This is a genomic window from Blautia sp. HCP3S3_B11, from assembly GCF_052064435.1.
GTDB lineage: Bacteria > Bacillota > Clostridia > Lachnospirales > Lachnospiraceae > Blautia_A.
Genome location: NZ_JBQHVP010000014.1, coordinates 1 through 115,343, shown reverse-complemented (window position 1 = coordinate 115,343; position 115,343 = coordinate 1). Strand labels below are relative to the sequence as shown.

The following is a 115,343-nucleotide window of genomic DNA, read 5'->3' as shown; positions in this document are numbered from 1 at the left end:
TTACTTTTTGACTTATTTCATCTATTTGTTTTTCTTTATCTCCAATTTCTTTCTCTACTCTTCCAAGAATATGTTCTTGAATCGATTTCAGCATTTGAATTTTATCAGTTATCTCAGTATTATCTAAAAGAGACGAAACTGAATCTTTTCTATTTTTATACTTATTTTGTAAGAAGTCCAAAGATTCACTTTGAGAAATATATGTCCCTATATCAAACATATTAGAACTCAAATGAAATTTGTTATATAATTCTTCTTGACTAATTTGTTGATTATTAAGTGTGATAATACTCTGAAATTCATTTTTACATAAAAGTTTTCTTTCTACATGTATTTCCTCTGAAACATCAGAAACTAAAATTGCTGAAATAACTATATCCTTATTTGCATCATTTGCCAGGGTTCCTAATGTTTCTGTCTTCCTATTTTGTAAACCAGGGTTAAAATGCTTTATTTTTCCAGTTACCAAAACTTCAATAGCATCAAATAATGTAGTTTTACCATATCCATTTTGACCATCTAAAATTACAATATTACTATTCATAAAATCAAATTTTAAAGGTTTATTATTTGTAATATACTTAAAATTTCTAATGCATAGGCTCTTAAATGTGTATCCCATCCAATTACTCCTCCAGTATTTTTTGATATATCATATCGGACAATACTTCTACATTAAAAGATGCTTCTTCTATTGATCTTATAAACATATCATTTATCATTTCAACATTCTTTTTTTGTTTCCGTGTTCCACCTATCTTGTGTCTCACCATTTCACCAAAGTCATTCATAACTGCCTTTGGAAAGATCGGATTAAAAAATGGAACTTTGCTTAATAAACGCGTCAAAAATTGTACTGGTTCCGATTCATCATTCAAGAATTGTATAGCTGCTAATGCTGTATCAAGCATCGGTTTCCCATTAGTTTTCAATGAGCTACACCATTTTTCGAAACATTGTAGTTCTTTTTCTGTATAATAGAACACATATTTTTTATAAAAGAATTCATTTTCTTCAATTTTTATGATATCTGGATATAGTCTTTCCTCTATACACTCCACCTTCCAGAATAATATCATGTAAGAATCGCTTGGTGTCGGTTTTTCTATGACTGTGTATGCATCACTATTTAATGCTACATCTTCAATCTCTGCTAAATTATCCTGATTTTTATCATCTATCTCAAGTTCCGAAAAATAGTAATACTTACTTTCTTCTCCAGATGCATCCACGAACAATTGTACTTTCTCATTATACAAATCAATCTTTGTATCTTGATCTTTTTGCATCGGTACAATACTTCCCTCATTTAATAAACGAATTATATCCAACATAGTATTAATCATGATTACCTCCATTTTGTTCAAATTTCTCCTTCAATTCCTGAGCTGAAATTAATTCTATATCTCTATAATATTCACCCACTTTATTTGGAGAGCTATTTTTCCAGCCAGATGTAATTTGTGCTTGGGATAAAGTTCCTGAATAGCTTCCCGGAATAACCGTAATACTATTTCCTGCCAATATATCAATAATATCTGTATTATTAATAATATTTTGGAAAATACTCTGTAGCGCCCGCTCTTTCCTAGCACCACGTGTAAGATTTAAAAACGTAGGTATGACCTGTTTGCTTGGTGCTTGTGAATACTTTGATTGTAAATATATTCCACAATTATCCCCCATAACTTTTTCTGGAGTATCGCTTCTATATAGCAATTCATAAATTTCACTTTGAATTTTGTCAACTGAAAGATTTTCTACTAAATTCAATTCGTTATCCCACTCATCTACTTTACTAGGATTTAGCAATTTACAAAACTGGCTATAGTCTACAATTCCTGTCATTTTATCATATCCACACTTAGCAGCACATACTTTGTCGCAGTTTTCTAGAGTAGTGTCACATTCATCTTGACATAAATTATTTAAAGCCTTTTCAACATTCTGCATAACATATTCATAAATTTTCTCTTTCAAAAAATATTCTTTTCGCACATCTTCTTTATTGATAGCGGACTCCATAATTCCTACAATATTTGAAAATTTTATTATATATTTTCTTTTTTTTAGAGCCTGCTTATGCATTCTTGCGATACTATCATCTAAAAACAAACATAGTTCCCCATACACAACTTCTCCTACCTTATCGGAATATCCTTTATTTCTCAAATATGTTAAAATTTCCGTATTTATTTCATTTCTAACATCACATACACCAACTACTTTTGATGCTCTTCTATATAATTCAATGCTTGCATTGTATGTATTAGATGCATCCTCCCAATCTTTTATCTCCTTTGCAACTGTAAGATAACATTTTGCTGTTGGATTATTTGATTCAGCCCTATGTTTCAACAATTTGTCCATCGCTTCACTATAACTATTCCATTTATTTTTAGACAAATACGCCTTAACCTGATGAAATGATTTATATTCCGAATCGCAAATAATACAAAAATCTTCTGTTTTTTCTAATTCAACAGAATAATCGTCTATATCTTTGTTTTTATCTTTGACTATCTGATTTATTAGCTCCAGAACATACAATAGCATCATTTTTCCTTGATAATTAAACCCACTCCATGTTGGTATTGCATCATTACCTCTACCCACGACCATTACCCCTTATAACTTTTATATTCTCATTATGCAACAAATAAATAATAAGTTGAGTTAATCATACACCACTTTACAACTTTTTTATAAAAATATCGTACAGGACTTTCTTATGTATAATGAGTTTGTCCACAACATTACAAAGAAGAACGGCCCTATACGACAAAAAGCATTGTACAGCAAAACAACTCTGATTGATAGACTTCATCGATATTTTTTGATTTATTTTGAGACTTTTTCTGTTCCAACAGCAGCTACCTTGTTTTTACTCATACTGTCAATATTGGCATTGGAATCCGCTCATTCGATACGGTTTCTGTATCAGCATTTTTGTCTAGAATAATAGAAAATTTTTTCTATTTTTTCAGTCATATTATATATTTTTCAACTGCAAATCCTTACTCATTCTTTATTACTAATACAAATTTTTCGTGTCTACATTTTCTCATAATGTCCTCTCTCGTCACAGTCTCTTCAAAATATTTTTAAAATTATTTTTTTATAATACCTATTTCTATACCAAATGTTTATTAAGTCTTATCCTCTCCTCCACCCCATTATCAAACCTATACACCATCCTCCTCCGATCAAACACCGGATTCGCATCATGTATAACGCTATGATGATTTGGGCATACAATCATCTAATTATTCGCATCATTATTCAAACTATTAACAAAATAATCGATATGATGTGCCTCTGCGATATGTGAACCATATTTTTCTCCAATCACCTGCCCGCATATCTGGCATCGGTATCCGTACAACAGCTTCAAATTTTCTCCAATTTTTCTATTCAGCTTACGAATCTTGACAATCTGTAACTTCTTTTCTATTCCACTGCTTTTATCTTCCATCTCATATTCTATTTATTTCGTTCTCCACAGTTCGTTCCCGCATTCCTTGAATTGCCTTTTTCATAACCTGAAAATCATCCTGTGCTATTGGCTCCAGAAGAAAAGTATCTTCATATTCTGTGGTATAAATAGCAAGATATTCCTTTAGTCCATCTGGCATTTTTATATAACTTCTGTCTTTTGGATCTCTGTTTTCACGAATCATCTTTATGTAACTCATGCTTTTGAAAAAGTATTGCTGAAGTGCCTGTGACAGCTCACCATTTCTTGGATATCTGATCTGATAGGCATCCTTCTTTCTCTTTTCTACAGAGTTATTCATATTAACGATTTTGGCATCATACGTTTTTCCATTCATAAAAAAATGAATGATTTTAGATTGTCCACGTTGTAAAAAATTCTCCATATTTCGGAGAAAAATCACCTGATTATCTAATGGCAATGTAAAGCCTTCCATCAATGTAGACCAGTCTATTTCTTTTTTATACACATAATTTTCTGATTCCATACACATCTTCTCCATCACTATAAAAGTGCTTTTATCTTCTCTTTATACCGTCTCCGATAATAGTCCATCGCCCTATACTCAATAACATCCTTCATCTGCTCCGCCAGCACTGGCTCCCTCACAATTTCTTCCATTTCATCCCTCAATGCCAACGCTGCGCCATCCTTTTTCACAAAGAATTCTTCCCCAGATTTTAACAGAAAGTGTACCGGCATTTGCATTATCTTTTGGATGTGGTTCTTATCCGAAATCTTGCGATATTCCTCATATGTAATCTCTTTCTCCAAATCCTTCCAGTTTGTTCCTGTAGAGAAGAATTCTTTCCAGCTTGCCAGCAGTTCTGCCTCTGACACTTCCATTCTCACATTCCCATGGTTATAAAAAGCCATCAGTACCGGCATTTTATACACCTTGCTCATGTTGGTGTTTTCCAGCAGATTTATAAAATCTTTTCCGATTCTCTGGCTGAATTTTTTCTGCTCATCTGTGAGTTCATCCAATTCTTCCAGATAATTCAAATACTTTTTAAACGGATTCTCATTCGAATGTGTAACTGCCATCTGATAAATATCATCATCCATATAAGTAAACAGATCCATTCTGGTCGGTTGTTTGCCAAGCAGTTCTTTGATCCGGAAATACTCGTTTCTAATCTGTTCTTTGATCGTCAGCTGTTTCTTGTCCATTTCTGCAAATAAATCAATTAATCTCATATCAAAATCAACGAAGCAGTCATCTGGATAGTCCGTTTTGTCTGCCGGACAATAGGTTTCTTTTCCTGTTTTGTTTCTCCCAGTCAGCAAATATCTGACTCTTCCCGCTTTTTCATAATTGCCGATAAAGTCCAGAACATTGAGATATTCTTTTCCCTTATTTCTGCGCAATCCTCTTCCAAGCTGCTGTAGAAATACAACCGGGGATTCTGTCGGACGCAGGAACATTACCATATCGACTGATGGAATATCTACGCCTTCGTTGAACATATCCACTGAAAAGATAACTTTAATTTCTCCATTTTTCAGTTTCGCAATCGCTTCTGCTCTGTCCATGGAAAACTCTCCATCTGCATTACTATAAACTGCTGCCGACGGAATTCCTCTTTTACCGAATTCTTTTGCCATTTCTTCTGCATGTTTTCTGGAACAGCAGAATCCTAATGCCTGACTGGAGCCATATTTGCAGTAATATTTGTAAATCAACTCATGCCTGTAAGCATTCCCGATATAAGTTCTGTTCAGTTCTTCTTCTGCATATTTTCCTTTGACTATATGTAATTTTGTGTAGTCAGTCTCATCATAAATTCCATAGTAATGAAACGGAACTAGCATTCCCTTATTGATTCCATCTTTTAGTGAAATCTCATACGGCACATTATAATCGCAGATTTCATATATATTTTTGCCGTCCATTCTCTCAGGTGTTGCCGTCAGTCCAAGGAGAAACTGCGGTCTGAAATATTCTACAATTCTTCGATATTGGTCATTGACTGCATGATGAAATTCATCAATCACCACGTAATTGAAGTAATCTGGAGCGAAATACTTTTCATTTAAATATTCCGGTTTTCCAAGGCTTGCTACCGAGGCAAATATAAGCGGTTTATCTGTGCACTTCTCAGTTCCCATAAAAAATCCATAGTCTTTGGAATTTCTTACATTCTGAAAAGAAACTGCTGCCTGTTTCAGAATCTCTTCCCTATGTGCAACAAACAACACTTTCTCATATTTTTTTGAATCAAAAGCAGCCAAAAATGTTTTCCCGATGCCCGTTGCAGCCTGAATGAGTGCTTTCTGTGCTCCTTCTGCTCTTGTATCTTCCAATGCGCACAATGCCTCGATCTGTGCTCCTCTTGGTTCATATAAAGGTTTTATTTTCGTATCATTTGTTTCCAACTCTGTAAAATCATATCTGTCAAGGTCTTTTGCCACCGCCGGACGATGCCAGTTCTGTGAGTAACGTTTTAATTCTTTATCATCAATGATAATGGAATGATTCACAAATAAATCTTCAAATGTACGAAAGAACTCTTTGTAGTTTTCCGGGTCTTTCTGACTGCTGAACCGATAATTCCATTCTATTCCTGAGGTCAGCGCACTTCTGGAAATATTGGAAGAACCGATATAAAGTTCACTGTGATCTGTATAATGGAAAATGTAAGACTTTGGGTGAAAGGAACGTCCTTTTTCGCAATAAAATCTAAGATCAACTCTGTCACCAAGTTTTCTTTTAATCAGATATAGTGCTGATGGCTGTGTAATTCCAAGGTAGTTTCCTGTCAGGATTCGGATTTTGGCTCCACGTTTTAAAGTATGTTCCAGTTCTTTCAGCAACATTCTCACTCCGGATTCCATAAGAAAAGAGACAATGATATCAACGCTTTCTGCTTTTTTCATACTCTGGATCAGCTGATAATATAACTGTCTTCTTTTATCCGGTCCGCCGGTCATTGCATCTGTGGAATATTCGTTTTCATACCCGATGTTTACTTTTTCTGCAGAAGTAAATTCAGCCATTTTTCCTCACCTCTTCCCGGTCGGACATCTCCTGTAATCCATTGTTCTTCTATTTTAAGGCCATGCATGTCATGTATGAAATCTTTAAATGTATCTGTCGTAAAATCGGTAAAATATCTTCCGTTTCGTTCACCTTCAAATTCTCCGTATTTAAAAGAGGTATAAATCCATCCTTTCGATTTCAATGCTGCATACATATTTTTCAAAACTTCACGCAGTTGTTTTTTCGGCAAATGAAGAATAGATGCACAAGCCCATATGCCATCATATTTTTCTTTTTCATCCAATTCCTGAAACAACATCTGCCTGACTTTGATTCCCGTATATTCACTTGCAATCCGACACAATTGTTCTGAACCATCAACTGCATCCATCTGATATCCACGACTCAGAAAGTACTTTGTATCTCTACCTGCACCGCAGCCAAAGTCAAGAATATACGCATCTGGGTTAAGTTTCTCCAGAAATTTATCTTGCACTTCTGTAAACTTTACCGAAACAGTCCCAGAGGCAAAAGACTGCGCATTTTCGTTGTAATATTTTAATGTTTTATCTATATCTGCCATATATTCACTCACCAAATGCCATCCAGCACTGATTTCACTCCTGTTTTATCTGCAAAATACCTGTTTTGTTTCTTATGCCTTAATTTTTCTGATAAATCTAACTTCTTTGTGACATATTATACAGTTTTTTAACATAAACAGCAACAATTTTCGTCAGACATTTTTTGTTATATTCACTTATCTATAATACGCAAAAACTGTTGCATATTTCTTTTTTAATATCTTTTCTCTTTCATCAACTTCCATATAAAAAAGAAAGCCAGACTGCACATAGGTTTCTTCCCCTACATACAGTCTGGTTTTCTGATGCCATCATTCATTTCTGGTAATAAGTCAATAAATCAGACATTCCATTACCCTTCCGCATCCATCTCTGCCTTAATCTCATCCTCGCAGTCTGCCATTGCCTGCAGTGTCATAGTGAGCAGCTTCTGCAGTTCCCAGCCGAGTTGTTCGGCGCCTCGCTCGATGACTTCTCTGGAGCATCCTGCTGCGAAGCCTTTGCTTTTGTATTTCTTCTTGAGGGATTTGAGTTCCATGTCTTTTGTGCTTTTGGATGGTCTCATAAGTGCTGCTGCCCAGATAAGTCCTGTAAGTTCGTCCGCCGCAAAGAGTACTTTTTCCATTTCGTGTTCCGGTGCTACATCAATGGTTGCGCCACATCCTACTGTGATGCCGTAGCCGTGGGATACAACTGAATGGATCACGTCTTCGCCTACGCCTGCTTCGCGGAGCATTTCCGGAGCTTTCAGACAGTGTTCTTCCGGATATAGTTCAAAGTCGATGTCGTGGAGGAGCCCTACAATTCCCCAGTATTCTGCATCTTCGCCATAGCCAAGTTCACTGGCATACCATTTCATTACTGCTTCTACAGTCAGAGCATGCTGAATGTGGAAGGGATCCTTGTTGTATTTCTTTAATAATGTGAATGCCTCATCTCGTGTAATTGTTTTCATTATTTTGTCACTCCTCATATCTGAATTGTCAGGCGGATAAAATCATCTGCTTTGCTGCTTGCTCATAACTGAATAACTGCTCCGCAGTTTATCTGTCAATCTGGATCTGACATGCTTCCATTGCTTTCAGTGCATTCTCATGGCTTTCCGGTGTTACGCCTGCGCAGCATTTAGCGTCTACGATGATCGGAACTTCCGGGAGAGATGCTTTTGCCAGAAGTGCATTGGAAATAACACAGATGTCTGTGCATAAACCTACGAATGTGATACTTTCGATTTCATTATCCTCATTCATTGCCACCAGTTCTCCTGCAAGGTCTGTGGAACCAAAGGTTTCTTTATCAATGGGTTCTGTTTTTCTGAGTGCATCTAATTCGCTTCTGATCTGCCAGCCTTCAGTGTCACGGATACAATGCGGTACAGGAAGCTTCTTTCCTTCCTGGGTGTCAAGATAGTAAGTCTCATGGGTGTCTCTGGTAAAAAGAACAACTCCATCAAAATTTTCGATTTTCTCTTTTACACCAGGTACAATGGCAACTGCCTCTTTTGTTCCAAGAGCTCCGTCGATGAAGTCATTCTGCATGTCTACAACTACTAATACCTTCTGCATATTTCCTTCCCTTTCGTTCTTTCTGCACATTTTTTCAGATAATACTATAAAATCTCTGGAAACGTGTGCTGTTATTATTTGTTATTACTATACAACGACAAAGTGTTTTTGTACAGGCAAAAGTGCCTGTTTTACTATAGCAATTCCATAAAATATCAATCATCTATTTTTCAGTATATTTTTCAAATCTGTACTTCTGTTTAATATCCGGATATTTGTCTCTGTCCACTTCACTCATAAACATATCATAGGGTCTGGCGCAGATTTTGAAAGGTGCGTAGAGTGCCTGGTAAATCATCAGTTTTTCACCGTTTTCTGTGTGATGGGCTACTGCAAGGACTTTATAGAGATATTCGGAAGTATCCGGGGATACCCATTCTCTTTTGAAATGCTGTACAATGTCGCCTGCATGGATATCGTGTTCCGGTGGTTCCGATGTGTTTTCATTTTCAGCACTGTCAGGTTCTTCCGGTTCTGTGTTGAGTTCCATATATTCTTCTTTATCAAGGGAAACCGGGATTCCGGAGCGACCATTGATGTGGACGCCGCCATACCAGGTACCTGTGACCTCACAAATATCGCCTACTTCGTATTCCATGCTACAGTCATTATTTTTCTTTATGATTCTGATCTTTGCCATCTTTTATTTTTCCTTTTATCTCTTATCATTGTGACATGCTCCCACCACTTAAATCCCAGATTTTGAAGTGGGGGCTTCTTGCTCAATGACTCTACTGAGCCAAGTATCTACAAGCTATCCTCGCGTGCCCCGCGATTCTTTTTGCCCGGACACGGGCGTATTTTCTTACTTATTGTCCGGATATGGACAGTTTATACTGCCAGCATCCTTCTTGCCTCTTCACGGATATTGATCGCTGCATTTCGATCTCTGTCCATCTCATTTCCACACGTGCAGCGGTATACTCTTTCGGATAATCCCAGCTCTTTTTTTATCTTTCCGCATTTACTGCATTTTTTGCTTGAAGGGAAAAAGCGGTCTATCTTTACTAATTTCTTTCCCTTCCAGGCAAGCTTATAATCCAGCATATTCCGGAACATCCCGTATCCATTATCCTGTACACTTTTCCCAAAGTGCAGACACTGGCCCATTGCTTTCATATCAATATCTTCTACCGCGACTATATCGTACTGGTCTGTGATCCTGCGGCTCAGTTTATGCAGATAATCCTTTCTCTGGTTTCGTATTTTTTCATGGCACCTGGCAACTTTCTTTTTCTGTCGCACATAATTGCGGCTTTCTTTTACACATCTCGACAGTTTACGCTGCTCCCTTGCCAGCCTTTTTTCATTTCTTCTGAAGAATCCTGCTTTTTCAAGTTCAATCTCTTCTGAAAACACTGCCATCCCCTGCATCGCATAATCAATCCCCAGTATTTTGGCATTGCTGTAATCTTCATCTGCTGCTTGGTTTTCGCAGCTGTATCCTTCATACAGCAGACTTGCAAAATACTTTCCGGACGGCTCCATACTGACTGTCACTGATTTCAGACAGCAGTTTTCTGCAGGCTCCCTGTGTTTTTTCATGGAGATCCATTTTAATTTGGGAAGCCGGATCCGCTTATCTTCTACCAGAATATTTCCGTTGACTACATTTGTTGTGTAGCTGTTTTTGGAGTGATGTTTTGACTTGAAACGTGGAAATCCAACCTTGGGATCACGGAAAAAATTCTTATATGCTTTCTCCAGATGAAGCTGAACATTTGCCAGTGCCAGCGAATCTACTTCTTTCAGAAATGAATACTCCTTTTTATACATGGCTGGTGTATTTTTTAACAGCTTTTTCGTCTTTTTATACTCCAGGATCTTGTCATTAAGCATCTGGTTATACAGGAAACGGCAGCAGCCAAATGTTTTTCCAAGGAGTATCTTCTGTTCTTCTGTTGGATAGATCCGAAAACGATATGCTATGTTCAATTCTTTTTCTCTCCCTGGGTTTCGATGTATTGACGGATTACTTCAACTGGTGCGCCTCCTGCCGTCAAAAGGCAGAAACTCTGACTCCAGAATGCTTCTTTCCAAAGTTTTTCCCGAATTTCCGGATACTCTTTTTTCAGCAGCCTGCTGCTGGCACTTTTATATGCATTGATAAATTTACTGAGTTCCGTTTTAGGCTGTGCACGAAACATTACATGCACATGGTCAATATCATGATTCCATTCCTCCAAAACAATTCCATATCGGGGTGCAATATATTCCCATATTTCTTTTGCTCTTTCTGAAATTGGGTCATTGATAACTTTTCTTCGATATTTTACCACCATGATCAGATGATAATACATCAAATATACTGAATGTGCATTGTGATCTATTTTTTCCATAAAAACAGTCCTTTTTTGATTTTTTACCTTATCGACTGATTCTATTATACCATGAATCGCATTGCAGAACAAGTGTTCTTTTCTGTTTTTTTTGCAATTCATCTCCCACCTATAGAGGAAGGAGAATTCTTGCTATATATTATGTTAAATATATTCACATTTTTTATTTCCAGCTCTTCCATATCTCCGGCTGATATCCTACTGTCGCCTGTTTTCCGTTTCTTACCACAGGGACTTTGATGATGCTCTGGTTTTCGAGGATTTTCTCTGCTTTGTCTTCCTCCGCAATATAAGTGATCAATGCCAGCAGGTCTTTATCCTTGCAGTCAGTATCTATCAGCTTGTTATAACCGCCAACTGCCTGGCAGACGGATTGGAATTCTCCTTTACTTAAGCCTTTTTCTTTCATATCTATAAACTGATATTTAATTCCCCGTTCTTTGAAATAGCGTTCTGCTTTCTTGCTGTCAAAGTTTTTCTTTGTACCAAAAATCTGTATATTCATAGTCTAATGCTTTCTCCCATTTTTTTAAGAATTATTGTTCCTGCTATATTTTCTCTTTTCCTGCCTGTTCACTTTAAATTTCCATCCATTTCACATTTTTTTCAAATTCTCACCACATATTTCTCACATTTCCTGGTTATATTATTATCTGTACAGAGCAAAGAGTAATTGCAAACAAAACTTTTTCTTTTTCATACTTTTGCCGGGAATCGATGAGGTTCCCGGCCTCCTTCTTTTATTCCGTTATTTTTTATTCCGTTAGATTTTCTTTTTAATATGGTTATAGATGTTCAGTCCTTTTGTCTGTCCGTATTTGGAAATGATAGATCTGTAAATCTGCTGTTTTCTGTTTTTGTCTTCTGCATTTTTCTCCACAGTTGTTGAAACATAATTTACCACTTCCTTTGGCATGCCTGCCTTGTCGAGAACCAATATCAATTCCTGCTGTAATCTCTTTGTTCCGGCTTTCATGTCAATTATCTTTTGTTTTGGCTTTTTTGTATTCTGCTTCTCTGATTGTTTGGCAGACTGCTTTTCAGGTTGTTCATTCAACTGTTTTTCTGTTTTTTGACCGGATTGTTCGATCATCTGTCCGTCTTTTTCTTTGACGGTCTGTTTTTTTACCTGTTTCCTTGTATGCACCTGTTTTCCGGAAATCTTCTCGTTTCTGGAGACTTTCACATCTTTTTCTGTTTTCCAGAACTCTATAATATGGTCAAATCCTGTATCCTTACTGATTACAACAATTTTACATTCTTCATCCTGACCTGTGCACTCTTTTCCTATCAGATATCCCAGATAAGATCCCAGATGCATATCTGCTGACTGATTTCCTGTCGGTACTTTATGTGTTACCAGCTTTGCTTCTCCGTGATCATTGATAATATCAAGGTCTATTTTTCTGCTGTTGTCTGTATAAAAAAGATGGATAATATCTGTTTCCCGTAATTTTTCGCATCCTTTGAAGCCTTCACTTCCTACATTTTCATAATCAATCAAATAATAAGTTTTAATAATCTTCATCCTCTCTTTTTTTCTCTGCTGTATAATACTCTGTCATTTTTCAGACAGATAATTCTTTCCTATTTTAACATGCATCTTTTATCAGTACAACCACATTGTGGCAACTCTCCTGGTTAGTATTTCCTGGTTGTCTTTCCTGTCTGTTCCATCCAGACAGAATATTATCATATCCACGAATAGTATTCCCATATTGCCACTATAATAAATTTACATACCTTTTGTGAAAAATGACGGATTTTTCATCAAATTCCAGTTGATAAATCTTTAACAAAATTCAAAAAAAGGCAAAAATCCTGTTGATTTTAAGCGTTAAATATGTATAATAGTAAAAGAGAAGCGATACCCATTCGCTTTTATGGTAAGGTATCTTAAGCCTGTTTAAACAGGCGCTTTCATTAACGAAGAAAAGAGGTTAAACGTAAGATGGCAAAAATCGATTTAAGCAAGTATGGCATTACCGGAACTACAGAAATTGTCTACAATCCTTCTTATGAAGTATTATTTGAAGAAGAAACCAAACCGGAACTGGAAGGCTTTGAAAAAGGTCAGGTCAGCGAACTTGGTGCAGTTAACGTTATGACAGGTATCTACACAGGACGTTCTCCTAAAGATAAATACATCGTTATGGATGAGAACTCCAAAGATACAGTATGGTGGACAACAGACGAATACAAAAACGATAACCATCCTGCAACTCAGGAAGCATGGAATGCAGTAAAAGAAATCGCTAAAAAAGAGCTCTCCAACAAGAGACTTTTCGTAGTAGATGCATTCTGCGGTGCTAACAAAGATACTCGTATGGCTATCCGTTTCATCGTTGAAGTTGCTTGGCAGGCACATTTCGTAACAAATATGTTCATCCAGCCAACAGCTGAAGAACTTGAAAACTTCGAGCCAGATTTCGTTGTATACAACGCTTCCAAAGCTAAAGTTGAAAACTATAAAGAATTAGGCCTTAACTCTGAAACAGCTGTAATGTTCAACATCACAACTAAAGAGCAGGTTATCGTAAACACATGGTACGGCGGAGAAATGAAGAAAGGTATGTTCTCTATGATGAACTACTTCCTTCCACTGAAAGGCATGGCTTCCATGCACTGCTCTGCAAACACAGATATGAACGGCGAAAACACAGCTATCTTCTTCGGTCTTTCCGGAACAGGTAAAACAACTCTTTCCACAGACCCGAAACGTCTCCTGATCGGTGATGACGAGCATGGCTGGGATGACAACGGCGTATTCAACTTTGAAGGTGGATGCTACGCTAAAGTTATCAACCTTGACAAAGAATCTGAGCCGGACATCTACAATGCGATCAAACGTAACGCTCTTCTTGAGAACGTAACACTTGATGCTGAAGGCAAGATTGATTTCGCAGATAAGAGCGTAACAGAGAATACTCGTGTATCTTACCCGATCAACCACATTGAAAACATCGTTCGCCCGATCTCTTCTGCACCGGCAGCTAAGAACGTAATCTTCCTGTCCGCAGACGCTTTCGGAGTACTTCCTCCAGTATCTATCCTGACAGAAGCTCAGACTCAGTACTATTTCCTGTCTGGATTCACAGCTAAACTTGCTGGTACAGAGCGTGGAATCACAGAGCCTACACCTACATTTTCTGCTTGCTTCGGACAGGCATTCCTTGAACTGCATCCGACAAAATACGCAGAAGAACTTGTTAAGAAAATGGAAAAGAGCGGAGCGAAAGCTTACCTGGTTAACACAGGATGGAACGGAACAGGAAAACGTATCTCCATCAAAGATACTCGTGGTATCATCGATGCAATCCTTAACGGAGATATCCTTAACGCTCCTACTAAGAAAATCCCATTCTTCGATTTCGAAGTTCCTACAGAGCTTAACGGCGTAGACACAGGTATCCTTGATCCTCGTGACACATATGCTAACGCTTCTGAATGGGAAGAAAAAGCAAAAGATCTTGCCGGAAGATTCATCAAGAACTTTGCTAAATACGAAGGAAACGCTGCTGGTAAAGCACTTGTTGCAGCTGGTCCTCAGTTATAATTATAACTTAAATTGTCCAAATGATACGAAAGGGATGCGAATGATTCGCATCCCTTTTTTGTACTGTTTCAAATATCAGACAATAAAATTATAAATGATGTCTTTATAATGCTTTAAGTTTCTCTGCCACCTTCTCATATGCCGGTATCGGAACATGATATTTTTCACCCATTCTTACTACTTCATAGACTAATCCATCAATTTCAGACTGTTTTCCTTCCATGATGTCTCTCTGCATAGAGGTAGTTGCTTCCGGTGCAAGGTTGGAGAGAATTTTTAAGTTTACATCTACCATATCTTTCTGAAACGGGATTCCCATGGCTTCTGCAAGTGTTGCGATTTCTCTTATCATGGTTTTAAAGAGTTCTCTGGCTTCGCCTTCTTTCTGGAAATCTGCGGCTGTTGCATGATAGTAGAGTCCTGCTGCACCGATTGGTGATACGTAGGAGAATTTCTCCAGTGCTTCGCGTCGGATATTCTCAGAAAGAATCCCGTCAATGTTGCTGTCACAGAGGTCTTTCTGGATTTCTCTCAGTTCTGATCTGAATTCTGCTTTGTCTCTTACGCCAAATACAATGCGCAGGATCTGTCCATGCTGAAGAAGTCTGCCTGATTCTTTAATGTTTGCCGAGACATAGATACATCCGTCTGTTACAAGAAGTTCAGGAAGTTGTTTTTGCATCTTCCCACCGGTTCCATAGATGTTTAAAACAGGAATTACGATGGTTGTTTTCTTTGAGATCCGCCTGATAAACGGAATAGTTTCATCCAGAGAATAGCCTTTCACACAGACAAAAATCACATCCGGATGGTCTGTGTAATGTTCCATATCTGTAGCCGGGATAGTGATTGTTTCTTCTGTTTTATCCCACATTTTTTCTAAGGTAAGCCCCTGTTCCCGGATTGCTTTCAGGTGTTCGCCTCTTGCGATCAGGGTTACATCCTTCCCTGCTTTCTTCATATAATATCCGGTAACACCGCCGGTTCCTCCGGCTCCGATGATTACGTATTTCATCCTCGTTTTATGCCCTTCTTTCATGATTCTTTTCTTATATCATAGCATAATTGGACTCTTTCTTCAGCATAATTATACATTTCCATGAGTTGCCATAAAGTTAATGTTTTCTGTTGTGGCAAACTCTGCCGCACAGATAAAATCTCCTTCATTTTCTCTGTCCGGATCATCCGTTACCAGAATAATTTTTCCATTTCGAAGTTCTTCCAGAGCTTCTTCTACTGAATCAAATCTGTTCATTATTTCTCTCCTTATGCGCTATATTTTTCTGCTGTTAACCGGGCAAAATCATCCGTATTGGCCGCTTATCTGATCTGGTCAAAATCCATACTTACTCAGAAAATCTCTTGTAATATTGCTTTTTGATGGCTGTTCTTTCACAGGTGTTATTAATTTCTCCACATATTTTCCAATAATATCTGTCTCAAGATTAACCATATCCCCTTCTTTACGTTCTCCGAGAACTGTAATCTTTACTGTATGAGGAATTGCAGAGATAGAGAAATCTTTTTCCGAAACTTTTGCCACTGTAAGGCTGATTCCATCAATTGTTACAGAACCTTTTATGACTATATATTTCATGATCTGGTCTGAGGTCTGAATCGTGTACCATACAGCATTATCATCTCTGTGGATTTTTGTGATTCTTCCCGTTCCATCTACATGCCCTGCAACAATATGTCCTCCGAATCTTCCGTTTGCAGGCATTGCCCTTTCCAGGTTTACATGCTGCCCCGGTGAAAGCTGAATCAGCGCAGAACGGTTCAATGTCTCGTGCATCACATCTGCTGTAAAACCATTTTCCAGACATGCAGTTACAGTAAGGCAGATTCCATTTACAGCTACGCTGTCTCCTGTTTTCAGGTCATCCAGTATTTTCTCTGCCTGTATCGTAAATACCGCTGAATTTGCTCCTTTTTTTATTTTTTTTACAGTTCCCAGCTCTTCAACAATTCCCGTAAACATTTCTCTTCACCTCACTCTCTATAAGAAAATCATCTCCCAGTCTGATCATTTCGCTGTTTTTTAATAATACTGCGCTGGCAGGATCAGGAAATCCTTTTCCTTCCACCGGCGTCTTTGCTTCTTCGCCTCCAAAAAGTTTAGGTGCTATATAGGTCTGAACTTTCTGAACAATACCGCTTTCCAGTGCTGACCAGTTTAAAGAACCCCCTCCTTCCAGCAAAATACTGTCTATCTTTGCAGCTCCCAGAAGTTCCATTAATCTGTTTAAATCTATGTGTCCGTTTTCTCCGGAACATACAGAACCTGGCATCCCAGCTCTTCATAATTCTTTATCTTCTGCTGGTCTTTACTGCTGCTTGCAAGGATTGTAGGAATTGTCTTTGCTGTTCTTACAATCTTAGATGTCAGTGGTGTTCTCAGATGGGAATCGCAGATAATACGCACAGGATTTCTGCTGTTTTCCAGTCTGCAGGTGAGCATCGGATCATCTGCCAGCACAGTTCCCACCCCAACCATAATTCCTGTATATTTCAGTCGCTGTTTCTGTACATGAATTCTGGAAGCTTCTCCTGTCACCCATTTGGATTCACCTGTATAAGCGGCAATTTTTCCATCCATAGTCATTGCATATTTCATGACCACATACGGTTTTTTATTTTGGATGTAATAAAAGAATGCTTCATTCAATTTATCACACTCTTCTTTTAAAATATTTTCTGTTACTTCAATTCCATGATCCTTCAAAATCCGGATTCCTTTTCCTGCAACCAGCGGATTAGGATCTGATGATCCGATGATCACGCGTCTGATTCCGGTCTCCAGGATTGCATTCACGCATGGAGGCTGTTTTCCATAATGACAGCAGGGTTCTAAAGTAACATATATAGATGCACCTTCGGGTTCTTCCGTACATGCTGCCAGAGCTTCTCTATCCGCATGGAGTCCACCGTATTTTCTGTGATATCCCTGACCAATGATTCTTCCGTTTTTAACGATCACAGCACCCACCATCGGATTAGGTGCTGTAAAACCCATTCCTTTTTGCGCCAGTTCCAAAGCCATTTTCATATACTGCCTGTCCTGTTCCATATCCGTTGTGTTTTTCAATCCATCATCTCCTGTTCTTTTATAACAATTCCATAAAAATTCCATAAAATAAAGCCCCGGTGTTTTTTCAACATCCAGGGCCTGGTAATTAATATTTGATATGAATGAATCTGACTCTTTATTTCATCACTGAAATTACTTCAAATGATATAAAAAAGCTCTGGAATAAACTTATTATTCCAGAGCAGTCAGCTTTCACAGATCAGTTAATTCTTCTGTATCTCTACTGTCATCTTCTTTCATCCAGACTGTACTGTCGGCTTCGGAATTGCACCGAATCATGCCTTATGGCTCGTGGGCTTTACCACCGGTAGGGAATTGCACCCTGCCCTGAAGATCTTATTTTATTTTTATCAGCAATTTTTGCAATTTACCTTGCTGATGTCTGACAGTATACTCTCAACCTTTATCCGTGTCAAGATTTTTTTCAGGAAAGTAACCCTCTTACCATCTCTGCATTAAATGTCACACCTGTCAGGTGATCTACTTCGATCTGGTACAGGGCATTGGCTGCGATATGCTCTGCTGCCTGTTCCAGATCACGAATACCGCTTGTATTTTTATGCAATTCAACGATGGCATCCAGACCGTCTTCTGTTACTACGCATTCTTCTGCTTTCAGGCTCATGCGTTTCAGGACTTTCGGAAGAACGTATTTGGAGAAGATGATCTTCTTCTCTTCTGATGTATAATCCGGGATATCGATCACCGCGAAACGGGACATCAAAGGTGCGCTGATCTGGGATTTATCGTTTGCCGTAGCAATTGGATAAACGCCCACTGTGGGCACCATACATTCCATATAGTTATCTGTAAATCCAAGGTTGTCAAGCAGAGTAAGAAGTACATCTGCAGGGTTTCCGTTGCCCTTGCCTGACGCTGCTTTATCAAGCTCGTTGATAATAAATACAAGGTTGGATTCTCCTGCTGCTGAGAAAGCTTCCATGATGATTCCGGGCTTTGCGTTTGCATAGATTCTGGAGCTTCCTGTAAGCTGTTCCGGATCATTGATGGAACTCATGTCCAGAGTTGTCCAAGGCAGTTTCAGGATACGGGCAACTGCGTATGCAATCTGGGATTTACCTGTACCTGCAGGGCCTACAAGGAGAAGTCCGTATGCAGGAAGTGTATGGGTACGGTTGATCTGGATGATTGTTTCAATGATACGCTGCTTTACAGATTCCATTCCGTAGAGTTCCTCATCAAGGATCCTGCGGGCTTCCTGAGGATCGATTGCTTCAAAGTAATTGCTCTTCCACTGTACATTCATCATGATGGAAAGTGCTCTCTGAGCATGACGTCTCTCCTCCGGAGATACTTCGTGTGAACGGGCAACTGCAAGGTTTCTTCTCGCCCAGAGACGGATATTATCCGGCAGGGTTCTGCCTGCGCAGGTCATAAAATCAGTGATGCTCTGAATGCTTGTCAGCTTCATCTCGTCCCCTGTTTCTTCCTCATCTTCATCCTCAACAATCTCTGCAGGTGCACTGCTTGCAAGAAGTCTCTCGATCATAAACTGAAGAAATCCGTCCTCTGCGGAAAGTTTCGTGCCGCCGCCAAAAGCAGTCTCACGAATCTTATAAACTGCATAACCATTCTCTTTATTCTCTCCTGAAAGGCGCACATTGATATGATTCTCCCCAAGCCATTTCAAAAGACTTACAAATCTTGAATCAATACTGATGATATCTGCACTGAAAACGCCGTCATCCTCTTTAAATTCAAAGGATGTACGTTTGATCGGATTAGTAAAAATACCGCAGGAATGATGTTTCCACTGACGGCTGCTGTTATCCAAGATCATGATCGGTTTCTCAGGGGAAGTCTCCTTTTCATTGGACTGGAACGTAGTGTAGGTACATTCAGACTGTACGCCTGTTTTCTTGTCTGAAGCACCGCTGAAATCAAATACTGGCATGGTAAATACTCCTTTTATCTTATCATGCAATGCATGACATATTTCTATTACACATCTCTGCAATCCTGTCGGAAGCTATTTATTATTCTAGCAGAATCTTTTCTTTTAATCAATTCTGTAAATGTATTTATTGCATAAATATTCAATAAATTATATCCTGATTTATTCCCCCAAAATCATTGACGGTAACATTCACAGGCCTTATAATAATAGTAACTGAGAATTTCCAGAAACTCTCTGGAAAATCGAAATTTACTTTTAGGAGAGCAAAATGAGCAAAATTATTTTAACCGGTGACCGCCCAACAGGCCGCCTTCATGTTGGACATTATGTTGGTTCATTATCCGAGCGTGTTCGTTTACAGAACTCCGGCTTATATGATGAAATTTATATTATGATCGCAGATGCACAGGCATTAACAGATAACGCTGAACACCCTGAAAAAGTTCGCCAGAACATCCTTCAGGTTGCCCTGGATTATCTTGCATGCGGCATTGATCCTGAGAAATCCACTATCTTTATCCAGTCCATGGTTCCGGAGCTTACAGAGCTTACTTTTTATTATATGAACCTTGTTACTGTAGCACGTGTACAGCGTAACCCTACAGTAAAAGCCGAAATCCAGATGCGTAATTTCGAGGCAAGCATCCCTGTCGGTTTCTTCTGCTATCCGATCAGCCAGGCTGCAGATATCACTGCATTCCGCGCTACTACTGTTCCGGTTGGCGAAGATCAGCTTCCAATGCTCGAGCAGTGCAAGGAGATTGTACACAAATTTAATACTGTTTATGGCGAAACTCTGACAGAGCCTGAGATTATTCTGCCATCCAATAAAGCATGCTTACGTCTGCCAGGTATTGATGGAAAAGCAAAAATGAGCAAATCTCTCGGAAACTGCATCTACCTTTCAGATGAAGAAGCAGATGTTAAGAAGAAGGTTATGTCCATGTTCACAGACCCGAATCATCTTCGCGTGGAAGATCCGGGACATGTGGAAGGAAACCCTGTATTTATTTATCTGGATGCATTCTGCAAACCGGAATATTTCGCAGAATTCCTGCCAGAATATCAGAACTTGGATGAACTGAAAGCTCACTATACACGTGGCGGTCTGGGTGATGTTAAAGTTAAGAAATTCCTGAACAAAGTACTTCAGGCAGAGCTTTCTCCAATCCGCGAAAGACGTAAACATTGGGAACAGCATCTCGATGATGTATATGATATCCTCAAAGAAGGAAGTAAAGCTGCTGAGGCAAAAGCTGCTCAGACACTTCATGATGTACGTTCTGCTATGCAGATCAACTACTTTGACGATAATAGCCTGATTAAATAATTTCCCAGGATATAAAACAGGTTCAGATACGAAATATATTATTCGTGTCTGAACCTGTTCTTTGCTTAGCATTATTTTATTACTATTTTTTCTAAATCCAGTTGTTTCTTTACAGATTTTCTTCGTTTCTTTTTTTCCTCATAGAGAGCTTTATCGGCATCTTTCAGTTCATCTGAGATTGCCAGTCCGCTACTGCATGTAACTATCGTGTATCCCACTGATAATTCCACATAATACGCTTTATCGGAATCTTTATTAAATGCCGCACTTTTCTTCTGAATCAGTTCACGAATCCACTGTCCGTCTTCATCATTTCCGGGAATCATTGCACTAAACTCATCTCCGCCGATTCTTCCTTTCAAAAAATTTTGGCTTTTTCGTTTTATTTTACAATATTTTTATTATTCATTCAATATATTTTGGTTGTTTCAACTTATTTTTAACCAAATCTTTACCATTTACTCTGCAGATTCCAGATTTTCTGCTACCAATTTTCCATTGTCGCAAGCAAAATTTATTGCATTTCTATCTCGTTTCCTGTACAATACTTTTATATTGTAAAGTATGAAACAGGAGGTAATATATTATGGCTTTTGATATCACACCTTATGTAGACATGTCCCCAAAGGAAGTTCGCGAACTGATTCGCAAGGGGGTAATTGATTTTCCAACCGCCGGTATGTGCCGCGGTTATGCACAGGCAAATCTCGTAATCCTGTCACCAGAATACGCAGCAGATTTTGAGGAATATGCACACAAAAATCCATTTCCATGTCCGATACTGGAAATCATCAAAGGAAAGCCTGACACACATGACATGGGGAAGGGTGGAAATATCTGTACAGATATTCCGAAATACCGAATTTATGAAAATGGCGTATTTACCAGAGAAATTACAGATGCTTCCGAGTATTGGAAAGAGGGTTATGTGGGATTTCTGATTGGCTGTTCTTTCTCATTTGAAGAGGCACTGATTCGTGAGGGAATCGAAATCCGTCATATTGCTCAGGGACGAAATGTACCAATGTTCAAAACAAACATCAATACAGTTCCTGTTGGTCCATTCTCTGGTCCTATGGTATGTTCCATGCGTCCTATGACACCGGAAAATGCAAAAAAAGCTTATGATATCACTTTCAAAATGCCAAATGTTCATGGTGCACCTGTACATATGGGTGATCCGAAGGAAGTCGGGGTTGATGATATTATGAAGCCTGATTACGGTGAGGCTGTAGACATTTACGATGGTGAAATTCCTGTATTCTGGCCATGTGGCGTAACCCCGCAGGCAGCAATTGAGAACGCCAAACCACCAATTGTTATCACTCACGCCCCAGGACATATGTTTATTACTGATATTCCTAACGCTGAGTTAAATGACTACCTGGAAATGAAAAAGAAATAATAACTCTGATCTACAATTCCAAAAGGAGAATTTTATTTAATATCATGCAATTTACATTTCCAAATTATTACAAAGAATTCTCCTGCATCGCAGGTGCCTGTCCTGACACCTGCTGTGCAGGATGGCAGATCGTTATTGATGATAAAACTCTGAAAAAATATCAGCACTTTAAAGGTCCATTCCGTAACCGCCTGCATAACGATATTGACTGGAAAGAACACGTTTTCCGACAGTATGATCGTCGCTGTGCATTTCTGAATGAAAATAATCTGTGTGATATTTATATAGAAGCAGGTCCGAAAATGTTCTGCAATACATGCAGAAATTATCCCAGACATATTGAGGAATTTGAGGGATTGCGCGAAATTTCTCTATCACTTTCCTGCCCAGAGGCTGCAAGGATTCTTCTATCTCAGAACAATAAAGCAAACTTTATAACCAGAGAAAAAGAAACTCATGAAGAAATCTATGATGACTTCGATTATCTTCTGTTTACTTCATTGATGGATACGAGGGATATGCTGATAGCCATTATTCAGGACAGAACGATTCCTATGCAGAAACGCCTGTGGAAAATACTTGCGATTGCACATGATTTTCAGCTGTGCGTAGATAAAAATGAACTTTTTAAATGGGAAGATATAAGGAAACGCCATGAAGATTCCGGATACGGAGAAGAATTTTGCAATAAAATTCATTTTAAAATGAATCAATATAATAAAGAAAATACCGCAAATCCTTCAGAGAAAACAAATATAACTGATGCCTCAAATGTAGACGATAGTACCTGCTGTCCAGATTATTCCTGTAAAACGAAAGAATTATTCCAGCAAATGTGGCAGACGATAGTTCCTGCCATGGAAGTCCTTCGTCCTGGGTGGAAAGACTTTCTGAATGAATCTCTGACTCCTTTATATACAGGAATTTCAGATGATCCGTCCGCAAAAATAAGTCTTTATCCATATCAGAAAAGTGAATTCGATTATTACTACCCGAACTGGCAGATTCAGGAGGAACAGCTTCTGGTTTACTGGATCTATACCTATTTTTGTGGTGCTGTTTATGACGATAAGATTTTCGCAAAAGTAAAAATGGCGGTTGTCTGTACGTTATTTATCCACGAATTAGACGTTGGAATATATCTGAAAAATAATCGACAGTTTAATCTGAAAGATCAGATTGAAATCTGCTATCAATTTTCCAGAGAGCTGGAACATTCAGACCTTAACCTGAATAAGTTTGAAGAATTAATGTCAGAAAGTGAAATTTTTTCATTTGAAAATCTATTAAAAATTTGCTAAAAAACTTGCTGTACATTGGTATTTTCCCTCTGTACAGCAAGTTTTTATTATCTATCCATACCAGCTTTCTTTCTGGAATCCTCTCTGACCATATCCCGCAGATTCTTCATATATTCACTAAAACTACACTCTTTGGTTCCATAGGTCATCTGAAGATCGTATTCCAGTGGAATCCATGTAGAAAGATCAGCTTCATTATGCTGAATCAATGCCTCTAATTTATCTAACGCCTTATATATCTTAGCTTCCAATGTTCCCAATGCTTCCATCTCAACAAACAATTCTTTCAAGTCTGTTTTGTACGGTTCTGGAAGGGTATCCAGCAGTTCATCCATTACAGAATTTTCATGTTCAGAATCAGCAGTAGTTTTCTCAAATGCAGGAATATCTCCTGTAATAGCTTCTCCCACGTCATGGAACATACACATTTTAATTACTTTATCAATATCTGCCTCAGGAAATTCATCCTGCACAAAATATGCCATCATGGTAAGTCGCCAACTGTGTTCTGCCACACTCTCATGTCGGCCTGAAGACGTATAAGAATGTCTGGTATAACATTTTAATCTTTCCGCTATCTTCAAAAAATTCAGAAATGCTCTGCTATCCATATATTTTCTCCTAATGTTTCTGCTAAATTATTACAATATAAACAGGATAACCGTAAAATTCCTGCCGTCTATTACTCATCACAATTTCAACAGGGATTCTAACTTATCAAGAATAGAATGACCAATCGTTCCCTCCGGCATTTTTACCTGGAAGTTATCTGCAATAGTTGCTCCGATAATTGCAAATGTATCCTCTTCCTCTAACTGACCACCCTGTTCCATCTTCGGTGACCAGGAAATGAATGGTACATATTCTCTGGTGTGGTCTGTTCCTGTGTATGTCGGATCATTTCCATGATCTGCTGTAATGATCAAGAGGTCATCTGATGTCATCTCATCCATCAGAACGCCCAGATTCTTATCAAATTTCTCAATTTCCTGACCATATCCTTCCGGATTTCTGCGGTGTCCCCAGAGTGCATCAAAGTCTACTAGATTAGTAAAGCAAAGTCCATGGAAATCTTTCTTACCAATCTCAATCGTCTGTTCCATTCCATGTACGGAGCTGTTAGAGTGCAATGCTTCTGTCACACCCTCTCCGCAGAAGATATCATTGATTTTTCCTATGCTGATCACATCGTATCCTGCATCTTTTAATGCATTCATAGCTGTTAATCCTGTCGGTTTAAGTGCATAGTCATGACGATTGCTTGTACGCTTAAACTCGCCTTTTTTCTTTCCGACATATGGTCTTGCGATTACACGTCCCACACGCCATTCATCTTTCATGGTAATCTCACGTGCGATTTCGCAGCAGCGATAAAGATTCTGAAGATCGAAGGTTTCCTCATTTCCGCAGATCTGCAGAACTGAGTCAGCAGAAGTATACACGATCATTGCACCTGTATTGATTTCTTCTTCGCCAAGCTCCTCAATAATTTCTGTACCGCTGGCGCTCTTATTTCCGATTACACGTTTGCCACAGCGTTTCTCAAGTTCTGCAATCAGCTCTGGCGGGAATCCTGTATCTGTAAAAGTCTTAAATGGTTTCTCTGTCTTGATTCCCATCATCTCCCAGTGACCTGTCATAGTATCTTTTCCATTGCTGGCCTCACTGACACGCATAAAACGTCCCATCGGATTCTCTACCTTCTCCATTTTGCCTGCCTGATGAAGATTTACCATTCCCAATTTCTGCAGATTCGGAATATCCAGAGTTCCCATCCGTTCCAGAATATGTCCGAAAGTATCTACACCCTTATCTCCAAATTTCTCTGAATCAGGCATCGCTCCGATTCCCAGTGAATCCAGAACGATCACGAATATTCTCTTATACTTTTCCATTTCACCATATCCTTTCTTAATTTTCTGGTTCTATCATACCATAGATTCTACTTTCAGGCTATTACAAAAATAAATCCGGAGAACCTTTCACGATTCCCCAGATTTGCAAATACTATAAAATAATTCCATATATGATTGTCGATGCCAACACAATGATAAAACCTTCCAGAATATCTATCGGTAACAATTTGATTCTCTCATTGATCGGCATTCCCATTGCCCCGGCTGATGCATGGAAAATGGAACCATGCGGCAGAGAATCCAATACAATTGTACCCGCATGAAGCATTGCTGCTCCGTACAAAGTTGGCATAATCTGTGTGATTGTACCCGAAAAAGTAGCTGATGCAATCGTTGCTCCTGCTGAACTTTACCTTTTGCCATTGCCCGATATAAAGCTACACAAAATACCTTTACATCCGCATAATCTACGGCATTTACAATAATTTTATTAAAGCCACGAACATTCATTAACAGATTTTCAATTTTATCTATATCCTGAGCAGGATCAGGTTAATTTACAGTATTCCCTGTTTATTTCCCGCACTTTATTTGAAGAAAACAGAACCACACAGCAGATTCATGGAAATCTGGATGCAATTCCGGAGGACGAAAAAGTAAACGGAAAAAATGTAACTGAACGTTTCTTCGGTCTTGCTGGAGCTGATGTTTCATCTTATTGTGGTGATAAAAACTTATGCAGATCCGAAAACCACTGTAGCAGAAGAACTTAAAGCTTTAAAAGCAGACTGGAATAACTGTCTCCGTCTGGGTGCAAACGGAGAATCCTCTTTCGTTGCTTTACAGTTCTATTATGCAATGACGATTCTGAAAATCTTTGCAGAACATAAACAGGATACAGAATATATCGAGTACCTGGAAAAAACTCAGCAAAAATTTGGTGAAAAAGTTCAGCAACTTTGCTGGGATAACGATCGTTTCGTACGTGGTTACACAGAAGCCGGTGAAAGAATCGGCGAGGCTAAAGCCAAAGAAACAAATATGTGGTTGAATCCTCAAAGCTGGTCTGTAATCAGCGGACTCGCTACTCCACAACAGGGTGATATCGCGCTGAATAATGTATATGAGCATCTTAACACAAAATACGGTGCGATTCTTATGGATCCTTCTTATCATGCTCATGCTTTCGACGGCGCACTGGCAGTTATCTACAATCAGGGTACTAAAGAAAATTCCGGTATTTTCTCACAGTCTCAGGGCTGGCTGATTCTTGCCGAAGCACTTCGCGGCCACGGAGAGCGTGCTTTTACATATTTTATGGAAAATGCTCCTGCTGCTCAGAATGACCGTGCAGAGATCCGTCGTCTCGAACCATACTGCTATGGTCAGTTCACAGAAGGAAAAGCCAGTGAACACTTTGGACGTTCCCATGTACATTGGCTGACAGGAACCGCTTCCACTGTTATGGTTGGATGTGTAGAAGGTATCCTCGGACTTCGTCCGGATCTTAAAGGACTTCGCCTGGCACCTTCTATTCCTAAAGACTGGAAACATTTCAAAATTGAGAAAGTTTTCCGTAATAAACACCTTACCATTTCTGTTGAAAACCCGAACGGAAAGGAAGCCGGATGCCAGAGCCTGATCCTTAACGGTCAGGAATTAAACGATAATTATATCCCTGAAGAACTTCTTCAGGATAAAAATGAAATTGTACTGACAATCTGATAAAAATAAGTCCCCCACTGCTTTTAACAATTAATGCAGTGGAGGACTTACCTTAGAAAATTATTCTGTAATTACTGTATTTCTTTTTCTATATCCCAGTGAACCATATAATGTTCATCCCTGTATTTACCAGGCGTCATGCCTACAACTTCTCGAAACTGCTGGATAAAGTGACTCTGTGAAGAAAAAGAAAGGCGATTTGCAATTTCAATAACAGAATAATCACTGTACTGTAAAAGATTCTTTGCCATTTCTATTTTCTGTCTGCGAATATAAGCACTGACCGATATTCCGATTTCCTTTTTAAATAGTCTGGAAAGATAGCTTGCTGATACTCCTAACGCATCTGCAAGATCTTCTATTGTAATACGTTCTTTGATATGGGAATAAATATATTCTTTACTCGCGTTAATATGCTTGGAGTATGTATTATCTCTAAAATACCTTCTCATTTTTTCAGTATAATCCATCACCATTTCATCATGAAGATTCTGCACTTCTTCTACAGTATGGATGTCATCCAACTTCTGAATATAAAAATCACTCAGACGAAAAGCCTGTTCCATCTCCATTCCATTTTGCTTACAAAGTCTGGTTATCATCGCAGTTGTAATAACAAAATGATATTTCATATTGGTGACTGCGTTTTGGGACAATATTCCTACTCCCTCGCATTCTGTAAATCTTTCCTGCTCACAGTTTTTCTTAACTGCCTCTATGTCGCCACTTGCAACCGCACGATAAAATAGAAATTCTTCAGTAGGTTCTCTATGCTCAATTTCATCAAATTCATCTTCTGCTTCGAAAAGAAGCCATTCATTCTGATAACTCATTTATTTCTCCTATGCCAATGTCAGTAAATCTTTTCCTTCTTTCAGTCTCTCATAAAATTGAATATAAAAATCCTGATTCTGGTCATAAGGTTTCATATAAAAACTGTTTACTACGAAGAGATTCAGATTTCTGATTAAATCTGAATCCTCTGAATTATATATTACCTCCTGCACATCCAGCAAAAAATAATGCCAGTCATTAACGAATTTTTCGTAATTCTTCAGGTCCGGTGTATCAATCCATTTTTTTACTTTGATTTTGCTTCGGTTTGTTTTTGGACACTCATGAATCTGGAGAATATATTTAAATCCACCATCTTCATAGAACCTCCCCAACGGAAATAATCTGCAAAATCCCGGTCTTATGCCGTGGATACTGCAACGGCCCTGACTGTTAAGAAATACACACTGTTCTTTCTCTCCTGCCATCCGAAGATGTGGGAGAATATTACCATCTGTTACTCCCAGTTCCAGGCAGTCCTGCAAAAGCTGCTCAACTGGTCTCTTCAAACCGATTGACAATCTGTGTACATCAAATGGGTCTAAGACCACCGAATCCCCCATTCCCTGACAGCAGTCACAACATCCCTCACAATCATGGCAGTCTGCTTTTACCATGTCATTCGAATCGTATAATTTTCCATCTGAAATTTCTTCCAGTGTCTGTTCTCTGCGCATAATTTATGCTTTTTCCTTTCACGCAAATAGCTATTTTATTTCTTTTCCCTCTATAGTCAATAAAGCGAAAATTCATACTCTATCGTTTATTGTTTTATAAGGAAAATAGTAAATTTGATTCAGTTAAAATGCTTCCAGACCACTGACACCCCAGTCGGAGGCAAGGTCTTTCATTCCCTCAAGCACTTCTTCTCTGGAATATCCGTTGTCATCCAGGAAATCTCCGTCCATATCGTTCAGGTACAGATAAAAGGTCAATGCCAATTCCAGATAATCTACATCATCCTCTACTATACCCTCATACAATTCATTTTCTGCTTCGTTGATCTTACCTTCTTCTGCAAGTTTCATAACAGTTACAAAAAGTTTATCTGCATCCGTATAATCTGCTTCATTTTCAGGTAATGTATAATTTGGCTGCCGTTCATGAAGCAGAAGCTTTGCAATTAATCTTCCTACATCCTGAATGTTTCTTATCATGTGGTCGTCCTGTACTGCCATGTCTGTTTCATCCTTTCACTTTTGCAATCTATAATTTTGTTTTTATTTTATACCTATATCCCGTTCAGATACTTCACATTCGGATACAAACCCACATCCTGTTTCATGTCCGTATCCGAGAACTTTGATTATTATTTTAATTCAATTTCAGCCCTGCAAGTGCCTGCGCAAATGCATTATTTACCGGCTCTTTTGCTTCTTTTTGCTGTTGCCTCATATATTTCCGGACATCGCGCTTATTAACTCCTGCACCTTCCTTTTCCCGTCTTGCCTGAAAAGCGGAGAGTTTTTCTTTATATCCGCAGACGCAGATAAATGTCTCTTCTTTGCCCTTTATGTACATTTCCATACGTTTATGACATTTCGGACAACGGGCGTTGGTGGTCCTGGAAACCGTTTCTTTGTATCCACATTCCCTGTCCTGACATACCAGCATCTTTGCATTTTTTCCATTCACAGCAAGAAGTTTCTTGCCACAGTTCGGACAGATTTTATTTGTGAGATTATCATGGTGGAACGTTCCCTGTCCGGTTTTAATCTCATCCACGATATCGCAGGTATAGTTTCTGATTTCTTTCAGGAATGTCTCCTGTTTCATTTTACCTTTGGCAATATTTCCAAGTTTCATCTCCCAGTCTGCTGTCAGCTCCGGCTTGCGAAGTTCCTCAGGTACCAATTCCAGAAGCTGTTTTGCTTTAGAAGTCAGATATACTTCTTTTCCTTTTTTCTCCATCATGAAACTGTTAAACAGCTTCTCAATAATATCAGCTCTCGTTGCAACAGTTCCAAGGCCACCGGTCTCACCGAGAGTCTTTACCGCTTTCGCATCATGGCTTTCCATAAAGCGTACCGGATTCTCCATAGCTGCAAGCAGGGTTGCTTCTGTAAATCTTGCAGGTGGTTTTGTTTTTCCTGTATTTACAGACACATTCTCTATACGCAGTTTCTCGCCCTTTTTCATCTGCGGAAGTTTCTGATCTTTCAGTTTCTGAGAGTTGTCCGACATATCTGCGTCTTCCTCTTCTGTATCTGCGTCCGTATTTTCGTACACTTCTTTCCATCCTGTACTTTTTACAACTTTACCACTGGCGGCAAAGAATTCTCCTGCTGCCAATCCTTCCATACTTACCTGTTCATAAATAAATGGCGGATAAAGTACACTTAAGAATCTGCGGACAACCATATCATAAATCTTACGTTCTTCATTTGTCATATGGTCAAGCTGCACAAACTGCTCCGTAGGGATAATTGCATGATGATCACTAACCTTTTTATCGTCCACAAAATTTCCATTGGCACGAATAGGCTGATTCAGCAATAGAACTGTCAGCTTTCTGTATGGACCGACTGCACATGCCTTCAGTCTTTCTTTGATCGTAGGCACAATGTCTTTACCAATATATCTGGAATCTGTTCTTGGGTAAGTAAGAACTTTATGATTCTCATACAGACGCTGCATAATGTTTAAGGTCTGTTTTGCCGAATACCCATATCTCTGATTTGCTTCCCTCTGTAACGTAGTCAGGTCATATAAGCCCGGAGCATATGTTTTCTTCTCTTTGCTGGTCACAGAAGAGATTTCCAGTGTATGATTACGGACTGCAGCGGAAATTTCTTCCACTCTCTCTTTATTAAAAGTTCTGAAGCTTTTACTCTTCGGTTCTTTCCACGTCCAGATAACATCTCCTGCTTTTACAGAAAGGCCATAATATTCTTTTGGTCTAAATGAACGGATCTCTTCCTCCCTTTTTGCAATCATGGCAAGTGTAGGAGTCTGCACACGTCCACAGGATAGCTGAGCATTATACTTACATGTCAGTGCTCTGGTTCCATTCATTCCCACAAGCCAGTCTGCTTCTGCCCTCGCTACTGCCGCTCTGTACAGATTATCGTACTCATGTCCGTTTTTCAGATTTGTAAAGCCTTCTTTGATAGCTTTATCTGTAACTGAAGAAATCCACAATCTGCGGATTGGTTTGTGGCAGTCTGATTTGTCAAGAATCCATCGTGCTACCAGTTCTCCTTCTCTTCCAGCATCTGTGGCTATGATAATATCTTTGATATCTTTCCTGTAAAGCTGTGTTTTCACTGCATTGTACTGTTTACCGGTCTGTCGAATCACAACCAGTTTCATTCGATCCGGCATCATGGGAAGTGTGGACATCTCCCATTTTGTATACTTTTTGTCGTATTCTTCCGGTTCAGCAAGGGTAACCAGATGTCCCAGTGCCCAGGTAACCACATACTCTTTTCCTTCCAGCGTTCCATTGCCTTTCTGATTACAGCGAAGCACCCGGGCAATATCTCTGGCTACAGAAGGTTTCTCTGCTATTACTAATGATTTCATAAAATAATTTTTATTCTCCTTATAAAAATCTACAGTCAGGGATTTTGATGTCCCTGACCGCTGATTTTTCTTTTATATAGAGTATAGCATAGATAAATATATGATTCCAGTTCTTATTATCTAAATTTTATTTCATATCAATTTTGTATCCTACTCCACGCACAGTTTCCACCAGTTCTCCTGCAGTTCCCAGTTTCTGTCTCAGTGTTCTGATATGTACATCAACGGTTCTGCTTTCTCCGTCAAATTCATATCCCCATACCTGATTTAAGAGCTGTGTTCTGGAAAGAACGGTTCCACTGTTTTTCAGGAGCAGACATAGTACTTCGTATTCTTTCAACGTTAGATTCACATTCTGTTTATCTACCGTCGCAATATGTCTGGCAGGGCAGACATAGAGATTTCCAATCTGATATTCTTCTGCACCGTCATCTTCTGTTCTTCTAAGTAATGCACGAATCCTTGAGATCAGTTCCATCATTCGAAATGGTTTCGGGATATAATCATCTGCACCGCTGTCCAGACCTACTACTGTATCATATTCACTGCTTTTTGCAGTCAGCATAATAATCGGAAGTTTACGTGTATCCAGACGTACACGCAATTTCTTTAATATGGAAATACCGTCTTCCTCCGGGAGCATTACATCCAAAAGCAACAATGCGGGCTGTTCTTTTTCCAGTGCTTTCCAGAAAAGGGAAGGTCTCTCAAAACCTTTTGCCTCAAAACCCTGACTTTTTAATGTATAAATCACCAGTTCACGAATACTCTCGTCATCTTCCACCAAATATATCATTTTTTGTTCTCCATTTACTATTATTTTCTGAATCAGGTAAATTTCTGATTTGATTAATCTCAGTATAATCGTGTGCCGTAAAATCTTTGTCCTGCTTTATGTTAAAACTTTGTAAAATATGTTACCGTTCACTACATGCCAGGCAACACACTTCGCGATGCACAGAATTTATACTAATCGTATAAATTCGCGCGGTATGTCTTGGTTTTCTGTGTCCTTCGCCCACAAAAAACACCTCGCGGGATATTACCAGTGAACAGTACTTAAAATATATTACTTTTCATCCTGCATTTTTTAATAAAATTTTTATATACTTTATGAGAAAATTTATTTGTAAAAGAAGTATGAAGATGTTATGATAGTGAAAGAAAGAATATAGAATGTTTCTGTAAACGAAATGAACAGTAATACAGTATTAAACAGATTATATAAAGAAGGTGACATTGTGAAACGTCTTATTGAAAAATACCGACATGGCTTTGTGATTGGTATTTACAGTATTATTTATATTTTGATGTTCAGTTATCTGGAACATCGTCCGGTTCACAGCTATCATATCGTACATACGGTTTTCGATGACTGGATACCATTTTGTGAGGTCTTTATCATACCTTATCTGTTATGGTTTCCGTACATGTTTCTGGCTGTAATCTATTTTATATTTTTTAATAAGAACAAACATGAATACTACCAGCTGGCATTTAACCTTATGATGGGAATGACTGTTTTCCTGATTGTTTCTTACGTTTATCCAAATGCACAGCATTTACGTCCAACAGAGTTCCCAAGGGATAATATTTTTACAGATGTAGTGAAATGGCTGTACAGCACAGACACTCCTACAAATATTCTTCCAAGTATTCATGTTTTTAACTCTCTTGCGATACATATGTCTCTTACAAACTGTGAGGCACTTCGTGATAAGAAAATAGTAAAGGCTGCTTCCTTTGCCCTTACCGCATTGATCATCATGTCAACCATGTTCCTGAAACAGCATTCAGTGATTGATGTATGTGTGGGTGCAACTCTTGTCTTATTTGGATTTTTGGTTTTTTATCCGAGAAAAGCCGCCATTTCTTCCAGAGCATCTTACTTTGGAGAAGCCAGACGAAAAAAAAGTGAAAATTAAAATTACCTTCTTGAAATAGATTTTGATAAAACAAAAAGAACTTTTTTAGAAAACATAAGATGTTTCCTAACATAAGTTCTTTTTTATCATCTTTCATCCATTCCTTTACATGTAAAAACTCTGTACAATCAAAATATCAGATGTTTCCTGTCTATTTTTAACCCAATTTCAATTAATTAAATCCATAGAATTTCTGGCTGATCTTATAGGCTGCCACTGACATCTTTCTTCCACCCTTTCCAGGCAGGTTCATTACTCTTCCAAAAAGACTGTGGCGTAATTTTCTGTATACCAGTTTGTTCTGCGTTTTAATATATTCCAGAAGTTCTTTCTTCTTCTGCAGAGATTCCTCTGTATTAGCACGTATCAGCATGATAGAAGAAATCGTTGTTATGATATCCAGATAACTGAACATATACTCTTTCAGGCGTTTATTGGTATTTCCGCAATTAATATATGCGTCTACCATCAGCTTATTTACACGGATCTGCTGGTCAATTCGTTTGATCATTACTTTCTCGTTTACGGATTGGTCATCTCTGCCGATAAAGTAGCGGTAGAAATTAACGTCCAGATAATACAGGTTCTTAACATATGGAAGCGGCTCAAATGCAAACAGATTATCTACATAGAATGTATGCTTCGGTAATTCCAGTCCGCACTCATGAAGCAATTTGGTACGGTAGATCATGGAATGCATCAGGAGATATTTTCCTTTCGGCATATGTTTTACTTCTTCCCATCCGAATACTCTGTCCTGTGGAAGACATCTGCGGTACTGCATTACTTTTTTATGTGTTGTTCCCTGTTTCTCATATACGAAATTGCTGATCAGAAGATCGACTGTCTGCGGTCCTCTTAGTAACTCGTATAAGGTTTCCAGAATCTTAATATACGCTTCTTTATTTACCCAGTCATCACTGTCTACTACTTTAAAATATAAACCTGTCGCGTTTCTGATTCCTGCATTGACAGCTTCTCCATGTCCACCATTCTCCTGATGGATAGCCTTTATGATCGTAGGATATTTCGTCGCATAGGCATCTGCAATCTCTGCAGTTCTGTCCGAAGATCCGTCATCTACTACCAGAATCTCTACTTCCTCTCCGCCTACTATTAATGACTCTATACATTTTTCCATATAATCCTGAGAATTATAGCATGGAATCGCAATACTTAACAGTTTCATCTTGTTGTATCCTCCTTGATATATTTTGCATACGCTCCAAAAGCAGATGGAATCGCGTATTGTTTACCTGACTGTTTCTTATTTGCAAAAATAATCTCTTTGTCCTGTGTTTTTTTCAGAGATGACACCTTTATCCTGTATGCCTGCATTCTCCACTCAATGTGGGAAAAAATATGTTTCGCAGGTGGAAGTTTCTCTATATATAAAGGATCAAGTCCAAGACTCTCTACATAGGAAAGGGCTTCTTTCCTTTCCAGATGTCCCATAACATTTGGCAATTCATATAAGCCTGCCAAAAGTCCTTTTTCCGGTCTTTTTCTGATAGCTGTACATTCTCCATCCTGAATGATAAATACTGTTTTATCTTCCAGAGTTCTGGCTTTCTTAGGGGCTTTTACAGGAATACCCTCTACCTTGTCATGTTTACATGCCAGACAGGCAGATGCAACAGGACATTCTTCACACTTTGCCTGACCATTCGGGACACATACTACCGCACCAAGTTCCATCAATGCCTGATTAAAATCTCCCGGGCATTCTGACGGCATGATCTGCTGTAACTGCTGCTCTATTTTCTTACGGACAGATTGTTTGCTGATATCTTCCGTACTCTCTGTAATTCTGGAAATTACACGAAGTACATTTCCGTCTACTGCCGGAACTGCAATCCCATATGCAATAGAAGCGATAGCACCGGCTGTATAACTTCCTATTCCCTTTAACGACAAAAGTGCCTGATAGTCTTCAGGCAATCTGCCATTATATTCATTTTTTACAGTATGAGCTGCTTCCTGCATATTTCGGACGCGATTGTAATATCCCAATCCTTCCCATAGCTTCAGAAGCTTCTCCCCCGGACACTCTGCCAGAGCTTCTATATCCGGAAGTTCTGTGATAAATCTCTGGAAGTATGGCTTTACTGCTTCCACCCGGGTTTGTTGAAGCATAATTTCTGATACCCACGTATAATAAGCATTATTCTTATCTCTCCATGGCAGAATTCTTTTATTTTCTCTGTACCATTTTACCAGAGGAGATACAATTTCTTCAAGCATAATTTAATAAGTTTCACCTTTCATTATCTCATTTCATTATTGTTCAGCACATTCTCAATAATGTTGTATATGAACAATAGCCTCATTTATCTTATCATAAAATTCTCCAGAACGCTAATACATAAAAAGAACCGCATTTGAGCCGGCACGATGCAAACCGGTTATAAAGCGATTCCTTTTATATTTGTTAAATATGTACAACCACTGAATTATTCGCTCTTCTGCCAAAAGTTACATGTTCATAACTTCGTTTATTTCTTACATTTTACTCTTAAGAAATACAAAAGACCGATAATAATGATTAACAATACCACTATGTATGCAATTTTAAAGACCAGTGCTGTAGTAAACATATCTACCGCTGAAATAACACCAATCAGAATAAGTGCTATTCCACATCCCTTTGCCATCTTTTTCTCATCATATAGTTTCTTACGGACATCTGCATTTCCACCTTTCATAAAAATGTCTCCATGTCCTGTCAGAAGCATTATGCCAACTATAAAAGCAGCTACTGTCAATATCAGATCCAAAGAATCCATATTACCCATAAATAATCTCCCTTCCGTCTCCAGCCCCAGAACATGCTAATTGCTGAAATGACTGTTTTTTCAAACATACTCTAATCTGGAGAACCATTTTCTTTTTATAAAAATCCGGGACTATTGCTTCTCACAACAGCCCCGAAAATATTATCAATAGAAACATACGATCGGCACATTATAATCAATGATATTATAAAGTTCTGCCGCTTTATCCGGAGGCATATTGATACATCCATGTGAACCACCTTCCATAAAGCGGTCACCGCCAAAATATGGCTGCCAGTTTGCATCATGGAATCCGATGCCACCATTAAACGGCATCCAGTAATTTACTTTCGCCTCATATTCATATTTACCATTTGCAAGCTGTTTACCTCTGAGCACATCAGGACTCTTTTTATAATAAAGTGTATAAATACCTGCTGGAGTCTGACGGTCAGCGTATCTCATATCACCGGAAACAATATCAGATTCAAAAATATCCTCTCCATTCTGATAATAGTACATATGCTGTTCGCTCAGATCAACTTCAATGTAAGTATTTCCAATATCATTATAACCATGTGCATTCGCTGTCATAGAATATACCGGTTCTCTGGTAGTCTGTATTCCTGACTGAATCTCCTGTGTCAGTTCTGCCACCTCGGAAGCCTGGTCTATCTGCCATCCATATGCAGAGCCATAGACGCTGACTGTTCGTCCGCTTGTTGTCTGGAACTCTCTCTCTGTGCCCACTGTATCATGCGCCGCAGCAAGCTGAGCCACGTAATCTGCAATATGCTGCTGGAAAGATGCATCATCCATAATAAGCTGACCTTTTTCGTCAAAATTCAGCCAGTCTTTTACTGTATTTCCATCCAGGGTCACCGTCTCATCCCCGAAAGTGTAGGTAATATTTGCTTTCGTGAAATTATTGCATGCATCAAGGGATGCCTGCAGATCCGGATCATCGCTCGTCACATCTGCCTTTACGTATACGTCAGGATTGCTGTCAAAATCAACAGATGCCTCATTCCCGGAAACAGCTTCTGAAAGTGCATTATAGGCTTCCCGAAGGTTTAATTCGCTTCCCTTTGTCTCAGGAACAATTTCAAACTGAGAATCTCCATATGCGACATATGCATTCTCAGGCGCAACCTGATTCTCTTCCTGCGCACAGTTAAGCTCCCTGACCTGTTCTTTCAGTTTTTCTTTATCATATGTCGTATTCTCTGCTGTTGTGTAGCTCTTTTTTTCAAATAAGCCACGAATCCATTCGTATGGTTTCTGATCTTTTAGAAGTTTCAATACACTTCCATCGGAAACATAGCTATATCCAATCTGATCTCCGCTTATCGTCTGCGGATCCAGATTTCTTGAGTCAACTTCTATGGAATAATTCTCCACTGTCTTTGCAATTAACTGTTCTGCCTCATAAGCAGTTTTTCCGGAACAGTTAATTCCATTGATTGAGGTTCCCTCAAAAAACTTATCTGAATAATAGTATGACATGCCCGCATATGCAGCACCTACACTTACCAGGATCATTGCAGCAGTAATTCCTGTTATTTTTAAAGCTTTATGCTTCTTCCTGACAGGCGGTTCATAAGGTGCAAGATCTTCATCATTAATCGGTACATAAGTGATTTTTCCCGGCCTTGCAGATTTACGATGTCTGCCTGTTGTTTCTACATTGCCATCCGAGGCTTTGTTACTTCTTTCCTCTTTGTTGCCCATCTATTTTCTCCTCAATATAAGTATTACAGTTCATTTTATTTTGGAAAATACAGCATCCGAAACAGAACTTTTAAACAGTAATCTATAACTTGCCTGTATCAGCTTTCTCATTATAACATAATTCTTCCAGTTTGCATGTACTATTCACTTTTTTCTTAAATTTTTTTAATTTTTTTCTAAACAATCCTATAAACCAAGTCTGCGTTTCATGTCTTTCATGACATAGAAATACATAATGATGAGCAGTCCTCCTGCCAATACCCATGCCATCGGACTGGCCATACATGCACCAAAATAGCTCTTATGTGCTGCCGCAACCATCGCAGTGATTCCACGACCTGCAAGCTCAGCTACACCTGCCAGCATAGGGAGCAGTCCATATCCCATACCCTGAATACCGTTTCGCAATGCATTGACAAAGTGCAAAGGAATGAAAAATACAGCCACACATTTGACATAAATATCGACCATCGGAATAACTTCTGCTGCATTATCTGAAATAAACAGGTATGAGAGATATTTTCCAAAGAAAAATATGATCACGCCGGTCACAATCGCATAAATAATTCCGATAATATGTGCACAGTTAAATCCCTGTCTGACTCTGTCAAGTTTACGTGCACCGATATTCTGTGCATTGTATGTAGCCATCGTTGTACCGATTGCAACATATGCCTGGGTAAAGATATTTTCAATCTTATTTCCTGCGGTAAATGCGGCTACCGCATAAGAGCCAAGAATATTTAATGCAGACTGAACCATCATCGTTCCGATTGCTGTAATAGAATACTGAAGTCCCATAGGAATACCGACAAGAATTTCGTTCCTGGCAATTCCAGAGCGTAATCTCCAGTCATCTCTCTTTAGCCTTAATTCCGGCACACATTTTATAATATAAACCAGACAAAGCAACCCGGATACTCCCTGCGCAGTGATCGTAGCCCATGCGGCACCTGCCACACCCATATGGAACGCAATAATGAATATTAAATCAAGTGCCACATTCAAAAGTGCCGCAAGTATCAGAAAATACAATGGTGTTTTACTGTTACCCAATGCTCTCAGGATACTTGCCTGAATGTTATATAATACCTGAGCAAAAATACCACCACAAATAATCATGATATATGTATATGCATCCTTAAAAATATCCTCCGGCGTATGCATCAGCGTCAATAATGAGTGCATTCCCAACATACTGACTACCGTCATAATAACTGAAATAATGATGGATAACAACGCCGCATTTCCCACAGACTGCCGCATCTCATCCATCTTTCCCGCACCGAATTTCTGTGAAGTGAGAACCGTAAACCCGGCTGTCAGTCCTGTAAGAAATCCTATGATGAGGAACATGATCGTTCCCGTAGAACCTACTGCTGCCAATCCTTTTGTTCCTACAAATTTCCCCACGATTATGGCATCTGCCATGTTGTAAAACTGCTGGAATACATTACCTATAAATACAGGTATCGTAAAATCAAGTATCATCTTCATTGGTTTCCCAACTGTCATGTCTGTCTGCATTCCAATAAACCCTCCAGTCCTTTCTTAAAATTAGTTTTTTCCTGTCTTTTACCTGATCGTTTATCAGATATCGGAGCGATTATAGTTGAAAAATTTTACCATTTCAAGATATGTTTTCCAATTCTGTAATTTTCTACATAATCACAAAAAGACCCCCGGTCAAACGGAGGTCTTTTTCGTTATATTCACGAATTATTTTTTATCAGAGTCATGTTGCCCTCTTCACCCTGAAATTTTTTATTTCTCTACAAGAAGAGATTTGCCTGTCATTTCTGCCGGCTGTTCCATTCCCATAAGCTGAATGAGTGTAGGAACGATATCTGCAAGGCATCCATCCTCACGCAGTGTGTATTTCGGATCAGCGTTTACAAGAATGAATGGAACAGGGTTTGTTGTATGTGCAGTCCACGGAGCACCTGTCTCATAGTCGATAAGCTGCTCTGCGTTTCCATGGTCAGCGCAGATAAACATCTGTCCATCAACCTCTTTCAGTGCTTCAACTGCTTTACCAACACATTCATCAACTGTTTCTACTGCTTTCACAGCTGCTTCCTGTACGCCTGTATGTCCAACCATATCAGGGTTAGCAAAGTTGATCACGATCACATCATATTTATCAGATTTGATAGCCTCTACCAGTTTCTCACAAACCTGTGGTGCGCTCATCTCAGGCTGAAGGTCATAAGTTGCAACCTTCGGGGATTTCACAAGGATTCTATCCTCACCTTTATTCGGCTCTTCTACACCGCCGTTAAAGAAGAATGTAACATGTGCATACTTCTCTGTCTCAGCGATACGTGCCTGAGTCATATTGTGTGCTGCAAGGTATTCTCCAAATGTGTTATGAAGCTGAACTTTGTGGAATGCAACCAGTTTGTTCTGGATTGTATCATCATACTCTGTGAAGCATACGAATGTAACATGTGGTCTTGCTTTTCTCTCAAATCCCTGGAAATCATCATCGCAGAATGCTCTTGTGATCTCACGAGCACGGTCAGGACGGAAGTTAAAGAATACAACAGAGTCTTTATCAGATACAACACCTGTTGGCTGTCCGTCTTTCTCAATTACTGTAGGAAGAACGAATTCATCTGTTTTGTCATTGTCATAGGATGCCTGAACTGCTGCTGCAGCGTCAGTTCCTTTTACACCTTCTCCAGATGTAAGAGCATTGTATGCAAGCTCTACACGATCCCAGCGGTTATCGCGGTCCATTGCATAGTAACGGCCGGAAACGGTTGCAATCTCACCTACACCGATTTTCTTCATCTCAGCTTCCAGAGCCTCTACAAACTCTTTACCTGATGCAGGAGGTGTATCACGTCCGTCAAGAAAGCAGTGTACATAAACTTTCTCAACACCCTCTTTCTTAGCCATCTCAAGTAATCCATAGAGATGTGTATTGTGGCTGTGTACACCACCATCAGAAAGAAGTCCCATAAAATGTACAGCAGAATTGTTCTCTTTTGCATTCTTCATTGCCGCAAGAAGTGCTTCGTTCTTAAAGAAATCACCATCCTGGATCTCTTTTGTGATTCTTGTAAGTTCCTGATATACGATACGGCCTGCACCCATGTTCATATGACCTACTTCAGAGTTACCCATCTGTCCATCTGGAAGACCTACTGCAAGTCCGCTTGCATTACCTTTTACAAAAGGATATTCTGCCATCAGCTTGTCCATAACAGGAGTCTTTGCCATATATACAGCATTGCCTTCTTTTTTGTCATTCAGGCCATATCCATCAAGAATCATTAATACGGTTGGTTTTTTGCTCATAATGTTCTCCTTTTATATGTGTTCATTATTGATTGCTGTATGTAACTGTACACAACCGTACATTTTAGCATACAGCAACTGTAATTTTTATATACAGACGCACTTTATCGTTCATTGCATGCCTGATAACACGCTTTTGTGCCCTCTTTATATAGTATCAAAATTTCAGGATTTTTCAATTCTTTTTTTTATGTATTTGGCTTCTTTGTTTAATTTCGTTTTATCAACTTATTAAGCGGATATTCATCATCTGCTTTTTTGCGCATCTCTGCATTGAATAAGTACTTCGCAGTTTATAGCAATAAACGATATCTTATTTTCCGTAAACACGAATGATTGTAGAAATCTTTCTTACAGAATCTCTGTTTCTCAGTTCCTCAATTGCAGTTCTGAAGTCACCTTCTCTTACTTTTTCAGTGATCACAACTACTTCCGCACAGCCTTCTACTTTGGTATCCTTCTGAATAATCTGTGCCACACTTACCTGATATTTTGCAAATATTGCCGTCATTTCGGCCAGAACACCACAGCGGTCTTCTACTTTAAGGCGGATAAAGTATCGGTTATGTGTATCTTCCATCTTCTTAACCGGAATCTCTTTATAACAGGTGCATCCGATTCTGCCACAGCAGCTGATCAGGATATTTCTTACAATGTCAAATACGTCACCTACTACCGCACTTGCTGTAGGAAGTTCTCCTGCTCCTCTTCCGAAGAACATGGCATCTTCTACTGCATCTCCATGAACAAATACAGCATTGTATGAATCATTTACAGTTGCAAGCGGATGAGAACTTGGAATCAGCATCGGGCATACATAGGCTTCGATTCCATCCTCTTCATTTCTGGCAACACCGAGAAGCTTGATATCACGTCCCATTTCTTTTGCATAATTAATATCCTTAGAAGTAATCTTGGCAATTCCTTCTGTATAAACATCATTGAATACGACACGTGAATTAAATGCTACGGAAGCAAGAATTGCTACCTTACGTCCGGCATCAAGGCCTTCAATATCTGCGGTAGGGTCGGCTTCCGCATATCCAAGTTCTGTGGCAAGAGCCAGGGCATCCTTAAATTCCATGCCTTCCTGAGTCATCTTTGTAAGAATAAAGTTGGTAGTTCCGTTCACAATACCCATAACTTCTGTCATATGGTTTCCTGCCAGACACTGTTTCAATGGTCTGATAATCGGAATTCCTCCAGCTACTGCTGCCTCAAATAAAAAGTCTACTTTATTCTCATGTGCCGCTTCCAGAAGCTCATGTCCATGAACCGCGATCAGGTCTTTGTTTGCTGATACTACATGCTTTCCTGCTTTCAACGCAGAGAGAATGTATTCCCTGGCAGGGTTGATTCCCCCGATCAGCTCAATAACGATCTCAATCTCCGGATCATTTACGATTTCGTCCCACTGACTGGTAAGCATAGAGGTATCTTCAAGTTTAGCTGCTGCTTTTTCTATATTTCTGACAAGGATTTTCTTGATTTCAACTTTACAGCCAATTTTAGCTGTCATTTCTTCTTCCTGATTCTTCAGTACCTTATATACACCTGTTCCTACTGTTCCAAATCCTAACAGTGCGGCTTTGATGACTTTTTCACTCATTTCACAGGATTCCCCTTTCTTATTCGTTGGTTTTTATACTAGGGCAGAATCAGCTATTTGTCAAGTTTGTCTGCGTTTTTAAGCAAAATCTCCACCATATTTTCGAGCTCTGTTTTCTTTTTGCGAAGCCAATTTATATACCAGATCGTTATCATCACTGCTGTCCAGGCTGAAACACAGAAAATACCTGCCAGAATCATGTAAAACATTCTCTCTGTTCCCTGACGCGGAGCTCCGTTCAGAAAACAATAATACATTGCCACTGACAATACAGCCATACAGCTTCCCATCATTATCTTTTTTATTAATTTCATCGTTATCATTTTTCCTCTCATAATGTCGTTATAATGACACTGTTATAACTTTCATTTTAACCCGATAATAGATAGTAATCAAGAACAAATTGGACGGTTATTACAATATGATAAGTTATAGGAAATTATGGAAAACTATGAAAGAGCGCGGAATCAGTCAATACGCTCTGTATACGCGTTATGGCATCAGTACTTCTTTTCTGGATAAACTCCGCCATAATGAAAATGTAGAGATTCGCAGTCTTGATATTTTATGCTCTATACTCAAATGCGATTTTGGAGATATTGTGGAACATATTCCGGATGAGACTGAATCCAAAGAACAATAATTCAGATTTATAATATAAGATTTCCTGTTTATGTATCTGAATTCGCAAAGAACATTTTGTTCTACATCGATTTATTGCAGAGAAGAAAGACTTAATAGAATGTTTATTTTTCTTCCTTATTTATAAATCTAATCTATAAATCATTCATAAAAAATAAAAGATTTTTCTCTCAATTTGTGTTATATTTTTATTGAGTAAAGTAATGCGCAAACCAACATACCTGAGCTCAGGAAAATTACGTGAAAGGATTGTAATATATATGAAATATGACGTAGTAATCATTGGCGCCGGACCTGGCGGCATTTTTTCTGCCTATGAATTGATGAAACAGAATGAAAATCTCAAGATTGCTGTTTTTGAAGAAGGAAATCCATTGGATAAAAGACATTGCCCTATCGATGGTAATAAGGTAAAAACCTGCATCAAATGTAAGACCTGCGCTATCATGAGCGGTTTCGGCGGTGCCGGTGCATTCTCTGATGGTAAATACAACATTACCAATGATTTTGGCGGAACTCTTTATGAGCATATCGGAAAGAAAGAAGCTCTTGAGCTCATGCGTTATGTAGATGAGATCAATGTTGCCTACGGCGGACAGGACACAAAAATGTATTCTACTGCCGGAACTAAATTTAAAAAACTTTGCATGCAGAATAAATTAAAATTGCTGGATGCTTCCGTTCGTCATCTCGGAACAGATATTAACTATGTAGTTCTGGAAAATTTATATGCCAAATTAAAAGAACATGTAGATTTCTATTTCAACACTCCTGTAGAGCGCTTGGAACTTCTGGATAACGGTTATCGTATCGTTACCAAAGACTGCACAACTGACTGCAGTAAATGTATCGTATCTGTCGGCAGAAGCGGAAGTAAATGGATGGAACAGGTCTGTAAAGATCTTGATATCCCTACTAAATCTAACCGCGTGGATCTCGGTGTCCGCGTAGAGCTTCCTGCTGTTATTTTCTCCCACCTGACAGATGAACTTTACGAGAGTAAAATTGTTTACAGAACAGAGAAATTTGAAGATAATGTAAGAACTTTCTGCATGAATCCTTACGGTATCGTTGTAAATGAAAACACTAATGGTATTGTCACTGCTAACGGTCACAGTTATGAAGATCCTTCCAAACAGACAGAGAATACAAACTTTGCACTGTTGGTTGCTAAACATTTCTCCGAGCCATTTAAGGACAGTAACGGATACGGTGAAAGTATCGCCCGTCTTTCCAATATGCTTGGCGGTGGTGTAATCGTACAGCGTTTCGGCGATCTGGTACGTGGAAGAAGAAGTACTGTTGCACGTATCGAAGAAGGTATGGTACGTCCTACTCTTGCAGCTACTCCTGGCGATTTAAGTCTCGTTCTTCCAAAACGTATTCTTGATGGAATCATCGAGATGATCTATGCTCTGGACAAAATCGCTCCGGGAACAGCAAATGACGACACTCTTCTTTATGGTGTGGAAGTTAAATTCTATAACATGGAAGTTGAGATTGATGAAAATCTGGAAAGCAGATACAAAGGATTATATATTATCGGTGACGGAAGTGGCGTAACTCATTCCTTGTCTCACGCTTCTGCAAGCGGTGTTTATGTAGCACGCCAGATTACTGAAAATATGTAATTTTTCTCTAATAAAAATATACAGGTAAGTCTCCCTTGTTGCTTATTACTTTCTGCAATTAAAGCAGGGAATTTCCTTGATTTGGTTAAAAAAGGATGGCGTAACATACCTGATTCAATAAAAAGCAGGATTATTTTGAGGAAATCTCCCGCCCTTACTATAAATCAGCTGGAGAGAAACATCCTGTTCAAAATGATCCTGTCTTTTTATTTATCTATGTTTTCTTTTTATTCTTTATGATATGCCATCCATTTGTCTGTTCCCAGGCGTTCAAATGAACCACAACATTGAAATCCACATTTTTCCAGCAGTTTTTGCATGGGGATATTGTCTTTATACGTGTCCATTCGAATATTAGGGAACTGAGTATACACCCAGTCGAGGCAGTAAGATGCCGCACCTTTTACAATTCCTGCAGATGCCACTCTGTGAACTACTGCATAAGGCTTTTCATTTAACCATTTCCCGTTGATTTCTCTATAGTCCTCATCCTCTTCTACTGCATAGTAGAAGACACAGGCAATCTGTTCCTCTGAAATGCAAAGATACATCTTATCTATATCTTCCCTTATCAATTCTGTCGAAGGATAATCATCTCCCCATTGTTCTTCATTTCCATTTTCACGCATAAATTTCCTTGCGTTTTTATAAACATGCATAATCTGTTTCAAATCTTGCATAGATGCTTTTCTTATTTCCATGAATTACTCCCACCTTTACTTCGTATCCTATAGTATGCTTTATGATGTATCGGATTTATAATATTTATTTTGTGAATTTCTTTGTCAAAAGACAAACATTTTCGCAGTGATCTGTAAAACTGAACATATCTACAGGCTGTATTTTTCTTACTTCATAACCATATTTTGTAAGATACTCCAAATCTCTGGCAAGTGTTTCCGGACCACAGGATATATAGACGATTCTGGACGGTCCAAGTTTAATTACGGAAGACATGAACTTCTTATCACTTCCCGTACGTGGTGGATCCATAAATACAACGTCTGCACACTCTCCATTCTCTGCCATTTTTTCCATAAATTCCCCTGCATCACCCTGGTAAAAATGCGCATTGATAATCTTATTTTCTCTGGCATTGATTCTGGCATCATGGACTGCATCCGGATTTAATTCTACTCCAATAACATTTTTCGCTCTTTTCGCTGCTACCAATCCGATCGTACCAATTCCACAATATGCATCGATTACGGTTTCCTTTCGTCCCAGACCCGCATATTCGATTGCTGTCTTGTACAGAATTTCTGTCTGCATAGGATTCACCTGATAAAAGGACTGCGGAGAGATGCGGAAAGAACATCCACAGAGTGTATCTCTGATAAAACCTTTTCCATAAATGACTATGTCACGTTCACCCAGTACCATACTGGTTTTCTTGTCATTAACGTTTAATACCACTGTAGCAATCTGTGGATATTTTTTCCGCAGGGCTTTTACAAAATTATTTTTTGAAGGGAAAACCGGAGATCCTACAACGAGGACTACCATAATCTCATTTGTTGTAAATCCTCTTCTTACCAGGACATGGCGTAAAAGTCCATATCCCGTATCCTCATCATAAGTTTTTATTTTAAAAGATTTCAGCATATCGCGGATTGTGCGAATAATCTCCTGACTAATCTTATCTTCAATCATACAATCTTCCACAGAAACTACTTTATGTGTTTTCGCCTCATATGTTCCGCAGATAATATTTCCTTTTCTGTCTCTGTCAAATACTGCATGAACTTTATTTCTATAATAAAAAGGATCCTCCATGCCGATAATTGGTTTTACTTTTCCAAATTTTTTCAGGAGTTTGCCCATTTTCTTCTGCTTTGCTGCCAGCTGTTCTTTATAAGGAATGCCCTGATACTGGCAGCTTCCACATTTTTTTGATACACTACATTTTTTTATTTTTTCTTCCATGAAACTCTGACCTGCTTTCTATTTTCACTTATTGTTTACTGTCTGTTTTCTACATATTTTTACATTATAACAGTGAAAACAGGTTCATGCAATCAGATAGCTTCAATTCTGTTTCGCAATTTCAACATTTTCTGATTCTTCAGCATTTTAGCGATTTCATACACATCATCCACAAAAAGGCAGACAATCCTGATTCCAATCAGATCATTTAATTTTGACTTTGCGATTGCGAAATCCGGTTTCAGATTCTTTCGAACCAATTTCGCATATATGCTTTCCGGCGTTTTGATTCTCTGTGTAACAGTCTGTATAACTTCCCGGTTATATTTGCTTTCCAGCTGTTCACCGATGATCTTCACCTTAACACCCAGTATTCCCATCACATATTGGCAATGAAGATAATACTCGTCTTTGTTCATTTCATTTCTTATCTGCTCTATTTCTTTTTTTATTTTTCTCTCCTCCGTTTCTACCATTATTAGTTGCTATTCCCATACACCCTCCCTAAGATATATAAATCTACAGCAATTCCATTATCGCAAACAATTTAGAATGTTTTTTCAAAACATTTTTAGTATAAACTAAATTATTACTATAATATCATATTTATAGTTCTTATACTATCAGTTTTTTGTAAAATAACCGTTAAATATACAGGCATAACCGGCTGTACTGACTTTATTCATTCAATAGAATGTCGAATAATAGAAGTTATTGTCGAAATGTTTTTAGCAGATTCCTGTTGAATTCTGTAGACGAATGTAGAAAAATATGCTATACTTCGTATGTACAAAAGAAACAGATTTGGAAAGCACCAACGGATCGGTAGTAGAAATACAAAAGATAAATATTTAAAATTCAGATTAAAGAGATACAAAAGATTTATTCTCTAAAATGCAAAAGATATTTTTCCAAAGTACAAAAGATGTTTTCACACCAGATAAAAAATAATACACTATAAGATGAAAAGAGTAGTTTTACAAAAACTGCTCTTTATTTTTGTTTAAATAGTAGATAAAAACAGACACCCTGGCAACTGAAGCGGACAGGGTGTCTTCTGTTTGGACACAAAGATTATCTATTTATAATCAGTTTTAAATTTTTATTCTTATTTGTAGTTTACAATCTTACCGAAATCAGCTTTCAGGGAAGCTCCACCAACAAGGCCGCCATCGATATCGTTCTGAACGAATAAGTCAGGAGCTGTTGCAGGATTTACAGATCCGCCGTACTGAATACGGATTGCTTCTGCTGTTGCTTCATCATAGATTTCAGCGATGCATGCACGGATACCAGCGCATACTTCCTGAGCCTGCTCAGTAGTAGCTGTTTTACCTGTTCCGATAGCCCAGATTGGCTCATAAGCGATAACTGCTGTCTTAGCCTGGTCTGCTGTAACGCCCTGGAAACCAACTTTAACCTGCTGACGGATGAAATCCATTGTCACGCCCTGCTCTCTCTGAGTAAGAGTTTCGCCACAGCACATGATTGGTGTGATTCCATGTTCGAAAGCTTTAAGGATTTTCTTGTTAACGTCTTCATTTGTTTCTCCGAAGTATTCTCTTCTTTCGGAATGTCCGAGAACAACGTATTTAACACCAGCGTCTACGAGCATTGCAGGGGAGATTTCTCCTGTGTATGCACCTTTCTCTTCAAAGTACATATTCTCAGCACCAACCTGGATGTTTGTTCCTTTAGCAGCCTCTACAACCGGGATAATGTCGATTGCAGGTACGCAGAATACTACGTCTACTTCGTCATTTACTACTAAAGGTTTTAATGTTTCTACTAATTTAACGGCTTCGCTTGGTGTCATGTTCATTTTCCAGTTACCAGCGATAATTTTCTTTCTTGCCATGATTCTATATCTCCTTAACATGAGACTGCCCTGTAGGATGTGCCCGGCAGTCTCTCTTTTTCTTAGTCCCACCCACTGCTTATTGCTCTTCGCAATTGAAGCAGGGGACTTACTTGATTCGGTTAAACTGATCAGACGGATAAACGATCCGTTCATGTCACCTGTTCAATACTTATTTATCGTTTGCTGCTGCAACACCCGGGAGTTCTTTTCCTTCCAGGAATTCAAGAGATGCACCGCCACCTGTGGAGATGTGCGTCATCTTGTCGCCATAGCCAAGGATATTAACTGCAGCTGCAGAATCACCACCACCGATGATTGTTGTAGCATCTGTGTCAGCAAGTGCCTTAGCAACAGCCTCTGTACCATGAGCAAAATTCGGCATTTCGAAGCAACCCATCGGTCCGTTCCATACAACTGTCTTAGCATCTTTTACAGCATCACAGAAAAGTTTTTCTGTTTTCGGTCCGATATCCATTCCTTCCCAGCCATCCGGGATTTCACCACGTTTTACAACCTGAATATTGCAATCGTTGGAGAAATCATCACCGATTCTGTTATCTACAGGAAGAAGGAGTTTAACACCTTTTTCTTCTGCTTTCTTCATCATGTCTAATGCATACTGAAGATAATCATCCTCGCAGAGAGATTTACCAATATGTCCACCCCTAGCTTTGGAGAATGTATAGGACATACCACCACCGATGATAAGAGTATCTACTTTATCAAGAAGGTTATTGATTACAGAGATCTTGCTGGAAACCTTAGCTCCACCAAGGATAGCAACGAATGGTCTCTCAGGATTGTTTACTGCGTTTCCAAGGAAATCGATTTCTTTCTGCATTAAGTAACCAACAACTGCTGTATCAACATATTTAGTTACACCAACGTTAGAACAGTGTGCTCTGTGTGCTGTACCAAATGCATCATTTACAAATACATCACAAAGAGAAGCGAGTTCTTTGCTGAATTCGTCTCCGTTCTTTGTTTCTTCTGCACGGTAACGTGTATTCTCAAGTAAGATAACGTCTCCGTCTTTCATTTCAGCTACTGCTGCTTTTGCGTTTGGTCCTACTACTTCCGGGTCTGCTGCAAATTTAACTTCCTGTCCTAATAATTCGGAAAGACGTTTAGCAACCGGTGCAAGAGATAATTCTGGTTTTGGTTCTCCCTTCGGTTTTCCAAGGTGAGAGCAAAGAATGATCTTTCCACCGTCAGCGATCAGTTTCTTGATTGTAGGAAGAGCTGCAACCAGACGGTTCTCATCTGTAATCTTACCATCCTGAAGTGGAACATTGAAGTCACATCTTACAAGAACTTTTTTACCTTTTACGTTGATATCATCAACAGATTTTTTATTCAGCATTTGTGGTGCCTCCTTAATAATATTCTTTATGTGTTACTGCATCGTCCACAGTAACATAGATTCCTCGAGCGTCCTGCAAAATCTGCTATGGCAGTTTTTCGGATACTCAGACAACGCGAAAAGGGTCCGGTCCAAATCAGACCGGACCCTTCCTTGGAGTCTATTCTTCTACACTTACTGAAAATTAAGCGTTCAGCAGTTTACCAAAATGTTTGATTGTACGAACCATCTGGCTTGTGTAGGAGTTCTCATTGTCATACCAGGAAACTACCTGTACTTCTGTTGTGCCATTCTCAAGTGGAAGAACCATTGTCTGAGTAGCATCGAACAGAGAACCAAATCTCATACCAACGATATCGCTGGATACGATTTCATCTTCGTTGTATCCGAAGGATTCGTTAGAAGCTGCTTTCATAGCTGCGTTGATCTGTTCTTTTGTTACATTACCTTCAACAACTGCTGTTAAGATTGTTGTAGAACCTGTTGGGGTAGGAACACGCTGAGCAGATCCGATTAATTTGCCGTTCAGTTCTGGGATAACAAGACCGATAGCTTTAGCAGCACCTGTGCTGTTAGGAACGATGTTAACTGCAGCTGCACGAGATCTTCTTAAGTCACCTTTTCTCTGTGGTCCATCAAGTGTCATCTGATCGCCTGTGTAAGCGTGGATTGTGCACATGATACCAGATTTGATTGCAGCAAGGTCATTTAATGCTTTAGCCATTGGAGCTAAGCAGTTTGTTGTACAAGAAGCTGCGGAAATGATGTGGTCTTCTTTTGTAAGAGTTTCATGGTTTACATTGTAAACGATTGTCTTAAGGTCGTTTCCAGCCGGAGCGGAAATGATAACGTGTTTAGCACCTGCATCGATATGAGCCTGAGCTTTGTCTTTGGATGTGTAGAATCCTGTACACTCAAGAACTACGTCTACGCCGATTTCTCCCCATGGAAGTTCAGCAGCGTTAGCTTTTGCATAAATTTTGATTTCTTTTCCGTCAACTGTGATGGAATCTTCTCCTGCTGTTACTGTATCTGCAAGAGCATATTTTCCCTGTGTTGAGTCATATTTTAATAAGTGAGCAAGCATTTTAGGAGATGTTAAATCGTTGATTGCTACGATTTCAAATCCTTCTGCTCCAAACATCTGACGGAATGCAAGACGTCCGATACGTCCAAAACCATTGATTGCAACTTTTACTGCCATGATAATATTCCTCCTATGAATTAAGTGGTTAATTATGATAATCCTTTTGTTTGTTAAAGAATCATCAACCTGTATTGTATTGTACATAATTCTAAACAAAAATTCAAGACCATTTTCTAAAAAAACAGATAAAAATTAAGTAAAAATGTAAATTCTATGCTATACTTGATATGTGGTATGCTTTAAACATTACTGTCAGAAGCAAATTGATACTATTTTGCATTATTTTTTCATTATTCTCAATATATAAATGTCCAATTTTCAGGATTTTTACGCATTATTATTTACGCTACTCTGTGTAGCGTAATAATATGTTTTCAGGATTTTGCTACTTTCATGTCAAAATACCTTGAGGAATAATAATGTGTGGACAGTAACTCGATAAAGGCTTTGGATGTTTGCCACATATATACAGCACGATCATCACCACATTATATTATTTATAATAGAAGAAAGGACTGAACTTATGGACAGACAGATATTATGGGATTGCCATATGCATTCTTCTTTTTCCGCTGATTCTGATACTCCTATGGAGTCTATGATACAGCGTGCTATCGAACTCAGTATTCAGGGGATTACTTTTACGGAGCATCTTGACCCTGATTATCCGGCTACTCCTGATGGTCTGGATTTTTCTCTGGATATTTCATCTTATCAAAAAAAGCTTATAGAAATGCAGTCTTTATATAAGGATAAAATTCATCTGCGTTTTGGAATCGAATTGGGCTTGCAGATGCACCTGGGAGATTATTTTAACTCACTTCTCTCTCAGACACCTTTTGATTTTGTCATAGGATCTTCTCATCTTGTTCATGGATACGATCCTTATTATCCTGATTTTTTTGAAGGACGCAAGGAATTTCTGTGTTATATGGAGTATTTTGAATCTATTCTTGAAAATATTTCTGTATATGATGATTTCGATGTTTATGGTCATATTGATTATGTTGTCCGTTACGGTCCTAATAGAAACCGCCAGTATTCTTATGGCCGCTATAAGGATATCCTGGATGAGATTCTTAAGAAACTCATTTCAATGGGAAAGGGAATTGAGCTTAACACAGGTGGATATCATTATGGACTTGGCGAGCCAAACCCTTGTGTTGCGGTAATAAAACGTTACAAAGAACTCGGCGGAGAGATCATTACGATTGGCGCAGATGCCCATACACCGGATAAAGTAGCATATGCCTTTGATAAGGCCGCTAATGTACTTGAAACTTGTGGTTTCAAACATTATACCGTATTTAAAGACCGTAAACCAAAATTTATTTCTTTATAAAGTATTTGAATACTTGCCTATATGGCAGTCTATGTAATATAATATCTCATGATATCAGGGTTAATAATTCAAAAAGGTCATATGTACATGCATGATAACACTTTTAACCCTAGCGCGTGTTTGGAAAAGGCTTTCTGCAAGATGTACGTCACAATTTGTGGTAGACTTGGTCCGATTAAGGCGGCATAGCGGGCTACGCTGAGGCTTTTTTATCTGTGCAATCAGATTCGCAAGCAAGTAAGTGATATAGTTATTTCGAAAACGATGTACTAGTGTGCCGACAAGTTGATTAATTCTTAATCAGACGTAACAGCTTTCCGTAAATCAACCGATTGGTACACCAGATCATTTCACATGATTTCAGAGGCGCAGTTTTAAGGCTGCGGCTTTCTGTATATATTTTTTCATAAACCAGGGAGGAATATTATGGCTAAAAAAAGACTCCAGAAGAAGCATTCTTCAGCAACAGTCAGAAAACAGGGAACTGAAACATTAAAGGTAACTACCTCTAAAACAGAGCCTGTTAAAGTAGAAACTTCTAAAGTTGAACCAATCAAAGTGGAAACTTCTAAAGTAGAGCCTGTCAAAGTGGAAACTTCCAAGGTAGAGCCTGTTAAGGTGGAAACTTCTAAGACAGAACCAATCAAAGTAGAAACTTCCAAAACTGAACCGATTAAAGTAGAAACTTCCAAAACTGAACCAGCTAAGCTGGAAATGCCTGCTGATATCGCTGTATATAATGAGCGTTTCCAGAAGCATTACGATGAATTAAAATGGTTATACTGTGAATTATATCAGGATCGTGATGATGTCATGACATATCTCAATGACCTCACATCTAATATGAAGACCTTTTATAATGGAAGAAATGCAGCATTAAGAGCATCTGACAGCAAACGTGAAGCAGATCCTAATTGGTATAAACGCAATAACCTGTTAGGTATGATGATGTATGTAAATAACTTTGCGCATACTTTAAAAGGTCTGGAAGAGAAACTGGACTATGTACAGGAATGCAATGTAAACTATCTGCATCTGATGCCTCTGCTCGCATCACCGGAAGGTAAAAGTGATGGCGGCTATGCAGTTGCTGATTTCCGTACTGTTCAGCCGGAACTTGGCACTATGGAAGACTTTTCAGAGTTAACAGCCAAATGTCACGAACGAGGCATTAATATCTGCCTTGATTTCGTTATGAACCACACATCTGAGGATCACGAATGGGCAAAACGCGCACGCGCTGGTGAAAAAGAATATCAGGATCGTTATTTCTTCTTTGATTCCTACGATGTTCCTGCTCTCTACGAGCAGACCTGTCCTCAGGTATTCCCGACTACTGCGCCTGGCAACTTCACATGGCTGGATGATGTACATAAACATGTTATGACCACATTTTATCCATATCAGTGGGATTTAAATTACAGAAATCCTGTTGTATTTAATGAGATGGTTTATAACATGCTGTATCTTGCCAACCAGGGCGTTGATATTGTACGTCTTGATGCAGTTCCTTATATCTGGAAACAACTTGGCACAAACTGCCGCAACCTGCCTCAGGTTCACACTATCGTGCGTATGATGCGCATGATCTGCGAGATCGTATGCCCGGGAGTTCTGCTCCTCGGAGAAGTTGTTATGGCTCCTGAAAAAGTAGTTCCATACTTTGGTACACTTGAGAAACCAGAATGCCATATTCTGTATAACGTTACGACAATGGCAAGTACCTGGCATACTGTTGCCACTAAGGATGTATCTCTTCTTCGCAGACAGCTGGATATTCTTGGTTCACTTCCTAAGGAATATATATTCCAGAATTATCTGCGCTGCCATGATGATATCGGATGGGGATTAGATTATGATTTTCTTAAGAACTTCTCTATCGATGAAGTGTCCCATAAGAAGTTCCTTAACGATTTCTTTACAGGAAAATATCCGGATACATTTGGACGTGGTGAACTCTACAATGACGATCCTCGCCTGGGTGATGCAAGACTTTGCGGAACTACTGCTTCTCTTTGTGGAATCGAGAGATTCGAATTTGAGGGAAATACTGCAGGTGTGGACAGAAGTGTACGTTATGATATCACATTACATGCGTTTATGCTTTCCCAGTCCGGTATTCCGGTTATCTACAGTGGTGATGAGATCGGTCAGTTAAATGACTATGCTTATAAGAATAATCCAAATAAAGCAGCTGATTCCCGTTATCTCCACAGAGGAGAATTCAACTGGTCTCTTGCTCCGAACCGAAATATCGCAGACACTGTACAGGGTAAACTTTTCCATGCACTGGATCATCTGGAACATATCAGAAGTGAGCACAACGTCTTTGATACAAATGCATCTCTTTGCACTATTGATACATGGGATTCTTCTATCCTTGCACTTGTTCGTGAAAATGATGACGAGAAATTTATCGGTATCTACAACTTCAGTGATCAGGATAAGGTTGCATGGATCAACGAAGATGATGGTATGTATACAGACCTTATCACAGGTCACGAGATGGAAGCTAAGGGCGTTATGATTCCGGCATTTGGATGCTTCTGGCTGTGTAGAAAAAAATAATATCAGATTTGTACCAGTTTAGTTGACAAAGGCGATATTAAACCATCTGTTATTTTCATATGTAATAACGCAAATAAGGACAACCCGTATTTTTCGCGGATTGTCCTTATTTTTTAACCCATATACATTTTATTGCAAGAAAGAATCCTGTTTGCGGAATTCTCCGTCTGTGCTGGGTTGTTTTAGTAACATAATTTCTCTCCGTCGCAGTGCGATCCTGCCCGGAGGACTTCTGTCTTATTTCTGTACTCTTTCCAGAAATCTTGCAAAAAATCCCCTATCCTTATCCTCTTTATCCAGAGATTTCTCGTAAATTCTTCTGATCCATTCTGTGATTGTTTCAATCAGAATCGGAGAAAATGTCATCAGGACGAATACAAGGATAATCATTCCGAATTCCAGTGATCCCAAGGTCAATAGTTTCTGTAATACTACAGCACTTATAAAAAATGCAAATTGCATTCCATAAATGATTACTTTTCTATATGTGTTCAACGGCGAGTAAACTGTACGCAGAGCAGACATATAATTCCATCCGGTAACAAGAACACATGCTGTATTTAACATTACATTGGAATGATATACATTCTGGCAGACCAGCATGATCGTAAATACGCATCCGGTGATTGTAACAGCCGCCGGGAAGGCGTTCATAAATACATGTCTTAAAAATGTATGGTCAATTTTATTATAATTGTTTTCCTGTGTCAGAAGAAATGTCGGAATGCCTACCGCGCAGGCACTAATCAGAGACATCTGTATCGGCTCAAACGGATATGCATCTCCAAAGAAAATCGTAATCAATGCTAAAAGTACAGAAAAAATTGTTTTTATCAGGAACATAGATGCCGCACTTCGGATATTATTTACTACACGTCGTCCCTGATTCACAATATGCGGCATTGCTCCAAAATTAGAATCCAGCAAGACCACATTTGCGATATTCTTGGCTGCATCACTTCCTGCTGCCATGGCAATGCTGCAGTCTGCCTCTTTTAATGCCAGTACGTCATTTACACCATCACCGGTCATAGCTACTGTATGTTTCTGAGCCTGAAGCGCCTGAACCATCTGTTTCTTCTGCTGTGGTGTCACACGTCCGAAAACACTGCATTCTGCAACTGCACGCTGCATTTCCTCATGAGTAGTGATTGTTGTCGCATCAATATAATGATCCGCATTCTTTAAGCCTGCTTTCTTTGCAATCGCTGAAACTGTCACCGGATCATCTCCCGAAATCACCTTAAGATCAACTCCCTGACTGTCAAAGAAAGCCAGTGTATCCGGTGCTTCTGCACGAATCACATCTGCAATAAGGAATAATCCCATCGGCTCCAGTCCTGCCGGGCATTCAGTTCCTTTCGTTTCCTGCTCGCTGTGTGCCAGAACAAGGATACGAAATCCTGCTTCTGCATATTTGCTGCAATATGCCAGAAGTTCTTCATTTCCTTCCGGAAACAGAAACTGTGCAGCTCCCATCAGGTAAGTTCCTTTTCCTTCAAATGCGGCTCCACTGTATTTTCTGTCCGATGAAAACGGAATAACATGAACCGGTTTTAAGTCAGACTTTGCCGAAAATTTCTCTCTAAGGGCATCTGCTGTTGCATTCTGGTCATGCAAAACTGACATAAGATTTCCCATAATATGGTTAATCTCCTGGAGTTTCCGTTTATCCTCCTCTGTGATATCCTTATTTAAATCGTCTGATTGTGACATTTTCGCATCAACTTCTGAGTCAGCCACTTGTAATATTGTTTTTTCACCTTCAGTATTTACTGTTGCTGACGCTTCCGCTTTCAAATCAATTATCTGCGGCTCTGTTTTTTCAAGAGAGACGGCTTTCACTCCAACTTTCTGTCCAGCGGTATACAACTGTACATCTTCGACGCGCATAGTTCCTTCTGTGATCGTTCCGGTCTTATCCAGACAAAGTGTATCAACTCTTGCCAGGGTTTCTATACAGTAAAGCTCCTGTACCAGGGTCTTCTTAGTTGCAAGAACCATAGAACCAAGTGTCAACGCCACACTTGTCAGCAACACAAGTCCCTCCGGGATCATTCCAAGTACAGCTGCCACCATATTTACTACGGAATCTTTCAGCGTATCTCCCACGATAAAATACTGTTTATAAAACAGCATCGCACCTAAAGGAACGATAATAATACTGATTACTTTCAAAATCGCATTCAGAGAGTTACGTAATTCTGAATTATGGCGTTTAAATTCCTTTGCTTCACTTGTGATCTGTGCGGCATAGTTATCCTTTCCGACGTGAATTACCTGACAACAGGCTTCTCCAGATGTCACAAAGCTTCCTGAAAAAAGTTCATCTCCCTGGTTCTTGGTCAAATTATCTGACTCACCAGTCAGCAGAGACTCATTTACTTCCACCGCTCCTTCCAGTACTTTCACATCTGCCGGTACCTGATCACCTGTCTTTAGGAAAATCAGATCATCAATCACCAGCTTCTCTGTGGAAATACTCCATTTCTTTCCTTCACGCAAAACAACTGTTTTACTTTCCGTAAGGATTGCAAGCTTATCGATTGTCTTCTTTGCCCTGATCTCCTGAACAATACCGATTACCGTATTGATCAGGATAATTCCCATAAACATGGAATTCTTATAAGATCTCACAAAAAGGACCAGCACCAGAAGTACAAGGTTCAGAAAGTTGAAAAACGTAAGTGTATTCTCCAAAATGATCTGCTTGTACGTCCTGGTATTTGGGTTCTCGTTGACATTAACTTTTCCTTCTGCAATCCTCTCCTGCACCTGTTCATTCGTAAGTCCTGTCATCTTTACCTCCTGCAGAAAATAGATAAATTGTTAAGGAGACCAAAACGAACAGTAACTGCCCGCTTTGTAATGATATCAGGGTCAAAAGACCCTTTGATCCTAACTTCACAATATAAAACGCAGGGCAGATGATGAGTATCATCCGCCCCTTCTTTTAATATAACGATTTCAAATCACAAACAGATTCAGCTTTCTGAAAAAACTGATTAATATTCTTCCTCTTCTGCTTCTTCACCTTCGTGAATATCAGACTTCGGTTTCTTAAGACCTTTAATCTCAATGTGATGTTTCTGGGCATAGTCCCATAAAGCAGCATGGATTGCTTCCTCTGCAAGCAGAGAGCAGTGAACTTTTACTGGCGGAAGTCCGTCAAGAGCTTCCATAACAGCTTTATTTGTAACTTCCATAGCTTCTTCGATAGTTTTTCCCATTACCATCTCTGTTGCCATGCTACTGGTTGCTACTGCTGCACCACATCCAAATGTTTTGAATTTGCAGTCTTTGATGATATGTGTCTCATCATCAATATCAAGGAAAATTCTCATGATATCACCGCATTTTGCATTTCCTACTGTTCCTACGCCACTTGCGTTCTCTATTTCTCCAACATTACGTGGATGCTGAAAATGATCCATTACTTTCTCACTGTAAGCCATTTGTATTTCCTCCTGTTATCCTGCTTATTTCTGTTTTTTCATAAAGTCTTCATATAATGGAGACATGCTTCTTAAATGTGCTACAATTTCTTTCAGTCTGTCTACTGTGAAATCTACATCTTCCATTGTTGTCTCTTCGCTGAGAGTCATACGCAGAGAACCATGTGCGATCTCATGCGGCAGACCAATTGCCAGAAGTACATGAGACGGATCAAGAGAACCTGATGTACATGCAGATCCGCTTGATGCACAGATTCCATAATTATCAAGCATCAGAAGAAGGGATTCACCTTCTACAAACTGGAAGCTGACATTTACATTATTCGGAAGACGTTTTACACGATCTCCGTTTACTTTTACATATGGAATTTCTGTCTCAATTCTGTGAATCAGATGATCTCTGATAGCGATTTCTTTCTCTGTACGCTCTTTCATGGACGCGTTTGCGCGAGTTGCTGCTACACCGTATCCAACGATTCCCGGAACATTTTCTGTACCGGCACGACGTTTACGTTCCTGTGCTCCGCCATGTACGAAAGAACGAATCTTCACACCTTTACGGATGTATAAGAAACCGATTCCTTTTGGTCCGTTAATCTTATGTCCGCTGGAACTTAACATATCAATATTGCATTCATCTACATTGATCGGAACCTGGCAGAATGCCTGAACAGCATCTGTATGGAAAAGAATGCCATGCTCTTTTGCGATACGGCCGATTTCTTTAATTGGCTGGATAGAACCAATTTCATTGTTTGCAAACATAACAGAAATCAGGATTGTCTCTGGTGTGATAGCTTTCTCAAGTTCATCCAGTTTCACAATACCATTCTCATCTACATCTACATATGTGATCTTCGCGCCGCGTTTCTCCAAGTATTCACATGTATGAAGAATTGCGTGATGCTCAATCTTTGTTGTGATGATGTGGTTTCCTTTTGATTTATATGCTTCGAAAGTTGCTTTCAAAGCCCAGTTATCAGCTTCAGATCCACCGGCTGTAAAATAAATTTCTTCTTTCTTTGCACCAAGAACTTCTGCGATCTGCTCTCTTCCTTTTGTGATTGCTTCTTTGCTCTTGCCTGCAAAATCATAAATACTGGACGGGTTGCCATAATATTCTGAAAAATATGGCAGCATTGCCTGGACAACCTCCGGTGCTGTTTTAGTTGTTGCCGCATTGTCCAGATAAATCATTTTTCCCATTTTCTTGTCCTCCTGTTTTATTTAAGTATGTCTGACACCGTTTCCTTTGTATTCAGACTTTCCATTTTTTCTTCATGTACTCTTCTGCTTTCATCGATCAGCTGACCAAGCATCAGGGTATCCACAGCGTTTGTAATACTGTCGTTAATTCTCTTCCAGACGAATTTCGCCACACAGACATCGCTGCCATGACAGGTTCCATCGTTCTCGATCCCAGGGCAGGCTGCTGCTTCCAGGCTGCCTTCCAGCACTCGCAGGACTTCACCGACCGAGATCTCATCTGCCGGCTTGCCAAGCTGATAACCGCCATAGGCACCTCTGCTGCTCTTTACCAGACCAGCTTTCTTAAGCATGGCCATAAGCTGTTCGAGATAGCTTGTGGAAATATCCTGTCTTTCTGCAATGCTCTGTAAAGAGACTGCTTCATTTTCGCTGTGTAATCCCAGGTCTATCAACGCTTTCAAACCATAACGTGCTCTTGTTGACAGTTTCATTTTCTCACCTCGTTTTTCAATTCCCAGTGTTTCCCTCGGATTTCATGATTACTTTACCAGAAACTATTTGTTCTGTCAAGGCTGTTTTGTACATATATTGCTGTAAAAGCGTTATTAAGGTTACTGTTCACTCCGTGCCCAGTAACACGCTTCGCGATGCACAGAATTTATGCTAATCGCATAAATTCGCGCGGTATGTCTCGGGTTTTCTGTGGCCTTCGCTCACAAAAAACACCTCGCGGGATACTATCAGTGAACAATAACTTATTAAGTTACTGTTCACTCCATGCCCAGTAACACGCTTCGCGATGCACAGACCTTACGGGACATCAGTAGTGAATAGTAAGCATTATTACGCAGCAAACTTAAAAGGGCTGAAAACTTTATTATGTCAAAAATGCTTTTTATAAAGGGGACTTTACTACTTACTTTTACCGGACTGCTTAGCAGACTTTTAGGCTTCTTTTACAGAATATTCCTTTCTCATACGATCGGTGCACATGGACTGGGACTTTTCCAGCTTGTTCTTCCTTTGCAGTTTCTGGTAATGGCCGTTTGCGCCTCAGGTATACAATCAGCGATTTCCCGCCTTACAGCTTCAGAAACTGCCCTTCATAACCCCAGACACGCCGGTGATTATTTCATCATTGGCACGATATTTTCTATTATGCTTTCTTTGTTCCTTTCCTGGATTCTTTATACTCATGCGGATTTCTGGGCTACACAGATTCTAAAAGAGTCCCAAACTGCCATTCTGATACAGATACTGTCTTTTAGTATCCCTTTAAGTACACTTCATACTTGTGTTAACAGTTACTATTTTGGCAGAAAAAAAGCAGGGTTTCCGGCAGGGGTACAGCTTCTCGAACAGATTTTTCGTGTAGGCGGCTGTTATGTTCTCTACCTTATTTTTGAATCACAAAAACGTACCGTTACTCCGGCGATAGCGGTTGGCGGAAATCTTATCGGGGAAATCGCCTCTTCTTTTATTTCTCTTTTTGCTGTCAGTATGCATTTAAAGAAAGCCGATTATACTTTTTCACATATAAAAAATCCTGGCTGGATTTTAAAAAATCTGTTTCAGATTTCTATGCCTCTTACTTTAAACAAAATACTTCTGACCGTTCTCAGCAGTATGGAAGTCATTCTCATCCCTGCCAGATTACAAATATCTGGATTAAGTGCTAAAGACGCATTAAGTATTTACGGTGTTTTTACCGGTATGGCTCTTCCTCTCATCCTGTTTCCTGCAACGATCACAAATTCAGCCGCTGTTATGCTGCTTCCTTCCATTACAGAACTCCAGACACTTGGTTATAAGAAGCGGATACAATATGTGGTTCACCAGATTTTCAGATATTGCCTGCTGCTTGGCGGTTTTTGTATGATCCTGTTTTTATTTTTCGGAGAATTTTTCGGAAACTTTTTGTTTCGCAGCCAGACTGCCGGTACTTATATTCACACTATGGCATATATCTGCCCTTTTTTATACCTCAATACGACTCTCACCAGTGTATTAAACGGACTTGGCAAATCAGGAACCTGTCTGATTCACAGTATGATCAGTATCTGTATCCGGGTATGTTTTGTATTATTTGCTATTCCGGTTTTCGGAATACGTGGATATCTGTATGGAATTCTCTGTGGAGAGCTTGTTCTTACCCTGCTTCATATGTATGCATTATCCGAAAAACATTTTCCCTATCGACATTCAGATAAGAATGGTTTATAATAAATGCCAAAAAAGCAACACAAAAAGACACAAAGGAGATACAACCATGGGATTCGATTTTATCAAAAAATTACCAACCCCTGAAGAAATTCGCAATCAGTATCCCATTGATGCTGAAATTCAGGCCATTAAAGATGCAAGAGATAAGGAACTGCGTGATATTTTTACCGGAAAATCCGATAAATTCCTTGCAATCATCGGTCCTTGTTCAGCAGATAACGAAGATGCTGTTCTGGATTATCTTACCAGATTACGCAATGTTCAGGAAAAAATAGCTGACAAGGTTCTGATTGTTCCACGTGTTTACACAAATAAGCCGAGAACAACAGGAGAAGGCTATAAGGGTATGGTTCACCAGCCGGATCCCGAAAAACAGCCAAACCTTCTCGCAGGTCTTATTGCAATCCGTAAAATGCATATTCATGCAATTCAGACCAGTGGAATGACATGCGCAGATGAAATGCTTTATCCGGAGAACTATCGTTATCTTTCCGACCTGCTTTCTTATGTAGCAGTAGGCGCACGTTCCGTAGAGGATCAGCAGCATCGTCTTACTGTCAGCGGTATGGAAGTTCCTGCAGGTATGAAGAACCCTACCAGCGGTGACCTTGCAGTTATGCTTAACTCAGTTGTTGCAGCACAGGGCGGACATCGTTTCATTTACAGAAGCTGGGAAGTAGAGACTAGCGGTAATGAACTTGCTCATACGATTCTTCGTGGTGCTGTAAACAAACATGGCGAAGCAATCCCGAACTATCATTACGAAGATCTTCGTCTTCTCTGGGAAAAATATCAGGAAAAGGACCTGAAAAATCCGGCTGTTATTGTTGATACTAACCACTCCAATTCTAATAAACAATATTACCAGCAGGTTCGTATTGCCAAAGAAGTTCTTCACAGCCGTCAGGTTGATCCGGAACTTCATACTCTGGTTAAAGGTCTTATGATCGAGAGTTATATTGAGCCCGGCAATCAGAAGATCGGATGTGACCATATTTATGGAAAATCCATCACAGACCCATGTCTTGGATGGGAAGAATCCGAGCGTCTTCTGTATACAATCGCTGAAATGTGCTAGTACACTAGTGTGCCGACAAGTTGATTCTTGAAACAATCTTGCAGGATAAATTTTCTTATTTCAAAGCGGAGGAGAGAGGCGTAGCGGTGGCTACGTCGATCGACGACAATGCGGAAATAAGAAATTTAGACGTAAGATTGTTCAAGAAATCAACTTGTTGACACACTACTGTACCATTTCGTAATTTTCTAACGCAAAAAGCTTCCACCAAATACGGCGGAAGCTTTTTATTTTTAAATAGACACTATCATCCATTTTTTCTTTTTTAACATTTATAGATACGCACTGTGTATATCAATGACGTGGGTGTGTTTTCATATACACATCCCGCATTTTGTTCATATTCATACCCAGATAAACCTGCGTAGTAGAAATATCTGAATGTCCCAGCATTTCCTGAACACTCCGTATATCTGCGCCATTCTGAAGCATATGTACTGCAAAGGAATGGCGCAGCGTATGCGGCGCAATATCTCTCTTAATCCCGGCATCATCCGCATATCCTTTCAACACCTTCCAGAATCCCTGACGACTCATCGCCTTCCCGGAACAATTTGTAAATAATGCAGTTTCTTTTTCCTCTTTTACAAAAGTAGTTCTGGATGTCTTCAAATATCGTTCCATAGCCTTTTTACACGGAAGTCCGATAGGAATAATCCTCTCTTTTCCATTCTCATGGCAGACTACATATCCAAATTGAAGATTCACATCAAAAATCTGCAGGTGTAGCATCTCGCTTACACGCATACCTGTAGCATATAATAATTCCAGCATTGCAGAATCTCTTATCCCTTTTGGTGTATCCAGATTCGGCTGTCGGAGCAGTTTATCTACCTCTTCTATCGTAAGTATCTCCGGTGCTTTTTTCTCAACCTTCGATGGTTTCAGATTTTCTGCCGGATCTTTTGTAATTACGCCTTCTTTCCACAAATACCGAAAAAACGCTCTCATAGATGCAATACTTCTTGAAATAGAGGATGATGCAAATTTCTCACGTTCCATATAACTTATGTATCCTTCAAGTTCAAGTTCTTTCACATCTTTATAATTTCTGATTCCCCGTTCTTCCAGAAATTCTGCCATTTTTTTCAAATCTCTTTGATAAGAAATTTCTGTATTTGCAGATGTTTTCTTTATATCATGCAGATATGTGATAAATTTCCTTATTTCTATATCCATATTCCCACGCTTCCGTTCCCTTTTATTGTTTATCCTATGTAGCAGATAATGACATCCCCAACATTTTAGCTAAATATCAAAGTATATCCAAGCACAAAATACACATCTGATCCATCATTGAAATAGTAAGGAAATAATGTGTATTTATTTAACATCACCAAACCATAATAATACTCGTCATAGCACTTCTGGTTCATTATTATTCTAAAATGTATATGTATTATACTGTTTATTTTACATAAAATCAAACCCTTTTTTTTGCCTTAAAGCGCGGTATTTCAAGCCTTTTCAGCATGATATACTATATCTCGGAGATTTTATGACAACCAACACTAAATATGGTAAATATATCATTCAAAAAATTTTAATATATTCCAGAATTTTACTGATGATCCAGGGATTTACGAAACACTCTACAAGGATTCCCAGGAAATATAGCAGAAAAGCAAACATCATTCTACGTAAATACATACTTATCTTTCCGAAAATTAAACCTTTATTTTTCCATATTTCCGATGACATTGTCCACTCCTGTTCCATAGAATACAACCAGACCGGAATATAAAACAAATATTGGGGAAGCAAAAGTCCCATACCGATTACTCCGCCCGCAAATCCAAATTCCAGTATGGATGCAGACATTATAATACCCGTATAGAGTCCGGAAGCTATAAGTGTTATAACAGAAAGAGGCTCGCCAAAAACGGAAAATCCGCAGATTACATTCAGTAGATAAAAGCATCCTCTATACTTCATTATCTCTTTCAGATATTCTATTCCTGATATATCCTTTCCTGCAAATGTACTTAAAAAATAAATTGAAGCCCAGGTTTTCTGCTGCCATTTTATTTTCCAGATGATGTTTGGTATCAGGTTCCCTGCCAGAAATCCTAAAAAGAATAAAAGCAAAACGGGAAATTTTCTTTTTCTTTTCATTCTCTCACCCTGTACCAGTTTACTTATCTTTCTCTTAAAATATTCCTGAATGGATAAGAAAGAATCTCTCAATCAAATTCCGCCCAATAAGACTTTTTGTGGAATAAAAGATTCCTGTGGAATTTCTTACTGCACAAAAAAACTGTGCAGACTGTAATAATACAATCTACACAGTTTATATCTGCAAAGAACTATTTATTGCTGTTCACTCTCGTGTCCAATAATATTATTTAGCATAGTCAATTGCTCTGCTTTCGCGGATTACATTGATTTTGATCTGACCAGGATATTCAAGTTCTGCTTCAATCTGTTTTGCAATATCTCGTGCAAGGAGAACCATATCTGCATCATTTACATGCTCCGGTACTACCATTACACGAATTTCTCTACCTGCCTGAATAGCAAAAGATTTATCAACGCCCTTAAACTGATTCGTAATATCTTCCAGCTGTTTCAGACGATTTGTATAAGTCTCCAGCGTCTCTCTTCTTGCACCAGGTCTTGCAGCCGAAATAGCATCTGCTGCCTGTACGATACATGCGATCAGAGATTCCGGTTCTACATCACCATGATGGGATGCGACCGTATTAATGACGATCTGTGATTCCTTATACTTCTTACAGAGATCCACACCAATCTGAATATGAGATCCTTCAACTTCATGGTCAATTGATTTACCAATATCATGAAGAAGACCAGCCCTCTTAGCCATACGGACATCTACACCGACTTCACCAGCTAACATACCAGATAGCTGAGCTACTTCGATAGAATGTCTCAAAGCATTCTGTCCGTAGCTTGAACGGAATTTCATACGTCCAAGAAGTTTCAGTAATTCCGGATGAATACCATGAACGCCAACGTCCATAGCTGCATTCTCACCATCTTCACGAATCTGCGCTTCTACTTCTTTCTGAGCTTTCTCAACCATCTCTTCGATTCTGGCCGGATGGATACGTCCATCTACGATCAGTTTCTCAAGAGCTACCCGCGCAATCTCACGACGAATCGGATCAAAGGCAGACAATACAACCGCTTCCGGTGTATCATCGATAATAAGATCTACACCTGTAAGTGTCTCAAGGGTACGGATATTACGACCTTCACGACCGATAATTCTTCCCTTCATCTCATCGCTTGGAAGCTGAACGACTGAAATGGTAGTCTCAGCTACATGATCAACCGCACATTTCTGAATGGCGTTGACTACATATTCCTTGGCCTTCTTACCAGCTTCTTCTTTTGCTCTGCTCTCCAGTTCTCTGTAAAGTCTGGCTACATCCACTTTTACATCATCTTCAACGGATCTGAGTAATTCTTCTTTTGCCTGTTCGGAGGTCAGACCTGAAACACGCTCCAGTTCCTGTACTCCTTTTTGCTCAAGTTCTTCTACTCGTTTTTCTTTTTTCTGCACCTCAGCTGCTCTCGCTGTGCATTCCGCTTCGCGCTTCTCCACTGCATCTGCTTTCTTGTCAACCGCGGATTCTTTGGCTAATACACGGTTTTCATACTTCTGCAGTTCGTTTCTTCGTTCCTTGGTTTCTTTCTCCAGTTCATTTTTTGTACGGAGAGATTCTTCCTTCACTTCCAATAAAGCTTCTCTTTTTTTAGTCTCAGCTGTTTTCAGAGCTTCATCTATGATGCTTCTTGCTTTGTCTTCGGCTGTTCCAACGACTTCTGCATCCTTCTGGATCTTGTTGTTTACAGCGACTTTGCAAGTAACAGGAACCGCAATAAGTAGCGCGACTACCACAGCGACAATTGCAACAATAATTGTTGTTGTCACAGGAGCACCTCCTTATTTAGTTTTCATTGTACAAATACAACAATACAAGTTTATCTTTTTTTCATACTTATGTCAAGTTTTTCTAGGTAATTGTTCGAATATTTTTCCGATTTTGCTTACTGTTCAACACGTTTGCAGTGAACGATTTCGTTACCAGGCAGTCGTCCGGATATTCATATCTTCAAGCACACTTTTTATATCTGAATAGCTAAATCCCCTTCTTAGCAGATACCCCTGCAACCGGCGCATTTCTTTTTCATCCAGTTCGGTATCGGGAGAGTATTTCTTCTCCACAGTCCGATACAGGATTTTCCTCTCATCAGGCATATTCAGCGCAGCCTCTTCTTCCCATGCAGACTCTGCTGTTTCCTTGTCTATTCCCTTGCTGATAAGTTCCTGTATAATCTTCTGGCGGCTCTTTGTATCCATTCTGTATGCAATATAAGTTCTGGCATATCGTTCATCATCTATGTATCCATAGGATTCTACATATGCCAACGCATAATCTACTGCCCTCGGACTAAATCCTGTCTGACGCAGTTTCTCTCTCAGCCCCCGTTCAGTGCGGTCCATATGTTCTAAGAGACGCATGGCTTTACGCCTTGCGTCTCTGTATTCCTCGGGTTCTTCTGTTAAATTTTTCTGTTGCTTCGTTGCAGACCTTCTCTTCAGCCTCTCCGCATTTTCAAGAAATTCTTTCAGATCTCCGAATGCATTTCCCATGATTATTCCTCAGAATCATCCTGTACGGAATCTGTTGCCGCAGTCTCTTGTGTATCGCCTTCTTCATCCGGCAAAAGATGATATTGGATTCTTACTTTCTTCTCAATCTCATCACAGATGTCCGTGTGCTCTTTGAGGAAAAGCTTCGCATTCTCACGACCCTGTCCGATTTTATCTCCATTGTATGCATACCATGCACCACTCTTATTTACGATACCGCAGTCAGCTGCCAAATCAAGAATATCTCCTTCTTTGGAAATACCAGTTCCGAACATGATATCAAACTCTGCCTGTTTAAATGGCGGAGCTACTTTGTTCTTCACAACTTTGATTCTGGTATGGTTACCTACCATCTCGCCACCCTGCTTCAGCGTCTCAACTCTGCGGACATCCAGACGAATGGAAGAATAGAATTTCAGGGCACGTCCACCTGTTGTTGTCTCCGGATTACCAAACATTACACCGACTTTCTCACGAAGCTGATTGATAAAGATAACAACGCAGTTGGATTTGCTGATAACTGCTGTAAGTTTACGGAGAGCCTGTGACATCAGTCTTGCCTGAAGACCAACATGGCTGTCACCCATATCTCCATCAATCTCTGCTTTCGGTACAAGCGCTGCTACAGAGTCAACGATTACAATGTCCACAGCACCGGAACGTACCATAGTTTCTGTGATTTCAAGCGCCTGTTCTCCGTTATCTGGCTGTGATATGTATAAATTATCAATATCTACGCCGATATTCTTGGCATATACCGGGTCTAATGCATGCTCCGCATCAATAAAGCCGGCAATTCCGCCCCTCTTCTGCACTTCAGCTACCATATGGAGCGCAACTGTTGTCTTACCACTGGATTCCGGTCCGTAGATCTCGATGATACGTCCCTTAGGTACACCGCCTACTCCAAGGGCGATATCAAGGCTTAATGAACCGGTAGGAACTGTTTCTACCTGCATATTGGCTCCTGATTCTCCAAGTTTCATTACAGAGCCTTTCCCGTACTGTTTCTCAATATGTCCAAGTGCTGCTTCCAGCGCTTTCTGTTTTTCTTCACTTATCATTTATATAATCTCCTTATACGCATTCAGAACTTATGTTCGTTTTATATTCATTATAGTATTATACTTTAAAGCGGATGTCAAGCTTTTTTGTTTTCTCTGAAAACAATTAATTTTTTATGGTTACTCAAAATCAAAGACAGCAAAAGCAGAGAATGCGCTTCTTTTGCATCCTCTGCTCTTTCGTGTCATTAATATGCATATTTTCTGCCTGATTCTCTTATAAACTATAGTGTATCATTCACTTTCAGCAAAATAATACAAAATGAATTTTTTATTCCGGTTTATCGCCAATCAGCCAATTGTACATTTCTTCATACTGGCGTGCGGAGCTGCCCCATGAGAAGTCAGCTGCCATAGCGCGGTCAACCATTTTATTCCACTCACGTTTCTTGTCGTAGAAAATTTTCTCTGCATTACGTACAGTTGCAAGCATTTCATGTGCATTGTAATTTCTGAAAGAAAATCCTGTTCCTGTTCCTTCATATTCGTTATAAGGTTCAACTGTATCCTTAAGTCCGCCTGTCTCTCTGACAATTGGAAGCGTTCCATAGCGAAGACTCATAAGCTGGCTGAGTCCGCATGGTTCGAATAAGGACGGCATCAGGAATGCATCAGCAGCTGCATAGATACGATGAGACATTGTTTCATCATAATAAATCTGTGCAGATACCTTTCCATGATATTTCCAGTCAAAATGACGGAACATATTTTCATAACGTTCATCACCGGTTCCAAGAACTACAAGCTGGATTGCATCCTGACAAAGTTCATCCATAACATATGCGATCAGATCAAAACCTTTCTGATCTGTCAGACGGGATACAATACCAATCATCATGACCTTTGAATCTTCCTGAAGTCCAAGGTCTTTCTGAAGCTGAATTTTATTTTTTACCTTTTCTTTTCTGAATGTAGTTGCGTTATATGTCTTTGTGATATATGGATCTGTCTCAGGGTTGAATACGTTATAATCAATACCATTTACGATTCCTCTCAGGCTGTTAGCCCTTGCACACATAAGGCCATCCAGTTTTTCACCATAAAATGGTGTTTTAATCTCTTCTGCATATGTATTACTTACAGTGGTGACTGCATCAGCAAATACGATACCACCTTTCAGATAGTTGGCATCTTTATATGCCTCAAGTTTATCTGCTGTGAAATAGTAATCTGAAAGTCCTGTAATATTCTGAATTGTCTTAACATCCCATACACCCTGGAATTTAAGGTTATGGATCGTCATGATCGTCTTTATATTCCAGAAAAATTCATTCTGCTGAAAACTGTCATGCAGATATACAGGTACAAGTCCTGTCTGCCAGTCATGGCAGTGAATGATATCCGGTCTGAACCCGATAACCGGGAGAACGGATAATACTGCTTTTGAGAAGAATGCAAATTTCTCCAGATCCCAAGTTCCTCCATCGTATGGTTTCGGTCCGCTGAAGTAATATTCATTATCAATAAAGTAGAACTGAATCCCTTCATACTCCATATGCATGATTCCCACATAGCAGTTCTTGTATCCAAGATCCATGTAGAAATGTGTGATATAGTCCATTTTACCTTTCCATTCCTGTTTCATACAGGCATATTTCGGTAAGATCACACGAATATCAAAATATCTTTTATCAAAATATTTTGGCAAAGAGCCCGCTACATCTGCCAGACCTCCTGTCTTGATAAATGGAACTGCTTCAGATGTTGCAAATAAAATATTTTTCATGCGAAAAACCCTCCTTGGTAGCCTTTATTGTATAATTATACTCCAAAATATGTCTATTGGAAAGAGTGATTTTTATATTCCAGTCTGATTTTATCTGCAATCAAGGCAATAAATTCTGAATTTGTAGGTTTTCCTTTTCCGGTACTTACTGTATATCCAAATAATTCATCTATCGTATCCATTTTGCCTCTGCTCCATGCAACTTCTATCGCATGTCTGATAGCCCGTTCTACTCTGCTGGCTGTTGTCTGATGTCGTTTCGCAATCGTAGGATAGAGTATTTTCGTGATAGAATTCAGCATTTCCATGTCGTTCACTGACAAAATGATCGCATCGCGCAGATACTGGTAGCCTTTTATGTGTGCCGGCACTCCAATCTCGTGAATGATATTGGTCACATCTGTCTCAAGATTTCTTATCGGTACCTGTTTTTCTTCTGTTCTCTCCGTCTGGCGGCTGATTTCTCTCATTCTTCTCTCGCCTGCTCTGCGCGCATGTTTAATACGGTTCAGAAGCATTTTATTGTCAAAAGGCTTCAAAATATAGTAGTCTGCCCCAAGGCTGAATGCATCTTCTGTAATGCGTTCCTGGCCAACAGCAGAAACTACAATAAATACCGGCGCTTTTTTGAGGCTTTTGTCATGAGCAAACTTTTCCATAACAGCCAGACCATCCATTTTCGGCATAATGATGTCCAAAACAACAACGTCAGGTTCTTTTTCACGTATAATATTGCAGATTTCCTCTCCATTATGAGCCTTTCCTACCAATTCCAGGTCTTTATCTTCTTCTATGATCTGACCAAGTACTTCCACCATTCTCTCATTATCATCTGCAACTGCCACATTTAATTTTTCCATGAGGCTATCTCCTCCCTGATTCTTCTACAAATAAAGTTTTTTCTCAACACATCTCATATTATAGAGGAATGAGAATGGAAAAATCAAGCTACGCTGAGTATTTTGTCCTATTTTCCGTCGACTGTTTTGGTGTTTTTTCTTTCCTAATTATTATTTTTCGCTAAAGTTTGAGATTTTTGGACAGCAATCGAATTTTATTTCATCTGTCATCTGCAGATCTGATAGGCAGTACACACCAATTCTTCATTCTGATATAACTCCGGATTTTTTTAACAGTGCCGCCCCAATCAGTGTATGAGCCTGCACAATCTGTTCTTCCTCGAGAGTCAGCTTCTCCTGTTTATTAAGAATTCCTTCACTGATTCCAATCTTACCTATATCATGAAGCGCAGATGCGATTGTAATGACCGAGCGATCCGACCAGGAAAGCTGATACACATCTGTTTTTCTTGCAAGTTCATCCAGCAGAATTTCCGTAATAATATTTATCCGCAAAATATGCTGTCCACTTTCCCCGTTGCGGTATCCCATGATCTGGCTGAGGATTCCTATCATAAACGGAAATGATTCATTTCCTCCTGCGCCTGTTCCATAGTCATGATGTCTTCTGTGTCCATAATTTCCTTTTTCCAAATTTTATGTCTGCTGTTCGATACCGTCATGTTTACATAAATGATAGCATATCATGTCGTAAAAATCGATTATATCACGAATTTAAAGCTTATTTCCCCTTTCCAACATGTTTTCAATAAAAATCCCATACCCACTGGTAGAGTCCTGCACAAACACATGAGTAACTGCTCCGATCACTTTTCCATCCTGTAATACCGGGCTTCCACTGAGTCCCTGTACGATACCTCCTGTTTTCTCCAGCAGATCTTCATCTGTTATCTGTATCACAAAACTTTTATTTGTATCCTCATGATTCAGGTCAATTTTTTTAATCTCCGCTTTATATTCCCTGACTTTTCCATCTACGCTACACAAAACAGATGCCGGTCCGACTTTTACATCCTGTTTATACGCCACTGACATTTTTTTCAAAGAAATATCCTCTTCTGCTCCTTTATAAAACTGTCCATAGATTCCATTTTTACTGTTTATAGCAATACTCCCCAGAATATTTCTGTCATCATACCGTATAAATCCTGCGAGTTCCCCAGGATTTCCTTTACTGCCTTTATTTATCGCAAGTATCTGTGCTTTATACAATGCTCCATCCCGGATATTCAGAAGTTGCGCCGTATCTATGTCACTGATTCCATGTCCGAGAGCACCATAATTCCCATTCTGGTCTACATATGTGAGAGTTCCTATTCCCTGCGTATCATCCCTGACCCAGATTCCAAGTTTATAATCTCCTTTTGTATCCTTTACAGGAGTCACAGACACAGGCACGCTTTCACCCTCACGACTGACTTCGAGCGTGACTGTATCTCCATCCAGATTGGCAATATCATTGATCAATTCCTTTTTCGTAGAAATCTTCTGTCCATTAAATGAGACAATATAATCACCCTGTTTGATGATATTTTTTGCTGGCTCTTTTGTCTCTCCATTCTGGTCTTGTATTTCTCCTGTATCTATCACCAGCACACCTTCTGTCTCCATATAAATGCCAACTGTACTTCCACTGACATAAATTTCCTGTTTGTCTACCGGCGTTACTTTAATCTCCTTAAACGGAATGTATCCAAGCAATTTACAAGGCAGGATATATCCTCCATCCCGTGAGACAGTAACTGCTTCTTCAAATTTAACTAATGGTGCAGAAAGAGCTTCTGTCACATCCCTTGCATTTTCTCCTCTGTCTCTGGATATCTGGATTTCATCAGGAATTTTTCTTTTCAGATACTGATATCCTAGCAAAAGCATTACTAACAAGTCAAGTGTGAAACAACATATGATAAAAAGGCGGTATTTTTTTCTTCTGTTCATCCTTTCGCACATCCTTTCGGTAAAAAATAAGAGAGAACAATCTGCAATGAGATTATCCTCTCTTAGTATGTGGTCAATTATTTTATTTGAATCTTGTATTTTTTTGTTTCTGTGCCAATTCTTTCATTTCTTTTGCATTCTCAAGTACCGCAGGTGTGATTTCTGCGCCGCCTAAGAGTCTCGCCAGTTCCCTGATGGAATCATCTTCCTTAAGCACATGAATCTGGGTAATCGTTTCTGTTCCCTGCAAGTGCTTCTCAATCTCAAAATGACTGTCCGCCATCGCCGCGATCTGAGGAAGATGTGTGATACAAAGTACCTGATGATGCTGTCCGATCACCGCCATCTTCTCTGATACTTTCTGTGCGGTTCTTCCACTGATACCAGTGTCGATCTCATCGAAGATCAGAGTCTCAATCTGATCTCTGTCTGCAAGAATTGCTTTCAAAGCAAGCATGATTCGTGATAACTCACCGCCAGATACGATCTGTCCCAGTGGTTTCAGGCTTTCGCCCGGGTTTGTGGAAATCAGATACTGGATATCATCATTTCCGTTATCTGTAAAGTTTTTCTTTTTCTGGAAATCAATGGCAAAATTTACATCCAGGAAATTTAAATCCTTCAGTCCCTGAATAATCTTTTCTTCCAGCTGTTTACTATATTCTTTACGGATTCGGGATAATTCATCCGATCTTTCTTCAAGAATATCTTTTAGTTCTTTGAGATGGTTCTTCAATTCCTGTAAATTTTCCTCATATTTACGTAATTTTTCCAGTTTTTCTTCCTGAAGTTTGCGATAGGAGAATATATCTTCGATCGTACGTCCATATTTTGCCTTCAGCCCGTTGATTAGATCCAGACGCCTTTCTGTCTCATAAAATTCTCCCTCATCAAAGGTCATATCATCCAGATATGCGGACAGTTCTCTGTTAAAATCATTCAGCAGACCATCCACAGAAGCCAGTGTTTCTGCCATAGGTGCAAGCTCTGAATCGTACTGGGTTACATGCGAAAACTCCTTCAAAGCCTCACCTACCGTCTCACCGGCGCCTTCTTTGCTCTCATATCCTGTAAGATTATGTACTAGCTGTAATGAATCCACGATTAGTTTTGCATTACTCATTTTCCTGTACTGGCGCTCCAGTTCCTCATCCTCATCCGGCTGAAGATTCGCCTTCTCAATCTCTTTGATCTCAAATTCCAGAAAAGCAAGTTCCCGGTTTCTCTGTTCTTCATCCATATTCATGGAATTCAGTTCTGTTTTGCATTTACTGTACTCTTTATAGGCCTGAGATACTTTATCTTTTACAGGAAGAACCCGGTTCTTTCCATACGCATCCAGAATTGCAAGCTGCTTATCCTGATACAACAGAGACTGGTGTTCATGCTGTCCATGAATATCTAACAGACAAGCTGCCGCAGCCTTCATCTGACCGACTGTACTTGTCTCACCGTTAATTTTATTGATACTTCTTCCATCCATGATTTTTCTGGAAAGAAGGACCTGACCATCCTCCGGATAAATATCCAGCTCTTTTAATGCTTCTTTTGCTTTTTCATTCTCTATCTGAAAAAGCAGCTCCACTAACGCATACGGTGCATTTTCTCTTATCATATTTTTAGAAGTCTTTGCCCCGAGGATCAGCTGCATTGATCCCAACAGAATCGATTTACCCGCTCCGGTCTCACCAGTCAGAATGTTTAATCCCGGTCCGAATTCAACTTCTATTTCTTCTATCAGTGCAAGATTCTTTACATGCAGATGAGCTAACATTTATGATTGCCTCCAAACTAGTCTCGTTGTTGTCATTGATTCAGCCTTACAAAGCTTCTTAATTTCTCTGCTGCTCCCAGTGCCATGTCTGCATTCTTTGCAGCGCACATAATGGTATCATCGCCTGCAATACAACCTAATATTTCCGGCCATTTCAGAGCATCCAGTGCTGCTGCCACGCCCATTGCCATTCCGGAAACGGTCTTTATCACAATGATATTCTGTCCCACATCAATAGAAAGCAGGGTATCTTCCAGTACTCTTGTATATTTTGCTCCAAGACTGCCTGATTCATTATTAATGATCGCATAGCGGGATTTTCCGTCTTTTCCTGCTACTTTTGTCAGTTTAAGGGCACGGATATCTCTGGAAACAGTCGCCTGTGTTACCTTAAATCCTGCCTCATTAAGTCTGGATGCCAGTTCCTCCTGTGTATCAATATCATACTGATGAATCAGTTCAATAATTTTCTCATGTCTTGCAACCTTCACGTTATTTCCTCCTGCTAATCAGCTGTCTCTCATCTTCCGGCGCAGCACTTCCACGAAGCTTAAATGATTCAGCTTCAGAATCTTTGTCTTTACATCCGCCTGACGAATCTGTATGCAATCACCGGTAACCATGGGAATAAATGTATCTCCGTCAAAAGATGCGATTCCCTTTTCGCAGTCACAGTGTCTTCCTTTTCCTATCTCCACAGTGATCACATCCTGTGCAGGAAAAATAATGCTTCTCATATTCAGCGTATGAGGTGCTATCGGAGTCATAATTGTCATCGCCGCATTCGGTGATACGATAGGACCGCCTGCTGACAGACTATATCCCGTAGATCCGGTCGGCGTGGAAATAATGATTCCATCTGCATTATAGGAATTAAGATATACATCATTTACGTAATTCTTAAAACGCACCACGCGAAGATGTCCGTCTCTGCCGATCACAATATCATTCAGGGCAATGTCATCCCCGATGAGTTCTTTTCCCCTGTATACCCTTCCTTCCAGCATCATTCGTTCTTCCACTTCATAATCATCTGCCATCAGCTGATCAAGTGAACTGTATAAAGATGTCTGATCTACCTCTGCAAGAAATCCGAGATGCCCCAGATTGATACCAAGAAGCGGAATCTCTTTGTGCACCACATCTCTGGCCGCCTGAAGAAGTGTACCGTCTCCACCCAGAACGATGATACACTGTGTATCATCCGGAATCTTTGACGGATCTGTATAATGATAAGCCCCTTCATGCTTTCTTTCGGCCTGCTGTACTTCACAACTTCTGCCATGTGCCTTCAGATATTCTGTAATTTTTCCTGTGATCGCAAGGTTTGAATCCTTGTCACTGTTTGTAATGATATAAAACCTGTCCATAGTTTCTTCCTGATCCAGTCTTATTTATCTAATGCTCCATGTGCCTGGGCAACCACGTCCTCCACAGATACTTCCAGACTGTCTGTAACCTCCGTTCCTTCCGGATGCTTCTTAAGATGAAGAAGATATTCGATATTCCCCTCCGGTCCTTTGATCGGCGAAAAAGAAAGATGACATGGTACCATGAAAATACTCATGGCATAATCGCGCACTTTCTCAATAACCTCCTGATGAACAGCAGGATCTCTTACCACACCTTTCTTACCGACTTTCTCTCTTCCGGCTTCAAACTGTGGTTTAATCAGGCATACAATCTCGCCCTCATCTGTAAGAAGATTTCTTACAGGAAGCAGAACTTTTGTAAGAGAGATAAAGGAAACATCAATAGATGAAAAATCTGCCGGTCCCTCTAAATCTTCCGACACTACGTAACGGATATTCGTTTTCTCCATACAGACTACTCTCGGATCATTACGCAGTTTCCAGTCAAGCTGTCCATATCCGACATCGATCGAATATACTTTTACAGCGCCATTCTGAAGCATACAGTCCGTAAATCCACCGGTAGAAGCACCGACATCCATACAGACTTTGCCGTCTAATGTCACATCAAAATTCTTCATCGCTTTCTCAAGCTTCAGTCCACCGCGGCTTACATACGGAAGAGTATTTCCTCTGACTTCAATCTTTACTGTCTCCGGAAACATTGTCCCTGCCTTATCCTCTTTCTGACCATCTACATATACATCTCCTGCCATGATGTATGCCTTTGCTTTCTCACGTGACGGCGCAAGGGCATGTTCCATCATAAGCATATCTAAACGTTTCTTCATTGTCTTTTTAATTCCTCACTATCCTCTATTGCCTGTCTGATATCAGCTACACCAAGACCAATTCTTGCACGCAGGCTGTCTACATTTCCCTGTGGCACAAAACGATCCCACACAGATGCAGATAATACTCTCACCTCAGGATGACAGGCTTCCATATAAGCAGATACATGCTCTCCGTATCCGCCGCTTTTTACGTTTTCTTCTACGGTTGCAAACAGACTATGATCTTTTGCAAGCTCATCAAGCAGCTTCACATCTAACGGTTTGACAAACCTGACATTTACAAAAGTAGGATCAAAACCATCTTCTTTCAGTCCCTTACAGACTTCCAGGCAGGATGGAATCATGCTTCCTACTCCCAGTACTGCGATTTTCTTTCCTCTGTGAATAACTTCGCTCTTACCATGTTCCACAGGTGCCTGATGTTCCTGCAGACCCTGATATGCACTTCCACGTGGATATCGAATAGCAACCGGTCCGTCACAGTCCACTGCAAATGCAAGCATTTCTTCCAGCTCTTTGTCATTCTTCGGTGCAAGAACTGTCATATTCGGCATCATAGACAGATAAGACAAATCAAAGCACCCCTGATGTGTCTCTCCATCTGCTCCTACCAGTCCTGCTCTATCAATAGCAAAAATCACATGAAGATTCTGCATACATACGTCATGCAATATCTGATCTACCGCTCGCTGGAGAAAAGATGAATAAATCGCGACTACAGGAACCAGTCCGCCAAGAGCCAGTCCTGCTGCAAAACTCACTGCATGTTCTTCTGCAATTCCCACATCAAAAAAACGATCCGGAAAACGTCTGGAAAACTCTATAAGTCCGGTTCCGTCCGGCATCGCAGCTGTAATAGCTGTCAGTTTCTTATTCTTCTCTCCCAAAGAAACCAGTGCTTTAGAAAAAACATCTGTATAACCCGGTACAGATTTCTTCTGAAGCGGATGGCCTGTATGAATATCAAATGGTCCGGTTCCATGAAATCTGTCCGGATGAGCGCTTGCAGGACCATATCCTTTTCCTTTCTTTGTAAGAACATGGACAACAACAGGTCCTTCCACTCGTTTCGCCTCATTAAACAGCTTCATCATCTGACGCATATTATGACCGTCAACCGGTCCAAGATATGTCAGTCCCATATTCTCGAACAGCATTCCCGGAATAAAAAGCTGTTTGATGCTGCTTTTGGTCTTTCGCATGGTATCTACCAGTGCGGTGCCGACTTTCGGAACTTTCTTCAACGTCTTTGTCACTCCCATCTTCATCCCTGTGTAAGCTTCCGCAGTCCTCAGGGCACTCAGATAAGTAGACATTCCTCCCACATTTCTGGAAATCGACATATTGTTATCATTAATGATAATGATAAAATTCGTCTTTAATTCTGCAGCGTTATTTAATGCTTCATACGCCATTCCTCCGGTAAGGGCACCATCTCCGATCACAGAAACCACATGATGTTTCTGACCCAGAATATCTCTGGCCCGCACATATCCAAGACCTGCTGAAATCGAATTGGAACTGTGGCCTGAATCATATGCGTCGCAGTCACTCTCACTTCTCTTCGGAAATCCACTTAAACCACCCTCCTGACGGAGATTCTTAAATTCATCTTTTCTTCCGGTAAGAATCTTGTGCGTATATGCCTGATGTCCTACATCCCAGATCACTTTATCTTCCGGAAAATCCAATACATTGTGAAGAGCCAGCGTCAGTTCCACCACTCCCAGGTTAGAAGCAAGATGTCCCCCTGTCTGGCTTACAGACTGGATTAAAAAGTCTCTGATTTCCTCTGCCAGAGGCTCAAAATCGGCCAACGGTATTTTATGGATATCATTGGGTTTCTTGATTTTTTCCAGAATCATTTGTATCCTTCCTTTATTTTCTGCGGTTTATCAATTTTTCAATTAACAAATACAGAAATTCATTATTTTTATTCAGGCTTTTCAGCAGTTTTATTGCTTTTCCTGAAAGCAGTTCTACCTGTCTGGAAGCCTCTTCTATCCCAAAAAGTGTCACATAAGTGACTTTATTATTCTTCTCATCACTGTGCACAGGTTTTCCAAGTTCTTCATCTGTGCTGGTCACATCCAGAATGTCATCCTGAATCTGGAAAGCAAGACCGATATTTCCGGCAGCCTCTTCTACCACAGCTACCTGCTGCTCATCTGCCCCTGCAAGAATCGCTCCTGTCATCATAGATGCTTCGATCAGTGCAGAGGTCTTATTTCTGTAGATGTAATCCAGCATCTCTTTTTCAAGAGGTTTTCCGTCGTTCTCTACATCCACGCTCTGGCCGCCGAGCATTCCATGAATACCGGTTTTCTCTGCCATCACTTTCAATGCACAGATTACTCTGTCCTGGTCTTTTGTAAGTGAAAATGCCTGTAACATCGTTTCATATGCATAATTAAGCAAAGCAACACCGCTTAAGACTCCCATAGCTTCTCCATAAACCTTATGCGTTGTCAGCCTGCCTCGCCTGTAATCATCATTATCCAGCGCAGGAAGGTCATCATGGATCAGCGAATGGGTATGGATCATCTCCATTCCCGCCATAAATGGCTCTGCAACTTTCTCTGTGCCGCCAAATAAACGATATGTCTCCTGTATCAGCATCGGACGCAGGCGCTTTCCTCCGGCCAGCATGCTGTAATTCATCGCCTGTGCCATTGTTCTGGCAAATCCCTCTTCCGCTGGCAGAAAGCTACGGAACATTTCTTCTATTTCATCCGTTCTTCTCTTTAATTCATCTTGAAAATTCACTAAACGTACCATCCTCATTGAGCTGCAGCATCTTCTTCTCCACTGTATCCAGCTTCTCACTGCATAGTTTCAAAAGTTCCATACCCTGTCTGTACAGTCTGAAAGAATCCTCCAGTGATGTCTCGCGGTCCTCCAGTTTCCCAGCCAGCAGATCCAGCTCTGTAAACATCTCCTCCAGAGGCTTCTCCTCCTGTAACTGTTCACTGTTCTCATTCTTCGCCATGGATTCTCTCCTCCTTTACTGTACTCTCAACCTGTGCTTCTATTGTACCATCTGTCACAGATATATAAATGGTATCCCCATTTTGTACCTGTTCTACACTTGTCAATGTTTTTTTCGTCTTATCTATTACATAAGAATATCCCTGATTCAGTTTCTTTAAAGGAGAAAGCCCTGTAAAACGTTCCAGATAAATAGACAGTCTGTGCCTGTCCTCCTGAAGCTTCCTCTCCATTGTATTCTGAATCGCATTCTCCAGATCAGCCAGGCGCTGTCTCTGCTCACGCAGTCGATTCTCAGGGCTCAGATAACTGAATTTCGTCTGAAAATGTTCAACTTTGCTTCTATACAGATCTACCCTGTTGCTCATTGCACGGTAAATCCGCTGTCTGTAAAGGCTCACCGCCTCAACAACACTCTTGTAATCATCCACTGCAAGTTCTGCTGCAGCAGACGGTGTCGGCGCACGCAGGTCCGCAACAAAATCAGCGATCGTAAAATCAGTCTCATGACCTACTGCAGATATGATCGGAGTACGGCATTCAAAAATTGCACGGGCTACAATTTCTTCGTTAAAGGCCCACAGATCTTCGATAGAACCGCCGCCTCTTCCGATGATAATCACATCTACATCTGCCACATCAAGCATCTCAATTCCTCTGACAATACTCTCTGCTGCCCCTGCACCCTGTACAAGAGCCGGATATAAAATAATCTGGAGATAGGGATTTCTTCGATAGGAAATATTGCGGATATCCTGAACAGCCGCACCTGTCGGTGCAGTTACCACACCTAGACGTTTGATAAATCTGGGAATGGGCTGCTTATACTCCTGTGCAAACATCCCCATATCTTCGAGTTCCTGCTTCAACGCAAGATATCTCTCATATAAATCTCCGGCACCTTCAAGGGTAATCTCTTTTGCATACATCTGATAGCGTCCGTCACGTTCATATACGTCTACACTTCCGCCTACGATTACCTTGTCGCCATTTTTCATGGCAAATGCAAGTCCCCGTCTGTGTCCGGCAAACATTACACAGTTTAATGTGCCTGTCTCATCTTTCAGGAAAAAATAGATGTGTCCACTTGTATGGTATTTACAATTAGACACTTCTCCTTTTACATAAATCTTCTGCAGTAAATAATCCTGGGTAAACATATTCTTAATGTAACGGTTTACCTGTCCTACAGAATATGCATTTCTCATTCTGTTTTCTCTTCGCTTTCACTGTTGGCGATCTTGCCAAGGATACCATTTACAAAGGAACCTGATGTCTCACCACCGAAACGTTTTGCAAGTTCTACTGCCTCGTTGATGGCAACTCCTGTAGGTACATCCTTGTCATATTTCAGCTCATACACTGCCAGACGCAGAGCAGTAAGGTCAACACGACTCATTCGCTTAGTCTTCCATCCCCTGCTTGTCTCATTTAACAATACATCGATCTCATCTAATTTCTCAAGTACATGACGATATTTCTGGCTCATATACTCCTGATCTTTCCCTGAAAGTTCCTCCAAAGTATCAAAATAAAGTGAAAGCTGTTCACTCATCTCTTCCTCTGAATTAAATTCTGTCATGAACAGTAATTTAAAAATATGTTCTCTCTGCTCTCTTCTTCGCATAATTCCCGCTGTATAAACAGCTTTCCTTTCTATTATCTTCTTAAGTACACAAAAAAGGAAAGGGTTACTTTCCTTTTTCGTTCTCCATATCTACACTGGCAATATGAATGTTGACATCTGCAACCTCAAGGCCTGTCATATTCTCTATGGATGATTTTACTTTCTCCTGAACTTTCTTACTTGTCTCAAGAATATTTCTGCCATATTCGATATTCAGGTTCAGGTCTACTGTTACTACTCCTTCGAGTACAGTAACCTTAACACCCTTGGAAAGATTCTTCATTCCAAGCTTGCTTACCAGTTCATTTGTAATATTGCCTGCCATGGAAGCAACTCCATCCACTTCTGTAGCAGCAAGTCCGGCAATGATAGCAACCACTTCGTCTGCGATCTGAACTTCACCAATGCCGCCTAAATCCTGTATTTTATATGTTGTTCTCTTCTCTGCCATTGAAAAACCTCCTAAGGAATCTCTTAATCTTTGTCCATTATACCAAATCGGCAGATAAATGAAAAGGGTTATTTGCTGAATTCCGTTAATATTAAGCCCGGATTTCTGTCTTCTGTCATACCCACGCTCCAGGAATTTACGAAAAGAAGCAGAGGATTTCCCTTAAGATCAGTAACTTTCTTCATATCAGAAGTTCCAACGATCTTGTCCACTTTTACCTCTTCTTTATTTGCGATCCAGCGGATATGTTCATATGGAAGTGTCTCCAGACGGATATCTACATTATATTCATTTTCCAGACGATATTTCAGAACATCAAACTGCAGGACACCTACAACGCCTACGATAATCTCTTCCATGCCTGTATTAAACTCCTGGAAAATCTGTATTGCACCTTCCTGTGCAATCTGATTGATTCCCTTTACAAACTGCTTTCTCTTCATGGTGTCGATCTGACGGACTCTTGCAAAATGTTCCGGTGCGAATGTCGGGATTCCCTCAAAAGCAAATTTCTTACCCGGTGCACAGATCGTATCACCGATAGAAAAGAGGCCCGGATCAAATACACCGATAATATCTCCCGCATATGCCTCATCTACTACATGACGTGATTCAGCCATCATCTGCTGCGGCTGAAGCAGACGCATTTTTTTGTCCCCCTGTACATGATATACTTCCTGGGAAGCATCAAATTTACCGGAACAGATTCTCATAAATGCGATTCTGTCTCTGTGCGCCTTGTTCATATTGGCCTGAATCTTAAATACAAATGCTGAGAAATTATCATCCATAGGATCAATCTCTCCGGCATCAGACATTCTCGGAAGCGGTGAAGTAGTCATGTTGAGGAAATGCTCCAGGAACGTTTCCACACCAAAGTTTGTCAAAGCAGAACCAAAGAATACAGGAGTTAATTTCCCCTTGCTTACCAGCTCTTGGTCAAAATCTGCGCTTGCTCCGTCCAGAAGCTCAATTTCATCCAGAAGCTGTGCTTTCTGTTCCGGATCCATAATCTCATCTGCATGACTGTCATTTAACGGAATTTCTTCAATGACACCCTCTTTCGTTCCCTTCTGTGTATCAGAGAAAGTAAGAATTTTTTCGGTGTTACGGTCATAGACACCGCGGAATTTCTTACCGGAACCGATTGGCCAGTTGATCGGGCATGTTGCGATTCCAAGCTCTTTCTCAATTTCGTCCAGAAGATCAAATGTGTCGTTTGCATCACGGTCCATTTTATTAATGAATGTAAAAATCGGGATATGACGCATAACACAGACTTTGAATAATTTTCTTGTCTGCGCCTCGACACCTTTAGAACCATCAATTACCATGACAGCAGAGTCTGCCGCCATCAGTGTACGATAAGTATCCTCTGAGAAGTCCTGATGTCCCGGTGTATCAAGAATATTGATACAATATCCGTCATAATGAAACTGCAGAACAGAAGAGGTGACGGAAATACCTCTCTCTTTTTCGATTTCCATCCAGTCTGATACTGCATGGCGGGCAGTTGCCTTACCTTTAACACTACCGGCAAGGTTGATAGCTCCGCCATACAGCAGGAATTTCTCAGTCAGTGTTGTCTTACCTGCATCCGGGTGGGAAATAATGGCAAATGTTCTTCTTTTTTCTATTTCGTTCGTATACTTAGACACGTTTAGCCTCCTGTGCGCTTTCTTAAATTAATTATTATCTGCAACTGTCCAGCATCCAGCCAAACAGTATCTATTACGTTTCCTATTTTTTTACAGCATTCCTATTCTAGTATATGCACCGCTTTTCTGTCAAGATATATGTCTGTTGATTTTCAGGATTTTCTGTCGGGCTGTCAATCATAAATGTCTGTCGTGTCAATCGTTGCATCTTCATATGGCTGTGCGGATGTCTCACTGTCCTCATAGGAAGTATCATCTGATGATCCGTCTGATGTGTCTGAACTTTCACCAACATCTGCCGCTGTATCTACGCTGTCCTCTGCAACATCTTCTCCTTCTTTCAGCGGAGTGATCACAATATTCTCTGCGGCAATTCCTGTCTTTCTTTTTACGATATCTTCGATCTGTGCCCTCTGGGCATCAGAAAGTTCCACATCCGGAACTACTATATCTGCGGTTTCTCCGGTAAGATTTACCACGACATCCTTAAATCCTTTCGCTTCCAGCAAAAGTTCTGCCGCCGCTTCTTTCTCCGAAAGGTCTGTCATAGAAACCATGGTATGTATTGCTTCCTGCTTCTCTTCATCATCAATCCCCTCATTATTGATAATGTCCTGGAGATCAGCCTTGTTCTGAGACCGAACCTGTTCTCTGCTGATTTTTGCCTGTGCGGCAAATCCGGTAGAACCTGTAAGCACCGCCTCTCCCGGCGTATCTGTTTCCTGGCTATCTGTGAGGCTGTCATCTGTAAGACTTGCACTTTTATCCGACTGATTTTCATCCAAAAGGGCTGTCGCATCTGTGAGATCATATCCCGCATCTTCAAGGATACTGCTGCTGTCCGTACTTGCTTCCTTATCCTTAAATCCGAGATCTACATCTGCAAAGTTCAGATATCCTGCTACTGCAATGAGAATTGCCAGTGATGTAATGATGACCTGATTTTTTTTGATGACTTTTTTCACATTTCTCTCCTCATTTCATTTTCATTATTCTAATTCTATGAGCGTCCACCTGAAATAATGCCATTACTGCCTCCTGAATCTCCCGTACCACCACAGGATCTCCACCTCCTTCTGCCGAGATCAGAACACCTGTCACCTGTATCGTGCCGGAATTATAAAAACTCTGCCCGTCTTTCTTCTCATCTGTCATCAGAATGACCTGTACTTTTCCCACTCCGTCCACATTTTCAAGAAGCGCTTCCAGTTTTTCTTCCAGCATGCTTTTTTGCAGGTCTGCTGTTTCATTCAATGCGGAAGTGGTCTTTTGTTTCTTATCAGAGACTGGCATCGCTGCCACGGCCAGAAGTATCCCAAGAAGTAAGAGAATCCCCCACTTTGCCGGACTCATCTTTGGCAGTTTGGATATGAATCCTGTTTTCATTAATCCCCCATTCTTCCACCAGTTCATCTGCGATCCCCCTTTTCTCTTCCTGCGAAATCTTTTTCTTTAGTAAAATATCTGCCTGCGCGTCCTCTCCTTCTATATTTACTTTCACCTTATATACTTCTATGCCTCTTTTTTCCAAAGATTCTCTGATTTTCTGTTCCAGCTCCATTTCATAGCCTTTTTCCAGATATATCTTCTGTAGATTCTGAAATTCCTGAAGTTCTTTTTCTTTATTCTCCCTCGAAAAGTTCTCCAGAAAACTCACCGTCAGTTCCTGACCTTTTCCAAGAATAGAAAATATCGGTGTGCTCATCATAAATATCAGCAGCAGCCCCATAAAAAAACGCACATATTTTTCATATTTTTTATCCGGAACCAGATTGAGAACAGCTGTAAAAAAAATATAAAACACAGCCAGATTCCGGATCCATAAATACAGTTCTTTTTTCATCCACACCTCCTGCTGAATATTCTATAGCCGGCCAGGAAAACCAGCTGTGCTATGATTGTTTCAGGATACGCCTGCAATAACAATTAAAAAAGTCAGCATACAAAGTACTTCCGCAGTCATCAGAAGTTTCAGAAGCAACGCACAGCCTTCTCCCATTGTTGTCAGCGCTCCCACAACTCTTTTATCCGAGACAGGCTGTGCAAGTGCCGCCAGAAAGCGATAGATCAGTGACAGGCTCCCATAATGAAGCACCGGGCCTGCTCCGATCACTAGCAATAAAATGACGATCACAACTCCCAGACTGTTTCGAACCATCACCGCACTGGTCAGCACCAGCTCTGTCACCGCAGTTACCGCATTTCCGATTCCGGGGATTGCACTTGCAGTTTTTCCTATGGCAGATCTTTTCAACGTATCGATCACAGGACTTACCATGTTCCTCACAATCTGAAGCCCCACTACAGTTCCCAGAAGTGTTTTCAGCCCCCAGCTCACAGCAACATCCAGAAATTCAGCCATTTTGCTGAGCATTTCTTCTTTTGACAAGTGATTTACCATCTTCAGAAGTACGCTCAAGTTAATGACAGGAAGAAACAGATTTACAAGCAGCCACTGAATCGCCCATACCATCAAAAGAACACCCTCATAAAACACAGCTGCCGTTGCAGCCCCTGTTGAAGCAGTTACTGTCATAAAATAAGCCGGAGACAATACTTTCATAAAATTTACCAGTCCCATAAGCCGTTGCGACAGAACATTTCCTAATCGTGTAAAATTCTCCATCAGTATCATAAACAGAGCAAGATAAACAATATAAAAACTGATACTTCCAACCTGTCCATCTCCAAATACATCTGCAAACTCTGCCAGCACCGCCGCAATCAGTATGATCAGTAACAGTTTCCATATCATCTCCTTCTCATTCTTCATTTCCGAAAAAAAGAGACTGCACAAAAAACTTCGTACAGTCTCTTTTGAAATCGGTTCTTCCCCGTTTATTAAATTCAGTAATGCTTCTCTGACGGAAAATATATGGTCAGCCATAATCTCGTTTAGCATCTTCTGCATATCATCAATCTGTATTTCATCGAGCAGTTGCTCCTGTAATGCCAAAGAAGTCGAGTCTTCCTGCTGCTCATTCTGTGTAGCAGCTTTTACGAGTACTGTCTGCTTCCCGAAAAATATAATACCCCAGATAATACCTGGCATAATCATCACTGCCGTTATCCTGCGCAGTATCTTCTTGCGCAGGATTTTCTTATGTAGGCATATTTCTTTTTGCATCATATCATAAACTCCGAAATCGTATCAAGGATTGCCAGCAACACCGGCATGCTTAACACCATTACTGACAACTTGCAAAAAAGGTCTATCTGTGTTCCGATCGTCTGATATCCAGCATCTTTGCAGATTGCTGATGAAAGCTGTCCGATATATGTAATACCAATGATCTTTATCAGAACTGTCAGATAACTGCTGTCTATGGGAAAGCTTTCTTTCAGTCTGTTCATCGTTTCAAACAAATATGAAACCTTTCCGGCCGCCAGACTAAGGATCAGAAAACCGGTTGTCATAGTCACAAGTGCTGCAAACTCCGGTCTGGTTTCTTTCAAAATAAATCCTAACATCATTCCGCAGATTCCCATGACCGAAACTTTTACAATATCCATGATCGTCATCCTTTCTGATGCTAAGCATAAGATTACAGATTAATATTTTCAATTGATTCAAGTATTCGAAATCCGCTTTCACTACTTGCCTGATCAAAGTACAAATAACTGTTGAATACTCTCAAACAATTCATAAATATACGGAACAATCCAGAACAGCACCATCAAAAGCCCTGCCAGACTCACAAGAAATGCCTGTTCTTCTCTTCCACTGTGTTTCAGAATCTGGCAGAGAATGGAAACCAGAATTCCCACTGCAGCGATTTTGAAAATAAGACTTACCTCCACAGTCTCTCCTTTCCGGCTTCTGCCTTTTGATTCCATTACAGGAAAAGAACAACTACAAATATTCCGCCCAGAATTCCCATACTGCGGTATAATTTTCTTTTTTCCTGAAAATCTTTCTCAAGTTCCCTGATTGCATATTCGGTTTCTTTTTCCAGCTGGTCCAACTGTTTCAGCTGCATCTCCAACCCAAGATAACCCAGTCGGTCTCCCAGTGAATAAAAACATTCTCTTTCCTCTTTAGAAAGGCAGCTCAGATCAAGGCATTTCCCTGCACATTCTCTGAATATTCTGCCAAAAGTCACCCCTGTTTTCTTTTTCATCTCCTGTGCAGTAAGTATAAAAAATTCTCTGTACTTTCCTTCCAGTTTCCCGGAAGCGCCTGTAAAAGCATCGTACAGAGATTTATTTCCATAGCGTATTTCCCCTCTTAAGAGGATGATCATCCGTAAAATCATTTCCAGCATTTTCTTTTGCTTTCCAAGTTCAGCACTCTTGGCTGATCCAATGCCAATGCCGGAAATCATAATCACACATAATCCTATTGTTTTAAGCATACCCTGCCATTTTCGTCAAGCACGGCCTCGAGACAACCTGCCTGATCATTTTTGTCAAGAATAATATATCGTTCAAATACCTTTTCACTCATGAGCTTATAGAAAAATGGCTGCTCCAGAACATCTTCCAGACAATTTCCATGTGCAGTTGCGATCAGCTTACATCCACAATGGATCACTGACTCAACTGCCTTGAAATCTTCCTCACATCCCAATTCGTCCACAGCCACCACATCCGGTGACATGGAACGCACCAGCATCTGCATTCCTTCCGATTTCGGACAGCAATCCAGCACATCTGTGCGCATCCCCAGATCATTCTGCGGAATCCCCTGATAACATCCTGCCAGCTCACTTCTCTCATCCACCACACCGACAGTCAGGCCAGGAGTGTTTGCCCAGCCGTTACTCAACTGCCTGATGATATCTCTCAATAAGGTAGTCTTTCCACATCTCGGCGGTGAGATGATCAGTGTGTTTGCAACCCATTTCTCTGTACGGATATAAGACATTACTTTATCCGCGCATCCCTGGATCTCATGGGCCAGACGGACATTAATACAGGAAATATACTTCATTCCCATGATCCTGCCTCTGTCCAGCACGACTTTACCGGTCACTCCTACTCTGTGACCGCCCTGAACACTGATATATCCCTGTCTGATCTCATCTTCATAAGCATACAGGGAATATCCTGTCACGTATTCTAATGTTTCTTTCAGATCCTCCCTTGTTACCAGATATTGCTCCTGGCCTGGTTTTCTCAAGAAACATTCTCCTCCGTCATATGTCAGAAATAACGGACGCCCTACCCTCAGGCGTATTTCATATAATTTATCATAGTTAAGCTCCGCATCCATCAGTAACTGCCGGATATTTCCGGCAAACAGGTTTTCAATCTGCTGCGCTTCTATGTGTCTCACCTCTTTACCTCAATATCTACAGATTGCTCCGCTGTAAACAGATCCCGCAATCCTGATATCATAATATATGTGGACAAACCGTTTTTATTACTCTTCCTGATAGGAGTCTTCCATTTTAGTAAGATCCAGTTTCAGCACACGGTCTACCACATTGCCAGTATATCCTCTGTACGCATAGGCACCTGATTCAAAAAGTACATAGAGTTCATCTCCATCTACTACGATCTGCTCGATCATCTCAGGCATTCTGTATGATCTGGCGGAATTTTCATTTACATACAGTCTCTTATCTGACTGCTCGTAGAAAACAATTCGAGACGGTAAAATTCCAAAAGAATGGGACAGCAGCAATTTATCGTTATAAAAAGCCATCCCCTGTGCCTGTTCTGATATCGTAGAATAATCCAGAGGAACTGCCATCTCAAACATCATACCTAATTTCTCGTCAAAAGTATTCACCAGGTCTCCCTGCTCATCTACCGCATATCTTGCAATCATACTTTCTGTATATTTGTTAAAACAGCCAACATACAGGCATCCCTTATAAAAGGTCATAAAGGAATCTCTCACGATTCCGTAAAGACTGCATGTCTGGTTTACCTGCACAGGCATATGGTTGTCTGCATAATTATACTCTCTCAGAACATCCATCTTTATACTGACTGCCTGCGCAATCCCATTCGTATTTGAAGAGTACCACAACATATCATGATCCGGGTCATATGCAAGTCCCCCTACATGAGGCAGACCAGGCAGCACGACTTCTTTGATAAATCTGTGAGTTTCTTTGTTTATCACATATATAACGGAGTTGTGTTTTGCCGTATGACAGTATGCGCTTACAAGTACATACTCATCCGTTACCGCAAGGCCCTGCGGGGTCATGGATGTACATACTGCCTGCTTCGTACCTTGTGCATTCAGAAACGTTCTGGTATATTTCAGCCCCGGAATGATATAAGTTCCGTACTCCTTTTCTTTTTTTCTGCCATCAAAAGCAAATCTGTTCAATTCCTCCTGCTGTGACAGCATCTGAATCTGTCCCCGCAGTGAATACACTGCTGCATCCTGATTCGTTACAAGATATTTTGCAGGAGGCTCTGTCTTACCTCTGTATACGAAAGCATATCCCCAGAAAGCCAGTCCAAGTGCAAATACAACCATCAGCACCTTCACTGCCAGTCTTCGGATTTCTTTCTTCGTCTGTTTATTCATGTCTTACCCAAGTAGTATGATATCTTCAAACTTCCAGCAGATTTCCATGGGATTCATTGCCCATACGGCTCCACTGTAACCATCTTCCATGTCAAGGAGCATACTGCTGCCTTCATTCATTGATATTGTCCTTAAGTCCCTGGAAAGCCCTTCACCGGTCCATTTAATATAAGCTTCCCGTAATACCCACTGTTCGAAAAAACGCTCTTGCATATCCGCGCTTGCCAGAATCTCATTATACTCATCTTCCGGTACCATGCGCTTAAGCATCCTCTCATAATTGACCTTACGATGAATCTGTACATCAATTCCAACTTCCTGGTCAGCCAGAATACATACCACATATTCTCCCGAATGACTGATATTATAATGTAAAGACGGACGATAAGATAGGAAAGGCTTCCCATGTTCGCCTTCCGCTCTCGGCTCATAACTCAGATTGATATTATATTCCTTTCTGAGCGCAGTCTCCAAAAGCTTCTCCGCGATCATGTGTTCCATATGTGCACCCACATATTCTTCCCGTATCTTCGTATAATAAATTACTCCTTTATTCATAGGCCTGTCTCCTCAAGGAACCGAGATGGCTCCCGTTCCTTCTCATACTGGTGTCTCACATAGGAAAGTACAAGTTTCTTCTTTGCTCTCGTCATACCTACATAAAACAATCTTCGTTCTTCTTCCACTGCTTCTGCAAGAACTGCCTTACGGTAAGGAATACTTCCCTCATTGACATTCAGGATATACACGATATCATATTCCAGGCCTTTCACAGCATGAAGGGTGGATATGGTCACTCCCTCTCTGTGATCCTGTTGCTTTCTCGCCTGTTCATTCAGTCTCTTTGTATATTCCTCTATGTATACCTGCCACTGTGCAAGGTTTTTCATCCCTTTTGTACTTTCATGAATCCTGTCCAGAGTTTCAAGCAGTTCCTCTGGTTTTATTTTACGATACTGTGCATATTCGCGCAAGTATTCTTCGAATCCCATTCCTTTTCGGATAAAATTAATTGCGGCAAAAGGGGAAAGTGTGCCAAGAATCTTAAGATGAGTCTCCAATGTAGTAATTCTGTCGCACATCCAGTCTTTATCTTTATAATATTCCCGTAACTGCTCAAAATTAATCTGTGTATTCTTCAAAGCTTCCCTTGAAATATATCGATTAGGCCTGTTCATCACTTCCAGAAAATTCTTCCGGCTTCTGTCACCTGCCGACATCTCAAGATAAGCCAGAATACTGCGGCAGATCCAGTGGTGGAAAAGATTGGGCAGCTGCTCTTTCATGGTAAATGGAACCTGATACTCCATCAGTGCATTAATCAGCCCTTCTGACTCCTGATTGGTACGGAGCAGAATCGCTGTATTTTCCAGATTCTCACCACGCTCCAGCCTCTTTTTCAAAGCCGCTACCACACACATATACTCTTCTCTGGGATTATCAAATTCTCTGCAGGTGACTGGCATTCCTTCTTCATTCGGTGTAGTAAGCTGCTTTTTAAATCGTTTCGTATTGCATGAAATCACTTCCATCGCTGTATGTAAAATATTCTTACTGCATCTGTAATTTACATCCAGAAGAACAGTCTCCGCTTTCGGATAATCCTTTGTAAAATTCAACATGATCTCCGGTCTCGCTCCCCGAAAATGATAGATAGACTGATCATCATCCCCCACAATAAATAAATTATTGGCAGGGGCAGCCAGCATCTGCAAAATCTTATACTGTAAGCTGTTAATATCCTGAAACTCATCCACCAGGATATAGACAAACTTTCGTCTCCATGCATTCAGAATATCTGGCCTCTGGGAAAAAAGTTCATAGCAACACAATATCATATCATCAAAATCCAGTTTACGTTTTGCTTTCAGCGTCTGCTTATATCCTCGATAAATATCCCTGAAAATCTCATCTGAACAGCAGGAAGCATAATAGTGCTCCGGAGAAATACAATTTCCCTTTATAACACTGATTTCTTTGGCAATCTCCTCAAGAAAATCTCCTTCCTGTGCCATTTCCTGTCCATATCTCTCAGTCATTTCCCTCAGAATACTATACTTCTCTTCCTCAGAAAGAATATTAGCCGCACTCAGATGATATGCCACCTTTAAAATCCCATAAAAAACTCCGTGGAATGTTCCAAAAGTCACTTCACTTCTGTCTTGTCCCACGAATTTCAAAAATCGTTCTTTCATCTCTGTCGCCGCTGCTCTGGAAAAAGTTACAACCAAAATAGAAGAAGCCGGTATCTTCCCCTCATTGATCATGTATGCAGTTCTCTCCACAATAACGGATGTTTTCCCCGATCCAGGACCTGCCAGAACCATCATAGGTCCCGACAGGTGAGCGATAGCCCGAAGCTGAGATGGATTTCTCTTCATATTTATTTGCTTAATTTCTCAATAGCCGCCTTTACTCGTCTGATCGTCTCATCTTTACCGATGATCTCCATAATCTCTGTTGCACCGGCAGGTGTCATCTGCTTACCTGAAACAGCAGTACGTAAAGGCCACATTACATATCCGTTCTTATAACCGTGCTCTTTGACAAAGCCGCTTAATGTCTCATATAACGGATCATTCATGTAATCTTCCTGCTCTTCAAGAACCGGAAGTACTTCTTTTAATACTGTAAGAGAGGTCTCTTCGTTTGTTTTCATTTTCTTGTGGCAGTACATAGCAGAATCATATTCCGGTACTTTCTCAAAGAAATCGATCAGAGCCGGGATATCAGGGAATGTCTCGATTCTTGTCTGAACCATTCCGGCGATCTTCTTAAAGTTATAATCTTTCTTCAGAACCTCTTTCATGTATGGAAGAGCTTTCTCATAGAATTCGTCCGGATCCATTTTCTTAATATACTCACCATTCATCCAGCGAAGTTTTGCAATGTCAAAGACTGCCGGTGATTTGTTGATATGATGATAATCAAATGCCTGAACCAGTTCATCCAGTGTAAAGATTTCTCTGTTGTCAGCCGGACTCCATCCAAGAAGTGCAACATAGTTGATAATTGCTTCTGAAACAAATCCCTGATCCAGCAGATCTTCATATGAGGAATGTCCGCAACGTTTAGAAAGTTTCTGATGTGTCTCATCTGTGATCAGAGGACAATGTACATAAACCGGGATATCCCATCCGAATGCTTCATAAATACGGTTGTATTTCGGAGCTGAGGAAAGATATTCGTTACCTCTTACTACGTGAGTGATCTCCATTAAATGGTCATCAATAACATTTGCGAAGTTGTAAGTCGGATATCCGTCAGATTTGATAAGAATCAAATCTTCAAGTTCTTCGTTATTTACTGTGATATCTCCATAGATTGCATCATGGAAGGTTGTTGTTCCTTCTGTCGGCATGTTGAAACGGATAACATGTGGTTCTCCGGCATCCAGACGGCGCTGTACTTCTTCTTTGGGAAGTCTGAGGCAGCGTTTGTCATAGATAGAAATTTCTTTGCCTGCAACAACTCGTTTCATGCCTTCCAGTTCTTCTTTCTGACAGAAGCAGTAGTAAGCATCTCCCTGTTCTACTAACTGCTGTGCATATTTCAGATAGATTCCCTGTGCCTGACGTTCACTCTGTACATACGGACCGAATCCTTTGTCTTTATCCGGACCTTCGTCATGAACCAGTCCTGTTTTGGCGAGTGTACGGTAGATAATGTCTACAGCGCCTTCTACGTAACGTTCCTGGTCTGTATCTTCAATACGGAGAATAAAATCTCCGCCTTCATGTTTTGTAATGAGGTATGCATATAATGCTGTTCTTAAATTTCCAACATGCATTCTGCCTGTAGGGCTTGGTGCAAATCTTGTTCTGATCTTAGCCATAACTTTTCACTCCTGAATTTTTAGTCAATCTGTAAAAAAAGGCCCTGCTTAAAAGCAGCGCCTTTCTACTTTCGGGTTTATTATACGTCAGAGGCTTTTTTATTTCAAGACAGGATATGGGAATTTTTTTAATTTGTTTTAGAAAGAGGACGCATGGGATTCTCTTGCTGGATATTGGCTGTATAACATAACGTTAGTTCTCACATTCTGCGAAATCTTTCATACCTTTCCTGCGCGATCTGCTCTACGGTTTTTCCGGAGTGGTTTATAAGGAATTGTTTCATGCGGATTTTCATGTATTCTGTGATTTCCGGAAGGGTTTCTTTGCTAGCGGGGTGTTCTTCGGGGATGATTCGTTCAATGATTCCTAGTTCTTTCAGGTGTGCTGCTGTTACTTTCATAACTTCTGCGGCTTCGGGGGCTTTTTTGCTGTCTTTCCAGAGGATGGATGCAAATCCTTCCGGGGAGAGAATGGTGTAGGTTGCATTTTCCATCATCCAGACTTCGTTTCCTACGGCCAATGCAAGGGCACCGCCGCTGCCGCCTTCTCCGATTACGATAGAGAGTACCGGCACTTTGAGATCAGAAATTTCCAGGAGATTGCGTGCGATGGCTTCTCCTTGTCCTCGTTCTTCGGCTTCGAGTCCGCAGAATGCTCCGGGGGTGTCTACGAATGTGATAACTGCCCGGCCAAATTTCTCAGCTTGTTTCATCAGGCGAAGAGCTTTTTTGTATCCTTCCGGGGAGGGCATTCCGAAGTTGCATCTGATGTTTTCCTTTGTAGTGTGGCCTTTACGGATTCCGATTACTGTTACCGGCTGTCCGTCGAGCGTGGCAATTCCGCCGATGATTGCGGCATCATCTTTAACACCTCTGTCACCATGGAATTCCATAAAGTCGTCGAAGATTGTATCAATATACTCTGCGGCCGACGGGCGATCATTACTTCTGGCAATTTTAACTCTGTCCCAGGCAGTGAGATTTTTTTGTTTCTTTTGTTTTTTCTTTTTTCCAAAAGTATCAATTGCTCTTGCGACAGTTTCTTTAGGAAATTCTTTGTATTGTTCTCTGGTGCTGTGCATTTTTAATATCAAAGACAGTACCTCTTTCATGGATCCACGTTCTGCGATTCCATCCAGAAAGCCGTGGTCCAGAAGAAATTCCGGGCGTTGGAAGCCTTCTGGCAATTTCTGACCTATGGTCTGTTCGATGACTCTCGGACCTGCAAATCCGATCAGGGAGCCAGGTTCTGCCAGGACGATGTCTCCAAGCATGGCAAAGCTTGCTGTGACGCCTCCGGTTGTTGGATCTGTCAGTACAGAGGTGTAAAGAAGTCCTGCTTTTGAATGGCGTTTAATGGCTGCGGATGTCTTTGCCATCTGCATCAGGGAGATGATTCCTTCCTGCATTCTGGCGCCGCCAGAGCAGCAGAAAAGAATGACCGGAAGTTTTTGTCTTGTTGCTTCTTCGAATGTGCGGGTTATTTTTTCTCCGACTACATAGCCCATGGATGCCATTAGAAATCTGGTATCCATGGCGCCGATTACTGTCCGGATCCCTCCGATAGTGGCTTCCCCGATTAAGATTGCTTCATCCAGTCTGGTTTTTTCTTTTAGGTTTTCTATTTTCTGTGGGTAGTCCGGGTAGTCCAGGGGATTGTTATTTTCAATTCCCGTAAACCATTCTTTAAAGCTTTCCTCGTCTGCGATCATCTTAATGCGGCGTTTTGCGCTGATTCTAAAATATCCTCCGCACTTCGGGCACACATAGGCATTGGATATTACGTCTTCTTTATAAACCATTTCTCCGCATTTCGGACATTTAATCCATAACCCTTCCGGTACGGAAACAGATGCGGCCTGTTTATGCCGTTCTTCCGAAATTGTTTTTTTAAAAAATTTTTTTAAGTCTGCCATTGATCCTGCTCCTTTATGTAACCCGTTTCTCTTCTTTTCTCAAATCAATTCTACCTGCGGCGGGTCGCTTTAGCGCCGTAATTTCTCTATAAAATCTTTATCACAAATCCGGATAATGCTGTGGTATGAAATCTGTGGTGATATTTCCTTCCTGGAAATCCGGCTGGTTGAGGAGTTCATACAGAAAATCTACGTTCGTCTTTACCCCTTCTATTGCAACTTCTCCCAGTGCACTGATCATTTTGCGGATAGCATTGTGACGGTCTTTGTCATAGACGATGATCTTCGCAATCATGGAATCGTAGTATGGTGGAATTGCATAGTCATTGTATACTGCGGTGTCTACACGTATCCCATTTCCTCCAGGCAGATGTAATCCTGTGATCTTACCCGGGCATGGCATGAAATGTCTCGCAGGATCTTCTGCATTAATCCTGCATTCCATGGCATGTCCGCGGATTTCTATGTCTTTCTGCCTGATACTTAGTGGTTCTCCTGCTGCAATACGGATTTGTTCTTTAATCAGATCCACGCCTGATACAAATTCTGTCACTGGATGTTCTACCTGGATTCTGGTATTCATTTCCATGAAGTAGAATTCTCCGGACTGGTCCAAAAGAAATTCGATTGTCCCGGCACTTTCATAGCCTGCGGCTTTTGCGGCAAGAACGGCTGTCTCACCCATTTTCTTTCGAAGTTTATCTGAAATTGCAATACACGGTGATTCTTCGATCATCTTCTGATGGCGGCGTTGTACAGAACAGTCACGTTCTCCAAGATGGATCACATTTCCGTATTTATCGGCAAGAATCTGTACCTCTACGTGTCTTGGATTCTCCACAAATCGTTCCAGATACATCGTATTATCAGAGAAAGAATGTATCGATTCCTGCTGCGCTGTCTCAAATAATTTGCCAAATTCCTTTTCGTTTCTTGCCACTCGCATTCCTTTTCCGCCACCGCCTGCGGATGCCTTGATCATGACCGGAAAGCCTATCTCCTTTACAGCTTCCTGTGCCTGTGCGACTGTATAAACCGGCTCTTTTGTTCCCGTAACTACCGGAACTTTGGCTTTTCGCATGGTGTTTTTTGCCTCAGATTTATTTCCCATTCTGGAAATTACTTCTGCGGACGGACCAATGAATGCTACGTTACATTTCTCACACATTTCTACAAAGCGGCTATTCTCTGACAAAAAACCAAATCCCGGATGAATCGCTTCTGCCTTTGTGGCAATCGTAGCACTTAAAATCCGTTCCATATTCAGATAGCTGTCTGTAGACGCCGCCTTACCAATGCAGACTGCTTCATCTGCAAGCTGAGTATGTAAGGCATCTTTATCCGCCTCCGAATAAACAGCAACCGTACGGATTCCCATTTCACGACAGGCGCGGATGATCCGCACTGCAATCTCTCCACGATTGGCGATCAAAATTTTTCCAAACATTTTTATGCTCCTACTGCAAAGGTCAATTCTGCGATTACTGCTACCTTGCCGTCCTGATTGATGGCTTTTGCTCTGCCGACTCCCATAGGACCTTTTTCTTTGATAATCTCTACTTCCAGAGTCAGAGTATCTCCGGGTACTACTTTATTTTTAAATTTCGCATTATTGATAGATGCAAAATATGCGATTTTTCCTTTATTTTCCGGTTTGCTTAAAATTGCAACTGCTCCTGTCTGGGCAAGTGCCTCAATGATCAGTACTCCCGGCATTACCGGTTCCTGCGGAAAATGACCTGCAAAATATGGCTCATTATAAGTTACGCATTTCTTTCCTGTTGCTTTCACTCCCGGCACCAGTTCTTCAATCGTATCAATTAAAAGGAACGGATGTCTGTGTGGAATAATTTCCATAATTTCTTTTGTTGTTAATTTCATGAGCTTTATCTGCTACTGTTTACTCCTGATACAGCAGCAATACCTCCTTTCCTTTATTATGTACTCTCGGAGTCTTTATTGCACTTGCTTTTATGTCTGATTTTTCGCCAGATGAACCCGAATTTTATCAACGTGCGCCTCAAAAATCCGGGCACATCTGACAAAAAATCTTCTCATAAGATCAAGTACAAAAAGATTCCAAGAGTACATTATTCTATCACAAACATGGGCTGTCCGAACTCTACCATTTGCTCATTTTCTACCAGAATTTCTTTAACTGTTCCGTCAAATTCTGATTCTATTTCATTCATCAGCTTCATTGCCTCAACGATACCCAGAACCTGCCCTTTACTTACTTTATCTCCCACTTTTACAAATGGGGCACTGTCCGGTGAGGAAGCTGCATAGTAGGTTCCCACAAGTGGAGATTTCACTATATTTCCAGTGAGTTTTTGTGTATCATCTGCTCTGTCTGCATTTTTCTGATTCTGCGCGGCAGCCTGTAAAGTCGGCTGTACTGTTGGCTGATAACCAGCCGCAAAGGATGTTGCATCTGCGCTTGCGGCTATCTGCTGTACGATTGTCTTCTCTGTTGACATGGAAATATTTAAGTTTCCATCCTGCAAATTAAATTCTGTCAGATTAGAATCGCTGACTGCATGAATGAGTTCCAGTATATTTGATAATTCCATCTACTTAGTCCTCGTATTTCTTAATAAGTAAGGAAGCATTATGTCCACCAAATCCAAGAGAGTTGGATAATGCATATTTAATGTCCATTTTAACCGGGCCATCTCCTACATAATCCAGGTCACATTTCTCATCCGGCACCTGATAACCAACTGTCTGATGAATCAGGCCTTCCTGAAGTTCTTTTACGCAGGTGATCACTTCTACAGCACCGGCTGCTCCGAGAAGGTGTCCTGTAATAGATTTCGTGGAATTTACTTTCATTTCTTTTGCATGTTCACCAAATGTTTTCTTAATAGCGATTGTTTCAAATAAATCATTATGATGTGTGCTTGTGCCATGAGCGTTTACATACCATACGTCATCTGTGGAAATTCCGGCTTCTTTTACAGCAAGTTCCATAGCTTTGGCAGCTCCGGAACCGTCCTCTGCCGGAGATGTGATATGAAATGCATCACCTGTTGCACCGTATCCTACAACTTCACCAAGAATCTTCGCACCGCGTGCTTTTGCGTGCTCCAGTTCTTCGAGAACAACGACACCGGCACCCTCGCCCATGACAAAGCCGCTTCTTTCTTTATCAAACGGAATAGAACATCTTTTAGGATCTGTGGAAGATGTCAGCGCAGTAAGTGCTGCGAAACCGCCAAATCCTGTTGGTGTAATGGCAGCTTCTGTTCCGCCTGCAACCATAACATCTGCATCAGAACACTGGATGGTACGATATGCTTCACCGATACTGTGGGTTCCTGTTGCGCAGGCAGTCACAACATTGATGTTCTTTCCGCGAAGCCCAAACTGAATGGAGACATTTCCGGATGCCATGTTGGAAATCAGAAGCGGAATCATCAGTGGATTCAGTCTGCCTGGTCCCTTCGTGTTAAGGATTTCGCAGGATTTCTCAACAACCTGCATGCTTCCGATACCACTTCCAACGCTGCATCCAACGCGAAATGGATCTTCTTTCGCCATATCCAATCCGGACTGCTCAATTGCCTCTTTTGCCGCAGCTACTGCATACTGGCTGAAAAGCTCCATACGCTTTGCCGATTTAAAATCCATATAATCTTTTGCATTGAAGTTATTGATTTCTGCTGCCATATGTGCTCTGTATTTACTTGAATCAAAACGTGTGACTTCCGCAAAATTTGTTTTTCCTTCTTTCACGCTGTTCCAGAATTCTTCTACACTCAATCCTACCGGAGTGATTGCTCCCATTCCTGTGATTACAACTCTTCTCATTTTATTACATATAATCTCTGTTTATCCTCTTTGAGGATAATGGATTATTCCCCTTTCTCCCTGTTTCCTGGATTTGGTCTTAGTTATCTGTCAATATCTTATTCTCACTTTACAGTTCATCGTATTTCCCGATTTTATATCTCTGGGAAAACTTATACATTCATTCCACCATCCACACTGATGACCTGTCCTGTGATATAATCTGCTTTGTCTGATGCCAGAAATACCGCCACATTCGCGATATCTTCCGGTTTTCCAAATCGTCCCAGAATAATCTGTCTGCAGGCATTTTCCCTGATTTCTTCTGAAAGAACGCCTGTCATCTCTGTATCCACAAATCCCGGTGCGATTGCATTTACTGTAATACCGCGGCTTCCGAGTTCTCTTGCCATTGTCTTTGTCAGACCGATCACACCTGCTTTAGACGCTGCGTAATTTGCCTGTCCTGCATTTCCAAGAATTCCGGAAACTGAAGAAATATTAATGATTTTTCCACTCTTTTGTCTCAACATCTGGCGGGCACTGTGACGAATTGTATTAAATGTACCTTTCAGATTCACATTCAATACAGAATCAAAATCCTCTTCCTTCATTTTCATGATCAATCCGTCTTTCGTAATTCCTGCATTATTAACCAGAATATCCAGGCGTCCATGCTCTTTCACAATGTCTTTGATCATTGCTTCACATGTCTCAAAATCACTGACGTTACATTTATATATAGAAGCTTTTCCGCCATTTTCTTCGATTGTCTGTTTTACTTCTTTTGCTCTTTCTTCAGAACCGTTATAATTAACAACTACCTCTGCACCTTCTTTCGCAAGGGCAATCGCAATCGCACGCCCGATTCCACGTCCCGCACCTGTGACAAGTGCAACTTTATTCTCCAGCATTTACAGGCACTCCTTTCTTACTGCTTCCAAGTCTTCTATTTTCTCTATGTGTAATGCTTTCACATTCCTGTTAATCTTCTTGATGAATCCTGTCAGAGTTTTTCCCGGTCCAATCTCAATAAACGTATCCACACCATCATTTATCATCTGCTCCACGCATTGCTGCCAGCGAACAGAAGAAGAAACCTGTTTTACCAGCAGATCCTTTATCTGGTCTGATTCTGTCACATATTGTGCTGTCACGTTTGTCACATACGGAATTGCGAAAGTCTGGATTTCTATTTTCTCCAGTTCTTCTCCAAGCTTTTTACCTGCTTCTTTAAGAAGCTCACAGTGAAACGGTCCACTGACCTTAAGCGGAATCACACGTCTTGCGCCGGCTGCTTTTAATGCTTCTCCCGCTGTCAAAACCGCCGTTTCCTCTCCTGTGATCACAATCTGTCCAGGGCAGTTGTAATTGGCAATGGATACGATTCCCGGTGTCTCTTCGCAAATCTTCTCAATCAGTTCTGCATCTATTCCAAGAATTGCTGACATCGCACCGCCTGTCGGATATGCCTCCTGCATCAGGATTCCTCTTTTTCTCACTATGGCAAATGCATCCTCTTCTCTCATTACTCCAGAGGCTGCAAGCGCACCATATTCTCCAAGGCTTAGTCCTGCATTTACCTGGGAGTGGATTCCCGCTTCCTCTACAGCTCTTAAGATTGCGATTTCTGCTGTCAGCATTGCAATCTGTGTATATTCTGTAATATTTAAATTCTCATTTTCCTCAAAGCACAACGTCTTTATATCCAACCCCGAGACTTTCGAAGCTTTTTCAAATACTTCACGGCTTACAGGAAATTTTTCATAAAAATCTTTTGCCATTCCTGTGTACTGTGCACCCTGTCCTGGAAATACAAATGCAATTTTGGACATATCATTTTCCTTTCTTCATTTCTACTCAATAGTCAAGTGGATAAAAGTATTCCTTTTCGTTACCTGATTCGTTTAAACCAGTATAAATTCTCTTTCCTATGTTTATTATTTCAAATTATTTTAATTCAAAATATTTTGATATTCAAATTATAATATCAAAAAATTATCCCCGGAGTCATTTCTGACTCCAAGGAACGATTCATAAATCACTGTAATTAAGCTTCTACACCTTTACCTTTAAGGTAATCCATAACAGCACCAACTGTTGTTAAGTCTGTAAGGTCTTCAGCCGGAATCTCGATATTGTATTCATCTTCCAGAGCCATAACCAGTTCAAACAGATCAAGGGAATCTGCTCCAAGGTCATCCTTAAAAGATGTCTCAGCAGTAATCTCTGCTGCATCACAATTTAACTGTTCTGCGATCATTTCACTCATTTTTTCTAACATAATTCTTTTCTCCTTTAATCCAAGCCCGGAATATCCTATACTCTGCCTCCGGTTATTACTTGTTTCTTCATTCTTTCATTTAAGCGGTCAACCGCTTTCTTCTCTACTTCTAACCATATCATCGTCATATAACAACTTTGGTTTCAGCTACATCAATTACTTTGATGTCCAAAGTATATATTCTTCTCTTTTATTTGTCAAGCACTATTTTATATTATTGAGCACGTAGTAAACAGTAGGTGTTACTGTTCACTCCGTTCTCAGTACGTATGCTTAAAACAATATTCTGTAACTATCGTTATCGTCAGAATACGTACCATACATATTATTAACTTTCAAATTTAATCTGCCTTGCCACACTCAGCGCAAGACCCATCTCGCCCATAAGGAACAGTATCGACGTACCTCCGTAACTGATAAATGGCAATGTAACACCTGTATTTGGCATCAGATTGACAACAACTGCTATATTCAGAATTACCTGCAGTGCTATATGAATAAAGATTCCGCTGACCATCAGTGATCCAAATAAATCCGGCGCATTCTGCGCAATAAAGAATAATCGATAAAGCAGATACGCATACAGCATCAGAACGATCAGTCCACCGAAAATCCCAAGTTCTTCACAGATAATAGAAAAAATCATATCATTCTGTGCCTCAGGTACACTTCCAAGTTTCTGAATACTATTTCCAAGCCCTCTGCCAAAAAAGCCACCTGAACCAATCGCATATAATGCCTGAATTGTCTGATATCCCCATGTATCCGCATATTCTTCCGGATGCAGCCACACCATGATTCGTCTCAGACGGAAACTTCCGCTTCCATCTACACTTGCAGTCGCATTCAAAATCAGCACTCCCACCACAATTAATGTGACACCGACAGCCGCGATAATCACAAAAATCTTCATATCCGGATGTGCTACAAAGATCAATCCTGCGGTAATACAGAAAATAATGATCGCCGTACTCAGGTTATCTGTAAATAAATATGCAGCAAATGCCAGAAAACCTCCCGCACCGGCAAGAACCATACATCCCTTTAAAGTACGTACTTTCTTTCCCATGTGAACGATCATATACGGAAGACAGACAATAACCGCAATCTTTGCAATCTCTGCCGGCTGGAACTGAATCGGTCCAAGATTCAGCCATCTCTGCGCACCATGTGAGGACTGTCCCAAAGGTGTCTTAACCAATGCCATTAATACTAATGCTGCTACATATAAAACAGCTGCAAAACGATTAAGTATGCGATAATTGATTCTGGAAATAACAAGCGCCATAATAATACACGCAACACTGATCATGGCCTGTTTTTTGAAGAAGAACATATCATCTCCATAATTTATTTCTGCCGTATAGGAGCTTGTACTATATAGCATGATAAGTCCAAAACAGGTCAGTAAGACAATAACCGCAACAAGACTGTAATCATAATAATCTGCTTTCGCCTTTCGCCGCGTATTGCTTCTTTCTGATGAAGACGTATAAGACTGCTTCTGTGATTTTGTATTTGACATTTAATCACCTGCCGCTTTCTGTTTTTGTTTCCTGTAATAGGGAATCACCCCTAAATCGTACTTCATTATAACAGAAACTTTCTGTATAAGCAATGGGGCAGATGCATTATGCCTCTGCCCCATTTTTCAAGATATTACTGTTCACTCCGTTCTACTACAGTAATACACTTTGCGGGATAGTGGTGGTTAAACAGTAACTTCAAGATATTTCCCTATTATTTCTCATCATCAATCTCAATCGGATCGGATTCAAAGATAAATTTAACATTTCCATCCATATCACTGGATCTGTCTGTAAATGTTGTGTACATTACATCATCAGACTGAATTGCCTCAAATCTGTCAAGGATATCCTGAAGGTCTCCATTTACTGCATCATCCAGTTTCTTGATACCTTCTTTGTAGAACTTCTTCTGACCATCATTTAATTCCTTTGCCCCATCGTTGAGTTCTTTGATACCATCTTTAAGCTGGTCACTTCCGTCTGACAGTTCATTTGTTCCATCAAGCAGTGTCTGTGTTCCTGAAACAAGGCTTCCTGTTCCTGTTGCAAGAGTCTGTGCTCCTGTTGCAAGAGTCTGTGCTCCTGTTGCAAGCTGAGATGCCCCGCTGTTTAATGTAGAACTGTTAGAAGAAAGCTGATCTGCTCCGCTGTACAGAGCTCCGCTGTTAGATGCGAGAGTTTCCACACCACTTGTAAGCTGACCTGTTGCAGAACTAATCTGCGACATACCACTTGTCAAGCTCTTTCTTGCACTCTTAAGTGTTTTGGCGCCTTTTAACAACGCCTGTGCGTTTGCATTATTCTTACCCTGGAGCTGTGTGATACCATCTGTCAGAGTCTTTCCGGAGCTCAGAAGTGTATCTGCACCAGAAATCATCTGCTCAGTGCTTGCTTTTGCAAGACTCACATATCCACTCTGAAGGGATTTATTTGCTGTTGTAAGCTGTTCAGATCCGCTCTTAAGCTGTTCAATTCCCTGTAACATTGCAGGCATCTGCTGTCCAAGGCCATCAAACAATGTACTCATACCATTTACGCCGTTAGCAATCTGTGTTCCAAGTTCAGAAAGCTGACTTCCTGAAGCTGTCAGTGTGCCATCATTTGCAGTAAGCTGTTTTGCACCTGCATTCAACTGTTCTACAGTTGCCGTTACTGTCTGCATTCCCTGGCTTAATGCCTGCAGTTGCTGCTGAAGCTGTTCAACGCCGCTGTTTACTGCTGCTTCCTGTGTATCTGCTGCGGAAGCCGCACTGTCAGCAGATGCTCTTAAGCTGTCTGCTGCTGTCTGCAGCGCTGATGTGTCAGGTGCGGAAGCTGTGATCGTGGATGTGTCAATATTGGATGCGCTGTCTGCTGCTGCCTGGATAGAACCTAACGCACCGTCAACAGCTGCCTCTACTGCGGCTGCTGTCTCATCATCCATGTTGCTGTAATCAATATTATATAAAGCAGATTCTGCCTCTTCCAGCTGGCTGCTGACAGCTGCAACTCCTGCCTCTACTGAAGAAGCATCTACTGAGGCTTCTGAAGAATCACTGATCCAGGATTCAATCGCATCTGCCTGGCTGTTCATTGTATCTGCACTGTCACTTAACTGACCGGACATTGCCTGTGCACTTGTCTGTACCTCTGAAGCTGCAGAAGTTCCCATACTCTTAAGTGCAGTTTCAAGCTGATCCAGACCTGCTGCAAGCTGTTCTACACTTCCAACATATTCTTGTACTTTAGAAGTATAAGTAGAAACTCCTGTTGTATAATCAGTTATGTTTTTGCTGAAATTAGCAATCTGGTCTGCATCAATCTGGGAAGAAAGAGCAGTCATTTTATCTACTGCTGTCTGAATTCCGGTAACTGCAGTATCAATTCCCGGTACAATCTGTCCGATTCCATCTACCAGACTCTTAATTCCACCTGCATACTGGCTCACGCCACCTGCAAGCTGATTAACTCCCGCAATGTACTGCTGCATTCCGTCTGTCAGAGTGCCGGTTCCGTTTACATAGCTCTGCACGCCACTTGCAAGCTGGTTACCACCGGAAACATAGGCATTTACGCCATCAGAAAGAGACTTCATTCCTGCCTCATATTCTGCCATCTTACTGTCCAGTGTATCCACACCTGCGGTATACTGTTTGATTCCGGCTGAAAGTGTATCTGCACCAGATGTATAAGAAGAAACACCGCTGCTTAAAGACTGTGCTCCTGTGTTTAATGTCTGTGCTCCGTTGCTTAACTGCTGTGCTCCGTCATCCAGTTCCTTCGCACCATCATTAAGATCACTGACACCGGATTTTAATGTTCCGATTCCATCATAGAATTCTTTGTATTTATCATTTAATGTATTTGTTCCGTCATAAAGATCTTTTGTTCCATCTACCAGTTTTACCGCAGCATCTGTCAAATCTTTCATGGAATCTTTCAGATCATCAAGTCCGTCTATATTGTTAAGATCGATATCTTTAAAGATATCAGTTAATGCTACAGTAAATGCAGAACTCATCTCGCAGTCTGTGACATCTGCTTCCATTGTAAAACCTTCCGGAATATCCACTTCATCAGCAATATCTGAAGACATATCCAGACTGTCTTTCATTCCCGGCATACCAAATCCAACTACAATATTTCTGCTTCCATCAGAAATAACTTTACCGTTATCTACTGTTACGTTAGAAAAATTATCTGTAGAAAGAATCATTCCTGTTACCATAACAAACGGGGAATAAATCTCTGTGTTCTTACCATTCACTTTCTTGGTTGTTTTGGAAGTGTTTGTATAGGTAACTTTCATTTTAAGATGTCCTGTTTTTCCAGCCAGATCATCCGGTGAAACTTCTGCGCCATCCAGATAATACTTGATTCCTACGGAAACCGGAAGTTCTTTATCAGTTTTACCCTGATAGTAAATATCTTTTCCTTCAGCACTCCATGTCAGATCATTTCCACTCTGGGTAAATGTCTCATCACCTTTTACATTCTTGATATCTTCCAGATCAGAAGTATCCTTGATCTCAGAATCTGAACTGTCTCCTGAGTTTTTCAGCCAGTCGGATACGGTAACATCTGTTACTTCTCCATCTGCAGTTGTATTTACATAAACGGTTTCTTCCTTCTGAACGCTGTTATCACCTGTCTGTGCTGCTGCCATTACTGTACCTGCTCCAAGAACTACAGCCATACCTGCTGCAAGTGTTGCTGCAGCTGCTTTCTTTCTGTTTCTGTTCATAATAGATTACTCCTTTTTTATTCTGTCTCTTTACAATAAATTTCTTTTTATTTCTCTTTTAATCTTTTATTTCTTCTCTTCTGCGTTTTTCTTCTTGGCAAATCCAATAGATGTGTGGCAGATGAGTGGATCAAATATCATAAACATTGCCGGCAGAATCAACAATACAACCAGCGTACTGATAACCGCTCCTCGTGAAAGCAGGTTTGTGATACTTCCGATCATATCGACCTGTGTATAAAGACCAACACCAAAGGTCGCTGCAAAGAAACTGCATCCACTGATTACAATTGACTTCATGGATGTCTTATGCGCAATGGCAATCGCTTCTTTTTTATTCTTTCCAAGTCCACGTTCTTTCTGATATCTGCTGGTCATCAGGATCGCATAGTCAACGGTTGCGCCCAACTGGATACAGCCGATAACGATACTTGCTACGAATACAACTTCTTTTCCCTGATAATATGGAACAGACATATTGACGAAAATTGCAAATTCAATAACTGCAACCAGGATAAATGGAAGTGAAATAGATTTAAACACAACCATAATAATGATAAAGATTGCCAGGATTGAGATTGTATTTACTGTCTTTAAGTCTACATCTGTAACATCCTGCAGGTCTTTTGTCAGAGGTGCCTCACCGATTACCATAGATTCCGGACTGTAGCTCTTTACAATCTTCTGAACCTCATCAATCTGATTATTTACCTCGTCTGTCGCTGTCTTATACTGGGAACTGATGAACTCCATCTCATATTCATCACTCTCGAGCATCTTCTTCAAATCACTCGGAATCATGGTATCCGGAAATGCAGCACCTACGAAGGAATCCATTCCAAGGGCCCATTTTACTCCGTCAACATCTTTGATCTGGTTGAGCATTTCTGTTTTTTCTTTTGATGTAAGTCCTTTCTTTAATAAGACCATATGAACATTGTTCATATCAAAAGTTTCCTGAAGCTTTGCATTCGCCACGTTACTGTCCAGAGTAGCCGGAAGTGACTTATCAATGTTATAGTAGTTCTTTAAATTATTATTTCCATGGATTGCCGGGAAGAGCATTACCAGAAAAATAATCAGCCATATTTTATAATGCTTTGTGATAAATGCAGATGCTTTATCGAAGCTTGGAAGTAATGGCTTATGCGTTGTCTTCTCAATTGCTTTATCAAAAGTAAGTACTAATGCCGGAAGCAATGTTACGCAACAGAAAACACCGATCACAACACCTTTTGCCATAACGACACCCATATCTCGTCCAAGTGAGAAAGTCATAAAACAAAGTGCAATAAATCCGGCCACTGTGGTAATGGAACTTCCGATTACAGATTTGAAAGTTGCATTGATGGCATGCGCCATCGCTCTCTCTTTATCCCCTTCAAATCGTTTCTTATTTTCCTCATAACTGTTCAGCAGGAAAATAGAATAGTCCATTGTAACACCTAACTGAAGAACCGCTGTCAGAGCCTGTGTGATATAGGAAATCTGGCCCAGGAAAATATTACTTCCGAGGTTATATAAAACTGCTACACCTATGCAAAGCAGGAAAAGCACCGGCACAACCAGGGAATCCATTGCAAGAAGCAGGACTACCAGAGAAAGACAGGATGCAATCACAACATAGATTGGCATTTCTTTCAGTGCGATCTGTTTGATATCAGTAACAATACCTGTCATTCCACTGACGAAACAATCCTTTGAAGTAATCTTACGGATCTCTGTTACAGCATCCATGGAAGTTTCAGATGATGTTGTATTGTCAAACAATGCGATCATCATTGTCGCATTTCCATTAAAGAATGCCTCTCTTAAATCTTTCGGAAGCATTTCAACAGGAACGGAAACATCCAGAACACTGTCATACCATAATACTTTCTTGACATGATCAACTGCTTCAACCTTTTCTTTTAAAGCAGCTACGTCCTTAAGCTCCATGTCCTCCACAACTATCATGGAGAACGCTCCCATTCCAAACTGGTCTACCATGATATCCTGTCCCTCAACGGTCTCAAGGGTGTCTGGCAGATAACTTAATACATCGTAATTGATTTTGGTTGCAGCCATACCGAGATATGCCGGAATCAGTAAGATAATCCCGAGGATAATGATCAGTATTTTGTGTTTTGCAATCCACTTTCCTACCTTAATCATTTCATTCTCCTTTTCCTTTTTATTTCTTATTGATACTGTTTAATCATTCTATGACCAACAGTCATTTTTTATTTCATGGAATGTTATATACCAAAAATGACTGGTAGTCAATAATCATTCTTCACAATTTGTCTAAATTTTTTCAACAAATAAATAGACAGTGTTTTTCTTTCTGTTGTCCGATTATGGTTCTATCATTTTTTTGCTTTCATTATCCAAAATCTAATATTGACTTTTAGTCATTTTTGTTTAAAATAAAAGTATGAACTCTTTGAAGAAAGAAGGAAAAACTGTAATGGGAAAACTGGAGCTAAATAAAAAGAAGAAAAAGGATGCTCTGTTTAACACCGCTTTTGAGTTATTTACTACAAAGGGACTCACAAAGACTACGATTTCAGATATCGTAAATCAGGCAGGTGTAGCCAAGGGTACTTTTTATCTCTATTTTAAAGATAAATATGATATTCGCAATAAGCTCGTTTCCCATAAAACAGGAGAACTGTTTTTCCGCGCACATGAAGCTTTGCAGGATGCGCATATCACACAGTTTGACGAGCAGGTACATTTTATTGTAGATTTTATCCTGACAGCACTTGATCAGGACCGCACTCTTCTGCTTTTTATTTCGAAGAATCTTGCCTGGGGTGTATTTAAGGGTGCTTTTGAAGAGAAGATGCCAGATGACGAATACAATTTCTATCAGTCATATCTGGATATGCTGGCTCAGAATGGGCTTCATTATAAGAATCCGGAGTTGCTTCTATTTACGATTATTGAACTGGTAGGGTCTACCTGTTATAGTTGTATTCTGTATCAGCAGCCAGTATCCATGACAGAATATCGTCCATATCTGCATAAGACAATCTCAGGCATCATGAAAACCTTTTCCCAGGATAATACTGTATGCGCTACTTTACCACCTGTGGCTTCTATTGATCATACTGCATAATAACTATAAAACTGTGAATCCAGGAGCTCAGAGTCTTTTGACTCTGACATCACAATATAAAAACCTCCGAATATTCAGATTTTTTCTCTGAATATTCGGAGGTTTTACTTTTATTTCTTCATCTGCAAGATTGTTTCAAGAATCAACTTGTCGGCGCACTAATGTTTTTTGTTTTTTAGTTATTACTCGACGGCATATACTGTCTGAGAACTCCTGCCACATTACTGATCGGCATGGTCTGAAGCCATACATGACCAGGACCTGTAATTTCTGTATTAAATACCCCTTCTCCACCGAAAAGCATATTCTTTACTCCCGGAACTGTCACGATTTCCATCTTACAGCTGGCACTCATTGCGGCAAGATGTCCGGTATCAACTACGATCTTCTGACCTTCTTTTAATTCATATTCTACAACATGTCCATCAAACTCGGCAAACAGTATTCCGTTTCCGGAAAATTTCTGCATGATAAATCCCTCACCACCAAAAAGACCTGCACTGAATTTTTTACTGAAATGTACAGAACAGTCTACGCTGGCTTCGCTGGCAAGAAAAGCTGATTTCTGTGCGATGATCTCATTTCCCGGTGTGATATCAAACGCACGGATAGATCCTGGGAAACAGGAAGCAAATGCGATCATTCCATTTCCACCGACTGCTGTATAGATATTCTGGAACATTTTTTCCCCGGAGAACATACGCCCAAACATCTTTCCGATTCCGCCATTGGAGGTTGTCTCCATCTTCATATTTGGTGACATCCAGGACATTCCGCCACCCTCTGTCACAACCTTTTCACCATTGTCCAGATAGCAGATTACAACTGGGAGTGTATCACCTTTAATTTCATATTTCATATATTTACCGCTCCTTTCCATTCCGTGTGGATTATACATTTTGATGTCTGAATAAAATATAATCTTGCCTGCATCTTTTTCTATGAATTATAACATATTATACATCAGCTGCGATACAGGTATTTCCACAACAGTTACAAAAAGATGGTGAACCGGACTGAATTCACCATCTTTTTTCTTTATCTTCTGTTATTAATAACCTCTCTCGCCATATCTGCAAGTTCACCGGCAGATAATTTTCCATCTATTTGCAGCAAATCATACTGGATGCCATCTTTATTCCAGTTAACGCTTTGAATCTGACTAACTTCAATCTGAGAAGCGCTGTCATCGTAACTGAATATAACTTTTCCACTGGCCTGGTCTTTTTTATCTTGTTCTGTCAATTCGTAATCATCCGATACCAATTTATTTATATAATGTACATAATACAGATTTGTTCCATTTACAGTGGCAATAATATCACCTGACGGAATAAGTTTTGAGTTAAATTTCTGCTGTTCAAACGATACAACATCTCCATTCTTCTGATAATCAAAGGACACAGATTTAAACTTCTCAATTACATTTGCATTGTCGTCCTTAAAACTGTTTTCTATAATATTGCCCTTTTTGAAGCAGTACCCATTCTCAAATGTATCAATCAATATCGGTCTATACCCAATATCCTTTGTAACCTGTTCTACCGTTGGAAGAGATGTATAATCAGCACGTGATGCAGATGAACCTGTCCACATTGAAATCTTTCCTGTTGCCGTTACAGCAGTAACTCCAATTGTAAGTGTTGCAGCTATCAACAAAGGTAATATTTTCTTTTTTGATCTCATAGTCGTTTGCTTCCTTTCTGTATCTGCGAAGTCAAGTTTTGCATAAACTCTCTGTCTGACATTCTCTGTGTCAATATCAAGAGCATTGAAGGAAGTATCTACCTGTTTTTGTATTCCCAATTCTTTAAGCAAATTTTTTCTTCTCATATTTTAATAAAAAAAGTATACAGAACTCGTGTTAAATTCTGTACACTCTCAATAAACTGTTCCTTTTCCATATCCTGAAAACGACTTCAAAATTTTTCTACGGCATATTTTTATTCTCTACAGCACATAATAATGCGGAATAATATCTTCATAATGTCCATCCGGCATTCTGAATCCCTGGGGAATTATGCCAAGTCTGGTAAAACCGATTCTTTCATATAAATGTAATGCATGGGTGTTATTTGCAACCACTGCATTGAACTGCATAACACGAAAGCCTTTTTCCTTTGCCTGTGCAAGGCAGTCAAGAACCAGTTTCTCGCCGATGTGTTCACCACGGACTTCTCTTCTTACCGCATAGCTGGCATTACAGATATGGCCGCATCTTCCTACATTGTTCGGGTGCAAGATATAGAGACCGACAATTTCATTATTGTCAGTATTTACTGCGATTCCTGTATAGGTCTGTTCTTTGAAAAAAGCATCTCCTGTTTCTTCTGTCAGGTTCTCTTCCTGCGGAAATGCTATACCATCCTCTACTACCTGATTCCATATTGTAATAGCTGCTGTTACGTCTTTTGTCTGATATTCTCTGATTACAATGCTCATTCTTCTGTCCTCCATTTTCTATATCATACCGTGAACGATCAGTTTTCTGTTTCTTTACACACATCCACCCATCCTTTTGCCTCCGCTACCTGTTCCAGTTCCGGGATTGTGAGCTTTACTGCACTGTGATCATTGCCGGCAGCCGGATATACGGTGGTGAATTGTTTCAGACTTTCGTCAAGATAAACCTCAATTCCTTCATTAATTCCGAACGGGCATACCCCTCCCGGAGCGTGACCGATGATGTTTTCTACTTCATCAAATGGAATCATTTTTGCCTTTGTATGAAAAGTATCTTTATATTTTCGATTATCTACTCTGGCTGTACCCTCTGTTAAGATCAGGACTGCTTTATCGTTCTGCAAAAAGGACATAGTTTTTGCAATCATGCCAGGCTCTACCTGAAGGGCTGCTGCTGCCTCTGTTACTGTAGCAGTGGATGCTTCCAGTTCGATCACATGATTAAGAAAGCCTTTCTCTTCCAGATATTTTTCTGCTTTTTCTAAAGACATTTTCCATTTCCTCCTGAGTTATATCCTTACCTGTGTCCCAGTTCCCAGAATGCCACTGCACTTGCCGCAGCTACATTCAACGAATCTACTCCGTGGGACATTGGTATCTTTACTGTATAATCGCAGTCTGCGATGGTCTGTGATGCAAGGCCGTCACCTTCTGTTCCGAGAATGACTGCCAGTTTTTCTTCTGACCGGAGTGCTTTATCATCAATTCCTACAGAATCGTCACGCAGAGCCATTGCCGCTGTTTTAAATCTCAGATTTTGCAGAATCTGCATTCCATCCTGTGGCCATACATTTTTTTTATCAAAATATGTCCAGGGAATCTGGAATACGGTTCCCATACTTACTCTGGCTGCACGACGGTAAAGCGGATCACTGCAGCCGCCAGTCAGAAGTACTGCATCCATATGGAGAGCTGCTGCTGAGCGAAAAATAGCTCCGATATTTGTAGGATTTACAACATTTTCAAGAACTGCTATGCGGCTGGCATTTCTGCAGATTTCCTCTACGGATGGCAGTGGATTTCTGCGCATTGCGCAGAGCATTCCGCGAGTAAGAGCAAATCCGGTCAGCTTGACCAACAGTTCATATTCCGCAGTATAGACCGGCACATCCGGATATTGTTTCAGGATTTCCTGTGCCTCTCCTTCCAGATCTTTATGCTCCACCAGAAAAGAGATTGGCTGGTATCCTGCTTTCAGGGCTCGCTCAATTACTTTCGGACTCTCCGCAATGAAAATTCCCGGTTCCGGTTCATAGTATCTTAAAAGCTGTACTTCAGATGTTCTGGCATATACATCCAGTTCCGGCGCAGCGAAATCTTTTATTTCATTCCACATAATAAAAACCTCCAAACTGAGTAATCTTATCTTACATCATATTTGGGGTTTGCACAAGAATTCCTTTCTCACTCGAAATACGGAAGCTTCAGGACAATCTCATGATGATCGCCGCCGGCGAAGGGATCGGATTCGTTTACGGAAAGGGGAAAAGAAAATCTGCACTCCAGCAGCTGCATGAAGAACTGGAACAATGCGGAAAAAGACTGATGGAATATAAAGAATGCTTTGAGATCATGGGAAAAGACAGAAACAGTTATTCCAAAACAGATCTGGACGCGACTTTTATGCGCATGAAAGAAGATCCCATGCCAATATCCAGAGCGAACGCGGGATCATGAAACGTCAGACACGTTCCATTCAGACAGAAGGACATTTTGGAGACATCAAGGAAAACGAGAACTTCCGGCGCTTTAACTACCGCTCGGCAGATAAGGTATATAAAGAATTCATGCTATATGCCATTGGCAGAAATATAAATAAATATCATCGTTTTTTATACGAAAAGCTGAAAAAATTTGAGGGAAAAACTGCCTAGAAAAAAATGCGGCCGTAAAAATCCAAACAAGGATTTTTTGCGGCCAAAAACAGAAAGTACTTATTAACTCAAACTTCCCACACCAATAAGGTGTGCTGAACCTTGAAAATCCAATATTTCAGCCAATAAAAAAGGCATAAATACAATCCTTTGGTATAATGGAATTGTCCAGAAACCAAAATAGAAAAGGAGATTTATGCCATGTCCATTTTAGCACAGAACCATACGGATGAGGTAGCTTTACTTGATTGTATTCAGAAATTTTTTGCAAAGCATCATGTTGGAAAGTTACTGAAGCAATGTAATGGGACCAAGGAGAAAGGTGTTCCTTCCATTTCTCTTCTGAAATACAAACTCGGAAACATCTTCATCGGAAGAAGTATGTATATGCAGCAGCGTACCGGTTCTTTCAAGGAAGATTTCTCTAAAAATACCTTCTATCGCTTTCTGAATTCTGCTAAGACAAACTGGCTTCGTTTTACGTCACTCCTTGCCGCAGACATCGTTAACAATGGGATCAAGGATCTTACCGATGCCTCTCGTAAGAATGTATTCATCATTGATGACAGTCTTTTCAATCGTACCAGTTGTAAAAAAACTGAATTGGGTTCTAAAGT

106 protein-coding genes, 4 pseudogenes and 1 riboswitch (1 of these 111 running past the window's edge) are annotated in these 115,343 nt (G+C 40.2%); of the genes and pseudogenes, 16 read left to right on the top strand and 94 right to left on the bottom strand.

From position 1 onward, the window contains the following. The 14 genes from ACTNC0_RS12495 to ACTNC0_RS12430 form a co-directional block, all read right to left on the bottom strand. Positions 1 to 622 carry the 5' end (the start) of an AAA family ATPase gene (locus tag ACTNC0_RS12495; protein WP_441087630.1) on the bottom strand. It extends 1,667 nt beyond the left edge of the window, so only the first 622 of its 2,289 coding nucleotides appear in the window; the start codon lies at positions 620 to 622; the stop codon falls past the left edge of the window. Between the two features lie 4 nt (positions 623 to 626). After that, positions 627 to 1,346: an ABC-three component system middle component 1 gene (locus ACTNC0_RS12490; RefSeq protein ID WP_441087629.1), complete on the bottom strand. Its 720-nt coding sequence runs from the start codon at positions 1,344 to 1,346 to the stop codon at positions 627 to 629. Continuing rightward, positions 1,339 to 2,622, bottom strand: coding sequence for an ABC-three component system protein (locus tag ACTNC0_RS12485; RefSeq protein WP_441087628.1), 1,284 nt, complete (start codon positions 2,620 to 2,622; stop codon positions 1,339 to 1,341). Before ACTNC0_RS12485 ends, ACTNC0_RS12490 begins: the two co-directional genes overlap by 8 nt. 640 nt (positions 2,623 to 3,262) lie before the next feature. Next, on the bottom strand, positions 3,263 to 3,475 hold the full coding sequence (locus ACTNC0_RS12480; protein ID WP_441087627.1) for a hypothetical protein: 213 nt from the start codon (positions 3,473 to 3,475) through the stop codon (positions 3,263 to 3,265). A gap of 1 nt (position 3,476) precedes the next feature. Continuing rightward, positions 3,477 to 3,983 carry a hypothetical protein gene (locus tag ACTNC0_RS12475; protein WP_441087626.1) on the bottom strand — a complete coding sequence of 169 codons (507 nt, stop codon included), beginning with the start codon at positions 3,981 to 3,983 and terminating at the stop codon, positions 3,477 to 3,479. A 17-nt stretch (positions 3,984 to 4,000) separates the two neighbouring features. After that, entirely contained in the window at positions 4,001 to 6,496 is a 2,496-nt protein-coding gene (locus ACTNC0_RS12470; protein ID WP_441087624.1) for a DEAD/DEAH box helicase family protein, read from the bottom strand. Then, complete coding sequence (locus tag ACTNC0_RS12465) at positions 6,466 to 7,062, bottom strand: class I SAM-dependent methyltransferase (RefSeq protein ID WP_062808312.1); 597 nt, start codon at positions 7,060 to 7,062, stop codon at positions 6,466 to 6,468. Before ACTNC0_RS12465 ends, ACTNC0_RS12470 begins: the two co-directional genes overlap by 31 nt. A 353-nt stretch (positions 7,063 to 7,415) precedes the next feature. Further along, on the bottom strand, positions 7,416 to 8,018 hold the full coding sequence (locus ACTNC0_RS12460; RefSeq protein ID WP_441033114.1) for an HDIG domain-containing metalloprotein: 603 nt from the start codon (positions 8,016 to 8,018) through the stop codon (positions 7,416 to 7,418). An 88-nt stretch (positions 8,019 to 8,106) separates the two neighbouring features. Further along, a complete protein-coding gene (locus ACTNC0_RS12455) occupies positions 8,107 to 8,628 on the bottom strand; it encodes a cysteine hydrolase family protein (protein WP_055201292.1) in 522 nt (173 codons plus the stop codon). 163 nt (positions 8,629 to 8,791) lie between these two features. Then, positions 8,792 to 9,268 carry a DUF1653 domain-containing protein gene (locus ACTNC0_RS12450; RefSeq protein WP_173721112.1) on the bottom strand — a complete coding sequence of 159 codons (477 nt, stop codon included), beginning with the start codon at positions 9,266 to 9,268 and terminating at the stop codon, positions 8,792 to 8,794. Positions 9,269 to 9,459: 191 nt separating this feature from the next. Then, positions 9,460 to 10,563 (bottom strand): RNA-guided endonuclease TnpB family protein, encoded by a 1,104-nt coding sequence (locus tag ACTNC0_RS12445; RefSeq protein ID WP_441087623.1) that lies wholly within the window; start codon positions 10,561 to 10,563, stop codon positions 9,460 to 9,462. Next, complete coding sequence (gene tnpA / locus ACTNC0_RS12440) at positions 10,560 to 10,967, bottom strand: IS200/IS605 family transposase (protein ID WP_118566400.1); 408 nt, start codon at positions 10,965 to 10,967, stop codon at positions 10,560 to 10,562. Before tnpA ends, ACTNC0_RS12445 begins: the two co-directional genes overlap by 4 nt. Positions 10,968 to 11,130: 163 nt before the next feature. Continuing rightward, on the bottom strand, positions 11,131 to 11,472 hold the full coding sequence (locus ACTNC0_RS12435; protein WP_118669955.1) for an arsenate reductase family protein: 342 nt from the start codon (positions 11,470 to 11,472) through the stop codon (positions 11,131 to 11,133). A 258-nt stretch (positions 11,473 to 11,730) separates the two neighbouring features. Further along, positions 11,731 to 12,495 carry a PIN domain-containing protein gene (locus ACTNC0_RS12430; protein WP_441087621.1) on the bottom strand — a complete coding sequence of 255 codons (765 nt, stop codon included), beginning with the start codon at positions 12,493 to 12,495 and terminating at the stop codon, positions 11,731 to 11,733. 423 nt (positions 12,496 to 12,918) lie between these two features. On the opposite strand from ACTNC0_RS12430, the gene pckA reads away from it, so the two are divergent. Then, on the top strand, positions 12,919 to 14,523 hold the full coding sequence (pckA, locus tag ACTNC0_RS12425; RefSeq protein WP_055149436.1) for a phosphoenolpyruvate carboxykinase (ATP): 1,605 nt from the start codon (positions 12,919 to 12,921) through the stop codon (positions 14,521 to 14,523). Positions 14,524 to 14,626: 103 nt separating this feature from the next. On the opposite strand, the gene ACTNC0_RS12420 is transcribed toward pckA, so the two are convergent. The 5 genes and pseudogenes from ACTNC0_RS12420 to ACTNC0_RS12400 form a co-directional block, all read right to left on the bottom strand. Beyond that, positions 14,627 to 15,538: a ketopantoate reductase family protein gene (locus ACTNC0_RS12420; RefSeq protein WP_441087620.1), complete on the bottom strand. Its 912-nt coding sequence runs from the start codon at positions 15,536 to 15,538 to the stop codon at positions 14,627 to 14,629. A gap of 81 nt (positions 15,539 to 15,619) precedes the next feature. Then, positions 15,620 to 15,778, bottom strand: a pseudogene (locus ACTNC0_RS12415) (3,4-dihydroxy-2-butanone-4-phosphate synthase); the annotation flags it as partial. A gap of 78 nt (positions 15,779 to 15,856) precedes the next feature. Continuing rightward, positions 15,857 to 16,504, bottom strand: coding sequence for a riboflavin synthase (gene ribE / locus ACTNC0_RS12410; RefSeq protein ID WP_441087619.1), 648 nt, complete (start codon positions 16,502 to 16,504; stop codon positions 15,857 to 15,859). Continuing rightward, positions 16,485 to 17,593 (bottom strand): annotated as a pseudogene (gene ribD / locus ACTNC0_RS12405) (bifunctional diaminohydroxyphosphoribosylaminopyrimidine deaminase/5-amino-6-(5-phosphoribosylamino)uracil reductase RibD). Before ribD ends, ribE begins: the two are co-directional and overlap by 20 nt. Positions 17,594 to 17,838: 245 nt before the next feature. Next, a riboswitch (FMN riboswitch) is annotated at positions 17,839 to 17,953 on the bottom strand. 85 nt (positions 17,954 to 18,038) lie between these two features. Further along, positions 18,039 to 19,529, bottom strand: coding sequence for an AAA family ATPase (locus ACTNC0_RS12400; RefSeq protein WP_055149428.1), 1,491 nt, complete (start codon positions 19,527 to 19,529; stop codon positions 18,039 to 18,041). 271 nt (positions 19,530 to 19,800) lie between these two features. Between ACTNC0_RS12400 and trpS the strand changes: the two genes are divergently transcribed. Then, on the top strand, positions 19,801 to 20,862 hold the full coding sequence (gene trpS / locus ACTNC0_RS12395) for a tryptophan--tRNA ligase (RefSeq protein ID WP_441087618.1): 1,062 nt from the start codon (positions 19,801 to 19,803) through the stop codon (positions 20,860 to 20,862). 71 nt (positions 20,863 to 20,933) lie between these two features. Here trpS and ACTNC0_RS12390 read toward each other — a convergent pair whose 3' ends face one another. Further along, positions 20,934 to 21,224: a diguanylate cyclase domain-containing protein gene (locus tag ACTNC0_RS12390; protein WP_441087617.1), complete on the bottom strand. Its 291-nt coding sequence runs from the start codon at positions 21,222 to 21,224 to the stop codon at positions 20,934 to 20,936. A 224-nt stretch (positions 21,225 to 21,448) separates the two neighbouring features. Between ACTNC0_RS12390 and ACTNC0_RS12385 the strand changes: the two genes are divergently transcribed. Beyond that, the gene (locus tag ACTNC0_RS12385; protein ID WP_441087616.1) at positions 21,449 to 22,267 is read left to right on the top strand and encodes a putative hydro-lyase; all 819 of its coding nucleotides are present in this window, start codon (positions 21,449 to 21,451) and stop codon (positions 22,265 to 22,267) included. Positions 22,268 to 22,311: 44 nt separating this feature from the next. Continuing rightward, entirely contained in the window at positions 22,312 to 23,568 is a 1,257-nt protein-coding gene (gene fliB, locus ACTNC0_RS12380) for a flagellin lysine-N-methylase (protein WP_441087615.1), read from the top strand. Between the two features lie 47 nt (positions 23,569 to 23,615). Here fliB and ACTNC0_RS12375 read toward each other — a convergent pair whose 3' ends face one another. The 3 genes from ACTNC0_RS12375 to ACTNC0_RS12365 all read right to left on the bottom strand — a co-directional run bounded on the left by ACTNC0_RS12375 (position 23,616) and on the right by ACTNC0_RS12365 (position 25,776). After that, positions 23,616 to 24,179: an HD domain-containing protein gene (locus ACTNC0_RS12375; RefSeq protein WP_441087614.1), complete on the bottom strand. Its 564-nt coding sequence runs from the start codon at positions 24,177 to 24,179 to the stop codon at positions 23,616 to 23,618. A gap of 78 nt (positions 24,180 to 24,257) precedes the next feature. Continuing rightward, the gene (locus tag ACTNC0_RS12370; protein ID WP_441087613.1) at positions 24,258 to 25,463 is read right to left on the bottom strand and encodes a phosphopentomutase; all 1,206 of its coding nucleotides are present in this window, start codon (positions 25,461 to 25,463) and stop codon (positions 24,258 to 24,260) included. A gap of 112 nt (positions 25,464 to 25,575) precedes the next feature. Further along, positions 25,576 to 25,776 (bottom strand): hypothetical protein, encoded by a 201-nt coding sequence (locus ACTNC0_RS12365; protein WP_441087612.1) that lies wholly within the window; start codon positions 25,774 to 25,776, stop codon positions 25,576 to 25,578. A 425-nt stretch (positions 25,777 to 26,201) separates the two neighbouring features. Between ACTNC0_RS12365 and ACTNC0_RS12360 the strand changes: the two are divergent. Further along, a pseudogene (locus ACTNC0_RS12360) lies at positions 26,202 to 27,149 on the top strand (GH36-type glycosyl hydrolase domain-containing protein); the annotation flags it as partial. A gap of 71 nt (positions 27,150 to 27,220) precedes the next feature. On the opposite strand, the gene ACTNC0_RS12355 reads toward ACTNC0_RS12360, so the two are convergent. From ACTNC0_RS12355 to ACTNC0_RS12335, 5 genes are all read right to left on the bottom strand, one after another. After that, positions 27,221 to 27,982, bottom strand: a complete 762-nt coding sequence (locus ACTNC0_RS12355) for a helix-turn-helix transcriptional regulator (protein WP_441087611.1) — start codon at positions 27,980 to 27,982, stop codon at positions 27,221 to 27,223. 9 nt (positions 27,983 to 27,991) lie between these two features. Beyond that, positions 27,992 to 28,660 (bottom strand): YkgJ family cysteine cluster protein, encoded by a 669-nt coding sequence (locus ACTNC0_RS12350; RefSeq protein WP_441087610.1) that lies wholly within the window; start codon positions 28,658 to 28,660, stop codon positions 27,992 to 27,994. 123 nt (positions 28,661 to 28,783) lie between these two features. Further along, positions 28,784 to 29,161, bottom strand: a complete 378-nt coding sequence (locus ACTNC0_RS12345) for a DUF6483 family protein (RefSeq protein WP_441087609.1) — start codon at positions 29,159 to 29,161, stop codon at positions 28,784 to 28,786. Between the two features lie 136 nt (positions 29,162 to 29,297). Beyond that, on the bottom strand, positions 29,298 to 31,508 hold the full coding sequence (locus tag ACTNC0_RS12340) for a DNA topoisomerase III (RefSeq protein WP_441087608.1): 2,211 nt from the start codon (positions 31,506 to 31,508) through the stop codon (positions 29,298 to 29,300). Positions 31,509 to 31,635: 127 nt separating this feature from the next. Continuing rightward, positions 31,636 to 32,304, bottom strand: a complete 669-nt coding sequence (locus ACTNC0_RS12335) for a response regulator transcription factor (protein ID WP_441087607.1) — start codon at positions 32,302 to 32,304, stop codon at positions 31,636 to 31,638. 445 nt (positions 32,305 to 32,749) lie between these two features. Here ACTNC0_RS12335 and ACTNC0_RS12330 point away from each other — a divergent pair, with 445 nt between their 5' ends. Then, positions 32,750 to 33,433, top strand: coding sequence for a phosphatase PAP2 family protein (locus tag ACTNC0_RS12330; RefSeq protein WP_441087606.1), 684 nt, complete (start codon positions 32,750 to 32,752; stop codon positions 33,431 to 33,433). A 172-nt stretch (positions 33,434 to 33,605) separates the two neighbouring features. On the opposite strand, the gene ACTNC0_RS12325 is transcribed toward ACTNC0_RS12330, so the two are convergent. The 8 genes from ACTNC0_RS12325 to ACTNC0_RS12290 all read right to left on the bottom strand — a co-directional run bounded on the left by ACTNC0_RS12325 (position 33,606) and on the right by ACTNC0_RS12290 (position 43,167). Beyond that, positions 33,606 to 34,622: a glycosyltransferase family 2 protein gene (locus ACTNC0_RS12325; protein ID WP_441087605.1), complete on the bottom strand. Its 1,017-nt coding sequence runs from the start codon at positions 34,620 to 34,622 to the stop codon at positions 33,606 to 33,608. Further along, on the bottom strand, positions 34,619 to 35,677 hold the full coding sequence (gene mutY / locus ACTNC0_RS12320) for an A/G-specific adenine glycosylase (protein ID WP_441087604.1): 1,059 nt from the start codon (positions 35,675 to 35,677) through the stop codon (positions 34,619 to 34,621). Before mutY ends, ACTNC0_RS12325 begins: the two co-directional genes overlap by 4 nt. Before the next feature lie 251 nt (positions 35,678 to 35,928). Continuing rightward, on the bottom strand, positions 35,929 to 36,228 hold the full coding sequence (locus tag ACTNC0_RS12315; RefSeq protein ID WP_441087603.1) for a DUF3784 domain-containing protein: 300 nt from the start codon (positions 36,226 to 36,228) through the stop codon (positions 35,929 to 35,931). 144 nt (positions 36,229 to 36,372) lie between these two features. Then, a complete protein-coding gene (locus ACTNC0_RS12310; protein ID WP_441087602.1) occupies positions 36,373 to 37,938 on the bottom strand; it encodes a L,D-transpeptidase family protein in 1,566 nt (521 codons plus the stop codon). A 186-nt stretch (positions 37,939 to 38,124) separates the two neighbouring features. Next, positions 38,125 to 39,465, bottom strand: a complete 1,341-nt coding sequence (locus ACTNC0_RS12305) for an MATE family efflux transporter (protein ID WP_441087601.1) — start codon at positions 39,463 to 39,465, stop codon at positions 38,125 to 38,127. A gap of 237 nt (positions 39,466 to 39,702) precedes the next feature. After that, positions 39,703 to 41,244, bottom strand: a complete 1,542-nt coding sequence (gene gpmI / locus ACTNC0_RS12300) for a 2,3-bisphosphoglycerate-independent phosphoglycerate mutase (RefSeq protein ID WP_441087600.1) — start codon at positions 41,242 to 41,244, stop codon at positions 39,703 to 39,705. A gap of 313 nt (positions 41,245 to 41,557) precedes the next feature. Further along, positions 41,558 to 42,853 (bottom strand): homoserine dehydrogenase, encoded by a 1,296-nt coding sequence (locus tag ACTNC0_RS12295; RefSeq protein WP_441087599.1) that lies wholly within the window; start codon positions 42,851 to 42,853, stop codon positions 41,558 to 41,560. A 53-nt stretch (positions 42,854 to 42,906) separates the two neighbouring features. After that, a complete protein-coding gene (locus ACTNC0_RS12290; RefSeq protein ID WP_441087598.1) occupies positions 42,907 to 43,167 on the bottom strand; it encodes a hypothetical protein in 261 nt (86 codons plus the stop codon). Between the two features lie 137 nt (positions 43,168 to 43,304). Here ACTNC0_RS12290 and ACTNC0_RS12285 point away from each other — a divergent pair, with 137 nt between their 5' ends. Both ACTNC0_RS12285 and ACTNC0_RS12280 read left to right on the top strand, forming a co-directional pair. Continuing rightward, positions 43,305 to 43,496 (top strand): helix-turn-helix domain-containing protein, encoded by a 192-nt coding sequence (locus ACTNC0_RS12285; protein WP_334295130.1) that lies wholly within the window; start codon positions 43,305 to 43,307, stop codon positions 43,494 to 43,496. A gap of 202 nt (positions 43,497 to 43,698) precedes the next feature. Further along, entirely contained in the window at positions 43,699 to 45,126 is a 1,428-nt protein-coding gene (locus ACTNC0_RS12280) for an NAD(P)/FAD-dependent oxidoreductase (protein WP_441087597.1), read from the top strand. Positions 45,127 to 45,353: 227 nt separating this feature from the next. Here the strand turns inward: ACTNC0_RS12280 and ACTNC0_RS12275 are convergent, their stop codons facing one another. The 6 genes from ACTNC0_RS12275 to gap form a co-directional block, all read right to left on the bottom strand. Continuing rightward, positions 45,354 to 45,827, bottom strand: coding sequence for a GNAT family N-acetyltransferase (locus ACTNC0_RS12275; RefSeq protein ID WP_441087596.1), 474 nt, complete (start codon positions 45,825 to 45,827; stop codon positions 45,354 to 45,356). A gap of 64 nt (positions 45,828 to 45,891) precedes the next feature. After that, positions 45,892 to 47,052, bottom strand: a complete 1,161-nt coding sequence (rlmD, locus tag ACTNC0_RS12270; protein ID WP_441087595.1) for a 23S rRNA (uracil(1939)-C(5))-methyltransferase RlmD — start codon at positions 47,050 to 47,052, stop codon at positions 45,892 to 45,894. A 92-nt stretch (positions 47,053 to 47,144) separates the two neighbouring features. Beyond that, positions 47,145 to 47,528, bottom strand: a complete 384-nt coding sequence (locus ACTNC0_RS12265) for a hypothetical protein (protein WP_441087594.1) — start codon at positions 47,526 to 47,528, stop codon at positions 47,145 to 47,147. A gap of 632 nt (positions 47,529 to 48,160) precedes the next feature. Further along, positions 48,161 to 48,910 carry a triose-phosphate isomerase gene (tpiA, locus tag ACTNC0_RS12260; RefSeq protein WP_118508414.1) on the bottom strand — a complete coding sequence of 250 codons (750 nt, stop codon included), beginning with the start codon at positions 48,908 to 48,910 and terminating at the stop codon, positions 48,161 to 48,163. A gap of 172 nt (positions 48,911 to 49,082) precedes the next feature. Continuing rightward, positions 49,083 to 50,276, bottom strand: a complete 1,194-nt coding sequence (locus ACTNC0_RS12255; RefSeq protein WP_441087593.1) for a phosphoglycerate kinase — start codon at positions 50,274 to 50,276, stop codon at positions 49,083 to 49,085. Positions 50,277 to 50,460: 184 nt separating this feature from the next. Continuing rightward, positions 50,461 to 51,480 (bottom strand): type I glyceraldehyde-3-phosphate dehydrogenase, encoded by a 1,020-nt coding sequence (gene gap / locus ACTNC0_RS12250; protein ID WP_008704062.1) that lies wholly within the window; start codon positions 51,478 to 51,480, stop codon positions 50,461 to 50,463. A gap of 466 nt (positions 51,481 to 51,946) precedes the next feature. Between gap and ACTNC0_RS12245 the strand changes: the two genes are divergently transcribed. After that, positions 51,947 to 52,765 (top strand): histidinol-phosphatase HisJ family protein, encoded by an 819-nt coding sequence (locus ACTNC0_RS12245; RefSeq protein WP_441087592.1) that lies wholly within the window; start codon positions 51,947 to 51,949, stop codon positions 52,763 to 52,765. A gap of 60 nt (positions 52,766 to 52,825) precedes the next feature. On the opposite strand, the gene ACTNC0_RS12240 is transcribed toward ACTNC0_RS12245, so the two are convergent. Beyond that, positions 52,826 to 53,002 (bottom strand): DUF6783 domain-containing protein, encoded by a 177-nt coding sequence (locus tag ACTNC0_RS12240; protein ID WP_441087591.1) that lies wholly within the window; start codon positions 53,000 to 53,002, stop codon positions 52,826 to 52,828. A gap of 189 nt (positions 53,003 to 53,191) precedes the next feature. Between ACTNC0_RS12240 and ACTNC0_RS12235 the strand changes: the two genes are divergently transcribed. Further along, the gene (locus ACTNC0_RS12235) at positions 53,192 to 55,333 is read left to right on the top strand and encodes an alpha-amylase family glycosyl hydrolase (RefSeq protein WP_441087590.1); all 2,142 of its coding nucleotides are present in this window, start codon (positions 53,192 to 53,194) and stop codon (positions 55,331 to 55,333) included. A 237-nt stretch (positions 55,334 to 55,570) separates the two neighbouring features. Here the strand turns inward: ACTNC0_RS12235 and ACTNC0_RS12230 are convergent, their stop codons facing one another. The 4 genes from ACTNC0_RS12230 to ACTNC0_RS12215 all read right to left on the bottom strand — a co-directional run bounded on the left by ACTNC0_RS12230 (position 55,571) and on the right by ACTNC0_RS12215 (position 60,488). Next, a complete protein-coding gene (locus ACTNC0_RS12230; protein WP_441087589.1) occupies positions 55,571 to 58,132 on the bottom strand; it encodes an HAD-IC family P-type ATPase in 2,562 nt (853 codons plus the stop codon). A 206-nt stretch (positions 58,133 to 58,338) separates the two neighbouring features. Then, positions 58,339 to 58,788 carry a Fe-S cluster assembly scaffold protein NifU gene (nifU, locus tag ACTNC0_RS12225; RefSeq protein ID WP_008704067.1) on the bottom strand — a complete coding sequence of 150 codons (450 nt, stop codon included), beginning with the start codon at positions 58,786 to 58,788 and terminating at the stop codon, positions 58,339 to 58,341. 24 nt (positions 58,789 to 58,812) lie between these two features. Next, positions 58,813 to 59,994 carry a cysteine desulfurase NifS gene (nifS, locus tag ACTNC0_RS12220; RefSeq protein ID WP_441087588.1) on the bottom strand — a complete coding sequence of 394 codons (1,182 nt, stop codon included), beginning with the start codon at positions 59,992 to 59,994 and terminating at the stop codon, positions 58,813 to 58,815. A gap of 17 nt (positions 59,995 to 60,011) precedes the next feature. Continuing rightward, a complete protein-coding gene (locus ACTNC0_RS12215; protein ID WP_441087587.1) occupies positions 60,012 to 60,488 on the bottom strand; it encodes an RrF2 family transcriptional regulator in 477 nt (158 codons plus the stop codon). A 388-nt stretch (positions 60,489 to 60,876) separates the two neighbouring features. On the opposite strand from ACTNC0_RS12215, the gene ACTNC0_RS12210 reads away from it, so the two are divergent. Further along, the gene (locus ACTNC0_RS12210; RefSeq protein ID WP_441087586.1) at positions 60,877 to 62,220 is read left to right on the top strand and encodes an oligosaccharide flippase family protein; all 1,344 of its coding nucleotides are present in this window, start codon (positions 60,877 to 60,879) and stop codon (positions 62,218 to 62,220) included. A gap of 46 nt (positions 62,221 to 62,266) precedes the next feature. Continuing rightward, positions 62,267 to 63,298, top strand: coding sequence for a 3-deoxy-7-phosphoheptulonate synthase (locus ACTNC0_RS12205; protein WP_441087585.1), 1,032 nt, complete (start codon positions 62,267 to 62,269; stop codon positions 63,296 to 63,298). 294 nt (positions 63,299 to 63,592) lie between these two features. Here ACTNC0_RS12205 and xerD read toward each other — a convergent pair whose 3' ends face one another. The 42 genes from xerD to ACTNC0_RS11995 all read right to left on the bottom strand — a co-directional run bounded on the left by xerD (position 63,593) and on the right by ACTNC0_RS11995 (position 109,440). Then, the gene (xerD, locus tag ACTNC0_RS12200) at positions 63,593 to 64,477 is read right to left on the bottom strand and encodes a site-specific tyrosine recombinase XerD (protein WP_441087584.1); all 885 of its coding nucleotides are present in this window, start codon (positions 64,475 to 64,477) and stop codon (positions 63,593 to 63,595) included. 1,162 nt (positions 64,478 to 65,639) lie between these two features. Further along, positions 65,640 to 67,199, bottom strand: a complete 1,560-nt coding sequence (gene rny / locus ACTNC0_RS12195; RefSeq protein WP_117677004.1) for a ribonuclease Y — start codon at positions 67,197 to 67,199, stop codon at positions 65,640 to 65,642. A gap of 150 nt (positions 67,200 to 67,349) precedes the next feature. Beyond that, the gene (locus ACTNC0_RS12190) at positions 67,350 to 67,922 is read right to left on the bottom strand and encodes a regulatory protein RecX (RefSeq protein ID WP_178762239.1); all 573 of its coding nucleotides are present in this window, start codon (positions 67,920 to 67,922) and stop codon (positions 67,350 to 67,352) included. A gap of 2 nt (positions 67,923 to 67,924) precedes the next feature. Then, positions 67,925 to 68,986 (bottom strand): recombinase RecA, encoded by a 1,062-nt coding sequence (recA, locus tag ACTNC0_RS12185; protein ID WP_117677006.1) that lies wholly within the window; start codon positions 68,984 to 68,986, stop codon positions 67,925 to 67,927. A 271-nt stretch (positions 68,987 to 69,257) separates the two neighbouring features. Further along, positions 69,258 to 70,712 carry a glycogen synthase GlgA gene (glgA, locus tag ACTNC0_RS12180; RefSeq protein WP_441087583.1) on the bottom strand — a complete coding sequence of 485 codons (1,455 nt, stop codon included), beginning with the start codon at positions 70,710 to 70,712 and terminating at the stop codon, positions 69,258 to 69,260. Between the two features lie 53 nt (positions 70,713 to 70,765). After that, the gene (gene spo0A, locus ACTNC0_RS12175) at positions 70,766 to 71,572 is read right to left on the bottom strand and encodes a sporulation transcription factor Spo0A (protein ID WP_441087582.1); all 807 of its coding nucleotides are present in this window, start codon (positions 71,570 to 71,572) and stop codon (positions 70,766 to 70,768) included. Positions 71,573 to 71,815: 243 nt separating this feature from the next. After that, positions 71,816 to 72,205 (bottom strand): HD-GYP domain-containing protein, encoded by a 390-nt coding sequence (locus ACTNC0_RS12170; RefSeq protein ID WP_441087581.1) that lies wholly within the window; start codon positions 72,203 to 72,205, stop codon positions 71,816 to 71,818. 81 nt (positions 72,206 to 72,286) lie between these two features. Next, the gene (spoIVB, locus tag ACTNC0_RS12165; RefSeq protein ID WP_441087580.1) at positions 72,287 to 73,510 is read right to left on the bottom strand and encodes a SpoIVB peptidase; all 1,224 of its coding nucleotides are present in this window, start codon (positions 73,508 to 73,510) and stop codon (positions 72,287 to 72,289) included. Positions 73,511 to 73,592: 82 nt separating this feature from the next. After that, entirely contained in the window at positions 73,593 to 75,284 is a 1,692-nt protein-coding gene (gene recN / locus ACTNC0_RS12160) for a DNA repair protein RecN (RefSeq protein WP_441087579.1), read from the bottom strand. 32 nt (positions 75,285 to 75,316) lie between these two features. Next, on the bottom strand, positions 75,317 to 75,775 hold the full coding sequence (gene argR / locus ACTNC0_RS12155) for an arginine repressor (protein ID WP_117677117.1): 459 nt from the start codon (positions 75,773 to 75,775) through the stop codon (positions 75,317 to 75,319). Positions 75,776 to 75,793: 18 nt separating this feature from the next. After that, positions 75,794 to 76,654, bottom strand: a complete 861-nt coding sequence (locus tag ACTNC0_RS12150) for an NAD(+)/NADH kinase (protein WP_117845719.1) — start codon at positions 76,652 to 76,654, stop codon at positions 75,794 to 75,796. A 20-nt stretch (positions 76,655 to 76,674) separates the two neighbouring features. Next, complete coding sequence (locus ACTNC0_RS12145) at positions 76,675 to 77,487, bottom strand: TlyA family RNA methyltransferase (RefSeq protein ID WP_441087578.1); 813 nt, start codon at positions 77,485 to 77,487, stop codon at positions 76,675 to 76,677. Further along, positions 77,484 to 79,355: a 1-deoxy-D-xylulose-5-phosphate synthase gene (gene dxs, locus ACTNC0_RS12140; RefSeq protein WP_441087577.1), complete on the bottom strand. Its 1,872-nt coding sequence runs from the start codon at positions 79,353 to 79,355 to the stop codon at positions 77,484 to 77,486. Before dxs ends, ACTNC0_RS12145 begins: the two co-directional genes overlap by 4 nt. Before the next feature lie 13 nt (positions 79,356 to 79,368). Continuing rightward, positions 79,369 to 80,256: a polyprenyl synthetase family protein gene (locus tag ACTNC0_RS12135; RefSeq protein ID WP_441087576.1), complete on the bottom strand. Its 888-nt coding sequence runs from the start codon at positions 80,254 to 80,256 to the stop codon at positions 79,369 to 79,371. Next, positions 80,240 to 80,479, bottom strand: coding sequence for an exodeoxyribonuclease VII small subunit (xseB, locus tag ACTNC0_RS12130; protein ID WP_117677121.1), 240 nt, complete (start codon positions 80,477 to 80,479; stop codon positions 80,240 to 80,242). Before xseB ends, ACTNC0_RS12135 begins: the two co-directional genes overlap by 17 nt. Further along, on the bottom strand, positions 80,466 to 81,686 hold the full coding sequence (gene xseA, locus ACTNC0_RS12125) for an exodeoxyribonuclease VII large subunit (RefSeq protein ID WP_441087575.1): 1,221 nt from the start codon (positions 81,684 to 81,686) through the stop codon (positions 80,466 to 80,468). Before xseA ends, xseB begins: the two co-directional genes overlap by 14 nt. Then, entirely contained in the window at positions 81,683 to 82,105 is a 423-nt protein-coding gene (gene nusB / locus ACTNC0_RS12120) for a transcription antitermination factor NusB (RefSeq protein WP_117677123.1), read from the bottom strand. Before nusB ends, xseA begins: the two co-directional genes overlap by 4 nt. Positions 82,106 to 82,169: 64 nt before the next feature. Continuing rightward, on the bottom strand, positions 82,170 to 82,556 hold the full coding sequence (locus ACTNC0_RS12115) for an Asp23/Gls24 family envelope stress response protein (protein WP_117677124.1): 387 nt from the start codon (positions 82,554 to 82,556) through the stop codon (positions 82,170 to 82,172). 68 nt (positions 82,557 to 82,624) lie between these two features. Beyond that, positions 82,625 to 84,214 (bottom strand): peptide chain release factor 3, encoded by a 1,590-nt coding sequence (locus ACTNC0_RS12110; protein WP_441087574.1) that lies wholly within the window; start codon positions 84,212 to 84,214, stop codon positions 82,625 to 82,627. Positions 84,215 to 84,387: 173 nt separating this feature from the next. Continuing rightward, positions 84,388 to 85,179: a SpoIIIAH-like family protein gene (locus tag ACTNC0_RS12105; protein ID WP_441087573.1), complete on the bottom strand. Its 792-nt coding sequence runs from the start codon at positions 85,177 to 85,179 to the stop codon at positions 84,388 to 84,390. 10 nt (positions 85,180 to 85,189) lie between these two features. Continuing rightward, positions 85,190 to 85,507, bottom strand: coding sequence for a hypothetical protein (locus ACTNC0_RS12100; protein WP_441087638.1), 318 nt, complete (start codon positions 85,505 to 85,507; stop codon positions 85,190 to 85,192). Then, a complete protein-coding gene (locus tag ACTNC0_RS12095) occupies positions 85,494 to 86,057 on the bottom strand; it encodes a stage III sporulation protein AF (protein ID WP_117677127.1) in 564 nt (187 codons plus the stop codon). Before ACTNC0_RS12095 ends, ACTNC0_RS12100 begins: the two co-directional genes overlap by 14 nt. Before the next feature lie 60 nt (positions 86,058 to 86,117). Next, positions 86,118 to 87,272 carry a stage III sporulation protein AE gene (locus ACTNC0_RS12090; protein WP_441087572.1) on the bottom strand — a complete coding sequence of 385 codons (1,155 nt, stop codon included), beginning with the start codon at positions 87,270 to 87,272 and terminating at the stop codon, positions 86,118 to 86,120. Positions 87,273 to 87,340: 68 nt separating this feature from the next. Further along, positions 87,341 to 87,727: a SpoIIIAC/SpoIIIAD family protein gene (locus ACTNC0_RS12085; RefSeq protein WP_243009380.1), complete on the bottom strand. Its 387-nt coding sequence runs from the start codon at positions 87,725 to 87,727 to the stop codon at positions 87,341 to 87,343. 93 nt (positions 87,728 to 87,820) lie between these two features. Beyond that, a complete protein-coding gene (spoIIIAC, locus tag ACTNC0_RS12080; protein ID WP_117677161.1) occupies positions 87,821 to 88,015 on the bottom strand; it encodes a stage III sporulation protein AC in 195 nt (64 codons plus the stop codon). A 35-nt stretch (positions 88,016 to 88,050) separates the two neighbouring features. Continuing rightward, positions 88,051 to 88,569: a stage III sporulation protein AB gene (locus tag ACTNC0_RS12075; RefSeq protein ID WP_441087571.1), complete on the bottom strand. Its 519-nt coding sequence runs from the start codon at positions 88,567 to 88,569 to the stop codon at positions 88,051 to 88,053. Further along, on the bottom strand, positions 88,554 to 89,492 hold the full coding sequence (gene spoIIIAA / locus ACTNC0_RS12070) for a stage III sporulation protein AA (RefSeq protein WP_242986889.1): 939 nt from the start codon (positions 89,490 to 89,492) through the stop codon (positions 88,554 to 88,556). The genes ACTNC0_RS12075 and spoIIIAA overlap by 16 nt, the downstream gene beginning before the upstream one ends. 87 nt (positions 89,493 to 89,579) lie before the next feature. Then, complete coding sequence (locus ACTNC0_RS12065; protein ID WP_441087570.1) at positions 89,580 to 90,707, bottom strand: YncE family protein; 1,128 nt, start codon at positions 90,705 to 90,707, stop codon at positions 89,580 to 89,582. Positions 90,708 to 90,710: 3 nt separating this feature from the next. Further along, positions 90,711 to 91,265, bottom strand: a complete 555-nt coding sequence (locus ACTNC0_RS12060) for a 4'-phosphopantetheinyl transferase family protein (protein WP_441087569.1) — start codon at positions 91,263 to 91,265, stop codon at positions 90,711 to 90,713. Then, on the bottom strand, positions 91,262 to 93,088 hold the full coding sequence (locus ACTNC0_RS12055; RefSeq protein WP_441087568.1) for an ATP-dependent helicase: 1,827 nt from the start codon (positions 93,086 to 93,088) through the stop codon (positions 91,262 to 91,264). Before ACTNC0_RS12055 ends, ACTNC0_RS12060 begins: the two co-directional genes overlap by 4 nt. Positions 93,089 to 93,090: 2 nt before the next feature. Then, positions 93,091 to 94,542, bottom strand: coding sequence for a glutamate--tRNA ligase (gene gltX / locus ACTNC0_RS12050; RefSeq protein ID WP_441087567.1), 1,452 nt, complete (start codon positions 94,540 to 94,542; stop codon positions 93,091 to 93,093). Positions 94,543 to 94,742: 200 nt separating this feature from the next. Then, entirely contained in the window at positions 94,743 to 96,458 is a 1,716-nt protein-coding gene (locus ACTNC0_RS12045) for an acetyl-CoA carboxylase carboxyltransferase subunit alpha (RefSeq protein WP_441087566.1), read from the bottom strand. Positions 96,459 to 96,558: 100 nt separating this feature from the next. Continuing rightward, positions 96,559 to 97,905, bottom strand: coding sequence for an acetyl-CoA carboxylase biotin carboxylase subunit (locus ACTNC0_RS12040; protein ID WP_441087565.1), 1,347 nt, complete (start codon positions 97,903 to 97,905; stop codon positions 96,559 to 96,561). A gap of 2 nt (positions 97,906 to 97,907) precedes the next feature. Further along, complete coding sequence (fabZ, locus tag ACTNC0_RS12035) at positions 97,908 to 98,339, bottom strand: 3-hydroxyacyl-ACP dehydratase FabZ (RefSeq protein WP_441087564.1); 432 nt, start codon at positions 98,337 to 98,339, stop codon at positions 97,908 to 97,910. Between the two features lie 209 nt (positions 98,340 to 98,548). Further along, on the bottom strand, positions 98,549 to 99,031 hold the full coding sequence (gene accB / locus ACTNC0_RS12030) for an acetyl-CoA carboxylase biotin carboxyl carrier protein (RefSeq protein ID WP_441087563.1): 483 nt from the start codon (positions 99,029 to 99,031) through the stop codon (positions 98,549 to 98,551). Positions 99,032 to 99,035: 4 nt separating this feature from the next. Then, the gene (gene fabF, locus ACTNC0_RS12025) at positions 99,036 to 100,271 is read right to left on the bottom strand and encodes a beta-ketoacyl-ACP synthase II (protein ID WP_441087562.1); all 1,236 of its coding nucleotides are present in this window, start codon (positions 100,269 to 100,271) and stop codon (positions 99,036 to 99,038) included. Between the two features lie 152 nt (positions 100,272 to 100,423). After that, a complete protein-coding gene (gene fabG, locus ACTNC0_RS12020) occupies positions 100,424 to 101,164 on the bottom strand; it encodes a 3-oxoacyl-[acyl-carrier-protein] reductase (RefSeq protein WP_441087561.1) in 741 nt (246 codons plus the stop codon). After that, positions 101,165 to 102,085: an ACP S-malonyltransferase gene (gene fabD / locus ACTNC0_RS12015; RefSeq protein WP_441087560.1), complete on the bottom strand. Its 921-nt coding sequence runs from the start codon at positions 102,083 to 102,085 to the stop codon at positions 101,165 to 101,167. It lies immediately after the preceding gene. A 215-nt stretch (positions 102,086 to 102,300) separates the two neighbouring features. Then, on the bottom strand, positions 102,301 to 102,534 hold the full coding sequence (gene acpP, locus ACTNC0_RS12010; RefSeq protein ID WP_117677142.1) for an acyl carrier protein: 234 nt from the start codon (positions 102,532 to 102,534) through the stop codon (positions 102,301 to 102,303). Positions 102,535 to 102,862: 328 nt separating this feature from the next. Further along, entirely contained in the window at positions 102,863 to 104,059 is a 1,197-nt protein-coding gene (locus ACTNC0_RS12005; protein WP_441087559.1) for an FtsW/RodA/SpoVE family cell cycle protein, read from the bottom strand. A gap of 215 nt (positions 104,060 to 104,274) precedes the next feature. Further along, on the bottom strand, positions 104,275 to 107,286 hold the full coding sequence (locus ACTNC0_RS12000) for a hypothetical protein (RefSeq protein ID WP_441087558.1): 3,012 nt from the start codon (positions 107,284 to 107,286) through the stop codon (positions 104,275 to 104,277). Positions 107,287 to 107,352: 66 nt separating this feature from the next. Continuing rightward, a complete protein-coding gene (locus ACTNC0_RS11995; RefSeq protein WP_441087557.1) occupies positions 107,353 to 109,440 on the bottom strand; it encodes an efflux RND transporter permease subunit in 2,088 nt (695 codons plus the stop codon). Positions 109,441 to 109,735: 295 nt separating this feature from the next. Between ACTNC0_RS11995 and ACTNC0_RS11990 the strand changes: the two genes are divergently transcribed. Further along, positions 109,736 to 110,389: a TetR/AcrR family transcriptional regulator gene (locus ACTNC0_RS11990; protein WP_441087556.1), complete on the top strand. Its 654-nt coding sequence runs from the start codon at positions 109,736 to 109,738 to the stop codon at positions 110,387 to 110,389. 175 nt (positions 110,390 to 110,564) lie between these two features. On the opposite strand, the gene ACTNC0_RS11985 is transcribed toward ACTNC0_RS11990, so the two are convergent. The 5 genes from ACTNC0_RS11985 to ACTNC0_RS11965 form a co-directional block, all read right to left on the bottom strand. Next, positions 110,565 to 111,248: a TIGR00266 family protein gene (locus tag ACTNC0_RS11985; protein WP_441087555.1), complete on the bottom strand. Its 684-nt coding sequence runs from the start codon at positions 111,246 to 111,248 to the stop codon at positions 110,565 to 110,567. 179 nt (positions 111,249 to 111,427) lie between these two features. Next, positions 111,428 to 112,207, bottom strand: coding sequence for a hypothetical protein (locus ACTNC0_RS11980; protein WP_441087554.1), 780 nt, complete (start codon positions 112,205 to 112,207; stop codon positions 111,428 to 111,430). Between the two features lie 132 nt (positions 112,208 to 112,339). Beyond that, on the bottom strand, positions 112,340 to 112,831 hold the full coding sequence (locus ACTNC0_RS11975) for an N-acetyltransferase family protein (RefSeq protein WP_441087553.1): 492 nt from the start codon (positions 112,829 to 112,831) through the stop codon (positions 112,340 to 112,342). Between the two features lie 38 nt (positions 112,832 to 112,869). Beyond that, positions 112,870 to 113,343 (bottom strand): YbaK/EbsC family protein, encoded by a 474-nt coding sequence (locus ACTNC0_RS11970; RefSeq protein WP_441087552.1) that lies wholly within the window; start codon positions 113,341 to 113,343, stop codon positions 112,870 to 112,872. Positions 113,344 to 113,369: 26 nt separating this feature from the next. Then, positions 113,370 to 114,188 carry a TrmH family RNA methyltransferase gene (locus ACTNC0_RS11965; protein ID WP_441087551.1) on the bottom strand — a complete coding sequence of 273 codons (819 nt, stop codon included), beginning with the start codon at positions 114,186 to 114,188 and terminating at the stop codon, positions 113,370 to 113,372. Between the two features lie 101 nt (positions 114,189 to 114,289). On the opposite strand from ACTNC0_RS11965, the gene ACTNC0_RS11960 reads away from it, so the two are divergent. The 3 genes and pseudogenes from ACTNC0_RS11960 to ACTNC0_RS11950 form a co-directional block, all read left to right on the top strand. Continuing rightward, positions 114,290 to 114,529 (top strand): hypothetical protein, encoded by a 240-nt coding sequence (locus tag ACTNC0_RS11960; protein WP_441087639.1) that lies wholly within the window; start codon positions 114,290 to 114,292, stop codon positions 114,527 to 114,529. Beyond that, positions 114,526 to 114,726, top strand: coding sequence for a transposase (locus ACTNC0_RS11955; protein WP_441087550.1), 201 nt, complete (start codon positions 114,526 to 114,528; stop codon positions 114,724 to 114,726). The genes ACTNC0_RS11960 and ACTNC0_RS11955 overlap by 4 nt, the downstream gene beginning before the upstream one ends. Before the next feature lie 201 nt (positions 114,727 to 114,927). After that, positions 114,928 to 115,343: pseudogene (locus ACTNC0_RS11950) on the top strand (IS4 family transposase); the annotation flags it as partial.

Coding starts and splice junctions, on each gene's coding strand:
- ACTNC0_RS11955 (WP_441087550.1), top strand. CDS start 114,526: ATGAAACGTCAGACACGTTCCATTCAGACAGAAGGACATTTTGGAGAC.
- ACTNC0_RS12230 (WP_441087589.1), bottom strand. CDS start 58,132: ATGACAGGACTTACGAATGAACAGGTGCAGGAGAGGATTGCAGAAGGA.
- gltX (WP_441087567.1), bottom strand. CDS start 94,542: ATGGCTAAGATCAGAACAAGATTTGCACCAAGCCCTACAGGCAGAATG.
- spoIVB (WP_441087580.1), bottom strand. CDS start 73,510: ATGAACAGAAGAAAAAAATACCGCCTTTTTATCATATGTTGTTTCACA.
- ACTNC0_RS12210 (WP_441087586.1), top strand. CDS start 60,877: ATGTCAAAAATGCTTTTTATAAAGGGGACTTTACTACTTACTTTTACC.
- ACTNC0_RS12340 (WP_441087608.1), bottom strand. CDS start 31,508: ATGAAATCATTAGTAATAGCAGAGAAACCTTCTGTAGCCAGAGATATT.
- ACTNC0_RS12275 (WP_441087596.1), bottom strand. CDS start 45,827: ATGGAAATAAGAAAAGCATCTATGCAAGATTTGAAACAGATTATGCAT.
- mutY (WP_441087604.1), bottom strand. CDS start 35,677: ATGCTTGAAGAAATTGTATCTCCTCTGGTAAAATGGTACAGAGAAAAT.
- ACTNC0_RS11960 (WP_441087639.1), top strand. CDS start 114,290: ATGATGATCGCCGCCGGCGAAGGGATCGGATTCGTTTACGGAAAGGGG.
- ACTNC0_RS12485 (WP_441087628.1), bottom strand. CDS start 2,622: ATGGTCGTGGGTAGAGGTAATGATGCAATACCAACATGGAGTGGGTTT.
- accB (WP_441087563.1), bottom strand. CDS start 99,031: ATGGAATTATCAAATATACTGGAACTCATTCATGCAGTCAGCGATTCT.
- ACTNC0_RS11990 (WP_441087556.1), top strand. CDS start 109,736: ATGGGAAAACTGGAGCTAAATAAAAAGAAGAAAAAGGATGCTCTGTTT.
- ACTNC0_RS12465 (WP_062808312.1), bottom strand. CDS start 7,062: ATGGCAGATATAGATAAAACATTAAAATATTACAACGAAAATGCGCAG.
- ACTNC0_RS12090 (WP_441087572.1), bottom strand. CDS start 87,272: ATGATTATGCCAGGTATTATCTGGGGTATTATATTTTTCGGGAAGCAG.
- ACTNC0_RS12450 (WP_173721112.1), bottom strand. CDS start 9,268: ATGGCAAAGATCAGAATCATAAAGAAAAATAATGACTGTAGCATGGAA.
- ACTNC0_RS12355 (WP_441087611.1), bottom strand. CDS start 27,982: ATGAGTTATCAGAATGAATGGCTTCTTTTCGAAGCAGAAGATGAATTT.
- ACTNC0_RS12400 (WP_055149428.1), bottom strand. CDS start 19,529: ATGCCAGTATTTGATTTCAGCGGTGCTTCAGACAAGAAAACAGGCGTA.
- ACTNC0_RS12350 (WP_441087610.1), bottom strand. CDS start 28,660: ATGCGCAGAGAACAGACACTGGAAGAAATTTCAGATGGAAAATTATAC.
- glgA (WP_441087583.1), bottom strand. CDS start 70,712: ATGAAAAATATTTTATTTGCAACATCTGAAGCAGTTCCATTTATCAAG.
- ACTNC0_RS12280 (WP_441087597.1), top strand. CDS start 43,699: ATGCGCAAACCAACATACCTGAGCTCAGGAAAATTACGTGAAAGGATT.
- tnpA (WP_118566400.1), bottom strand. CDS start 10,967: ATGGAAAAAATAGATCACAATGCACATTCAGTATATTTGATGTATTAT.
- ACTNC0_RS12000 (WP_441087558.1), bottom strand. CDS start 107,286: ATGAACAGAAACAGAAAGAAAGCAGCTGCAGCAACACTTGCAGCAGGT.
- xseB (WP_117677121.1), bottom strand. CDS start 80,479: ATGGCGAAGAATGAGAACAGTGAACAGTTACAGGAGGAGAAGCCTCTG.
- gpmI (WP_441087600.1), bottom strand. CDS start 41,244: ATGAGCAAAAAACCAACCGTATTAATGATTCTTGATGGATATGGCCTG.
- ACTNC0_RS12325 (WP_441087605.1), bottom strand. CDS start 34,622: ATGAAACTGTTAAGTATTGCGATTCCATGCTATAATTCTCAGGATTAT.
- ACTNC0_RS12430 (WP_441087621.1), bottom strand. CDS start 12,495: ATGAAGATTATTAAAACTTATTATTTGATTGATTATGAAAATGTAGGA.
- ACTNC0_RS11995 (WP_441087557.1), bottom strand. CDS start 109,440: ATGATTAAGGTAGGAAAGTGGATTGCAAAACACAAAATACTGATCATT.
- ACTNC0_RS12455 (WP_055201292.1), bottom strand. CDS start 8,628: ATGCAGAAGGTATTAGTAGTTGTAGACATGCAGAATGACTTCATCGAC.
- gap (WP_008704062.1), bottom strand. CDS start 51,480: ATGGCAGTAAAAGTTGCAATCAATGGTTTTGGACGTATCGGACGTCTT.
- pckA (WP_055149436.1), top strand. CDS start 12,919: ATGGCAAAAATCGATTTAAGCAAGTATGGCATTACCGGAACTACAGAA.
- ACTNC0_RS12345 (WP_441087609.1), bottom strand. CDS start 29,161: ATGGCAGTACAGGACGACCACATGATAAGAAACATTCAGGATGTAGGA.
- ACTNC0_RS12435 (WP_118669955.1), bottom strand. CDS start 11,472: ATGAATATACAGATTTTTGGTACAAAGAAAAACTTTGACAGCAAGAAA.
- ACTNC0_RS11985 (WP_441087555.1), bottom strand. CDS start 111,248: ATGAAATATGAAATTAAAGGTGATACACTCCCAGTTGTAATCTGCTAT.
- ACTNC0_RS12475 (WP_441087626.1), bottom strand. CDS start 3,983: ATGGAATCAGAAAATTATGTGTATAAAAAAGAAATAGACTGGTCTACA.
- fliB (WP_441087615.1), top strand. CDS start 22,312: ATGCAATTTACATTTCCAAATTATTACAAAGAATTCTCCTGCATCGCA.
- ACTNC0_RS12190 (WP_178762239.1), bottom strand. CDS start 67,922: ATGGGAAATGCATTCGGAGATCTGAAAGAATTTCTTGAAAATGCGGAG.
- ACTNC0_RS12065 (WP_441087570.1), bottom strand. CDS start 90,707: ATGAATAAACAGACGAAGAAAGAAATCCGAAGACTGGCAGTGAAGGTG.
- ACTNC0_RS12150 (WP_117845719.1), bottom strand. CDS start 76,654: ATGGACAGGTTTTATATCATTACAAACAGTGACAAGGATTCAAACCTT.
- ACTNC0_RS12235 (WP_441087590.1), top strand. CDS start 53,192: ATGGCTAAAAAAAGACTCCAGAAGAAGCATTCTTCAGCAACAGTCAGA.
- fabG (WP_441087561.1), bottom strand. CDS start 101,164: ATGCTGGAGAATAAAGTTGCACTTGTCACAGGTGCGGGACGTGGAATC.
- tpiA (WP_118508414.1), bottom strand. CDS start 48,910: ATGGCAAGAAAGAAAATTATCGCTGGTAACTGGAAAATGAACATGACA.
- recN (WP_441087579.1), bottom strand. CDS start 75,284: ATGTTAGCTCATCTGCATGTAAAGAATCTTGCACTGATAGAAGAAATA.
- ACTNC0_RS12215 (WP_441087587.1), bottom strand. CDS start 60,488: ATGAAACTGTCAACAAGAGCACGTTATGGTTTGAAAGCGTTGATAGAC.
- ACTNC0_RS11965 (WP_441087551.1), bottom strand. CDS start 114,188: ATGTGGAATGAAATAAAAGATTTCGCTGCGCCGGAACTGGATGTATAT.
- ACTNC0_RS12085 (WP_243009380.1), bottom strand. CDS start 87,727: ATGGATATTGTAAAAGTTTCGGTCATGGGAATCTGCGGAATGATGTTA.
- ACTNC0_RS12095 (WP_117677127.1), bottom strand. CDS start 86,057: ATGAAAAAAGAACTGTATTTATGGATCCGGAATCTGGCTGTGTTTTAT.
- ACTNC0_RS12045 (WP_441087566.1), bottom strand. CDS start 96,458: ATGGCAGACTTAAAAAAATTTTTTAAAAAAACAATTTCGGAAGAACGG.
- acpP (WP_117677142.1), bottom strand. CDS start 102,534: ATGTTAGAAAAAATGAGTGAAATGATCGCAGAACAGTTAAATTGTGAT.
- ACTNC0_RS12460 (WP_441033114.1), bottom strand. CDS start 8,018: ATGAAAACAATTACACGAGATGAGGCATTCACATTATTAAAGAAATAC.
- ACTNC0_RS12365 (WP_441087612.1), bottom strand. CDS start 25,776: ATGCCAACTTTGTACGGAGCAGCAATGCTTCATGCGGGTACAATTGTA.
- ACTNC0_RS12055 (WP_441087568.1), bottom strand. CDS start 93,088: ATGAAGAGAAATCCATCTCAGCTTCGGGCTATCGCTCACCTGTCGGGA.
- ACTNC0_RS11970 (WP_441087552.1), bottom strand. CDS start 113,343: ATGTCTTTAGAAAAAGCAGAAAAATATCTGGAAGAGAAAGGCTTTCTT.
- ACTNC0_RS12420 (WP_441087620.1), bottom strand. CDS start 15,538: ATGAAATACGTAATCATCGGAGCCGGAGGAACCGGCGGTGTTACCGGA.
- fabD (WP_441087560.1), bottom strand. CDS start 102,085: ATGTCCAAAATTGCATTTGTATTTCCAGGACAGGGTGCACAGTACACA.
- ACTNC0_RS12245 (WP_441087592.1), top strand. CDS start 51,947: ATGGACAGACAGATATTATGGGATTGCCATATGCATTCTTCTTTTTCC.
- nusB (WP_117677123.1), bottom strand. CDS start 82,105: ATGCGAAGAAGAGAGCAGAGAGAACATATTTTTAAATTACTGTTCATG.
- ribE (WP_441087619.1), bottom strand. CDS start 16,504: ATGTTTACGGGAATTGTTGAAGAGCTGGGAACTGTAAAAAAAATAAAA.
- trpS (WP_441087618.1), top strand. CDS start 19,801: ATGAGCAAAATTATTTTAACCGGTGACCGCCCAACAGGCCGCCTTCAT.
- ACTNC0_RS12370 (WP_441087613.1), bottom strand. CDS start 25,463: ATGGAAAAGTATAAGAGAATATTCGTGATCGTTCTGGATTCACTGGGA.
- ACTNC0_RS12115 (WP_117677124.1), bottom strand. CDS start 82,556: ATGGCAGAGAAGAGAACAACATATAAAATACAGGATTTAGGCGGCATT.
- ACTNC0_RS12205 (WP_441087585.1), top strand. CDS start 62,267: ATGGGATTCGATTTTATCAAAAAATTACCAACCCCTGAAGAAATTCGC.
- xerD (WP_441087584.1), bottom strand. CDS start 64,477: ATGGATATAGAAATAAGGAAATTTATCACATATCTGCATGATATAAAG.
- ACTNC0_RS12100 (WP_441087638.1), bottom strand. CDS start 85,507: ATGCCAGTCTCTGATAAGAAACAAAAGACCACTTCCGCATTGAATGAA.
- ACTNC0_RS11975 (WP_441087553.1), bottom strand. CDS start 112,831: ATGAGCATTGTAATCAGAGAATATCAGACAAAAGACGTAACAGCAGCT.
- rlmD (WP_441087595.1), bottom strand. CDS start 47,052: ATGGAAGAAAAAATAAAAAAATGTAGTGTATCAAAAAAATGTGGAAGC.
- ACTNC0_RS12285 (WP_334295130.1), top strand. CDS start 43,305: ATGAAAGAGCGCGGAATCAGTCAATACGCTCTGTATACGCGTTATGGC.
- nifU (WP_008704067.1), bottom strand. CDS start 58,788: ATGGCTTACAGTGAGAAAGTAATGGATCATTTTCAGCATCCACGTAAT.
- ACTNC0_RS12145 (WP_441087578.1), bottom strand. CDS start 77,487: ATGAAGAAACGTTTAGATATGCTTATGATGGAACATGCCCTTGCGCCG.
- ACTNC0_RS12315 (WP_441087603.1), bottom strand. CDS start 36,228: ATGGGTAATATGGATTCTTTGGATCTGATATTGACAGTAGCTGCTTTT.
- ACTNC0_RS12295 (WP_441087599.1), bottom strand. CDS start 42,853: ATGAGTGAAAAAGTCATCAAAGCCGCACTGTTAGGATTTGGAACAGTA.
- dxs (WP_441087577.1), bottom strand. CDS start 79,355: ATGATTCTGGAAAAAATCAAGAAACCCAATGATATCCATAAAATACCG.
- ACTNC0_RS12335 (WP_441087607.1), bottom strand. CDS start 32,304: ATGATATATTTGGTGGAAGATGACGAGAGTATTCGTGAACTGGTGATT.
- ACTNC0_RS12305 (WP_441087601.1), bottom strand. CDS start 39,465: ATGCAGACAGACATGACAGTTGGGAAACCAATGAAGATGATACTTGAT.
- ACTNC0_RS12470 (WP_441087624.1), bottom strand. CDS start 6,496: ATGGCTGAATTTACTTCTGCAGAAAAAGTAAACATCGGGTATGAAAAC.
- ACTNC0_RS12490 (WP_441087629.1), bottom strand. CDS start 1,346: ATGATTAATACTATGTTGGATATAATTCGTTTATTAAATGAGGGAAGT.
- nifS (WP_441087588.1), bottom strand. CDS start 59,994: ATGGGAAAAATGATTTATCTGGACAATGCGGCAACAACTAAAACAGCA.
- ACTNC0_RS12480 (WP_441087627.1), bottom strand. CDS start 3,475: ATGGAAGATAAAAGCAGTGGAATAGAAAAGAAGTTACAGATTGTCAAG.
- ACTNC0_RS12385 (WP_441087616.1), top strand. CDS start 21,449: ATGGCTTTTGATATCACACCTTATGTAGACATGTCCCCAAAGGAAGTT.
- fabF (WP_441087562.1), bottom strand. CDS start 100,271: ATGAGAAGAGTTGTAATCACAGGAATGGGAGCAATCACTCCGGTAGGA.
- ACTNC0_RS12310 (WP_441087602.1), bottom strand. CDS start 37,938: ATGGGCAACAAAGAGGAAAGAAGTAACAAAGCCTCGGATGGCAATGTA.
- ACTNC0_RS12265 (WP_441087594.1), bottom strand. CDS start 47,528: ATGGTAGAAACGGAGGAGAGAAAAATAAAAAAAGAAATAGAGCAGATA.
- ACTNC0_RS12255 (WP_441087593.1), bottom strand. CDS start 50,276: ATGCTGAATAAAAAATCTGTTGATGATATCAACGTAAAAGGTAAAAAA.
- ACTNC0_RS12375 (WP_441087614.1), bottom strand. CDS start 24,179: ATGGATAGCAGAGCATTTCTGAATTTTTTGAAGATAGCGGAAAGATTA.
- ACTNC0_RS12060 (WP_441087569.1), bottom strand. CDS start 91,265: ATGAATAAAGGAGTAATTTATTATACGAAGATACGGGAAGAATATGTG.
- spo0A (WP_441087582.1), bottom strand. CDS start 71,572: ATGGAAAAATTAAATGTGGCAGTTGCAGATGATAATGAGAGAATGGTG.
- ACTNC0_RS12040 (WP_441087565.1), bottom strand. CDS start 97,905: ATGTTTGGAAAAATTTTGATCGCCAATCGTGGAGAGATTGCAGTGCGG.
- fabZ (WP_441087564.1), bottom strand. CDS start 98,339: ATGAAATTAACAACAAAAGAAATTATGGAAATTATTCCACACAGACAT.
- recA (WP_117677006.1), bottom strand. CDS start 68,986: ATGATAAGTGAAGAAAAACAGAAAGCGCTGGAAGCAGCACTTGGACAT.
- ACTNC0_RS12075 (WP_441087571.1), bottom strand. CDS start 88,569: ATGCTTAAAACAATAGGATTATGTGTGATTATGATTTCCGGCATTGGC.
- ACTNC0_RS12005 (WP_441087559.1), bottom strand. CDS start 104,059: ATGTCAAATACAAAATCACAGAAGCAGTCTTATACGTCTTCATCAGAA.
- xseA (WP_441087575.1), bottom strand. CDS start 81,686: ATGAGAAATGCATATTCTGTAGGACAGGTAAACCGTTACATTAAGAAT.
- ACTNC0_RS12290 (WP_441087598.1), bottom strand. CDS start 43,167: ATGAAATTAATAAAAAAGATAATGATGGGAAGCTGTATGGCTGTATTG.